The organism is Martelella sp. AMO21009 (genome assembly GCF_053484295.1).
Window position 1 is genome coordinate 55,918 of sequence record NZ_JBAKFR010000009.1, and the last position, 109,437, is coordinate 165,354.

100 protein-coding genes and 1 pseudogene (1 of these 101 only partly in view) are annotated in these 109,437 nt (G+C 62.4%); 50 read left to right on the forward strand and 51 right to left on the reverse strand.

All coding sequences use genetic code 11. The features are described from left to right. Positions 1-2,032 carry the 5' portion of an aminopeptidase N gene (gene pepN / locus V6766_RS12425; RefSeq protein WP_448466855.1) on the reverse strand. Its footprint begins 611 nt before the window's first position, so only the first 2,032 of its 2,643 coding nucleotides appear in the window; it begins with the start codon at positions 2,030-2,032; its stop codon lies beyond the left edge, outside the window. Positions 2,033-2,196: 164 nt separating this feature from the next. Here pepN and V6766_RS12430 point away from each other — a divergent pair, with 164 nt between their 5' ends. Next, positions 2,197-3,141, forward strand: a complete 945-nt coding sequence (locus V6766_RS12430; RefSeq protein ID WP_448466857.1) for a DMT family transporter — start codon at positions 2,197-2,199, stop codon at positions 3,139-3,141. Between the two features lie 10 nt (positions 3,142-3,151). On the opposite strand, the gene V6766_RS12435 is transcribed toward V6766_RS12430, so the two are convergent. Next, positions 3,152-4,432 carry an MFS transporter gene (locus V6766_RS12435; RefSeq protein ID WP_448466860.1) on the reverse strand — a complete coding sequence of 427 codons (1,281 nt, stop codon included), beginning with the start codon at positions 4,430-4,432 and terminating at the stop codon, positions 3,152-3,154. A gap of 278 nt (positions 4,433-4,710) precedes the next feature. On the opposite strand from V6766_RS12435, the gene V6766_RS12440 reads away from it, so the two are divergent. Together V6766_RS12440 and V6766_RS12445 are read left to right on the forward strand one after the other, a co-directional pair. Continuing rightward, positions 4,711-5,544 carry a hypothetical protein gene (locus V6766_RS12440; RefSeq protein WP_448466862.1) on the forward strand — a complete coding sequence of 278 codons (834 nt, stop codon included), beginning with the start codon at positions 4,711-4,713 and terminating at the stop codon, positions 5,542-5,544. A 148-nt stretch (positions 5,545-5,692) separates the two neighbouring features. Next, positions 5,693-6,982, forward strand: coding sequence for a PAS domain-containing protein (locus V6766_RS12445; RefSeq protein ID WP_448466864.1), 1,290 nt, complete (start codon positions 5,693-5,695; stop codon positions 6,980-6,982). Positions 6,983-7,097: 115 nt separating this feature from the next. Here V6766_RS12445 and V6766_RS12450 read toward each other — a convergent pair whose 3' ends face one another. The 3 genes from V6766_RS12450 to V6766_RS12460 all read right to left on the reverse strand — a co-directional run bounded on the left by V6766_RS12450 (position 7,098) and on the right by V6766_RS12460 (position 9,066). Continuing rightward, the gene (locus V6766_RS12450; RefSeq protein WP_448429731.1) at positions 7,098-7,289 is read right to left on the reverse strand and encodes a hypothetical protein; all 192 of its coding nucleotides are present in this window, start codon (positions 7,287-7,289) and stop codon (positions 7,098-7,100) included. 144 nt (positions 7,290-7,433) lie between these two features. Further along, positions 7,434-8,267, reverse strand: a complete 834-nt coding sequence (locus V6766_RS12455; RefSeq protein WP_448466867.1) for a uracil-DNA glycosylase — start codon at positions 8,265-8,267, stop codon at positions 7,434-7,436. Positions 8,268-8,277: 10 nt separating this feature from the next. Further along, on the reverse strand, positions 8,278-9,066 hold the full coding sequence (locus tag V6766_RS12460) for an SDR family oxidoreductase (protein ID WP_448466869.1): 789 nt from the start codon (positions 9,064-9,066) through the stop codon (positions 8,278-8,280). 229 nt (positions 9,067-9,295) lie between these two features. Between V6766_RS12460 and V6766_RS12465 the strand changes: the two genes are divergently transcribed. Both V6766_RS12465 and V6766_RS12470 read left to right on the forward strand, forming a co-directional pair. After that, the gene (locus tag V6766_RS12465; RefSeq protein WP_448466871.1) at positions 9,296-10,954 is read left to right on the forward strand and encodes an electron transfer flavoprotein-ubiquinone oxidoreductase; all 1,659 of its coding nucleotides are present in this window, start codon (positions 9,296-9,298) and stop codon (positions 10,952-10,954) included. An 89-nt stretch (positions 10,955-11,043) separates the two neighbouring features. Then, positions 11,044-11,949, forward strand: coding sequence for a diacylglycerol/lipid kinase family protein (locus V6766_RS12470; protein ID WP_448466873.1), 906 nt, complete (start codon positions 11,044-11,046; stop codon positions 11,947-11,949). Here the strand turns inward: V6766_RS12470 and V6766_RS12475 are convergent, their stop codons facing one another. Beyond that, positions 11,950-13,443 carry an AMP nucleosidase gene (locus V6766_RS12475; protein ID WP_448466875.1) on the reverse strand — a complete coding sequence of 498 codons (1,494 nt, stop codon included), beginning with the start codon at positions 13,441-13,443 and terminating at the stop codon, positions 11,950-11,952. 126 nt (positions 13,444-13,569) lie between these two features. Here V6766_RS12475 and V6766_RS12480 point away from each other — a divergent pair, with 126 nt between their 5' ends. Next, the gene (locus tag V6766_RS12480) at positions 13,570-14,268 is read left to right on the forward strand and encodes a glutathione S-transferase N-terminal domain-containing protein (protein WP_448466877.1); all 699 of its coding nucleotides are present in this window, start codon (positions 13,570-13,572) and stop codon (positions 14,266-14,268) included. A gap of 36 nt (positions 14,269-14,304) precedes the next feature. Here V6766_RS12480 and V6766_RS12485 read toward each other — a convergent pair whose 3' ends face one another. From V6766_RS12485 to V6766_RS12495, 3 genes are all read right to left on the reverse strand, one after another. Next, the gene (locus V6766_RS12485; RefSeq protein WP_448466879.1) at positions 14,305-15,417 is read right to left on the reverse strand and encodes a pyridoxal phosphate-dependent aminotransferase; all 1,113 of its coding nucleotides are present in this window, start codon (positions 15,415-15,417) and stop codon (positions 14,305-14,307) included. 122 nt (positions 15,418-15,539) lie between these two features. Beyond that, the gene (locus V6766_RS12490; RefSeq protein WP_018066572.1) at positions 15,540-15,683 is read right to left on the reverse strand and encodes a DUF1127 domain-containing protein; all 144 of its coding nucleotides are present in this window, start codon (positions 15,681-15,683) and stop codon (positions 15,540-15,542) included. A 570-nt stretch (positions 15,684-16,253) separates the two neighbouring features. Beyond that, positions 16,254-18,824, reverse strand: a complete 2,571-nt coding sequence (locus V6766_RS12495) for a putative bifunctional diguanylate cyclase/phosphodiesterase (protein WP_448466881.1) — start codon at positions 18,822-18,824, stop codon at positions 16,254-16,256. Positions 18,825-19,302: 478 nt separating this feature from the next. Between V6766_RS12495 and mgtE the strand changes: the two genes are divergently transcribed. Next, the gene (mgtE, locus tag V6766_RS12500; RefSeq protein WP_448466883.1) at positions 19,303-20,721 is read left to right on the forward strand and encodes a magnesium transporter; all 1,419 of its coding nucleotides are present in this window, start codon (positions 19,303-19,305) and stop codon (positions 20,719-20,721) included. A gap of 55 nt (positions 20,722-20,776) precedes the next feature. Continuing rightward, the gene (locus tag V6766_RS12505; RefSeq protein WP_448466885.1) at positions 20,777-21,166 is read left to right on the forward strand and encodes a MerR family transcriptional regulator; all 390 of its coding nucleotides are present in this window, start codon (positions 20,777-20,779) and stop codon (positions 21,164-21,166) included. An 11-nt stretch (positions 21,167-21,177) separates the two neighbouring features. Here V6766_RS12505 and V6766_RS12510 read toward each other — a convergent pair whose 3' ends face one another. Beyond that, positions 21,178-22,104 carry a DUF1624 domain-containing protein gene (locus V6766_RS12510; protein ID WP_448466887.1) on the reverse strand — a complete coding sequence of 309 codons (927 nt, stop codon included), beginning with the start codon at positions 22,102-22,104 and terminating at the stop codon, positions 21,178-21,180. Further along, a complete protein-coding gene (locus V6766_RS12515; protein WP_448466889.1) occupies positions 22,101-22,811 on the reverse strand; it encodes a DUF599 domain-containing protein in 711 nt (236 codons plus the stop codon). Before V6766_RS12515 ends, V6766_RS12510 begins: the two co-directional genes overlap by 4 nt. 568 nt (positions 22,812-23,379) lie before the next feature. Here V6766_RS12515 and V6766_RS12520 point away from each other — a divergent pair. Together V6766_RS12520 and V6766_RS12525 are read left to right on the forward strand one after the other, a co-directional pair. Then, positions 23,380-24,792, forward strand: a complete 1,413-nt coding sequence (locus tag V6766_RS12520; RefSeq protein ID WP_448466891.1) for an L-serine ammonia-lyase — start codon at positions 23,380-23,382, stop codon at positions 24,790-24,792. 53 nt (positions 24,793-24,845) lie between these two features. Then, positions 24,846-25,280 (forward strand): DUF1489 family protein, encoded by a 435-nt coding sequence (locus tag V6766_RS12525; RefSeq protein ID WP_448466893.1) that lies wholly within the window; start codon positions 24,846-24,848, stop codon positions 25,278-25,280. Positions 25,281-25,575: 295 nt separating this feature from the next. Here V6766_RS12525 and pyk read toward each other — a convergent pair whose 3' ends face one another. Together pyk and V6766_RS12535 are read right to left on the reverse strand one after the other, a co-directional pair. Beyond that, a complete protein-coding gene (gene pyk, locus V6766_RS12530; RefSeq protein ID WP_018066310.1) occupies positions 25,576-27,015 on the reverse strand; it encodes a pyruvate kinase in 1,440 nt (479 codons plus the stop codon). Beyond that, on the reverse strand, positions 27,015-27,518 hold the full coding sequence (locus tag V6766_RS12535; protein ID WP_448466895.1) for a DUF1036 domain-containing protein: 504 nt from the start codon (positions 27,516-27,518) through the stop codon (positions 27,015-27,017). Before V6766_RS12535 ends, pyk begins: the two co-directional genes overlap by 1 nt. Before the next feature lie 164 nt (positions 27,519-27,682). Here V6766_RS12535 and V6766_RS12540 point away from each other — a divergent pair, with 164 nt between their 5' ends. From V6766_RS12540 to V6766_RS12550, 3 genes are all read left to right on the forward strand, one after another. Continuing rightward, on the forward strand, positions 27,683-28,462 hold the full coding sequence (locus V6766_RS12540; protein ID WP_448467022.1) for an N-formylglutamate amidohydrolase: 780 nt from the start codon (positions 27,683-27,685) through the stop codon (positions 28,460-28,462). A 20-nt stretch (positions 28,463-28,482) separates the two neighbouring features. Then, positions 28,483-28,788 carry a DUF1244 domain-containing protein gene (locus V6766_RS12545; protein ID WP_448466897.1) on the forward strand — a complete coding sequence of 102 codons (306 nt, stop codon included), beginning with the start codon at positions 28,483-28,485 and terminating at the stop codon, positions 28,786-28,788. Positions 28,789-28,887: 99 nt separating this feature from the next. Continuing rightward, a complete protein-coding gene (locus V6766_RS12550; RefSeq protein ID WP_018066314.1) occupies positions 28,888-29,154 on the forward strand; it encodes a DUF2312 domain-containing protein in 267 nt (88 codons plus the stop codon). An 81-nt stretch (positions 29,155-29,235) separates the two neighbouring features. Here the strand turns inward: V6766_RS12550 and V6766_RS12555 are convergent, their stop codons facing one another. Beyond that, positions 29,236-29,994: a sulfite exporter TauE/SafE family protein gene (locus V6766_RS12555; protein WP_448429697.1), complete on the reverse strand. Its 759-nt coding sequence runs from the start codon at positions 29,992-29,994 to the stop codon at positions 29,236-29,238. 99 nt (positions 29,995-30,093) lie between these two features. Between V6766_RS12555 and V6766_RS12560 the strand changes: the two genes are divergently transcribed. The 7 genes from V6766_RS12560 to V6766_RS12590 all read left to right on the forward strand — a co-directional run bounded on the left by V6766_RS12560 (position 30,094) and on the right by V6766_RS12590 (position 37,324). Further along, positions 30,094-30,741, forward strand: a complete 648-nt coding sequence (locus V6766_RS12560) for a thiamine phosphate synthase (RefSeq protein ID WP_448466899.1) — start codon at positions 30,094-30,096, stop codon at positions 30,739-30,741. Between the two features lie 7 nt (positions 30,742-30,748). Then, entirely contained in the window at positions 30,749-31,831 is a 1,083-nt protein-coding gene (locus tag V6766_RS12565; RefSeq protein WP_448466901.1) for a tetratricopeptide repeat protein, read from the forward strand. A 134-nt stretch (positions 31,832-31,965) separates the two neighbouring features. Then, the gene (locus V6766_RS12570) at positions 31,966-33,108 is read left to right on the forward strand and encodes a GGDEF domain-containing protein (RefSeq protein WP_448466903.1); all 1,143 of its coding nucleotides are present in this window, start codon (positions 31,966-31,968) and stop codon (positions 33,106-33,108) included. A gap of 109 nt (positions 33,109-33,217) precedes the next feature. After that, the gene (locus V6766_RS12575; protein WP_026173738.1) at positions 33,218-34,015 is read left to right on the forward strand and encodes an inositol monophosphatase family protein; all 798 of its coding nucleotides are present in this window, start codon (positions 33,218-33,220) and stop codon (positions 34,013-34,015) included. A 155-nt stretch (positions 34,016-34,170) separates the two neighbouring features. Then, positions 34,171-35,205 carry a flagellar motor protein MotA gene (locus V6766_RS12580; RefSeq protein WP_448466906.1) on the forward strand — a complete coding sequence of 345 codons (1,035 nt, stop codon included), beginning with the start codon at positions 34,171-34,173 and terminating at the stop codon, positions 35,203-35,205. A 2-nt stretch (positions 35,206-35,207) separates the two neighbouring features. After that, positions 35,208-36,239 (forward strand): peptidoglycan -binding protein, encoded by a 1,032-nt coding sequence (locus V6766_RS12585; RefSeq protein ID WP_448466908.1) that lies wholly within the window; start codon positions 35,208-35,210, stop codon positions 36,237-36,239. 209 nt (positions 36,240-36,448) lie between these two features. After that, positions 36,449-37,324, forward strand: coding sequence for a DMT family transporter (locus V6766_RS12590; protein ID WP_448466910.1), 876 nt, complete (start codon positions 36,449-36,451; stop codon positions 37,322-37,324). On the opposite strand, the gene V6766_RS12595 is transcribed toward V6766_RS12590, so the two are convergent. Next, complete coding sequence (locus V6766_RS12595; RefSeq protein ID WP_448466912.1) at positions 37,325-39,121, reverse strand: ABC transporter transmembrane domain-containing protein; 1,797 nt, start codon at positions 39,119-39,121, stop codon at positions 37,325-37,327. 194 nt (positions 39,122-39,315) lie between these two features. On the opposite strand from V6766_RS12595, the gene rpmE reads away from it, so the two are divergent. Next, complete coding sequence (gene rpmE / locus V6766_RS12600) at positions 39,316-39,537, forward strand: 50S ribosomal protein L31 (RefSeq protein WP_180897611.1); 222 nt, start codon at positions 39,316-39,318, stop codon at positions 39,535-39,537. Between the two features lie 97 nt (positions 39,538-39,634). Here the strand turns inward: rpmE and rcdA are convergent, their stop codons facing one another. The 3 genes from rcdA to V6766_RS12615 all read right to left on the reverse strand — a co-directional run bounded on the left by rcdA (position 39,635) and on the right by V6766_RS12615 (position 41,895). Further along, positions 39,635-40,147 carry a protease adaptor protein RcdA gene (gene rcdA / locus V6766_RS12605; RefSeq protein WP_448466914.1) on the reverse strand — a complete coding sequence of 171 codons (513 nt, stop codon included), beginning with the start codon at positions 40,145-40,147 and terminating at the stop codon, positions 39,635-39,637. Positions 40,148-40,421: 274 nt separating this feature from the next. Then, a complete protein-coding gene (locus V6766_RS12610; RefSeq protein ID WP_448466916.1) occupies positions 40,422-40,610 on the reverse strand; it encodes a DUF1192 domain-containing protein in 189 nt (62 codons plus the stop codon). After that, on the reverse strand, positions 40,594-41,895 hold the full coding sequence (locus V6766_RS12615) for an MFS transporter (RefSeq protein WP_448466917.1): 1,302 nt from the start codon (positions 41,893-41,895) through the stop codon (positions 40,594-40,596). The genes V6766_RS12610 and V6766_RS12615 overlap by 17 nt, the downstream gene beginning before the upstream one ends. Positions 41,896-42,089: 194 nt before the next feature. On the opposite strand from V6766_RS12615, the gene V6766_RS12620 reads away from it, so the two are divergent. Beyond that, positions 42,090-42,248 carry a hypothetical protein gene (locus V6766_RS12620; RefSeq protein ID WP_448466919.1) on the forward strand — a complete coding sequence of 53 codons (159 nt, stop codon included), beginning with the start codon at positions 42,090-42,092 and terminating at the stop codon, positions 42,246-42,248. Positions 42,249-42,534: 286 nt separating this feature from the next. On the opposite strand, the gene V6766_RS12625 is transcribed toward V6766_RS12620, so the two are convergent. From V6766_RS12625 to V6766_RS12640, 4 genes are all read right to left on the reverse strand, one after another. After that, on the reverse strand, positions 42,535-43,317 hold the full coding sequence (locus tag V6766_RS12625; protein ID WP_448429666.1) for an amino acid ABC transporter ATP-binding protein: 783 nt from the start codon (positions 43,315-43,317) through the stop codon (positions 42,535-42,537). An 18-nt stretch (positions 43,318-43,335) separates the two neighbouring features. Then, entirely contained in the window at positions 43,336-44,490 is a 1,155-nt protein-coding gene (locus tag V6766_RS12630; protein WP_448466922.1) for an amino acid ABC transporter permease, read from the reverse strand. Between the two features lies 1 nt (position 44,491). Then, entirely contained in the window at positions 44,492-45,685 is a 1,194-nt protein-coding gene (locus V6766_RS12635) for an amino acid ABC transporter permease (protein WP_448466924.1), read from the reverse strand. A 116-nt stretch (positions 45,686-45,801) separates the two neighbouring features. Continuing rightward, positions 45,802-46,830 carry an amino acid ABC transporter substrate-binding protein gene (locus V6766_RS12640; RefSeq protein WP_448429660.1) on the reverse strand — a complete coding sequence of 343 codons (1,029 nt, stop codon included), beginning with the start codon at positions 46,828-46,830 and terminating at the stop codon, positions 45,802-45,804. A 374-nt stretch (positions 46,831-47,204) separates the two neighbouring features. On the opposite strand from V6766_RS12640, the gene V6766_RS12645 reads away from it, so the two are divergent. Further along, on the forward strand, positions 47,205-48,392 hold the full coding sequence (locus V6766_RS12645) for a cystathionine beta-lyase (protein ID WP_448466926.1): 1,188 nt from the start codon (positions 47,205-47,207) through the stop codon (positions 48,390-48,392). Positions 48,393-48,460: 68 nt separating this feature from the next. Here the strand turns inward: V6766_RS12645 and V6766_RS12650 are convergent, their stop codons facing one another. The 3 genes from V6766_RS12650 to V6766_RS12660 all read right to left on the reverse strand — a co-directional run bounded on the left by V6766_RS12650 (position 48,461) and on the right by V6766_RS12660 (position 50,719). Beyond that, positions 48,461-49,135, reverse strand: coding sequence for an SH3 domain-containing protein (locus V6766_RS12650; protein ID WP_448429656.1), 675 nt, complete (start codon positions 49,133-49,135; stop codon positions 48,461-48,463). Between the two features lie 125 nt (positions 49,136-49,260). Beyond that, positions 49,261-50,430 (reverse strand): FAD-dependent monooxygenase, encoded by a 1,170-nt coding sequence (locus V6766_RS12655; RefSeq protein ID WP_448466928.1) that lies wholly within the window; start codon positions 50,428-50,430, stop codon positions 49,261-49,263. A 43-nt stretch (positions 50,431-50,473) separates the two neighbouring features. Continuing rightward, positions 50,474-50,719 carry a zinc-finger domain-containing protein gene (locus V6766_RS12660; RefSeq protein ID WP_448466930.1) on the reverse strand — a complete coding sequence of 82 codons (246 nt, stop codon included), beginning with the start codon at positions 50,717-50,719 and terminating at the stop codon, positions 50,474-50,476. Between the two features lie 131 nt (positions 50,720-50,850). On the opposite strand from V6766_RS12660, the gene V6766_RS12665 reads away from it, so the two are divergent. From V6766_RS12665 to V6766_RS12680, 4 genes are all read left to right on the forward strand, one after another. Beyond that, on the forward strand, positions 50,851-51,636 hold the full coding sequence (locus tag V6766_RS12665) for an alpha/beta fold hydrolase (protein ID WP_448466932.1): 786 nt from the start codon (positions 50,851-50,853) through the stop codon (positions 51,634-51,636). A 119-nt stretch (positions 51,637-51,755) separates the two neighbouring features. After that, positions 51,756-52,583, forward strand: coding sequence for a serine O-acetyltransferase (gene cysE / locus V6766_RS12670; protein WP_448466934.1), 828 nt, complete (start codon positions 51,756-51,758; stop codon positions 52,581-52,583). Between the two features lie 99 nt (positions 52,584-52,682). After that, positions 52,683-52,892: a DUF3126 family protein gene (locus V6766_RS12675; RefSeq protein WP_018066339.1), complete on the forward strand. Its 210-nt coding sequence runs from the start codon at positions 52,683-52,685 to the stop codon at positions 52,890-52,892. A 275-nt stretch (positions 52,893-53,167) separates the two neighbouring features. Beyond that, positions 53,168-53,989: a sulfite exporter TauE/SafE family protein gene (locus V6766_RS12680; RefSeq protein ID WP_448466936.1), complete on the forward strand. Its 822-nt coding sequence runs from the start codon at positions 53,168-53,170 to the stop codon at positions 53,987-53,989. 4 nt (positions 53,990-53,993) lie between these two features. Here the strand turns inward: V6766_RS12680 and V6766_RS12685 are convergent, their stop codons facing one another. Continuing rightward, positions 53,994-54,695: a retropepsin-like aspartic protease family protein gene (locus V6766_RS12685; RefSeq protein WP_448466938.1), complete on the reverse strand. Its 702-nt coding sequence runs from the start codon at positions 54,693-54,695 to the stop codon at positions 53,994-53,996. Positions 54,696-54,745: 50 nt separating this feature from the next. Then, entirely contained in the window at positions 54,746-55,525 is a 780-nt protein-coding gene (cobS, locus tag V6766_RS12690) for an adenosylcobinamide-GDP ribazoletransferase (RefSeq protein ID WP_448466940.1), read from the reverse strand. A gap of 97 nt (positions 55,526-55,622) precedes the next feature. Here cobS and cobT point away from each other — a divergent pair, with 97 nt between their 5' ends. Both cobT and V6766_RS12700 read left to right on the forward strand, forming a co-directional pair. Then, on the forward strand, positions 55,623-56,639 hold the full coding sequence (gene cobT / locus V6766_RS12695; protein ID WP_448466942.1) for a nicotinate-nucleotide--dimethylbenzimidazole phosphoribosyltransferase: 1,017 nt from the start codon (positions 55,623-55,625) through the stop codon (positions 56,637-56,639). A gap of 125 nt (positions 56,640-56,764) precedes the next feature. Further along, complete coding sequence (locus V6766_RS12700) at positions 56,765-57,127, forward strand: diacylglycerol kinase (protein ID WP_448466944.1); 363 nt, start codon at positions 56,765-56,767, stop codon at positions 57,125-57,127. Here the strand turns inward: V6766_RS12700 and V6766_RS12705 are convergent. Continuing rightward, on the reverse strand, positions 57,109-57,645 hold the full coding sequence (locus V6766_RS12705; RefSeq protein ID WP_448466946.1) for a GNAT family N-acetyltransferase: 537 nt from the start codon (positions 57,643-57,645) through the stop codon (positions 57,109-57,111). The two genes, V6766_RS12700 and V6766_RS12705, sit on opposite strands and share 19 nt — an antisense overlap. After that, positions 57,635-59,320: a sensor histidine kinase gene (locus V6766_RS12710; RefSeq protein WP_448466948.1), complete on the reverse strand. Its 1,686-nt coding sequence runs from the start codon at positions 59,318-59,320 to the stop codon at positions 57,635-57,637. The genes V6766_RS12705 and V6766_RS12710 overlap by 11 nt, the downstream gene beginning before the upstream one ends. Positions 59,321-59,516: 196 nt before the next feature. On the opposite strand from V6766_RS12710, the gene V6766_RS12715 reads away from it, so the two are divergent. From V6766_RS12715 to thrS, 4 genes are all read left to right on the forward strand, one after another. Beyond that, positions 59,517-60,092, forward strand: a complete 576-nt coding sequence (locus tag V6766_RS12715) for a uracil-DNA glycosylase family protein (protein WP_448466950.1) — start codon at positions 59,517-59,519, stop codon at positions 60,090-60,092. A 59-nt stretch (positions 60,093-60,151) separates the two neighbouring features. Then, positions 60,152-60,637, forward strand: coding sequence for an Lrp/AsnC family transcriptional regulator (locus tag V6766_RS12720; RefSeq protein WP_448466952.1), 486 nt, complete (start codon positions 60,152-60,154; stop codon positions 60,635-60,637). Positions 60,638-60,746: 109 nt separating this feature from the next. Beyond that, a complete protein-coding gene (locus tag V6766_RS12725; protein WP_448466954.1) occupies positions 60,747-61,436 on the forward strand; it encodes an outer membrane protein in 690 nt (229 codons plus the stop codon). Positions 61,437-61,588: 152 nt separating this feature from the next. Further along, complete coding sequence (gene thrS / locus V6766_RS12730) at positions 61,589-63,556, forward strand: threonine--tRNA ligase (RefSeq protein ID WP_448466956.1); 1,968 nt, start codon at positions 61,589-61,591, stop codon at positions 63,554-63,556. 35 nt (positions 63,557-63,591) lie between these two features. Here the strand turns inward: thrS and V6766_RS12735 are convergent, their stop codons facing one another. The 3 genes from V6766_RS12735 to V6766_RS12745 all read right to left on the reverse strand — a co-directional run bounded on the left by V6766_RS12735 (position 63,592) and on the right by V6766_RS12745 (position 66,512). Beyond that, positions 63,592-64,386, reverse strand: coding sequence for a glycosyltransferase family 25 protein (locus tag V6766_RS12735; protein ID WP_448466958.1), 795 nt, complete (start codon positions 64,384-64,386; stop codon positions 63,592-63,594). Positions 64,387-64,484: 98 nt separating this feature from the next. Then, on the reverse strand, positions 64,485-65,345 hold the full coding sequence (locus tag V6766_RS12740; RefSeq protein WP_448466960.1) for a glycosyltransferase family 25 protein: 861 nt from the start codon (positions 65,343-65,345) through the stop codon (positions 64,485-64,487). Between the two features lie 207 nt (positions 65,346-65,552). Then, positions 65,553-66,512 (reverse strand): hypothetical protein, encoded by a 960-nt coding sequence (locus V6766_RS12745; protein WP_448466962.1) that lies wholly within the window; start codon positions 66,510-66,512, stop codon positions 65,553-65,555. A 121-nt stretch (positions 66,513-66,633) separates the two neighbouring features. On the opposite strand from V6766_RS12745, the gene V6766_RS12750 reads away from it, so the two are divergent. Next, positions 66,634-67,218 (forward strand): nitroreductase family protein, encoded by a 585-nt coding sequence (locus tag V6766_RS12750; protein ID WP_448466964.1) that lies wholly within the window; start codon positions 66,634-66,636, stop codon positions 67,216-67,218. A 2-nt stretch (positions 67,219-67,220) separates the two neighbouring features. Next, positions 67,221-67,829 (forward strand): flavin reductase family protein, encoded by a 609-nt coding sequence (locus V6766_RS12755; protein ID WP_448466966.1) that lies wholly within the window; start codon positions 67,221-67,223, stop codon positions 67,827-67,829. A 12-nt stretch (positions 67,830-67,841) separates the two neighbouring features. On the opposite strand, the gene V6766_RS12760 is transcribed toward V6766_RS12755, so the two are convergent. From V6766_RS12760 to V6766_RS12770, 3 genes are all read right to left on the reverse strand, one after another. Further along, entirely contained in the window at positions 67,842-69,104 is a 1,263-nt protein-coding gene (locus V6766_RS12760; protein ID WP_448466968.1) for a cation:proton antiporter domain-containing protein, read from the reverse strand. A gap of 175 nt (positions 69,105-69,279) precedes the next feature. Then, on the reverse strand, positions 69,280-69,954 hold the full coding sequence (locus V6766_RS12765) for a hypothetical protein (protein ID WP_448466970.1): 675 nt from the start codon (positions 69,952-69,954) through the stop codon (positions 69,280-69,282). A gap of 181 nt (positions 69,955-70,135) precedes the next feature. After that, positions 70,136-70,708, reverse strand: a complete 573-nt coding sequence (locus V6766_RS12770) for an NADPH-dependent FMN reductase (RefSeq protein ID WP_448466972.1) — start codon at positions 70,706-70,708, stop codon at positions 70,136-70,138. Between the two features lie 260 nt (positions 70,709-70,968). On the opposite strand from V6766_RS12770, the gene V6766_RS12775 reads away from it, so the two are divergent. Then, positions 70,969-71,277: a winged helix-turn-helix transcriptional regulator gene (locus V6766_RS12775; protein ID WP_448467024.1), complete on the forward strand. Its 309-nt coding sequence runs from the start codon at positions 70,969-70,971 to the stop codon at positions 71,275-71,277. A gap of 271 nt (positions 71,278-71,548) precedes the next feature. On the opposite strand, the gene V6766_RS12780 is transcribed toward V6766_RS12775, so the two are convergent. From V6766_RS12780 to parE, 5 genes are all read right to left on the reverse strand, one after another. Beyond that, a complete protein-coding gene (locus tag V6766_RS12780; RefSeq protein WP_292056091.1) occupies positions 71,549-72,250 on the reverse strand; it encodes a L,D-transpeptidase in 702 nt (233 codons plus the stop codon). A 164-nt stretch (positions 72,251-72,414) separates the two neighbouring features. After that, entirely contained in the window at positions 72,415-74,088 is a 1,674-nt protein-coding gene (locus V6766_RS12785) for an alpha/beta hydrolase (protein ID WP_448466974.1), read from the reverse strand. 16 nt (positions 74,089-74,104) lie between these two features. Beyond that, positions 74,105-75,067, reverse strand: coding sequence for a patatin-like phospholipase family protein (locus V6766_RS12790; RefSeq protein ID WP_448466976.1), 963 nt, complete (start codon positions 75,065-75,067; stop codon positions 74,105-74,107). Positions 75,068-75,324: 257 nt separating this feature from the next. Further along, on the reverse strand, positions 75,325-76,464 hold the full coding sequence (locus V6766_RS12795; RefSeq protein WP_448466978.1) for an esterase-like activity of phytase family protein: 1,140 nt from the start codon (positions 76,462-76,464) through the stop codon (positions 75,325-75,327). Between the two features lie 113 nt (positions 76,465-76,577). Next, positions 76,578-78,629, reverse strand: coding sequence for a DNA topoisomerase IV subunit B (parE, locus tag V6766_RS12800; RefSeq protein WP_448466980.1), 2,052 nt, complete (start codon positions 78,627-78,629; stop codon positions 76,578-76,580). A 280-nt stretch (positions 78,630-78,909) separates the two neighbouring features. Between parE and tpiA the strand changes: the two genes are divergently transcribed. The 3 genes and pseudogenes from tpiA (at position 78,910) to V6766_RS12815 (ending at position 82,061) form a co-directional block, all read left to right on the forward strand. After that, entirely contained in the window at positions 78,910-79,692 is a 783-nt protein-coding gene (gene tpiA, locus V6766_RS12805; RefSeq protein ID WP_448466982.1) for a triose-phosphate isomerase, read from the forward strand. Between the two features lie 127 nt (positions 79,693-79,819). Further along, positions 79,820-80,239 (forward strand): annotated as a pseudogene (gene secG, locus V6766_RS12810) (preprotein translocase subunit SecG); the annotation flags it as partial. A gap of 190 nt (positions 80,240-80,429) precedes the next feature. Beyond that, positions 80,430-82,061 (forward strand): CTP synthase, encoded by a 1,632-nt coding sequence (locus V6766_RS12815; protein WP_448466984.1) that lies wholly within the window; start codon positions 80,430-80,432, stop codon positions 82,059-82,061. A gap of 26 nt (positions 82,062-82,087) precedes the next feature. Here V6766_RS12815 and V6766_RS12820 read toward each other — a convergent pair whose 3' ends face one another. The 6 genes from V6766_RS12820 to V6766_RS12845 form a co-directional block, all read right to left on the reverse strand. After that, positions 82,088-84,700 (reverse strand): EAL domain-containing protein, encoded by a 2,613-nt coding sequence (locus V6766_RS12820; protein ID WP_448466986.1) that lies wholly within the window; start codon positions 84,698-84,700, stop codon positions 82,088-82,090. Between the two features lie 196 nt (positions 84,701-84,896). Next, positions 84,897-85,445 carry an RBBP9/YdeN family alpha/beta hydrolase gene (locus V6766_RS12825; RefSeq protein ID WP_448466988.1) on the reverse strand — a complete coding sequence of 183 codons (549 nt, stop codon included), beginning with the start codon at positions 85,443-85,445 and terminating at the stop codon, positions 84,897-84,899. A gap of 30 nt (positions 85,446-85,475) precedes the next feature. Continuing rightward, positions 85,476-86,783, reverse strand: coding sequence for an adenylosuccinate lyase (gene purB / locus V6766_RS12830; protein WP_448467026.1), 1,308 nt, complete (start codon positions 86,781-86,783; stop codon positions 85,476-85,478). A 100-nt stretch (positions 86,784-86,883) separates the two neighbouring features. Continuing rightward, positions 86,884-87,600, reverse strand: coding sequence for a DUF2259 domain-containing protein (locus tag V6766_RS12835; protein WP_448466990.1), 717 nt, complete (start codon positions 87,598-87,600; stop codon positions 86,884-86,886). Between the two features lie 121 nt (positions 87,601-87,721). After that, on the reverse strand, positions 87,722-88,387 hold the full coding sequence (gene rpe / locus V6766_RS12840) for a ribulose-phosphate 3-epimerase (protein WP_448466992.1): 666 nt from the start codon (positions 88,385-88,387) through the stop codon (positions 87,722-87,724). 20 nt (positions 88,388-88,407) lie between these two features. Continuing rightward, positions 88,408-89,499, reverse strand: coding sequence for a branched-chain amino acid ABC transporter substrate-binding protein (locus tag V6766_RS12845; protein WP_448466994.1), 1,092 nt, complete (start codon positions 89,497-89,499; stop codon positions 88,408-88,410). Positions 89,500-89,646: 147 nt separating this feature from the next. Here V6766_RS12845 and V6766_RS12850 point away from each other — a divergent pair, with 147 nt between their 5' ends. Beyond that, on the forward strand, positions 89,647-90,141 hold the full coding sequence (locus tag V6766_RS12850; protein WP_448466996.1) for a flavin reductase: 495 nt from the start codon (positions 89,647-89,649) through the stop codon (positions 90,139-90,141). Between the two features lie 212 nt (positions 90,142-90,353). Here V6766_RS12850 and V6766_RS12855 read toward each other — a convergent pair whose 3' ends face one another. Together V6766_RS12855 and bcp are read right to left on the reverse strand one after the other, a co-directional pair. Beyond that, positions 90,354-91,760 (reverse strand): DEAD/DEAH box helicase, encoded by a 1,407-nt coding sequence (locus tag V6766_RS12855; RefSeq protein ID WP_448466998.1) that lies wholly within the window; start codon positions 91,758-91,760, stop codon positions 90,354-90,356. A 153-nt stretch (positions 91,761-91,913) separates the two neighbouring features. Beyond that, a complete protein-coding gene (gene bcp, locus V6766_RS12860; RefSeq protein ID WP_448467000.1) occupies positions 91,914-92,381 on the reverse strand; it encodes a thioredoxin-dependent thiol peroxidase in 468 nt (155 codons plus the stop codon). 166 nt (positions 92,382-92,547) lie between these two features. Between bcp and V6766_RS12865 the strand changes: the two genes are divergently transcribed. Next, positions 92,548-95,988, forward strand: a complete 3,441-nt coding sequence (locus tag V6766_RS12865) for a YhdP family protein (protein ID WP_448467002.1) — start codon at positions 92,548-92,550, stop codon at positions 95,986-95,988. A 296-nt stretch (positions 95,989-96,284) separates the two neighbouring features. Here the strand turns inward: V6766_RS12865 and tyrS are convergent, their stop codons facing one another. Together tyrS and V6766_RS12875 are read right to left on the reverse strand one after the other, a co-directional pair. Then, positions 96,285-97,538 carry a tyrosine--tRNA ligase gene (tyrS, locus tag V6766_RS12870; protein ID WP_448467004.1) on the reverse strand — a complete coding sequence of 418 codons (1,254 nt, stop codon included), beginning with the start codon at positions 97,536-97,538 and terminating at the stop codon, positions 96,285-96,287. Positions 97,539-97,572: 34 nt separating this feature from the next. Further along, on the reverse strand, positions 97,573-98,250 hold the full coding sequence (locus V6766_RS12875) for an alpha/beta hydrolase (RefSeq protein WP_230718853.1): 678 nt from the start codon (positions 98,248-98,250) through the stop codon (positions 97,573-97,575). A 220-nt stretch (positions 98,251-98,470) separates the two neighbouring features. Here V6766_RS12875 and V6766_RS12880 point away from each other — a divergent pair, with 220 nt between their 5' ends. The 7 genes from V6766_RS12880 (at position 98,471) to sufA (ending at position 105,734) form a co-directional block, all read left to right on the forward strand. Beyond that, positions 98,471-99,637, forward strand: coding sequence for a cysteine desulfurase family protein (locus V6766_RS12880; protein WP_448467006.1), 1,167 nt, complete (start codon positions 98,471-98,473; stop codon positions 99,635-99,637). 123 nt (positions 99,638-99,760) lie between these two features. After that, positions 99,761-101,248: a Fe-S cluster assembly protein SufB gene (sufB, locus tag V6766_RS12885; protein ID WP_448467008.1), complete on the forward strand. Its 1,488-nt coding sequence runs from the start codon at positions 99,761-99,763 to the stop codon at positions 101,246-101,248. A 282-nt stretch (positions 101,249-101,530) separates the two neighbouring features. Further along, complete coding sequence (gene sufC, locus V6766_RS12890; protein WP_018066385.1) at positions 101,531-102,286, forward strand: Fe-S cluster assembly ATPase SufC; 756 nt, start codon at positions 101,531-101,533, stop codon at positions 102,284-102,286. 15 nt (positions 102,287-102,301) lie between these two features. After that, the gene (gene sufD, locus V6766_RS12895) at positions 102,302-103,567 is read left to right on the forward strand and encodes a Fe-S cluster assembly protein SufD (RefSeq protein WP_448467011.1); all 1,266 of its coding nucleotides are present in this window, start codon (positions 102,302-102,304) and stop codon (positions 103,565-103,567) included. Positions 103,568-103,611: 44 nt separating this feature from the next. After that, entirely contained in the window at positions 103,612-104,850 is a 1,239-nt protein-coding gene (locus V6766_RS12900) for a cysteine desulfurase (protein WP_448467013.1), read from the forward strand. A 44-nt stretch (positions 104,851-104,894) separates the two neighbouring features. Continuing rightward, a complete protein-coding gene (locus tag V6766_RS12905; protein ID WP_018066388.1) occupies positions 104,895-105,269 on the forward strand; it encodes an SUF system Fe-S cluster assembly protein in 375 nt (124 codons plus the stop codon). 72 nt (positions 105,270-105,341) lie between these two features. After that, positions 105,342-105,734, forward strand: coding sequence for a Fe-S cluster assembly scaffold SufA (gene sufA, locus V6766_RS12910; protein ID WP_448429561.1), 393 nt, complete (start codon positions 105,342-105,344; stop codon positions 105,732-105,734). Between the two features lie 15 nt (positions 105,735-105,749). Here sufA and V6766_RS12915 read toward each other — a convergent pair whose 3' ends face one another. Then, positions 105,750-107,114 carry an exo-alpha-sialidase gene (locus V6766_RS12915; RefSeq protein WP_448467015.1) on the reverse strand — a complete coding sequence of 455 codons (1,365 nt, stop codon included), beginning with the start codon at positions 107,112-107,114 and terminating at the stop codon, positions 105,750-105,752. Between the two features lie 490 nt (positions 107,115-107,604). Between V6766_RS12915 and V6766_RS12920 the strand changes: the two genes are divergently transcribed. Both V6766_RS12920 and V6766_RS12925 read left to right on the forward strand, forming a co-directional pair. Further along, a complete protein-coding gene (locus V6766_RS12920; RefSeq protein WP_448467017.1) occupies positions 107,605-108,726 on the forward strand; it encodes a calcium:proton antiporter in 1,122 nt (373 codons plus the stop codon). A gap of 19 nt (positions 108,727-108,745) precedes the next feature. Next, positions 108,746-109,360 carry a VC0807 family protein gene (locus tag V6766_RS12925; RefSeq protein WP_448467019.1) on the forward strand — a complete coding sequence of 205 codons (615 nt, stop codon included), beginning with the start codon at positions 108,746-108,748 and terminating at the stop codon, positions 109,358-109,360. Positions 109,361-109,437: the final 77 nt, after the last annotated feature.

Genomic DNA, 109,437 nt, shown 5'->3' on the forward strand with positions numbered 1-109,437 from the left:
TGAAGCCGTTGTCTTCCCGCAGTTCCTCCACGAGCCTGGCGAATGATGCGCGCCCCGCATTAGCGATTGCGGAAAACACCGCCTTGCGGGCAAGGTGGATCGCATCCGGGTCCACGTCTTCACCGATCTCGCGGCCGATATCGAGTTCGCTCGGCAGCGTCAGCGCCAGCGCGCGGAAAGCCGGCTCAAGGCTGCTATCCTCCGCAGTCTCGATCAGGATCGAGGCGAGGGCGCTGTCGGTATCCACGCTGCGTCCGGCCCTCACTGCCGCCGTGGCGTGGGTGAGAACCTCCAGCGACAGCCCGTTGATTGCATCCCAGCGCGCCACGAGGTCGCTTTCCGCGCCCGCGATTTTCAAGCGATCTTCGCGCGGCTGGTCGAACCGCACCCGCACGGGCGCGGAAAAATCGCGGTTGAGCGAGATCGCCGGCTTCGCCCCCAGGCCCTCGAACACGAAGGTCTGTTCGCTTTCCGTCAGATGCAGCACATCGCCGGTGCGCTCGCCGCCGCTCACCGCGGACGGTTCCATGTCGTCGCCATTCGGGCTGATAAGGCCGACCCGCAGGGGAATGTGAAGCGGTTTCTTGTCGCTCTCGCCGGGCGTGGGCGGGGTGCTCTGCGACAGTGTGAGTTCCAGCCGCCCCTCTGCCGCGTCATAGGAACTGCGCGCTCCGATCACCGGCGTTCCGGCCTGATGATACCAGAGCGCGAAATGGGAGAGGTCCCGGCCGGTCGCATCCTCGAAGCATTTCAGATAGTCCTCGATCGTCACCGCGCCGCCGTCATGGCGCTCGAAGAACAGGTCGAGGCCCTTGCGGAACCCGTCTTCTCCGAGCAACGTCGCGATCATGCGGCTGACTTCGGAGCCCTTTTCGTAGACGGTGGTCGTGTAGAAATTGTCGATTTCCATATACTGCGTCGGTCGCACCGGATGGGCGAGGGGCCCGCCATCCTCGGGAAACTGGTGCGCCCTCAGGAACTTGACCTCATCCACCCTTACCACCGGCCGAGACCGCTGGTCGGCCGAGAACTCGTGCTCGCGGTAGACGGTGAGCCCCTCCTTCAGGCTGAGCTGGAACCAGTCGCGGCATGTGATCCGATTGCCGGTCCAGTTGTGGAAATATTCGTGGGCCACCACCGCCTCGATGCGGGCGTAATCGTCATCGGTCGCCGTCTTCGGATCGGCGAGGATCAGCCGGTCGTTGAAGATGTTGAGGCCCTTGTTCTCCATCGCGCCCATGTTGAAGTCGGAGACCGCGACGATCATGAAGATGTCGAGGTCGTATTCGCGCCCGAACCGTTCCTCATCCCATTTCATGGAGCGCTTCAGCGCGTCCATCGCATAGCCGGCGCGTTCCGCCTTGCCATGTTCGACATAGATGCGCAGCGTCACCGAGCGGCCCGACATGGTGGTGAAACGATCCTCGATCATCGCTAGGTCGCCGGCCACCAGCGCGAACAGATAGGACGGTTTCCTGAAGGGATCGTGCCATTTCGCCAGATGCCGGCCGTCGCCGAGGTCGCGTTCCTCGACAAGGTTGCCGTTGGACAGAAGCAGCGGGTTCTTCGCCTTGTCGGCGATGATGGTCACCGTGTAGACGGTCAGCACGTCGGGCCGGTCGTAGAAATAGGTGATCCGGCGAAAGCCCTCCGCCTCGCATTGCGTCGAATAGACGCCATTGGTGCGGTAAAGGCCCAGAAGCTGGGTGTTGGCGGTCGGATTGATATTGGTCTTGATCGTCAGCGTGAACGCGTCGTCGGCCGGCAGATCGTTGATCGTCAGATGGTCGGAAGTGCATTCGTAGCGCTCGGGCAGCAGCGGCTTGCCGTCAAGCGCTAGACCCGCAAGCTGAAGCCCGTCGCCGACAAATTCGAGCGGGGCGTCGGGCGAGACGCCCGGGCGGCGCTTCATCCTTATCTGCGACCCGACCGTCGTCAGTACCTCTCCCAGCTCGAAAATCAGATCCACGCTTTCGATGATGAAGTCCGTCTGGCGATAGTCTTTCAGATAGACGGTCCGGTCGTTACGCATTGTAGCCTCATTCTCTTTCGGTGCGCCTGAGCGATTTGTGCGCTAAGAAAGCGCCGAATGTTCAAAAAAGCAAATCTTTGGCTGCGCGGCGGGAAAACTGTGCATTCCCGCCCTATCTGGCCTATGGTTAGTACCCACCCACCGAACGGGAAGAATGCCCCAGAATGCCGCAAGCGCCTGACGATCCCCTGCGCGGGATCATCCTGAAACTGTCTTCGATCCTCGCGTTTCTCTGCATGCAGACCTGCATCAAGCTTGCCGGCAGCGGCATCGCGCCGGGGCAGGTGACCTTCTATCGCTCGCTGTTCGGCATCGTGCCGATCATCGTCTACCTCGCCTGGCGTCGTGAACTGAGGGGCGCCTACAGAACTTCGCGCCCCTTCGGGCATTTCGTCCGCAGTCTTATCGGAATCACCTCCATGGGCATGGGGTTCTACGGCCTCATGCACCTGCCGCTTCCGGAGGTGATCGCGCTCGGCTATGCCCTGCCGCTGCTGTCGGTCGTGTTTGCTGCGTTGCTGCTCGGCGAGGTCGTGCGGATCTATCGCTGGTCGGCGGTTGTGGTGGGGCTGTTCGGGGTGCTGATCATCTCCTGGCCCAAGCTGACCCTGTTCCGCCAGGGCGGGATCGGCGAAACGGAGGCACTGGCGGTGGTCATGGTGCTAGCCGGCGCCTGCCTCGGCGCGCTGGCCATGGTGCAGGTGCGCAGGCTGCTGGTGACCGAGACCGGACCGACCATCGCGCTCTATTTCTCCACCTTCGCCGCCCTGATCTCGCTTGCGACCCTCCCGTTCGGCTGGGGCGATCTGGGTGCGCTGCCGCTCGCGCTGCTGATCGCTTCCGGCCTGTTCGGCGGCGCCGGGCAGATCATGATGACCGAATCCTACCGCTTCGCCGACGCCTCCACCATCGCGCCCTTCGATTATAGCTCGATCATCTTCGGGATACTTATCTCGCTCTTCGTCTTCGGGGAGATCCCAACCCTGAACACCATGGCCGGCTCGGTCATCGTCGTTGGCGCCGGCATATTCATCATCTACCGCGAGCACAAGCTCGGGCTTGAGCGCCGGAACCTTCGCCGCGTCTCATCCTCACAGAACCCGAACTGACCGGCAGCGTCTATCCGGTGCGGGAGGTCTCGTCGAAGGTCGAGGGGTCGTATTCCTCCTCGTAATCCACGGCGATGCTGCCGGCGGGGTCCGTGCCGCGCATCGGGACGGCGATCGCGTGGAAGTCCGCGCGGTCATCGGGGTGAACGGTCGGGTTGCCGCGCCATACTCGCCAGCCGGCATAGGCGCCGTAGATCGCAAAGCCGACAGCCAGATAGAGCATCAGCCCGCGCGGGCCGGCAAGCTCCATCGCGCCGCCGCCGATCAGCGGCCCGGCGACGGTGCCGAGGCCGTAAAGCACCATCAGCGAGCTGGAGATCGTGACATATTCGCTGGGGTCCGCGCGGTCATTGGCATGGGCCACGTTCAGCGCGTAGATCGGATATAGCATCGAGCCGACGATGAAGGCGGTAATATAGAGCAGATTGGGCGTCAGCGGCGTCATGAAGAACATCGCGAAGGCCGAAACCACACCCGCCGCTCCGCAGGCTATCATGACGTAGCGCCGGTCGGTCATGTCCGAAATCCTGCCGATCGGGATCTGGCCGAGCGCGCCGCCTGCCAGAACGCAGGCGAGCAGCGTTGCCCCCTGTCCCGTCGAAAGCCCGCTGCCGGTGGTATAGACGCCGCCGAGACTGCTCCAGGTACCGGACAGGATGCCGGCCAGGATCGCGCCGATGAAAGCCACGGGGGAGCGGCTGTAAAGCTTGCCGAGCCCGAGCTGAACCTTGGCGATCGGGGCCGGGGACTGCGCCGTCGAGAGCGCGGTCGGCAGGATCGAAATCGCGAACAGTATTCCGCAAACGATGAACAACGTCGTCGTCCGGGGATCGCCGAGCGGCACCAGATACTGCCCGGCAATCGCCCCGCCGAGCGTCACGATCATGTAGACCGAAAACATCGATCCGCGGGTCTCGTTTGTCACCCGCTCGTTCAGCCAACTCTCGATCACCAGATAGCACCCGGCAACGGCAAAGCCGGCGACGGCGCGCAGCGCCACCCAGACCTGCCATTCCACCATCAGCGAGCTTGCAAGAATTGCCGCCGTCAAAAGCGTTATCAACGCGCCGAACACCCGCACATGGCCGACCCGCAGCACAAGCGTCGGCGTGACAATGCATGAGAGCGTGAAGCCCACCGTGTAGCCGGTCGCGATCAGTGAAATCAGCAGCGGCGACCAGCCTTCGGCAACGGCGCGCACCGGCACCAGATAGTTCATCAAGCCGTAGCCCACCATCATCAGGAAGGTGGACAGCATCAGGCTGGCGATGGAGAACAGGCTGGCAAACATGATCGATCCGCTCCGACCGTTACGGGTTTCGATGGCTCTCTTCGAGACTGGCCCGTGACAACGCCCGGCCTATAGGATTTTCCCGGCCATGCCGCAACCGCCATGGCGGAAAAGGTGACTGCCTTTTTGGCTACGACTGCGGCTTTCGCCTAGCTAGCTTTCAAAATCGCTCCGGTCATATGGGTCCCAATCATTGACTCTTGGTATAAGTTTTCAAAAAAGGAATCGATCGGACCATAGTCTCCGGTCGAGATAATGCGCCCGGGTTCAGCTACGACATGCCACTTTCCGTTGACGTCATTTGTTCGCATCCAAGTTTCCTGCCGTCACTTGCATATTATGGTGAAGCCCTGGCGGACGTTTATCACACCAACCAGCGCCTCGGCGCCAATCTCGCGTCCCAGCGTCGGTGGTTGATTTCCCAGACGGCGCTGGCGCTCTACTGGGGCGATGAAGGCGGCCTGACGGTCAACCGTCTGATCGAGGTGCTGACCCCGTTCAAGGTCGCCAGCCCGAATACGATCCGCGCTTTCATCAATGAATCCGCGCAATACGGCTTCATCGAAGTCGATCCCGACAGCCGCCGCATCCGGCCGCGTTACTGGAAGCCCACCGAGATCGTGAAATCGGCGCTGATGGAGTGGGTGGGGCTCAATCTGGCAATGCTCGATGGAATCGATGGGCATAACCGCGTGTCCGTGTTGATGGAGAGGCCGGATATTGTCTTTTCGATCCAGCCGCGTCTTGCCTGGAATTGTCTGAACGACCCCGCCTGGCGAGAACCGCCGCCGCGCGTCGCTCTTCTGCAGAACACGATTTCGGGCGGCATGGTGATGGATCACATTGTCTCGCAGATCGGCGCTGGCGCGCCTGAGGGCGAACGCTACCTGATACCGCCGATCAATGCGCGGCGCCTTTCCGAGCGGATTTTCATATCCCGCACCCATCTGCAGCGCATTTTGAACAAGGCCGTCGAGATCGGCGTCCTCGGCTGGAGCCGCCGGCCATTCGAGAGCGAGATGTGGATCGACAGGCTGTTCATCGAAGAATATTGCCGCTGGCAGGCCGTAAAATCCCATCACATCGACGAGGCCTTCACCCATTTCGCCTGAGAGGGGCATGGAGCGGAGAGCCGCGTTTTTTCGAAAATCGTTGTTTAAGACACAATTTACCCAGCACTCATAATATAATAGCCTAACTCTTCGGCTCTTGTTTGCGGCGATCCGCTGCGAGGTTGAAAACCCCTGGAGGCTGGCCAATATGAACCGGCATTGGGAAGATAATCGGGTGCGCTTAATGAATTCCGAGGTCCCGCGCAAAGCGGACAACGCACAAGTGGTGCAGACGCTCAACCAGGCGCCTGAAAGCGTACTGCTGGTCAATGCCGCCGGCGTGATCGAACTTGCCAATGAAGCCGCCATCACATTTTTCCAACCGGACGACAAGGCGCGCGACCTGAGCGGGACGCGGCTCGCCTCTCTGTTTGATATTCATGGAGCGGCGCGGATCGATCTTGCGCTTGCGCGCGTCCTGGGCGACGAACCGGGCAACCGTCTGGAAGAGGTGCGCGCCGACCTGGCCGCCGCGCCCCCGCGCGTCGTCAATCTTTCTCTTGCCCGTATGCGCCATCGCGACGGCGTTTGCGTGGTTGCAACGCCCATCGCCGCGACCGCCCCGACGCGACAACCGTCTATGCCGAAGGTGGACGACCCGGACTTCGGGCGGGAGCCGATCGCGCGCGAAGCCGCTCGTCCCGCGCCGTCCACGCAACCGCAAAAGGCCGCGCCGCTCGCCAACCAAATGCCATGGAACAACCACGCCCGGCGCGTCTCTGCCGCGCAGGGGGTCCAGAGCCTGCAGCAGGCGCGGGCGGAAGACGGCCGGTCCATGCCTCCGCGAACTCTACCTTCAGGCGAGCCAGCCAAGCCGGTTCGCGATAGCGAAGCAGAAGGCGTCGAAGAACGGTTGGGAGATAACGTTGATAGCGCTGTCACAAAAACAGCGTCGGATGGTCCGGCGGACGCGGCGAAGCGGGTAAGCTGGGCGCCCGGCCGGCGCGACATCTACGCGGAATTCGAGTCGGTGAAAGACGAGAAGGAACGCAGCCATGAGCTGCCGCTGATCTCTCCGGCAAAATGCCTGTCCGCGGCAATCGATCGCCATCGCGGCGAAGCGATTTCGGAGAGCCTGCTGCTGGTATCCGATATCGACGATGGCGAGAAACATGTCCGGCTCGACGAGGACACGCTCACCGCGATGTTCGAGCATCTGGTGGAGCGCGCCATTGCCGTGTCGCCGCCCTATTGCGAGGCGAGGATCACTCTGGCGCCTGAGGGCAATGCGGGTTTCATCGCCCGTTTCATCGATATCGGACGCGGGCTCAGCGAGCAGGAACTGGACGCCGTCTTCAAGCAGCCGGAACTCGCGCTCGGCATTTCGCATACCGGCCTGGTGGAGGCCCAGAAGAGGGCCGCGGCGCTCGGTCTCGGCTTTTCGATCAGCTCCGGCATATCCAGTGGCACGACCGTGGAAGTCACCTACGACGCCTGAAGCGCTCCGAGGTCGCATAAAAAAGAGCCGGCGCGGCGGCCGGCTCTTGCGTCATGAAATATCTTAACTGCAATATTTCTGGAAAGCCTCGCTTCTCCGTGGAGAAGGGCGCTCCTCAGGCTCCGAGCGCGCGCGGCGCGGGCCGCAGTGCGCGAGCATCATGGTGACCGACGAGCTTGGAAAATCCCTTGGCAATCGCCCGGTCGATGCCGCGCTGGCCATGGTAACCATTGGTCGAACGTCCGAGCTCGAGCGAAAGGCGTGTGTTCTGCATCAAAGTGGCGTCCATATCGTCAGTAGGTTTCATCTGCCTTGGTTCCTGTGATCCTCCCAAGACATGATGCTTTATCTCAGTTTCGCGCAATCGCAGCAATGGGACCTGCCGGAGGGCTGCTATGCGGTGGGCGCATGTCGGCATTAACAGAAAATAAATAGATGAAGAAACGGGCGGTCACCCCAGCCGGGCGCGAAGCGCCTGAAGGTCCAGCCATGCCTCTTTCTTGTTCTTCGGCGCGGCCAGCAGTTCCGAGGGGGAGAAGGTGACGAGCGTCTCGAAGCTCTGGCCGCCGATCTCCTTTTTGTGCCAGCTGCCGCGAAGATCGAACACGGTCTTGTTCGGGTCGATCGTCATCCGGCAGGCGAAATTACCGAGCGTCACCAGCAGTTTCGGTTCCGCAAGCGCGATCTGGCGCTCGAGAAATGGCTGGCAGATCTGCGCCTCGGAGGCGGTCGGGGCGCGGTCGCCGGGCGTGCGCCACGGCAGTGCGGTGGTGACGCCGACATCGGCGCGCGACAGCCCGATCGCGGCCAGCATCCGCTCGAACAGACCGCCGGCCGGGCCAGAAAGAGCGGCGCCGGCCTTGTCGTCCTCGCCTGTCGGGAAACCGCAAACCATCAGGATCCCGCTTTCCGGCATGTCTTCGAGGAGAATGGTGGAGCGGGCATTCTGCTTCAGATTGCAGCCGGTGAAGCCTTGAACGATCTCGGCAAGCTCGGCAAGCGAACGCGCGCTCTCGGCGGCAAACGCCGCATCGGAAACCGCCTTGTCATCGGGGATCGTGGTATGGACGGCGGGCGCTGCTCTTGGCGGTTCGGGCGCGCGCGCCTTGGTCTTCGCCGCCGCTGCCCGTGGTTCGGGTTCGGCGCGCGGCGCCTCGGCATTCTCGGCAGCGAGCCGGGTCAGGTCCGTCGCCTCATCCTCCAGCATCGCATCCACGCCGGCATCGGCGTAGAAGCTGAGGAGGGCTGCGGCTTCCCGGGCTGTGAGCGCGCTGGCGGTGGTCATGATGCTCCTGTCAGATGCTGCGCGTCGCGCCGCCGTCGCAGCGCACGAGGCTGCCGGTCAGGTAGCTTGCCTGCTGCGAGCAGAGGAAAGCCGCGATCGCCGCGAACTCCTCCACCCGCCCGAGACGACCCGCCGGTATCGCGGTCAGCGTTCCCTTGCGCACCTCGGCAAGGCTCTTGCCGCTGCGCTCGGCGTTCGCGTGGTCCAGTTCGTCGATGCGGTCGGTGTGGATGCGTCCCGGCAGCAGAAGATTGGCGGTTATCCCCGAGGCGGCGACCTCGCTTGCAAGCGTCTTGTTCCAGCCGACAAGGGCGGAGCGCAGCGTATTGGAAAGCGCGAGATTGGGGATCGGCTCTTGCACGCCGCTCGACGCCACGGTGACGATTCGCCCCCAGCCCTTTTCCTTCATCCGCGGGATCAGCCGGTTGGTCAGCGCGATGATCGGCGCGACCATGGAATTAAAGAACCGGTCGAGTTTTTCGGGCGTCATGTCGGCAACGGTCCCCGGCGTCGGCCCGCCGGAATTGTTGACGAGGATGTCCGCTCCGCCGAGTTTTTCCGCAATCGCCTCCATAAGCGTTTCGACTACGTTTTCGGCGGCGAGATCGGCGATGACGTAATCGGCCTTGCCCGGCGTCGTGTCGTTGATCACCTTGCAGTTCTGTGCGAGGCGGTCTTCCGTCCGCCCGCACAGCAGCACATGGGCGCCCTCCCTGGCCAGCGCCTCCGCGATGCCGGCGCCAAGGCCCCGCGAGGAGGCGAGTACAACGGCCTTCTTGTCGGCAATACCGAGATCCATGGCGAACTCCTTGTGAACAGCGTATGGGATCGAACGGCCAATCGGGCCGGATGGGTTGCCGCACCATAGCCTTTCGCGCCGTCGTGTTTCAATCACTATCGGACGTTATCACACGCGCCTATCAAATCGGTTTTATTGAGATTTGCAGCATTTGCCGCTGGAAAATGCTGCAATCATTACGATACCTTGTCGGCGCGCCGGACGAGGCCGGCCGGGAAAGAGGATACGCATGAACGAAGACCTACCGGAACGCGAAAGCATGGAATTCGACGTGGTGATCGTGGGAGCGGGCCCCGCTGGTCTTGCCGCCGCGATCCGCCTCAAACAGATCAACGAGGACCTCAGCGTCGTCGTGCTGGAAAAGGGCGCGGAAGTCGGCGCGCACATCCTGTCCGGAGCGGTCGTCGATCCCTCGGGCATCGACCGGCTCCTGCCGGGCTGGCGGGAGGAGGAAGACCATCCGTTCAAGACGCCGGTGACCAAGGACCAGTTCCTGCTGCTCGGCCCTGCCGGTTCGCTCACGCTGCCCAATTTTCTGATGCCGCCGCTGATGAACAATCACGGCAATTTTGTCGTGTCGCTCGGCAATGTCTGTCGTTGGCTCGGCGAAAAGGCCGAGGCGCTCGGCGTCGAGATCTATCCCGGCTTCGCCGCCGCCGAAGTGCTTTACGATGAAAACGGCGCGGTCAAGGGCGTCGCCACCGGCGACATGGGCGTCGAACGCGACGGCACGCCCGGCCCGAATTATACCCGCGGCATGGAACTGCACGGCAAATATGTGCTGATCGGCGAGGGCGTGCGCGGGTCGCTCGCCAAGGAACTGATCGCGAAGTTCAAGCTCGATGCCGATCGCGAGCCGCAGAAATTCGGCATCGGCCTCAAGGAACTCTGGCAGGTGAAGCCGGAAAACCACAAGCCGGGCCTCGTGCAACATTCCTTCGGCTGGCCGCTCGATGGCAAGACCGGGGGCGGCTCCTTCCTCTATCATCTGGAGGATAACCAGGTCGCCGTCGGCTTCGTCGTCCATCTTAACTACAAGAACCCCTATCTCTATCCGTTCGAGGAGTTCCAGCGGTTCAAGACCCACCCCAGGATCGCGCCCACCTTCGAGGGCGCCAAGCGCTTGTCCTACGGTGCGCGGGCGATTACCGAGGGCGGCTATCAGTCGGTGCCGAAGCTCTCCTTCCCCGGCGGCGCGCTGATCGGCTGTTCGGCCGGCCTCGTCAACGTGCCGCGCATCAAGGGCTCGCACAATGCCGTCCTTTCCGGCATCCTGGCGGCCGATCGCATCGCCGACGCGCTTTCGGCCGGCCGCAGCAATGACGAGGTCAGCGAGATCGAGGCTGACTGGCGCGCGAGCGCCATCGGCAAGGACCTGAAGCGGGTTCGCAACGTCAAGCCGCTCTGGTCGAAGTTCGGCACCTATGCCGGCATCGCGCTCGGTGGTTTCGACATGTGGATGAATACGATTTTCGGCGTCTCGCTGTTCGGCACGATCAAGCACGGCAAGACCGATGCCGAGGCACTGGAGCCGGCGGCCAAACATAAGCCGATCGACTATCCCAAGCCCGACGGGGTTCTGACCTTCGACCGGCTGTCGTCGGTGTTCCTGTCAAACACCAATCACGAGGAGGATCAACCGGTCCACCTCAAGGTCAAGGACATGGCGCTCCAGAAACGCTCCGAACTTGAGGTCTATGCCGGCCCGTCCAGCCGCTACTGTCCGGCAGGCGTCTATGAATGGGTGGAGAAGGATGGCGAGGAAACCTTCGTCATCAACGCCCAGAACTGCGTCCACTGCAAAACCTGTGATATCAAGGACCCCAACCAGAATATCATCTGGACGCCGCCGCAAGGGGGCGAGGGGCCGGTTTATCCCAACATGTAGATGACGGCATCCGGCGCCACCCGGCGCCGAACCGGAACCATCGCATCGCGCCCGGCGTTATTGTGCATCAACCTTTCCAGGGAACCCGAATGCGTCTCAAGGGCATTTTCAACCGCGATGGCGGCACTTTCAGAACGACGGACATGGACACGTTCCACAGACTGGCGACCAATATCTTCACCGATGCCGGTCATGACTTCGACTGCGATATCGTCGCAGGTGAAGAGGTGAAGGAAGCGATCGCGAAGATTGCCGAAGGATCCGGCTTCGACGGCATGATCGTCGGTGGCGGAGATGGCACGGTGTCGCTCGCGGCCGGTTGTCTGCATGGCAAGGACAAGCTGCTCGGCGTGGTGCCGGCCGGAACCATGAACCTGTTCGCCCGCAGTCTCGGCATCTCGCTCGATATCGAGCAGGCGCTGGAGGAGCTTGCCTATGGCAGGCCCGTGCGCGTCGACATGCCGACGATCAACGACCGGCCCTTCATCCACCAGTTTTCCGTCGGCCTCCATGCCACCATGATCAGGAACCGGGAGAAGCTGGACTATGATTCGCGTCTGGGAAAGATTTCCGCCAGCACCCGCGCCTGGTTCGATACGCTGAGACAAGTCCCGACGATCCGAGTGAAATATCAGAGCGATCATGGCGACGGAGAGGGCAGCTTCGCCCTGCTCGGCATTTCCAACAACCGCATTCACGACAACCCGGTGCCGTTCTCCGACCGCCCGCAGGGCGGAAAGCTCGGCGTGTACCTCGTGAGGGCGAGCTATTTCGACAATGTGGTCGGGTTTGCGATGGATTATCTCACCGGCCATCTCGAGGACAGCGAGCATATCACCCTGTTCGAGGCCGACCGGATCACGCTGGATTTCGCCGACAGCGATATGGACCAGTCGCTTGATGGCGATCTTATCGATGTGATCGATCACGCCGTGATCGAGCAGCATCCGGGCGCAGTCCATGTGATCGTTCCCGAAAGCAGCGACCTTGTCTGATCACTGGAAGGCGGTTTCGTAAAAGCTTCTGAGTTTGCGCGAATGCAGCCTTTCGGGCGGCATCGCCGCCAGCTTCTGCACCGCCTTGATGCCGATATGAAGGTGCTGGCGCACCTGCGTCGTGTAAAATGCCGTCGCCATGCCGGGCAGTTTCAGTTCGCCATGCAGCGGTCGGTCGGAAACGCACAGAAGCGTCCCGTAAGGAACCCGGAAGCGGAAGCCGTTGGCGGCGATCGTCGCCGATTCCATATCGAGCGCGATCGCCCGCGACTGCGACAGCCGCTTGACCGGTCCGCTCTGGTGGGAAAGCTCCCAGTTGCGGTTGTCGATCGTCGCCACGGTGCCGGTGCGCATCACCCGCTTCAGCTCATAACCCTCCAGCCCCGTCACCTCGGCCACCGCCTCCTCCAGCGCGAGCTGCACTTCCGCCAGCGCCGGGATCGGCACCCAGACCGGCAGGTCGTCGTCCAGCACATGGTCCTCACGCACATAGGCATGGGCCAGCACATAATCGCCGAGCTTCTGGCTGTTGCGCAGCCCCGCGCAATGGCCGAGCATCAGCCAGGCATGGGGGCGCAGCACCGCGATATGATCGGTGATCGTCTTGGCGTTGGAAGGGCCGACGCCGATATTGACCATCGAGATCCCGCAATTATCGCCGCGCTTCAGATGATAGGCCGGCATTTGCGGCAGGCGTCCGCCGCGGCCTTCCTCCGGCTCGACCTCGCCCGGCCGGGTGATGACATTGCCGGGCTCGACGAAGGCGGTATAGCCCTCGCCGCCCTTGGCCATGGTCTCGCGGGCAAAGGCGCAGAACTCGTCGACATAGAACTGATAATTGGTGAACAGCACGAAATTCTGGAAATGCGCCGAACACGTCGCCGTGTAATGGCTGAGCCGGGCCAGCGAATAATCGACTCGCTGTGCCGTGAACGGCGCCAGCGGCTGCGGCTTGCCGGGCTCCGGCTCGTAATCGCCATTGGCGATCAGGTCGTCGGTGGTGTTGAGGTCCGGTGTGTCGAAGATGTCGCGCAGCGGCACATCGGCAAGTGCGGCCAGGTCGGCCTCGACATGGGTATTCTCGCCGAAGGCGAAATGAAGCGGGATCGGCGTTTCCGATTCGCCAACGGTCACTGGCACGCCGTGGTTCTTGATCAGCAGGGAAAGCTGGGCGACGAGATAGTCCTCGAACAGGTCCGGATGGCTGATCGCGGTCGCATATTGCCCGGGCGTTGCGACATGGCCGAAGGAAAGGCGCGAATCTGTAAGGCCGTAGCTCCCGGTCTCGATGCTGATCTGCGGATAAAAAGCACGGTAGCGCCCCTCGATGGGCGCGCCGCCGGCCAGCGCCACGAAAGCATCGATCAGAAACCGGGTGTTGCGCGTGTAAAGCGCCTGCAGCGCCTTCACCGCCTCGCCGGCATCGGTGAAGCTCTGCGGTTCCTGACGGTCCGGGCTGATGATTCTTGCTGCCAGAGGTTCATAGTCGCGCATTGTGTCACCCTTGCATTTCTCCGCCGATCGGCGCTCACTTGCTGCAACCCCGTCGGCCTTCTATCGGCTCGATATCGATCTATATCGTCTGGAACGGCGTTTTACGACACGAAGAGGATGAATTTCATGACCACTCCGATTGAACTTTATTACTGGCCCACGCCCAACGGCTACAAGATCACCATCTATCTTGAGGAGGCCGGCGTTCCCTACAACGTGAACTATGTGAACATCGGCAAGGGCGACCAGTTCAAGCCCGAATTCCTGAAGATATCGCCCAATAACCGCATGCCCGCGATCGTCGATCCGGACGGGCCGGGTGGTGAGCCGCTCTCGGTGTTCGAGTCGGGCGCGATCTTGCAATATCTCGGCCGCAAGTTCAAAAAATTCTATCCCGAGACCGAGCGCGAACGCGTGGCTGTCGAGGAATGGCTGTTCTGGCAGGTCGGCGGCCTCGGGCCGATGGCGGGCCAGGCCCATCATTTCCGCAGATACGCGCCGGAAAAGATCGAATACGGCATCAACCGCTATACCAACGAGGTCAACCGTCTCTACGGCGTCATGAACACGCGGCTTGCGGAGGTCGAGTATCTCGGCGGCGACTATTCGATTGCCGACATGGCGTCGATCGGCTGGGTCCGGTCCCATGAGGGGCAGGGCCAGGACCTCAACGACTTCCCGCATCTCAAGCGCTGGTATGAGGCCGTCATGGCCCGCCCGGCCGTTCAGGCCGGGATTGCGGTCGGTCAGTCGGAGCGGGAAAAGATGAACCTCGCCACCGACAAGGACGCGCAATCCGTGCTGTTCGGCCAGAAGGCCCGATAGGCCTCCGGAGCAAGTCGCGAACCGGGGCGCCCGGCTTCAGCCGAGCGCTTCCAGCACGATCGGCAGTTCCTCGGCCAGAAGCTGCATGTCGCGGTGCGGGCCGGTGGAGATGCGGATGCAGCGGTTGAGCGGGGCGACGCCCGGCATCCGGATGAACACGCCGCGCGCGCCGAGCGCATCGACGATGGCGCGGGCATAGGCGCCGTCCCGGCCGCAATCGACCGCCACGAAGTTGGTGGCCGAAGGCAGGGGCGTAAGACCGTTGTCGCGCGCTATCCCGGCAATCTCCTCGCGCGAGGCGATGATGCGGCCGACCACGGCCTGCAGATAGGCCTGATCGGCAAGCGCCGCCTCGGCCGCCACGAGGCTCAACCGCGGCATGCCGAAATGATTGCGGATCTTGTCGAAGGCGCGGATCGTCTGCGGCGCGCCGATGGCATAGCCCACCCTTGCGCCGGCCAGTCCGTAGGCCTTGGAGAAGGTGCGGAAGCGGAGAATATTCGGGCGGTCGATAAAGCGGGAAATCTCGGGAAAGGCCTCGGCGGGCCCGCATTCGCAATAGGCCTCGTCCAGCACCAGCATGCAGGTTTCCGGCAGCGCGTCGGCAAAGCGGATGACGTCGTCGGCGTGCCAGAAACTACCCATGGGATTATCGGGATTGGCGAAATAGACCATGGTGGCGTCTTCCGCCTTCACCGCCTCGATAAGTCCGTCCAGATCCTCGCGGTCGCCGGCATAGGGCACGTTGATGCGCCGGCCGCCATAGCCGTCGACATGGTAGTTGAAGGTCGGGTAGCCGCCAAGCGAGGTAACGACGGTGGTGCCGGGTTCCACGATCAGCCGCACGGCCATGCCCAGCAGCCCGTCGACCCCTTCGCCGATCACGATGTTTTCGCTGCCGCAGCCGAGATGGGCGGCAAGGGCCTGGCGCAACGACAGATGTTCGGGATCGGAATATTTCCAGATTTCGCCCGCCGCCTCGCGGATCGCCGCCAGCACCGTGGAAGCAGGCCCGAAGCCGCTTTCATTGGCGCCGAGCCGGGCGTTGATCGGATAGTTCCGGGTGCGCTCCAGCGCCTCGGGTCCCACAAAGGGCACGGTCGCGGGCAGGTTCTGGGTAAGGGCGGCAAAGCGCGGGAAGTCGGTCATAGGGGCGTTCCGGTTTGAAATCCGGCCAAACATAATCGCTCGCCCGCCAATGGCAAGCATTCCCGCCACAAATGCAAACGGCGCCCGAAGGCGCCGTTGATCATGGCTTGCGTGCTGTTCGCTTAGCGAAAGGCGCGGGCCGAAACGCGGTCGATATCGGAGGGGAGAAGGCCGATATCCTTGAGTTCTTCAGCCGACAGGTTGCGCAGCTGGGCGCGGGTGCGGCGGTAGGAGAACCATTTCATGGTCAGGTCGAACGGGTTCATGGGTGTTTCCTCGTGATACGCTATGGAGCTTCTTGCTCCGGATTTCTTATGTGAGGTCCATATACCCGAATTCGGAAGGAAAAGTTGTGCAAGTTTTATGCAACTGCCATGCATTTGTGCGTGATGTTGCACATCGCGAGTGCACTCAGGTTGGTGTGGCTATTTTTGAGGCGGATGGGGCGCCGTCCACGACCACTTCCGAACGCCCGAGAAACAACGGGCGGCGAGGAGCCTGAGCGCCAAGCTGCAGGACGGATTTGAAAAAAGACGGGAGAGTTGGACAAAAAAATAACGCTCACCGGGGGAGGAGGATCCGGTGAGCGTCATTTGCGTTGGTTGACGACGGGGAGGAGGAGTGTCGTCAACCCATCGAAGCGCGTATGGGAGGAGGAGGAGCACGCTGCTTCGAATATGTAACCCGTTTCCGGGCCAGGGACCATTTCGACCGTTAGGTCTCTCGATCAAGCTGTTGACCTCTATATAGTGCGCCCTGCTATTTTTTTGGAGTGTCTTATCAACATAGAAGGTATGCACTCAGCGCATGCCTTCCCGGGCAGGCTGCTTTTCCCGCTATCGCGGCTGGCGGGCGAGAAATTGCACGATCTGCGTCTCATCCATCGGGCGTGAGAAGATATAGCCCTGCTGAAAATGACAGCCGATCGCATTGAGCATCGCTCGGTGCTGCGCGGACATTACGCCCTCGCAGATCACCTCGATTTCAAAGGATTCCGCGATTTTGGCGATTGTCTCGACAATGACGAGGCTCTCCGGCGCGCGCACGATCGGCTCGATCAATTGCCCGGCGATTTTAAGCCGGTCGGGGCGGACCTGCGTCAGACCCACCAGTGATGCATTGCTGGAACCGAAGTCATCAAGATCGATGCCGATGCCGGTCTTCCGGATTTCGTTCACGATTTTCAGCAGGGCATTGTCGCCGTCGTCGAAAGGGATCGATTCAAGCAGTTCGAAATGGAATCTTCCCGGCGGCAGTTCGGCGGCCCTGAGTTGTCGCAACAGGGACGGATCCTGCAGGCGCGGGGCGGAAACATTGACGGAAAGCGTCGGCAGATCGACGCCTTCGGCTTCGCAAAGGCGCAGCAGGTCGAGCGACTTCGCAAATACGATCTCATCGATTCGGTGCAGCAGGCTGTGCTTTTCCGCCACATCGATGAACATTTTCGGCTCAAGCAGACCGCGTTGCGGGTGCCGCCAGCGGGCGAGCGCCTCCACGCCGATGACATCCGACGTCCTGCTGTCGAAAATCGGCTGATAGAAAGCGGTAATCTCACCGCGTTCCAGCCCTTCCTGCAGGTCGTCCGCGAGACGCTTCAACTCGAAAGTTTGCGCCATCAGGTCATCGGTGTAGCGTACGGTGCGGCCGCGCCCGCGATTCTTGGCGTCGTAAAGCGCAAGATCCGCCTTTACGAGCAGATCGCTGGCGGTCATGGGTTCGGCGTCGACGGTGGCAATGCCTATGCTGACGCCCACCCTGCAAGCACGCCCGTCGATTTCAACCGGCTTGGCAAAGGCATTCGCGAGGTCGTCCGTGAAAGCGTCGACATCGCTTTGCGGCGGCATCAGCACGACAAACTCGTCGCCGCCGGTGCGGGCCAGAAAATCGTCGGGGCCCAGCTTTTCGGTGAAAACTCTCGCCGCAAGGCGCAGCACGTCGTCGCCGAAGACATGGCCCATCGTATCGTTGAGGGTTTTGAAGCCGTCCAGGTCGATCAGCACCAGTTTGGTGCCCTCGCGCAGCGTTCCGCCGCTCTGCGCGGCTTCGAGCTTCTTTTCGAAGTGCCGCCGGTTCGCGACGCCGGTGAGCGGATCCTCGAGCGCGAATTTTTCCATCTGCAGCCGGGCGTTTTCCAGTTCGGCGTTCTGCGCTTCGGCGCGCGCCTTGGCCTCGGTCAGCGCCTTCTGCTGCGCCTTGTCGGCGGAGACATCCCAGTTCACGCCGACATATTTTCGTCGTCCGGCGGCATCGCGGAAGGCATTGCCCGCCGATCGGAGCGTCTTCTCTGTGCCGTCCGGAGTAACGATGCGATATTCCTGCCGAAAGCCCGTATCGCCGGTTTCTCGCCATTTGAACCGTTTCATCCGCGCGCGGTCGTCGGGATGCAGGAAGCTGCGCCATTCTTCGAACGTGTGTGTGTGGCCCTGACCCTCGATCCCGTAGAGTTTCAGGATCTGATCGTCCCAGATCTGTTCTCCCGAATCGAGATCATGCTCCCACAACCCGATATTCGAGGCGTTGAGCGCGACGTAGAGCTGGCGCGACAGGTTGTCGATCGCCATCATGCTTTCGTCGATATGGCGGCTGTCGCGCAATCGCGCCCTGAGAAGAATGATCAGAGCGATCAGCGGGGTGAGGAACGCCAGCACGACAATGCCGGCGAACATCAGGAATATCCGGCTCCAGTTATTGGGACCCTGGTTCAGGGGATCGGGCAGGACGCGGATCGTCCATTTGGCATTGCCGATCTGGGTGGAGAAATTGACGGTATCTTCCGGGTTGAGGTTTGCGTTTCCAGCAATCGCCTGGGCCTTGCCCGCGCCGTCGACCTCGACCGAGAACTGCGTCGACTGGGCAAGTTCCAGGAGGCCGACCGCTTCCAGAACGGACCTGAAGCCGATCACGAGTTCGATGACGTCGTCACCTGATTCGATTCGGTAGATAAGCCCTTTCTGGCCATCCGGTAGCGTGTAGGGGCCGAAAAACTGCTGGCTTGTATTTTCCTTCGGCGGCAGCGGCATCGAAAGAACCGCCTCCCGCGCAGATTGCGGGAGCACCAGCGGGGTCTGGTCCGGCTGTTGCAGGACGACCGCCTGGGTCCACGGCGCGGTTGCCAGATAGGATTTCGTCGCGCTTTCGAAATGGTCGTTGCCGCTGCCAAGCGCCGCCGAAAGCGTTTTGCCCCCCTCGATCGAAACCTCGAAGATGCTCCGCAGCGCCTTGCCGAACGTGCTCAGCCGTCCCTCTGCCAGAAGGCGGCGTTCTTCCTTTAACGACTCGCGCACAAATACGCCGCCCGCATAGGTGCCGACCGCGAGTGTGGCGAAGAACAGTATCGTGAGTGCCGTCAGCAGCCGGGTTGTCCGGCTGTGATCGTGGACGTTCCTCACATTCTTCAGCCTCTCCATCGGTTCGCCCGCTGAAGAGAGCCCGCACCACATCGCATCGCAAATCCCCTGCTGCGCACCTGCCCGCTTCGGAGGCTGAACCTTCCCTCTCTGCCTCGACAATGTCTCTTTGCCTGGCAGAGCATGCGCTCCGATCGTGCATTCTTTTTGACCTCACTTTGATAGGAGCGCGCCGGCCCTTAGTCAAACGCGTTCACCCTTTGCCGGCCGTGAAGCCTCGCCTCGGTTAATCGGCGATGAAAGGGCAGGGCGAGCGCGACAGCGCGGCGTTACATCGTCGGTTGCGCGAGACGGCCGTTCATCGGCCAGCATCGCTCCGGTTCTTCCCGCAAAGCGACCAACGCTCTCGAATTTCACAACCGTGTCATCAAAAGGTTGTCAGACGGCGATTCCATTTGCCCGCGAAACCCACTAAGAGATGGGCGCCGGGGGAACCGCATTTACGGGGCAGCGTTGCAGACAGAAAGGTCATCGAAAAATGAGCCATCTGGACGAAGTATTGCCGGGTCAGAACGAACCGCCGCGCGACGCGCTCCTGGAAATCTACAATGAGGAAGGCGCCGTCAGCGCCGAGTTCATCGCCCGCGTCGAGCAGGCGATCGAAGAAGGCGATGTCGATTTTCTGCGCGAGCAGATCGCGGGCCGCCACGAATCGGAGACCGGCGACGTCATCGAGGCGCTGTCCTTCGAAAACCGCCCGGAACTGGTGCGGCTTCTGGGCGAGGATTTCGACCTCACCGCGCTGACCGAGGTCGACGAGGCGATCCGTCTCAACATCATCGAATCGCTGCCTCCCGAACAGTTCGCCACCGCGCTGACCTCGCTTGATTCCGACGATGCCGTCTACATTCTGGAGGACCTCGCCGACGAGGAGCGCGAGGAGATTCTCTCCAAGCTGCCGTTTACCGAGCGGATCCGCTTCGCGCGCTCGCTCGATTATCCCGAAAGCTCCGCCGGCCGGCGCATGCAGACCGAGTTCGTGGCCGTGCCGCCGTTCTGGACCGTCGGCCAGACGATTGACTACATGCGCGAGGATGAGGAGCTGCCCGACAGTTTCTCGCAGATTTTCGTGGTCGATCCGACATTCCGCCTTCTGGGCGCCGTCTATCTCGATCAGATCCTGCGCACCAAGCGCCAGGTCAAGATCGAAGCGATCATGCACGACACCAACCACCCGATCGCCGCCGAGCTGGACCAGGAAGAGGCGGCGCAGGTGTTCGAGCAATACGACCTTCTCTCCGCCGCCGTGGTCGACAGCAATGACCGTCTCGTCGGCGTGCTGACCATCGATGACGTCGTCGACGTGATCCACGAGGAGGCCGACGAGGATATCAAGCGCCTCGGCGGCGTCGGCGACGAGGAACTGTCGGATAATATCGTGCGCGCGGTGCGTTCGCGTTTCGGCTGGCTGCTGATCAATATGGGCACGGCGTTTCTCTCCGCCAGCGTGATCGGCCTGTTCGATGAATCGATCGGCAAGATGATCGCGCTTGCGGTGCTGATGCCGGTGGTCGCCTCCATGGGCGGCAATGCCGGCACCCAGACCATGACCGTGACGGTGCGCGCGCTCGCCACCCGCGATCTCGATATCTACAACGCCGCGCGGATTATTCGAAGGGAGGCAGGCGTCGGCCTATTCAACGGGCTCGCCTTCGCGATCCTTATCGCGCTTGCCGCCGGCTACTGGTTCGACAATCCCCAGCTTGGCGGGGTCGTGGCCGCCGCCATGATCATCAACATGTTCGCCGCCGCCATGGCCGGCATCCTCATTCCACTTCTTCTCGACAGGGCCGGCGCCGACCCCGCCATATCATCGTCGGTTTTTGTGACCACCACCACGGATGTGATAGGTTTTTTCTCATTTTTGGGAATTGCGACCTGGTGGTTTAATATCTAGTTATGTCAGCACTTACATTCTAAAGTGCTTAAATAGTATCGTATGGGGCGGGAACGTGCAGAGAAGGCATTATTCGATTTCGGAATTGACGCGCGAGTTTGGTGTCTCGACACGAACGCTTCGCTTCTATGAGGATGAGGGTCTGCTGCAGCCCGAACGCCGGGGTCGAACGAGGCTTTACAGCGAGGGCGAGCGGCTGATGATCAAGGAAATCCTCCGCAGCCGCCGTATCGGTCTGTCGCTTTCCGAGATCAAGGACGTGCTCGCCCTGTTCCACGGCCTTCCCAGCGAAACAAATGAGCTCAAGCGGACGATGGAATCGATCAAGGCCTGGCGCGAGTCGATGCGCCAGAAGCGCCGCGACATCGACGAGATGATGAACGAACTCGACCTCGCCGAGGAGAACTGCCTCGGACGGCTCGCCGAGATCGGCGTTGGCACCTGAAACTCTTTACACTATCGACTGCTGCACATCATCGAAATGCGACCGAGCGCGACGGCGTCCTGCTCCGTGGTCTGGTTGCGCATCAGCGGGCCGAGCAGCCCTTCCTCTTTGAGCGTGTCGAGCGTGCAGGCGCAGTAGGACGCGCAGAAGGCGGCGTCATCGGTGCGCTCGCAACTCGCCTGGCAACTGGAGAGATAGGCGGGCGAGGGGTCCGGCGGCACCACCAGCGTGGCGGCATAGACGAGGCCGAACAGGATCGGCTGGTGCAGCAGGTAGAAGATCAGGCTGTGGCGGCCGAAAAAATTGAGAATGTTTTCGTTCTTCGGCACCTGCTTCTGGCGCTTAAGCCAGTCGAGCGAGAGCTTCGAGACCGCCAGCCCCGCCAGAAACGCGCCGATCCAGGGCAGGAGCGGCACGTAGTCATTGGAGGAAGGCGGGTGCGCCGCCATGCCGATCCAGGCGAGCCAGCGCGGGTCGAGCGCATCGAAACTGACATAGTGCGGCAGGATAAGCGCAACGGCCGCGACCACCAGCGTCACGAGCGCCGGAACGCGCAGGAACAGCAGCCCGATGATCGAGGCGACCGCGATATTGTGCAGGATCCCAAAATAGATCACCGCGTCCGGCGTCGTGAACCACGACACGATGGAGATTGCCAGCGAAGCCAGCACCAGTATCCCGAGGCGCTTCAGGAACGATGCCATCCGGATACCGCCGCCCTGCGCCATCCACAGGCTGTAACCGGCCACGAACAGAAAACTGCCGGCGATCAGATGGGCAAAGATCGCCCAGCCGCCGGTGGTCGCGAGACCGGATCGGACATAGCCGAAAAAATCGAGGTCCCAGGTGAAGTGGTATATCGCCATCGCGACCAGCGCGATCCCGCGCGCGGCGTCGATGGCATGGATCCGCCGTCGTGGAACTGTAGTCTCGCTCAAGGCTTTTCCTCCGCGCCCTCAAGGGCTTCTATAACGGTTGCTCGCGCGTCCGAAAAATACTGCCGTCGCATCAGGATCATGAACACGAAGGCGGTGGTGGCGATGAAGACATAGGGGCCGAGAAACCAGCCGAGATAGCCGATCGACAGGAAGATCGCGCGCAAGCCCGTGTTGAAGTGTCGCGCGGCGATGATGTTGATCTCGGCGATCCGCTCCGCCAGCCGTTCGGCCCTTGCCCTGTCGCGCTCGGTCTCCGCCATCATCGGCAGGCTGCCGAACAGGATGGTGTTGTAGTTGAACAGACGGTAGGACCAGCCGAATTTGAAGAAGGAGTAGCCGAAGATCGCGGCAAGCCCGCCCGCCTTCATCTCGAAGGCCGCGCGCGTGCTCGGCGTCAGCAGCGGCAGGTCCTGAAACAGCGATTGCGCCGTATCGGCTTCTCCCATCAGCGCGAAACAGCCGCCGATCGCGAAGATCGAGGTCGAGGCGAAAAACGCCGTGCCGTTCTGCAGTCCCGCCATGATCTGGGTGTCGATGATCTTCAGGTCGCGCGTCAGCGCGTTCAGCATCCAGCGCTTGCGGTGGATCGACATCACCTCGGTGAGGCTGCGGCGGGAAACGAGCCGGAAACGGCCGATGACGATGCTGTCGAACAGGAACCAGCAGCCCAGAAAAAAAAGAAGCGCCAATAGATCGACTGTCGTCATGAACTTTACGCCTGCGCTTTCCGGATGGCCCCGTGAAAATAAATATCAGAGTGCGTTCGCGTATGAAAGAAAAGCGGGCAGCCTGTTGACGATGCACGGCATTTCCTTCACGACGCTACCGTTTTGTCCGCTGTCCCTTGCCTTTGCAAGCGGACATTTTCGAAATTTTCCGTCGCACCCCCATTGAAGTTTCTGTGACAGTTTAATAAAGCGATAACCATCCGCACGCATTCTCCCAAGCGCGTGCCGGGTCATGTCAATCGGAGTAATCATGGAAGATACCGCACACAAAACCTGTTGGGGTGTGACCCTCAGGGCTGTCATCGGCTTTGGTGCTATTCTCGGAATTGCCTATCTTATCGTCGCTGTTTGAGCGGCCCGGAATTTGAGGAAACAACGGCGCTGCCCCAACGGGCCGCCGTTGTTTTCATTTCCGCTTCTTTCCTGCCATATTCTCCTTATGTCGTGGACGCATGCGCATCATGTCGGTCCAGAGCCTGCGCGATGGTGCCGTTTTCGATGAGGATGGCTTAAAGCGTCGGATGAAGAAGTGCGTGGAGGTGGCGGATTGTTTCTGTCGGTATTCGAAGTCTTCAAGATCGGGATCGGCCCGTCGAGTTCCCATACGATGGGGCCGATGTCGGCGGCCAACCGGTTCCTTGAACTGCTCCTCTCGAACGACTGGCCGCGCCCAGCCGGGACGGTCGTTTCCCGGCTGAGGGTGAGCCTGCACGGTTCGCTCGCCTATACCGGCGTCGGCCATGCCAGCGACCGCGCGGTGATCCTCGGCCTTGCCGGCGAGCGGCCGGACAGCGTCGATCCCGACGAGATGCCGGGCATTCTTGATGCGATCCGCCAGAAGGGCGCGGTCGAACCGCCCGGCCACCCCGCCTACCTCTTCAATTGCGACGAGGACGTGATCTTCGACCGCAAGGAGGCTCTGCCGGGGCATGCCAACGGCATGGCGTTCTACGCGCTCAACGCGGATGGCAATGTGCTTCTGCGCCAGGTCTATTATTCGATCGGCGGCGGCTTCGTGCTCACAGATACCGAGCTTGCGGCCTGGAAGGAGCAGAAGGCCTTTCCCGCGGCCGAAAAGACCGACGAGAACACGCCGTTCCCGTTCCGCTCGGCAAAGGAAATGCTGGAAATGGCGAACCGCTCCGGCCTTTCCATCGCCGCCATGAAACGCGCCAATGAGGAGGCGCGCATGACGCGCGGCGAACTCGATGCCGGGCTCGATTCGCTGTGGCAGGCGATGGACGGCTGCATCGATCGCGGGCTGAAGGGCGAGGGCGAACTGCCCGGCGGGCTCAGGGTCAAGCGGCGCGCCGGCAAGCTTTACGAGAAGCTGTCAGAGGCGCGGCTTTCAAACCAGTTCGACCCGATGATGGCCAATGACTGGCTGTCGATGTTCGCCATGGCCGTCAACGAGGAAAACGCCGCCGGCGGCCGGGTTGTGACGGCGCCGACCAATGGCGCGGCCGGCGTGGTGCCGGCAACGCTGCGCTATTTCCGCGAATTCCAGAAGCCGATGGGCACTGCCGCGATCCGCGACTTCCTGCTGACGGCGGCCGCGATCGGCGGCATCATCAAGACCAATGCCTCGATTTCCGGCGCCGAGGTCGGCTGTCAGGGCGAGGTCGGCTCGGCCTCCGCCATGGCTGCGGCAGGCCTGGCTGCTGCCATGGGAGGTACGCCTGAGCAGGTCGAAAACGCCGCGGAAATTGCGCTCGAACACCATCTCGGCATGACCTGCGATCCGATCGCGGGCCTCGTCCAGGTGCCCTGCATCGAGCGCAATGCGCTGGGCGCGGTCAAGGCGGTCACCGCCGCCTCGCTGGCACTGAAGGGCGACGGCAGCCATTTCGTGCCGCTCGACAATTGCATCGAGACCATGCGCCAGACCGGCGGCGACATGCACGAGAAATACAAGGAAACCTCCACCGGCGGCCTCGCCGTCAATGTGGTGGATTGCTGAGACCGGCCGAGATTCGGCCTTGACTGGAAAGCCCTCCGGCGTTTGATGAGAGCATGAGCCTCAATCTCCTAAAACTTTGCGTCGGCGCCACAGGTATCGACGATTTGCGCGAATGGGTCTCGCGCCGGTCGATGGCGGCGATCGCGCTCGGCCAGGAGCCGCACAGCATCCACACCACCCGAATGACGCCGAAGCGCCGCGATGAACTGCTTGAGGGCGGTTCGCTCTACTGGGTCATCAACGGCCAGATCCGCGCCCGCCAGACGCTGCTCGACATCGCCAATCATACCGACAATGAGGGCATCCAGCGCTGCGACCTCATCCTCGGCCCCCAGGTGATCGACACGGTCCCGGTGCCCCGAAAGCCCTTCCAGGGCTGGCGCTACCTGAAGGCCGAAGACGCCCCCCGCGACCTCGACTTCGGCGACGGCGGCGACGACATGCCGGAGGATCTGCGCGCCGAACTGGCGGAATTGGGGTTGCTGTAGGGGAGGGGGCTGCTTGACTTCAGGCAGCTCGATATCTCGCAGCAGACACCGGTCTCGCCGCAAAGCCCCCAAGTCTTCTCGCCCCGGAGGGGAGAGATGCCCCGACAGGGGCAGTGAGGGGGGAGTCCATCCCAGCGAACGCCCTCACGATTGGAAATGCTGCATCACCCTCACTGCCCCTGTCGGGGTATCTCTCCCGCAAGCGGGAGAGAGTATTGGGAGTAAGCAGCAAGCTCTCCTCGCAAATATGCGCTCATAAGACTGGACGGCGGCCTGACGCCGCCGCCTCAAAACATCACACGCCCGAGCGGCCGTCCATGCCGATATAGGCGATGCGCAGCATGTTGGTGGCGCCGGGGGTGCCGAGCGGTACGCCGGCGGAGATGATGATCCGGTCGCCGGGCTTGCCGATCCCTTCATCGACCACGATCCGGCAGGCGCCATCGACCATGGATTCAAGATCGGTCGGCTCGTCGGCCACCACGCAGTGCAGGCCCCAGACCACGGAGAGCCGCCGCGCGGTCCTGACCACCGGCGACAGCGCCAGGATCGGAACGTTCGGCCGCTCGCGCGCGGCGCGAAGCCCGGTGGTGCCGGATGCGGTATAACAGACCATGGCGGTCAGCTTCAGCGTTTCGGCGATCTCGCGCGCCGCCAGCGATATCGCGTCCGCGCCCGTTGCCTCCGGCTGGGGGCGCTGAGCGTAGAGGATCTGCGGATAAAGCTGCTCGCGCTCGATGGTGCGGGCGATCGACGCCATCGTGCTGACGGCTTCAACCGGGTATTCGCCCGCGGCCGACTCTGCCGACAGCATGATCGCGTCGGCGCCCTCGAACACGGCGGTGGCGACGTCGGAAACCTCGGCGCGGGTGGGAACCGGCGATTCGATCATCGATTCCAGCATCTGGGTCGCGACCACCACCGGCTTGCCGGCGGCGCGGCACAGGCGAATCAGCTTCTTCTGCAGGCCGGGCACGGTTTCGAGCGGCATTTCGACGCCGAGATCGCCGCGCGCCACCATCAGCGCGTCGCTCATCTCGATGATTTCCTCGATCCGCTCGATCGCCTGCGGCTTCTCGATCTTCGACATCAGCCCCACCTGGCCGCGCGCGATCTTGCGCACTTCCGCCAGATCGTCCGGGCGCTGGATGAAGGACAGCGCGACCCAGTCGGCATCGCCCGTTTCCAGCACCGCGTCGAGGTCGGCGCGGTCCTTTTCCGTCAGCGCGCCGACGCCGAGCAGCGTATCGGGCAGGCTGACGCCCTTGCGGTCGGAAATGCCGGTGCCGGCAACCACGGTGCATTCGATGCTCTTGCCGTCGCATTTTTCGGCGCGAAGCTGCAGCTTGCCGTCATCGATCAGCAGGCGGTGGCCGGGCTGGACGGATTGCAGGATTTCCGGATGCGGCAGGAAAACGCGTTTTTCATTGCCCGGCTCGTCGCGGTCGTCGAGCGTGAAGGTCTGGCCGACCTCGAGTTCGACCTTGCCGTCGAGAAACTTGCCGACGCGCAGCTTGGGGCCCTGCAGGTCGCAAAGAATGCCGATCGGGCGGCCGCAGCGCGCCTCGACATTGCGGATGCGCTTGGTCAGCGTGCGCATCAGGTCGTGGCTGGCATGGCTCATATTGATTCGGAACAGGTCGGCGCCGGCCTTGTGCAGCGCCTCGATCTGCTCTTCCTCGGAGGAGGCCGGGCCGAGCGTGGCGAGAATCTTTACTTTTCTGTGACGTCTCATCAATTCTGACTTTCCTGGGTGGAGGGCGTGTCGGAAAGCTGGACGGTCCAGCTCTCCTCCCGCCCCGTGTCATACTCGCTAAAACCCATCTGCTGGTAACCGCGCGCAAAGCAGTCCTGAACGCCGGTGATTTCGAATTCATCCTCGGCGACGCACATATTGGTATAGCCGGTCCAGCGCCCGCTTCCGGAGGCATCCTCGGCGTAGAGATAGTAGTAGCGCGATTGAAGCGGACCCGGCACGACGGTCGCGCAGGTGGTGGCCGGGAGTTGCCACCATCCTTCCGAGATCCAGCCCTCTTCCGCCCGGTAGCCGACCGCCACGCCGACAAGATTGGCCGTGTCGTTGCACACGCGAAATTCCGCGCGGGCTTCGTGCGGCGACCAGAAGGCGGCAGCGAACAGCCCGGCGGCAAGCGTGCCGGCGAGCGTCAGGCCTTTTCCTGCAACGGCAAAGGCTTTGTTGGAGGAGGCGGAGGGAAGACGTTTTGGAGTTGACAGCATGGCAGCCTGATCTCGTGGGACGATCCGTGACGGGAACGCATTCAATCGATTTACAGCGTTATCATAGTGCCCCGCGGCAGGCGAGGCAAATGGCGGAGCACACGCTTGCCGAAAGCCGGCCGCGTGTGCCATCACCCATTATCGCAAATTCCGACCGGATATCCATGGCGAACATGTGCGCTTTTGAAGTTTTAGAAGGGATTTATGACAGCGGTTTGGTGCTGCTCGCCGATCACGCCATGGCCCGTGTGCCGGCGGAATATGGCGATCTCGGCCTTGATCGCTCGGTGTTTGCGCGTCACATCGCCTATGATATCGGGATCGAGGCGTTGACGCGCGCGCTTGCCGCCGAACTTTGCTGTCCCGCCGTCATGGCCACCTTTTCGCGTCTGCTGATCGATCCGAACCGGGGCGAGGACGATCCGACGCTGATCATGAAACTCTCCGATGGTGCGATCGTGCCGGCCAATCATCCGCTTTCTCCTGAGGAACGCGAAAGGCGGCTCGAACGCTATCACCGGCCCTATCACCGCGCCATCGACGCGCTTATCGAAAAGACCGCTTCGGCCACCGGTCGCCCGCCGCTGGTGATCTCGCTGCACTCGTTCACACCGTTCTGGAAAGGCGTGGCGCGGCCGTGGCATACCGGTGTCCTGTGGGACGGCGATCCGCGCGCGGTGCGTCCGCTGATCGATGCGCTTGCCGCCATCGAAGGCGTGATCGTCGGCGACAACGAGCCCTATGACGGCGCACTGAAGGGCGATACGATGAACCGGCACTGCATGGAAAAAGGCATCGCCCACGCGCTTCTTGAAGTGCGTCAGGATCTGATCGCCGATGCCGGCGGCGTTGCGCTGTGGGCGGGGCGGATCGCCCCCATTTTGGCCGCTTTGAATGCCGATGATGACGTGCATGTGCTGCGGCATTTCCCCTCGCGAGTCTGAAAACCAATATGGAGACGATCATGGAAAAGCTTAGCGCAGAACAGAAGCGTGATCTGGAGGCCGCCGCGTTCCGAAGGCTCGTCGCGCATCTTAGCGCGCGCACCGATGTGCAGAATATCGACCTGATGAACCTTGCCGGTTTCTGCCGCAACTGTCTTGCCAACTGGTATCGCGAGGCGGCGGAACAGGATGATATTCCTATGACCAAGGATGAAGCCCGCGAGATCATCTACGGCATGCCCTATGACGAATGGAGGGCCCGCCACCAGAGCGAGGCGTCGGACAGCCAGAAGGCCGCGTTCGAAGCGTCGAGACCGCGCGATTGAGTGGAACAATCGGTCCCCGCCGCATTATCGGCCTTGACCTCTCACGCGGTTTTCGGCAGGCAGGGCCCCACGTATTTTCTGTGACATAAGGAGTTGAGCATGGCCGACGACGCACACGGCATAGCGCGCGATCAGTTACGTTCGATCATCGAGCGGATCGAACGTCTGGAAGAAGAAAAGAAGACGATCGCCGACGACATTAAGGATGTCTATGCCGAGGCCAAGGGCACCGGCTTCGACACCAAGGCGCTGCGCAAGATCATCGCGCTGCGCAAGAAGGACGAGCAGGAGCGCATGGAAGAAGAAGCCGTGCTCGATACCTACATGATCGCGCTCGGCATGATCCGCGCGCCGGAAGAGGAATAGGCGGCTCCGGCGCTTCAGCCGGAACAGGCTTTGCCTCTTTCGTTTCGTGCGTCCGGAAACCCCGCTTCTTTCGGACGCGCTTTAAAACCCGTCCAGCACCAGTTTCAGCCCGGCAAGCCCCGCCATGGCATACATCAGCGGATAGAACACTTCCATCCGCATCCGCTTGATGATCATGCCGCCCGCGATCGTCGCGATCACGGCGAAGGGCAGCAGGCTTGCCGAGGCGGTGAGATTGGGCGCTCCGAGTTCGCCCAGGAAATAATAGGGCGGCAGCTTGATGAAGTTGACGATCGCGAAGAAGCGCACGCTTGCGCCGGTATAGCTTCTCGGATCGAGCTTCAGCGGCAGGGTGTAGATCTGGAAGGGCGGGCCGCCGGAATGCGAGATGAAACTGGTATAGCCGGCAATGCCGCCCCAGAAGGTGCCGGCGACCGGTCGCTGCGGAGCTGCCGGCTTTTCGATCTTCTCGCCCGGCTTCCAGCGGTCGTAGAAATATTTGCCGGCAAAGGCGAGCGTGGCGATCCCGACCAGCATACGCGTCAGCTCGAACGGAACCGTCGAGAAAGTATACCACCCGAGCGCCGTCCCGATCAGCGCGCCGGGCAGCAGCATTACGAGCGTCGGCCAGTGGTTATAGTGACGCCAGGTCCACAGCGCCACGATGTCCATGACGATCAGGATCGGCAGCATCACCGCGGCCGCTGTCGCCGGTTCGACGACGAAGGTGAGAATCGGCACGCCCAGCAGCGAAAGGGCGCCGCCCATGCCGCCCTTGGCAAGGCCCACGAGTATCACGGCGGGAATTGCCGCAGCATAAAAGATCGGATCGGGAAGCATGAAGTCAAAGCACCTGTTGAAACTCCGCTCTAACGGATTTATCCGGGGAAGGCGAGACCCCCGGATTGGGCGAGGCGGGCGCGAAAGGGATTGAGCGAGATGACTGTGGAACAGGATCGTTGCCGGCTGGTGCTGGTGGTGCCGGAAATTGCCGAGGGCGGCGATCAGCAGCGGCTGCTGGCCGATGCGTTGCGCGGCGGCGACGTCGCCTCCGTCATCCTGCCGCAATATGGCGAGGACATCGAGGCTTTCCAGCGCCGCGCCGAACGACTGGTGCCGATCATCCAGGAGCATGGCGCCGCGGCGCTGATTGCCGGCGACAGCCGCGTTGCCGGGCGCGCCAAGGCTGATGGCATTCATGTCTCGGGCCCTGAGCTCGCCGATGCGATGGAGCGGTTCTCGCCGCGCATGATCGTCGGCGTCGGCGGATTGAAGGATCGCCATGCCGCCCTTGAAGCGGGCGAGGCCAATCCCGATTATGTCTTCTTCGGCATGCTCGACGGCGATACCCACGCAGCGCCCCATCCCAAGAACCTCGATCTTGGCGAATGGTGGGCCTCGATGGTGGAAATACCCTGCATCGTGATGGCGGGCAGCGACCCGGCGGGCGTTATTGACGTGGCGCTGACCTTCGCGGAATTTGTCGCCGTCAGAAAGGCCGTCTTCGACGCGCCCGGTGGCCCCGCCGCCATGGTGGCCGAGATCAACGCCGCGCTTGACGAAAAAGCGCCACGCTTTGGCGATTAGGAAGGCTATGAGCGCTCGTTCCATCGTCACTGCTGCTGTTTTGCTGGCGCTTGCGCCTGGCCTTTGCCTTGCTGCGACGCGGGGGCAGTTCGCGACCGAGCCGGATCTGGTCGCGGGCGACCGGGTTTCGCTCTTCGGCGGCGGGCATCTGCTGCCGCCGGGGCTGGAACCCGACAGGCCTGCGCCCTATCGTTTCGCGCTTGCCGAGCCGGTCGACGACGCGCTTCCCGCGCTGCCGCCCGAGCCGGCCTATGACGGGCCAGTCGATCTCGCCTATGGCGCCTATCAGCGCGGCGCCTATGATGAAGCGTATGAGGCGGCGTTGCAGCGGTCCGGTCGCGGCGATCCGCGCGCGGAAACCCTGATCGGCGAACTGGTGGAGCGAAACCTGATTGCCGAGGAAAGAGCCGGTCCCGCGCTTGAATGGTACCGCATGGCGGCCGAAAGCGGCCAAGCTTTCGCGCTGAACCGCTACGGCATGGCGCTTTTGTCCTCCGACGACGAGGCCGACAGGGAAAAGGGCGCCGCGCTGGTGCAACAGGCTGCCGAAGCGGGCGATCCGCTTGCCCAATTCAATTATGGCAGCCTGCTAATCGAGCAGAACCCAGGCAAGGAGGGGCTGAATCTCGCTCTGCCGTGGTTCGAGGCATCGGCCGAGGCCGATATCGCCGACGCGCAATATGCGCTGTCGCAGATCTATCCGGCTCTGGACGACCTTCCGGAGGAGAAGAAGGCGCTCTGGAAATTCTGGCTGCGCCGCGCCGCCGATGGCGATCACGATACCGCCCAGCTCGATCTCGCGCTGGCGCTGATCAACGGAAGGGGAATGCCGCGCGATCTCGAGCAGGGCGTCGACTGGCTGCGCCGCGCCGCGCTCAACGGCAATCCGGCGGCGATGAGCAGGCTCGCCTATCTTTACAGCCAGGGCATCGGCGTGCGTGAAGACAAGGAAACGGCGGCGACCTTCTATCTCAGCGTTCGGCGGCTGGGGCTGATCGAACCGGGGATGGAGGCGCTTATCGACGATCTCGACGCCCAGACCAGGGCTGCTGCCGACCGCCGTTCGCGCGCGCTGGCGCAAAGATACTAGCCAAAAACGCGCCGGGAGCACGCGGTCGATGATCAATTTTCCTGTTCCTCGCGCGTCAGTTTGTGTATTTTCCGTTGTGACAGGTTGTGACTATATTTTGATGAGCGCGACTGGTGGAGGTTGGGGGAAGTTTCTTGGGGCGCCTGGATACTGTCGGTGAATTGATCACGAGCCTGGGACTCGGTGCGCTGATCGTCCTTGGCTACGGCTTTGTCCTTCGCCATGTTCGTCAGCCCCGTCATCGCTCCTATGCTAGCGCTGTCGTTTTTGCCGGCGGCGCGATCGCCGCGATGATGAACGCGATAGAAACGCAGTCCGGCTATGTGTTCGATACCCGCGCGGTCTTCGTGGTTCTTTCCGCCGTCTTCGGAGGGCCGCTTGCCGGCCTGATTGTCAGCGTGATCGCGGCCGCGTTCCGCATCTGGATCGGCGGCGCTGGCGTGGCGGCGGGGGTTGTCGGCATCGCCATGGCCGGCGCGATCGGGATCGGCTTTGCACTTTTCGGTCCCAAGAACCAGCGCTTTCGGTCTCTCCTGCTGCTTGGCTGTCTCAGCAACATCTATGTCCTGTCATTGCTATTGGCGGGGTTCGAGCGGGCGTTCGATCTGTTCGCCGTGATCGGCGCGCCGCTGATCGTGATCAATACCCTCGGCACGGTCCTGCTTGGAACGGCACTGGAATCGACGAGACGCGCGACCTCCTATCTGCACGATGTCGAGTTCAATGCCGACCGCGATCCGTTGACCGGGCTCCACAATCGGCGGGCGCTCTCCCAGCTCGAATTCACGATCGACCGGGAGGCCGCCGCCGGAGAGCAGAAGGATGGTTGCGTCATCCTGTTCGATATCGACCGCTTCAAGGCGGTCAATGACCGCTATGGCCATCCCCGCGGCGACGAGGTGCTGAAGCAGGTGGCCAAAACGATCGTCACCCGTATCCGCCGGTCCGATTTCGCCGTGCGCTATGGCGGCGAGGAAATCGCCATCATCCTGCTGGCGACAACGGTGGACAATGGCTTCCGCGTGGCCGAACAGATCCGGACCACGATCGAGAAACTGGAATTTACCTTCGAGGGGCAGACATTCTCGATCACCATCAGCGCCGGCGTGGCCGGTTTTGCCGCCGGCGAGACGCGGTTGGCGGTGGCGCTCGATTATGCCGACCGGGCGCTCTACCGCGCCAAGAATGCCGGTCGCAACCGAACCGAAGTGCTCGATTTATCGTCGAAGAAGGCCGAACGTTCCGACGACGAAGCGCTTCAGGGCGATTCGATTTAGGCCTGCGGGCCTTGAATTTCACCGCGTTCTGTGATCATGAACCGCCGTGTCGCAAAAGCGCCGCGCGTTGCTCACCGCGCAGGCGCTCACAACCAAGGAAAATTTCCCGATGGCCCGTTCAGCTCTTCTCAACGTCATGGTGCAGGCTGCCCTTAAAGCCGGGCGCTCGCTGACGCGCGATTTCGGGGAGGTCCAGAACCTGCAGGTCTCGGTCAAGGGGCCATCCGATTTCGTCAGCCAGGCAGACCTGAAGGCTGAAAAGATCGTGCATACCGAACTGATGCGGGCCCGGCCGACCTATGGTTTCCTGGGCGAGGAAGGCGGCGAGGAAAAGGGCACGGACGGCCAGCACCGCTGGATTGTCGATCCCCTCGACGGCACCACCAATTTCCTGCACGGCATACCCCAGTTCGCCGTCTCGATCGCGCTTGAGCGTTCCGGCGAAATCGTGGCCGGCGTCATTTTCAACCCCGCGCTCGATGAACTGTATGTGGCTGAAAAGGGCGGCGGCGCGTTCTGCAACGACCGCCGGATCCGCGTTTCGGCGCGCCGAAAACTCTCCGACGCCGTCATCGGTTGCGGCGTTCCCCATCTCGGTTTTGGCCATCATGGCAAGTTCCTGGTCGAACTGCGCCATGTGATGGGCGAGGTCGCCGGCATCCGCCGTCTTGGCGCCGCATCGCTCGATCTCGCCTATGTCGCGGCCGGTCGCATGGACGGCTTCTGGGAGGAAGGGCTCAACGCATGGGACATGGCGGCGGGCCTGATCATGATCCGCGAGGCTGGCGGTTTCGTCTCCGACATGAAGGGCGGCCAGCAATGCCTTGAGACCGGCAGCGTGATTGCCGGCAACGAGATGATCCGCATTGCGCTTTACGACCAGCTTCAGCGCCGCCTCGAAAAATAGGCTTTGCGGTTTTGCGCCGCGCCCTTCAAATCGCCGTCGTTTTCGAATAGAGGTTGCAGAGCCAGCCGCTTCCGGCCCGCAGGCGTGGGCAGGGGCGGCGGACTGTAGCACAAGCCGCTTTCGGCCGAGCCGAAGTCGAGCGCAGAGCGGAGGAATTGGCGAATATGTCGGATTTCGAACTCGAGCATGATGACCGGCGCGCCCCGCCGCGTCCGGGCTATGCGCAAAAGATGTCGAGCCCGATGTCCTTTGTCTGGACGATGGTCATCTTCCTGATCCTGATCGGCTTCTGCGTCGCCATCCTCTACCGTCAGGCCCACACCGCCTTCATGACCAATCCCGGCCTCAACGGGCTGATCCTCGGCGTGCTCCTGATCGGCATCCTGATGGTGTTTTCCCAGGTGCTGGCCTTGCGCCGCGAGGTCGGCTGGCTGAATTCCTTCCGCGCCGCCGGCAGCGCCGATCGCGTCGGGCGCGACCCCAAGCTGCTCGCGCCGATGCGCGCGCTGATCGGCAGCCGCCAGACCATGTCGCTTTCGACAACGTCGCTCCGCTCGATCCTCGATTCGATCGCGACCCGGCTTGACGAGCAGCGCGATACCTCGCGTTATCTCGTCGGCCTTCTCGTCTTTCTCGGCCTGCTCGGCACCTTCTGGGGCCTGCTCAACACGATCGGCTCGATCGGCGACATCATCCAGAATCTCGACCCCAATGCCGGCGATTCCTCCGATGTTCTCGATGCCCTCAAGTCGGGCCTGTCCGGGCCGCTCTCGGGCATGGGCACGGCATTCTCGTCCTCGCTGCTCGGTCTTTCCGGCTCGCTCGTGCTCGGCTTTCTCGACCTTCAGGCCGGCCGCGCGCAGAACCGTTTCTACATGGAACTCGAAAACTGGCTGTCCTCGGTGACCGACGTGACTTCCGACCTTGCACCGGCGCTTGAGGGCTTTGCCAGCGGCTCCAGCGAACAGTTCGAAATTCTGGCCGAGGAGCTGCGCCGGATCGCCGAGAACGGCTCTGGCGCGGGCTCGGTGCCGGCGATGGCCCAGCTTGCCGAGGGCATTCAGGGCGTCGTCAAGAACATGCGCAACGAGCAGCAGATGCTGCGCGACTGGATCGAGGCGCAACATGAAGAATCCCAGGAACTGCGCCGCACCCTGCAACGCCTGACTGACAAGCTCGGGGATCGCTGACCATGGCGCTTGCCCGCAACCGCCGTTCCAATCGCAGCGTCGATTACTGGCCGGGCTTTGTCGATGCGCTCGCCACGCTGCTTCTGGCGATCATGTTCCTGCTCACCGTGTTCGTTATCGGCCAGTTCATCCTGACGCGCGAAATTTCCGGCAAGGACGAGGTGCTGAACCGGCTGAACAGCCAGATCGCCGAACTGACCCAGCTTCTGGCGCTCGAAAAGGGTAACACCCAGGACGCCGAGGACATGATCGCCTCGCTGCAGGCCTCGCTGTCATCTGCGGAGGCCGCGCGCAGCCGCCTGCAGGCGCAGCTCGATGCCGGCGCGGGCGCAAGCGACAGCGCTCAGGCGCAGATCGGCGCGCTGTCCGAGGACCTCGAGGCCGAGCGTCAGCTTTCTGCGCGCGCGCAGAACCAGATCGCGCTTTTGAACCAGCAGATCGCGGCGCTCCGCGCCCAGCTTGCCGCCGTCGAGGAGGCGCTGGAGGTCTCCGAGGCGAAGGACGAGGCCTCGCAGGCGCGGATCGCCGATCTCGGCCGCAGGCTGAACGTCGCGCTGGCCCAGAAGGTGCAGGAGCTGAACCGCTATCGTTCCGACTTCTTCGGTCGGCTGCGGCAGATTCTCTCCGACCGCGAGAATATCCGCATCGTCGGCGACCGCTTCGTGTTCCAGTCGGAAGTGCTGTTCCCGTCCGGATCGGACGAGCTCAATGATGACGGCCGCGTCGAACTCGGCAAGCTCGCCGATGCGCTGCTCGAAATCGTTCCCGAAATTCCCGAGGACATCAACTGGGTCCTGCGCGTCGACGGCCATACCGATGACGTGCCGATCCGCCCCGGCGGCCAGTTCGCCGACAACTGGGAACTGTCATCGGCGCGCGCCAACGCCGTGGTGCGCTACCTGATTTCCGAGGGCGTTCCGGCGAACCGGCTGGTGGCGGCGGGCTTTGCCGAGTATCAGCCGATCGCGGAGGGCAACTCGCCCGAAGCGCGCGCCCAGAACCGCCGTATCGAGTTCAAGCTGACGGAGCGGTAGCGCGCCGTGTATCGGTGCGCGGAACGCTCCGAGCGGCTGTGAGTAAGCCGCGGGCTTGCCTTCCGCGCCGCTCTTTTCTATCCTTCCCGCTCCGCAAGGATGGCGAGGCGCTTGCGCCCTACCATCGCGCTTTTCCTGCGCTGATCTTCCTGTCAAGCGGACGAGGGCTCCTCCAGGAAGCATTCCTTATTGCTTTGGCAGGAGAAGCCATGTCCATGTTCAGCGCCGCCCGGCGGCCCAGTACGCGCCTTGTCGCTACCCTTCTGATGATCGGCGGCGTCGCCTCGTTTACCCTCGTCGACACGTTTTCCAAGACGCTCACCGACCGCCACGCGCCGGTCGTGGTGATGTTCATGCAATACGGCCTGGCGGCGGTGATGATGTTGCCGGTGGCGCTCGGTCGCGGCGCGGCGGGCTTTCGCATCATCGGGCCGCGGCTTCTGGTGCTGCGCGCCGCGATCGGCGTCGTCGTCAGTTTCCTGATCGTGACGTCACTGTCGCTGCTGCCGTTCACGGTCGCGGCGACGCTGTTGCAGCTCGAGACACTGTTCTTCATTCCGCTGGCGATCGTGCTGTTGAAGGAGCGCGCGGACTGGCGGCGGTGGTTCGCGGTCGGTCTCGGGCTTGCCGGCGCACTTCTGATCCTGCGTCCCGGCACGGAGACCTTTCAGGTCGCCGGCCTTGTGGCGGTTGCCGCCGCGATCGCGCTCGCGCTGAAGAATGTCGTGCTGAAGCAGGTCGCGATGAGCGAGGCGACGGTGCCGGCGCTGTTCTGGATGTATGTGCTGATGGCCGGCATCGCCGCGGTCCCGGCATGGTTCTACTGGACCGGCATGAGCGCCGCCGATTTCGGCCTGTTCGTCATCTCGGCCGCGCTGGTCAACGCCAGCAATTACTGCATGCTGCGGGCGTTCTCGATGGCCGATGCCGTGCAGTTGACGCCCGCGCTGCACACCGCCCTGCCGATGGCGGTGCTGATCGGCCTCGTCGTCTTCGGTGAATGGCCGAGCCCGATTGTCTGGGCGGGCATTACGCTGATTTTCCTCGCGACTTTCATGCCCTCGGGCCCGGCAAAAACCGAGTAGCTACCCGGCGCGCCGCTCGGTCTCGACATCGAATTGCAGGCGCGCGAGTCGGGCGTAGAGGCCGTTCTTCTTCACCAGCGTTTCGTGCCGGCCCTCCTCGATGATCCGGCCCTCGTCCATGACCACGATCCGGTCGGCGGAGAGCACGGTGGCGAGCCGGTGCGCGATCACCAGAGTGGTGCGGCCCTGCATCAGCGTGCCGAGCGCCTGCTGCACCAGGATTTCGCTTTCCGCGTCAAGCGCCGAGGTCGCCTCGTCGAGCAGCAGAACCGGCGCATCGCGCAGCACGGCGCGGGCGATCGCGATCCGCTGGCGCTGGCCGCCGGAAAAGGTGATGCCGCGTTCGCCGGCCATGGTGTCGTAGCCATTCTCGAGTTTCGAGATGAAGCCGTCAGCCTGGGCGGCAATGGCGGCGGCGCGAACCGCCTCGCGGCTCGCATCGGGGCGTCCCAACGCGATATTGTCGTGGATGCTCGCCGCGAAGATCGCGACATCCTGCGGGACCAGAGCAAACCGTTCGCGCAGCGCCTCAGGGTCGACATCGCGCAGGTCGAGCCCATCGAGCGTGATGCGGCCCTGATCGGGATCGTAGAACCGCAGGAGCAGCGAGAACAGCGTGCTCTTGCCGGCACCCGAGGGGCCGACGACGGCGACGGTTTCGCCCGGCTGAACATTGAGCGAGACGCCCGAAAGCGCCCCGGCCTTGGCGCCGCCCGTCGGATAGCGGAAGGCGACGTTCTCGATGGCGATTGCGCCGGTGGCGGGCTGGGGCAGGGGAAGGGGATTTTCAGGCGCTGCGATCTGGCGCTGTTCGTGGAGAAGCTCGGTCAGGCGTTCGGCAGCGCCCGCGGCAAGCGAGAGTTCGCCCCAGACTTCCGAAAGCTGGCCGAGCGCGCCGGCGGCGAGCACCGAATAGAGCAGGAACTGGCCGAGCGTGCCGCCCGACATCGTGCCCGCCAGAACCGACTGCGCACCGAACCAGAGGATGGCGGTGATCGAGCAGAACACCAGGCTGATGGCGACCGCCGTCAGCGCGGCCCGCGCCTTCAGCGTCTTGCGGGCGGCCGCAAAGGCGTTCTCGACCGCCGAACCGTAACGCCGGCCGGCCATCGCCTCGGCGGTAAACGCCTGCAGCGTCCGGGTCGCGCCGATCGCCTCGCCGGCAAAGGCGGTGGCATCGGCGAGTTCGTCCTGCGCGGCGCGCGAGCGCGAGCGGACGTTGCGGCCGGCCGCGATCAGCGGCAGCACCACGATCGGGATCGCGGCGATCGCCATCACCGAGAGCTTTGGCGAGGTATAGACCATCATCGCCAACGCGCCGATGCCCATGATCAGATTGCGCAGCGCGATCGAGGCGGTCGCGCCGAAGGCCGACTTGATCTGCACCGTATCGGCGGTCAGCCGCGAGACGATCTCGCCGGACTGGTTAACGTCGAAGAAGGCGGGCGACAGCCGCACGACATTGTCGAACACGTCGCGGCGCAGGTCGGTCACGACCCGTTCGCCGAGAATCATCACGAAGAAATAGCGCAGCGCGCTCGATATCCCGAGCGCCAGCGCCATCAGGCCGAGGACTATGAAGTAGTTGTTGATCAGATTGGCGTCGGAATCGGAAAAGCCATGGTCGATGACCCGGCGCACCGCGATCGGCAGCGCAAGCGTGACGAGGGAGGCGGAAAGAAGGAAGATCAGCGCGCCCGCCACAAGCCCGCGATAGGCGCGGATATAGGGCAGCAGGCCGGCAAGCGGGCTCAGCGCGCGTATCCTTTCGCCCCCGGATGATTCATTTCGGCTCAATGGATTTTCCTCGTTTCCGCCGGTCACCGATATTGCTTTCGGCGGCTCTTGTTATTCGCCTCACGTTCCTGTATAGCGACCGCAACCTTTTCGACAGCCGTGGCCTTTTTGAGGTCTCACGGCTTTGTTTATTCAATAGGCCCGGCCGGCGCAATGGCCGCCAGACCTGAAACGAGCTTGCAGGAACGAGAGTTATGAAGGCTGATATTCATCCCGATTATCACACGATCAAGGTCGTCATGACCGACGGCACGGAATACGAAACCCGCTCGACCTGGGGCAAGGAAGGCGATGTCCTGAACCTCGACATCGACCCGACCTCGCACCCGGCATGGACCGGCGGCTCGCAGCAGCTGCTCGACCGCGGCGGCCGCGTTTCGAAGTTCAACAAGCGCTTCGGCGGTCTCGGCATCTGATTGCTGCCCGAGAGACGATTTTGAAAGACCCGGCCATCGCGCCGGGTTTTTTTATTGTGCTGTTTTGTCGCAGGGAAATGGGCCGGATCCGGCCCGCTCAGCGCCGTGCGAAGGCGGTCTGCAGCAGGTCGATCTGGGCGATCACCTGGTTTTCGGGAATTTCCGGGGCTTCGGCCTCAGCGGTCTTCATCAGGCTGTCGTCGAGCTTGCGGATGCGGGCCTCAAGCCGGTCGGTATGGGCGGCGAGATCGCGGAAACCGGGGGGCAGTTCGTTCCAACCGTGCGGGATGCGGTCGTCGCCGTCACCCAGCCGGAGCTTGCGGCGCTCCTGCACGACCTGATCCAGCGTCATCTCGCCGGTGTTGAGCGAACGCTGCAGCAGCAGCCAGGAGGCAAGCTGCATCAGCCGGGTCGTCAGCCGGATCGATTCCGTGGAATAGAGCGCGGCGCCAAGCGGGCTCAGCATTTTCGCGGCGGCCCGGCCCGGACCATCCAGATAAGCCGCCGTTGTTTCCACGAGTTTCATGCCCTCGGCATAAAGCGCGTAAAACTGCGGAGAGCTTGCGGCCCTGCCGGCGAAATCTATGGGTTTGGGCCCGGAACTGGTCATCAACTTACTCTGGCTACGCTGCCTGCCCTTACGAGCGGGACTTGGACACTACCGAAAACAAATATACCTGTAGCGCAAAACCGCAAGACGTTTCTTAATGAAAGGTTAATACCCACTGCCAATCAGGAAAAGGCAAAAAAAAGAGCCGCGAATAGGCGGCTCTGAAGTCAGAGGGTGATGATCGGAATCAAGACAGAGGTTCCGATACCGCATTGCGGATGTCCCCAATAAAATCCTGGAAAGGTTAATATTGCGTTTACGCGCCGGGTGGGCGTTATTTCTTGAAGAAACTTTCGGCTGTTTGCCTGTCGCTGCCCTTGCGCGCGATCGCCGCCTCGATGCGTTCGATCTCGGCTCTGAGCGCCGCCGCGAAGTCTTTCAGCGCCTCGACGGAGTGCTGCTCGAGATCGGAACCGATCACGTAATCGCTCTTCTTCGGCGCGGGTTCATCCTCGTTCCACATTCTCGGCCTCCTCGTTCGCCGGCGCGCGTTCGGCGCTTTCTTCCTCATACTCCCGGGGCGGCGTTCTGAACGCAACCCCCTCGCGGGTGGAGACCGGCGTGGCCGCGTCCGGCATCGCCATGAAGGCTTCGCGCTCGGCCATCGGCACGGGCGCACGCAGACGCGCGCGCAGCAGCGCATAGGCGAGGATCAGCAGGTGCGCGGTGGCGGTGATGATGAACAGCGCATAGGGGCCGAATGCCGACATGACAGGGCCGCCCACCGTCGGCCCGATGATCGTGCCTATCCCGAACAGGAACAACAGGCCGCTCGAAATCTTCACATAGTCTTCCGGCCGGGCGAAGTCGTTGGCGTGCGAGGCGGTGATCGGGTAGAGCACGTTGGCGGTCGCGCCGTAGATCACCACGAGGCCGATCAGCACCTCCGCGCCGGGCTTGAGCAAAAAGATCAGCACCGCGGCAAGCGCCGCGCAGCCGGCAAGCGCGGCGATCACATAGCGCCTGTCGGTCATGTCCGAGATCTTGCCGAACGGCACCTGCGCCACCGCGCCCGCGAGAATCGCGCCGGTGACGAGAAAGGCGATCTCCGCATCCGGCAGACCGGCGCGGGTCGCAAACACGGCGACCAGCGTGCCGAACGCGCCATTGGCGATGCCGGTCAACAAAACCCCGAGACAGGCGACCGGCGAATTGCGGTAGAGCAGCTTGATGTCGATCCTGACCGCCTCGAGCGGACGCGGCGAGGCCGCGTTCGACATGGTCGTCGGCAGCATGGCCACGCAGTAGAATATGCCGGCCACCATGAACAGGATCGCGGTGTTGGTGTTGCCGAAGCCGACCACAAGCTGGCCGCCGACCACGCCGAAAAGGGTGATGCCGGTATAGAAGGTGAAGACCACGCCGCGGCTGGAATTGTCGACCCGCTCGTTGAGCCAGCTTTCGATAATCATCTGGGTGCCGGCCATGGCAAAGCCGGTCGCGGCCCTGAGCGCGATCCAGGCATATTCGTCGATGTAGATGCCGGTCATCAGCGCCACCATGCAGATGATGGCGATGAAGCCCGAAAACGCGCGCACATGGCCGATGCGCATGATCAGCTTCGGGGCGAATAGACAGCCGAGCACGAAGCCGCTCGCCCAGGACGTACCGATAAAGCCCAACGCGGTGTCGCTGTAGCCCTCCGCCGCGCCGCGCAGAGGCAGAAGCAGGCCGTGCAGACCATTGCCGAGGAAGAGAAACAAGGTGCCGAGCAGCAGCGCGAAAACGGGAAGTAAATTGCGTTTCATCAATGAACCTGGGTAATCTGAAATCAATTTTGGCGGGTATGGTTGCAACGCAACATGACCGCACTTGTTCCGGCGCGATTCTATCACCTGCGCGGCAAATTGCACTGTCGAATTATGGCTGTCGCGGGTGACGCGGCCGGCCTATCGCTGTATGAGGGGCGAAAGCCCGTTGCGCCGGGCGGATGAGGAGAGACATGGCCAAGCTGATATCGCTGCTGCTGATCGCCGCCATGGCGGTTCAAATCATCAAACCGCTCGGGCTGCCGGGGCTGAAGAAGCGCATGGATTTCTGGAAGATCGCGGTGTTCGCGCTGGCGATGACGGCGCTGGTGGTGGCGATTCGGCCGGGCTGAGGCAGAGCGAAAAGGTGGGTCATAGGGTCGCGCCTCAGACTGCCGACAAAGCCGGAAACGCGCAGCTCGTTGTCTCCATCGGCCTCACCACATGGGTCATGCTCGGACTTGATCCGAGCATCCAGGCGGATTAAGGCATTGATCAACCATACCCTTTGGCAAGCATTCGTCGTGTTTCCTGGATCCTCGGGTCGAGCCCGAGGATGACGCGGAGTGTTGGGGCAGGCTTGTCAACCCACTGAGGCGGACCGGCCGGCCAGCCTTTGCATTTTGAGTGCGCTCAAGCCTAATGCAGGATCTGGCTCAGGAACAGTTTGGTGCGTTCGTGCTGCGGGTTGTCGAAGAACTCGGCGGGCGCGTTCTGTTCGACGATCTGGCCCTGGTCCATGAAGATCACGCGGTTGGCGACCTGGCGGGCGAAGCCCATTTCGTGGGTCACGCACAGCATGGTCATGCCTTCCTCGGCAAGGCCCACCATGGTGTCAAGCACTTCCTTGATCATTTCCGGGTCGAGCGCCGATGTCGGCTCGTCGAACAGCATGATCTTCGGGTTCATGCACAAAGAGCGGGCGATCGCCACGCGCTGCTGCTGACCGCCGGAAAGCTGACCCGGATACTTGTCCGCCTGCTCCGGGATCTTCACACGCTCGAGGTAATGCATCGCGATTTCCTCGGCCTGCTTCTTCGGCATCTTGCGCACCCAGATCGGGGCGAGCGTGCAGTTTTCCAGGATGGTGAGATGCGGGAACAGGTTGAAGTGCTGGAACACCATGCCGACCTCGCGGCGGATCTCGTCGATCTTCTTAAGGTCGTCGGTCAGCTCGATATTGTCGACGATGATCGTGCCCTTCTGGTGTTCCTCCAGCCGGTTGATACAGCGGATCATCGTGGATTTGCCCGAGCCGGACGGGCCGGCGATGACGATGCGCTCGCCCTTCATCACCTTCAGGTTGATGTCGCGCAGCACGTGGAAGTCGCCATACCATTTGTTGACGTTGATCATGTCGACCGCGACCTCGGTATCCGAGACGGTCATGTGGGAGGTGTCGATGGTGTCTACATTTGTCATTGCGGTGCTCTCAAAAATCTAGCTTCTGTGTCCGGTGTCGAGATGGCGTTCCATGAAGCTGGAATAGCGCGACATGCCGAAGCAGAAGACCCAGAAAACGAGACCGGCGAAGATCAGGCCGGTGATCGGGGTGACGGGCGAGGCCCAGGAGGAATCGGTGAAGTTGAACTTGATGATGCCGAGCAGGTCGAACATGCCGATGATCGAGACCAGCGAGGTGTCCTTGAAGATCGAGATGAACTGGTTGACTATCGCCGGGATCACCAGCTTGATCGCCTGCGGCAGGATGATCAGCCGCATGGTCTGCCAGTAGCCGAGGCCGAGCGAGGCCGCGCCCTCGAACTGTCCCTTCGGCATCGCCTGAAGCCCGCCGCGGATCACCTCGGCCATATAGGCGGAGATAAACAGCGACACGCCCACGATCGCGCGCAGGAACTTGTTGATCGTCATGCCTTCCGGCAGGAACAGCGGCAGCATCACGCTCGCCATGAACAGGATGGTGATCAGCGGAACGCCGCGCACCACCTCGATGAACATGATGGAAAGCGTGCGCACCACCGGCAGTTTCGAACGCCGGCCAAGCGCCAGAAGAATGCCGAAGGGCAGCGACACCGCGATCGCGAAATAGGACAGGATCAGCGTCACCATCAACCCGCCCCAGGCCGAAGTGTCGACCACCGGCAGGCCGAAGACGCCGCCATAGATGATGAAGAAGCCGAAGATCGGAAGCACGATGAACAGCGCCAGCGCGTTCCAGCCCTTGAACGGGGCCTTCGGCATCAGCATCGGGATCAAAAGCGCGGTGAAGATGACCGCCACCAGCACGGGACGCCAGAGCCACGGATCGGGATAGCGCCCGAACAGGATCTGATCCATCTTGTTGCCGATGAAGGCCCAGCACGCGCCGCTCCAGCCGTCGGGCTTGATGCCGCCCTGGGCAATGGTGGCGCAGGCCGCGCGGTCCGTGCCGGTCCAGGCGGCGTTGATCAGCAGCCAATCGACCATGGGCGGTATCGCCCAGACAAGAAAGACGATGGCGATCAGCGTCAGGATCGTATCCTTGGGGGTGGCGAACAGGTTGGCCCTGAGCCACTGGATCGCGGTCCCTTCTTTCTTCGGCGCAGGCTGCTGTTCCTGCATTTCCTTTCGGACATAAGCCAGATCTTGCGCCATCTTATCTCTCCACCAGAGCCATCTTGGCGTTGAACCAGTTCATGAAGATCGATGTCAGGATCGACAGCGTGAGATAGATGATCATCCAGATCGTAACCACCTCCACGGCCTGCCCCGTCTGGTTGAGGACGGTCTTGCCGACGGCGACGATATCGGCATAGCCGATCGCAACCGCGAGCGAGGAGTTCTTGGTCAGGCTCAGATATTCGGATGTCATCGGCGGGATGATGATCCGCATGGCCTGCGGCACGACGACGAGCCGGGTGACCTTGCGCGGATGCAGGCCAAGCGCGCTGGCGGCTTCCGTCTGGCCCTTGGCGACGCCGAGAATGCCGCCGCGGATGATCTCCGCCATGAAGGCTGCGGTATAGAGCGAGAGCGCCAGATAGAGCGACATGAATTCCGGGCCGAGAACCGCGCCGCCCGAAAGGTTGAAGCGGCCTTTGACCGGAATGTCGAAGGTGACCGGCATGCCGGAGACGAAATAGGCGATCAGCGGCAGCAGGATCAGGATCGCGATGCTGACCCTGATCGTCGGAAATTGCTGGCCGGTCGCCATCTGGCGGCGCTTGGACCACATGGCGAGCGCCACGACGGCGACGATCGCCGCCACCAGCGCCGCGCCCATCAGCCAGGAACCGGGGCCGAAGATCGGCGTGGGGAAGGCGAGGCCGCGATTGTTGAGAAAGATATCGAGCGGCAGCGTGATCGAATCCCGCGCCGAGGGCAGGAGCGCCAGAACGCCGGTGTAGAAGAAGAAGATGACCAGCAGCGGCGGAATGTTGCGGAAGATTTCGACATAGACCTCGCTGAGCTTGGCCACGAGCCAGTTCGACGAAAGCCGTCCGATGCCGACGATGAAGCCGATGATCGTCGCTGTCACGATCCCCGCAAGCGAGACGATGACCGTGTTGATGATGCCGATGACGAGCGCCCGGCCATAGGTCATGTCGTTATTGTAGGCGACCGGCGTCTGCGCGATATCGAAACCGGCGCGGCTATCGAGAAAGCCGAAACCCGAAGCGATGCCGGCGTTTTGAAGGTTGGTGATGGTGTTGTCGGTGACCCACCAGACAAATCCTACGACCAGAATGACCGTCACCAACTGGTAGACGAAACCTCTGACGGCGGGATTGTATAGAAGTGCGGCAGCCCGCGACTCCCCCAAGGGAGCGTTGCTAGTCGTGTCAGCCATGTGTTCCCCGGTTTGCCCGAAAGGTTTATGTTATTTTGCCCGGAAGGGTTCTTATTTTATACGGCGCATGGCGGATGACCGCCATGCGCCTGATTGTATAGGTTTATAACCGCAGCTTAGCGGATCGGCGGGCCGTACTGCAGGCCGCCATCGGTCCACAGCGCGTTCAGGCCGCGGTCGATCTTCAGCGGGCTGCCCGAGCCGACGGTCTTGTCGAAGACTTCGCCGTAATTGCCGACCAGCTTGATGACGTTATAGGCCCACTTCTCGTCGAGGCCGAGATCGGCGCCGAGCTTGCTGTCGGTTTCGGTACCTAGCAGACGCTTGATCCCCGGATTGTCGGAGGATTCGGCAATCTCATCGACGTTTTCGGAGGTTATGCCGAATTCCTCGGCGTTCAGCATCGCGTAGTGAACCCACGATACGACGTCGCCCCACTGGTCGTCGCCCTGGCGCCATGCCGGGCCGAGCGGCTCCTTGGAGATAATTTCCGGCAGGATCACGTAGTTGTCCGGATCGGTGAGCGTCAGACGGATCGCATAAAGGCCCGACTGGTCGGTGGTGTAAACGTCGCAACGGCCCTGGTTGAAGGCATTGTTAACGTCTTCGAGCTGTTCGTAAACGACCGGGTTGTAGTCCATGCCGTTGGCCGAGAAGTAGTCGGCGAGGTTCAGCTCGGTGGTGGTGCCGGACTGCACGCAGACGGCAGCGCCGGAGAGTTCCTTGGCCGAGGAAACGCCGAGGTCCTTCGGCACCATGAAGCCCTGGCCGTCATAGTAGTTGACGGTGCGGAAATCGAGGCCGAGCGAGGTGTCGCGCGACAGCGTCCAGGTGGTGTTGCGGCTCAGAACGTCGATTTCGCCGGACTGCAGCGCCGGGAAACGGTCGGTTGCCGTCAGGGCAACGAAATTCACCTTGTCGGGGTCGCCGAAGATCGCGGCAGCGATGGCGCGGCAATATTCGACGTCCAGACCGGACCAGTTCCCCTCATTGTCGGGCGCGGAAAAGCCCTGAAGGCCCGTGCTGACGCCGCAGGTCAACGTTCCTTTGGACTTCACGTCGTCAAGTGTCGCGGCCGCAGCGCCCTGGGCGCCAAGACCCAAGACTACTGCGCCGATCGCGGCTGACAGAATCGTCTTTCTCATTTTCCCAACCTTTGTTTATCGTTGAAATCTTGAGTTGCCGCCGCGACCAGTTCAGCTTCAGGCCGGTAACGACAACTGCCCGCTACCCCTCGGGGCGAGCGGACTTATCACAGTCGTTATTTTCCGGATGGTCAATACTCGGCTGTCAAAAATGGTCTGTTTTCATGGAAAAGGTACACTTTAGTCTAATAAATGAGCAGGGAGCCAAAAACTGTGCGTGACGTTGCTGGGAAACAGGGCAGGTCGTTGTCTTGTTTGTTTTATTGACTGTCGATCAACTACCGCGAAATCGTTCAGCCTTGACTGGCCTTGACCGGCCTTCCGCAAAACTTCAAAACACCGGTGCGTTTTTCACAACCGTGCGATTGGATGCCATGGCCAGAATACCAGATGCCGCCTCTAAGCGGGGCGACAATACCAAGCTCGCCCATTGCGGGAACGACCCGCACGCCTTTCACGGCTTCGTCAATCCGCCGGTGGTGCATGCCTCCACCGTGCTGTTTCCCGATGCCAAAACCACCGTGGAAGGGAGCCAGAAATACACCTATGGCACCCATGGCACGCCGACCACGGATGCGGCCAACGCGGCCTTCACCATGCTGGAAAACGCCGCCGGCACGCTGCTCTACCCGTCGGGTCTTGCCTCGATCACCATGCCCTGGCTTGCCTTCCTCAGGCCCGGGGATCACATCCTGATCGTCGACTCGGTCTATGATCCGGCCCGACGTTTCGCCGACAACGTGTTGACGGGGCTCGGGGTCGAAATCGAATATTACGACCCGGCGCTCGGCGCGGATATCGAGGGCAGGTTCAGGCCGAACACGAAGCTCCTGCATACCGAGTCCCCCGGCTCGAACACGTTTGAAATCCAGGACATTCGGCTCCTGTCCGACATCGCCCACGCCCATGACGCGATCGTGTCGATGGACAATACCTGGGCGACGCCGCTCTATTTCAAGCCGCTCGATTTCGGCGTCGATCTGTCGCTCAATGCCGCGACGAAATACCCGTCCGGCCATTCCGATATCCTCATGGGCACGGCCTCGGCCAATGAGCGTTGCTTCCCGCAGCTTCTCGAGCATTACACCTGGACCGGCATGTGCGCGGCCCCGGACGATGCCTACCAGATCCTGCGCGGCCTGAGGACCATGGGCGTGCGGCTTGCCCATCACCAGAAGAGCGCGCTCGAGATCGCAGCCTGGCTGGAAGGCCAGTCGGGGGTATCGCGGGTGCTGCATCCCGGCCTGCCGTCATTTCCCGGCCATGATCAATGGAAGCGCGATTTCAAGGGCGCGACCGGGCTGTTCTCGATCGTGCTCGCCGCGGAGGAGGGCGCCTTCCGCCGCCGCCAGCACGCCTTCCTCGACGCGCTGGACCTGTTCGGCATCGGCTATTCCTGGGGCGGCTATGAATCGCTCGCGGTTCCGGTGAACCTTGCGAACCGCACGATCAGCAAGGCGCCCGCGGATGGCCCGCTTATCCGCCTGCAGATCGGCCTTGAAGATGTTCAGGATCTGATGGCCGATCTCGAAAAGGGACTGGCGGCTGCGCGGGCGGCATAGCGGCCGCCACCTGTTCTTGGGTCTATACGGAAAAGCCGGCGATCGGATGCGATCGCCGGCTTGTTTTTTTACCACCGTCCCCCGCGATGACCGCCGTGGAACTCCATCGGAGGGCGGTGATATCCGGGCGGCGGGCCGCCGTGATAATAGGGCGGCGGCGGGCGATAGCCGGGCCGGCCGACCGGCGGATAATGCGGCGGCGGAGGCTGGCGGTAGACCGGACGCGGTCCGCCCCATGGCGGGCGATATCCGGGCGGCGCGCGCCAGCCGGGCGGCGGACCACCCCAGCCGGGCGGGGCGCGCCAGCCAGGCGGCGGATAATAGGGGCGCGGCGGATAATAGGGCGGATAGCGGCCCCACGTATTGTACCAGGGATAGCCGCGATAATAATTGTTCCAGTAGGACTGGGAAAACGCGGTGATCGCAACGCCGGCGCCAAAGGCGATCGCCGGCGACAGCGTCTGGCGCTGGTTCTGGTAGACGATCTGGATGTAGCGCGCCGCCAGCCAGCCGCGATAATTGGCGTAGGACACGTCGCACCAGCTGTAATCGGCAAGGCAGCCATTATTGACGAGGCTGGCGCCCGCCGGAACAACGGTGACCTTGGGATAGGACGTCGAGGGACCGGCGCGAAGATTGACGTTGGAGGTGGCGTAGGCGGCGGTCGCCGCATGCGCCTGAACCGACATCAGCGCTGCCGCCAGCGCGATGCCGGCAGATTTAATAACGGCGCTTGCTCTCATGGTTTCTCCCCGAAAAAAGTGTTGAAGCCGATGCTAACACAAAACGAACTATGAGGCGCGGAAGCTGAAGGCCAGATGAACGAAGGCCGGGGCAACCGGCCATCCCGGAACTTGCGCAACCGGCGTCAGGCCTGATGAAGACCATAGGCCTCATAGCCATAAAGCCAATTCAGCTCCCGGACAAGGGAATCGGGCGATCGCATGGCCAGCACGGCGTCGCGGCCGAGCCGGAAGGGGCCGCGCGCATGGTAGGCGAACCTGTTCAGGCCGGTGCGCTTCTTCAGCCGCTCCAGCCGCGGGCGACGATGGGCCTCGAAGGCCGCAAAGGCCGTTGGCGCAGGCATTTCGGCCAGAAATGCGGCAAGCTCGAAGCCGTCCTCGATCGCCATGGCCGCACCCTGCGCCGAAAACGGCATCATCGCATGCAGCGCGTCGCCGATCATGATCGTGTCGGCGCCATTGTGCCAGCGGCCGTCGCCCACCTCGTAAAGCGGCCAGGCTGCGGGTGAGACCTTTGAGAAAAGCCGTTTGAGCGCTCCGTTCCAGCCGCCGAAATGCTTTTCGCGGGCCACCTGCCAGCTATGATCGGCATTGCCGTCCCAGGTCTCGCCCGGGTTGGCGCCTGCGGCGATCGCCACAAGGTTGAAGCCGCTGACATCGCGCAGCGGATAGGCCACAAGGTGGGCGCTCGGCCCCATGAAGGCGGTGATGTGCTCGCGGTTCAGGAAGGCCGGCGTATCTTCCGACGAGACCACGAAACGCCAGGCGATATTGCCGGAAAAACGCGCCGTCGCGCTGCCCTCTATCCGGCCGCGGCTGGCGGACCAGACGCCGTCGGCGCAGATGATGGCATCGGGCTTGCGGTCGCCGTTTGCGGTGCGCGCGGCGATATCGCGAGAGGTCGCCCGCGCGCCAAGCTTCAGGTTGACGCGCGGTTCTTCGGCGACCGCCTGTGCCAGCGCCGTTTGCAAGGTGGCGCGGTGCAGCACGCCATAGGGCGCGTTCCAGCGCGCGCGGGCCTCGCTCATCGGCAGACCGGTGATCCGGCGAAGGCTGACGCCGGAGGCAAGGGTGATCTCGCGCGGCTCGCGCCACTGGCTTTCCAGCCGGGAGAGCACGCCGACCCGTTCAAGGCAGCGCGCGGCGTTGGGCGAAATCTGCAGGCCTGCGCCGACCTCGTTCAGTTCTTCCGCCTGTTCGAAGATATCACTGGAAATGCCGCGCCTGGCGAGCGCCAGCGCCACGTTCAGCCCGGCAACGCCCGCTCCGATGATGGCGACATGTTGAACTGTCATGGCATTCCTTGACCGCCGAAAGCGTCGTCCGGCGGGCGCGCGGTCAGGCCGCGTCGACCTGATAGGCGCAGCCGGGCGGGTTGGTCTCATCTGCGTGAAGGGCGGGGTTGTAGCGGTAATGCGTCGAGCAATAGGAACAGACAGCCTCGTCGTCATCGCCCATATCGATGAAGATATGCGGATGGTCGAAGGGCGCGGACGCGCCGACGCACATGAATTCCTTCACCCCGACCTCGATGGAGCGATGTCCCTCGTCGTTCTTGAAATGCGCGATCGCGTGACCAGCCATAATTGTCTCCGGTTCCTTGAGCTTTCGGCACGGACACTATAACTCTTTGCCGCAAATGTGTAGTACCCGATTTGTCGCTGAGGCGGCTTTTCGCGGGCTTGTTTTTGACGACCATCAGCCGCGGTGCAGCCATGAATTTCAATCTCCCGGATTTCGACAGTTTCAGCCATGACGGCCTCGATCTTTCCTATTTCGATGTCGGCAACGGCGAGCCTGTCCTGCTGATCCACGGCTTCGCCTCGACCGCTTCAGTCAACTGGGTGCATCCGGGCTGGCTGAAGACGCTGGGCGAGGCGGGCTACCGCGTGATCGCGCTTGACAATCGCGGCCATGGCAAGAGCGACAAGCCGCACGATCCCGAATTCTATTATCCGAGGCTGATGGCCGGAGATGCCGCGGCCCTGCTCGATCACCTCGGCATCGAAAGCGCCCATGTGATGGGCTATTCCATGGGCGCACGCATCGCCGCCAATCTGGCGCTCGCCCATCCTGAAAAGGTCCGCAGTCTGGTCTTCGGCGGCCTCGGTATCGCGCTTTGCGACGGGGCAGGCGACTGGGACCCGATCGCCGAAGCGCTGCGCGCGCCTTCGCTGGAAGATGTCACCCATGAGCGCGGCCGCATGTTCCGCGCCTTCGCCGACCAGACCAAAAGCGACCGGATCGCGCTCGCCGCCTGTATCGAGACCTCGCGCGAGCTCGTGAGCCGCGAGGATGTCGGCCGCATCACCGCGCCGACGCTGATTGGGGTCGGCACCCGCGACGATCTCGCGGGCTCCGCCCAGACGCTTGCCGGGCTGATGCAGAATGCGCGGGCGCTCGACATTCCGAACCGCGACCACATGCTTGCCGTCGGCGACAAGGTGTTCAAGCAGGCGGTTCTGGATTTCCTTCAGGACGTGGCCGACACGAAAAACTGAAGACCGCCGCATTGGTAATTGCGGCCGGCTGATCTATATTCCCGCAAATTGCGTCCTTTACCGTGCTGACGGTGCCGGCAGATGCGACGCCCGGAGAACCGGAAGAAAAGGAGGCCGTCATGGCCGCGCAGCCCGAAAAGAACAGCCAGGAAACCAATCTGAAGGCCGTCGATCCGATCTGGGCGAGCCTCAGGTCGGAGGCCGAATATGCGCTGGAGAAGGACCCGATCCTTGCGGCGTTTCTCTATTCGACCATTCTGAACCATGATTCGCTGGAGGATTGCGTCGTCTATCGCATCTGCGAGCGGCTCGACCATCCGGATGTCCAGGCGATCCTTCTGCGCCAGACCTTCGAGGAGATGCGCCGCGACTGGCCGGAATGGGGCGATATCCTGCGCGTCGATATTCAGGCGGTGTACGACCGCGACCCGGCCTGCACGCGGTTCATGGAGCCGGTGCTCTATTTCAAGGGCTTCCACGCGATCCAGACCCACCGGCTGGCGCACTGGCTGTGGAACCGCGGCCGGCAGGATCTGGCGCTCTACCTGCAGAGCCGGTCCTCCAGTGTGTTCCAGACCGACATCAACCCGGCCGCGAAAATGGGCAAGGGCATTTTCCTCGATCACGCGACCGGCCTCGTGGTCGGCATGACGGCGACGATCGGCGATGATGTCTCGATCCTGCAGGGCGTCACGCTTGGCGGCACCGGCAAGGAGACAGGCGATCGCCATCCGAAGATCGGCGACAGCGTGCTGATCGGCGCGGGGGCCAAGGTGCTTGGCAATATCGCGGTCGGCAAGTGCTCGCGCATTGCCGCCGGCTCCGTGGTGCTGAAGCCGGTGCCGGCCAATTCCACGGTCGCGGGCGTTCCCGCCAAGGTCATCGGCACGGCCGGCTGCTCCGATCCCGCGCGCACGATGGACCAGTTGATCATTTCCGACGAATAGGCGCGGGCAGAGAACAATCCGTGCGGCAGTGCGTTTGCGTTTCGCCGGCGCGCATGGCAAAAGCTGCGGACATTGCAAAGGCCAGACGGAGAAAATCCCTTGAAACAAGACGAAATCAAAAAACTCGACGCCTATTTCAAACGTCTCTTCGGCCCGAGCTTTGCGGTCCGGGCGCGGCCGCGCAAGGATGATTCCTGCGAGGTCTACAATGGCGAGGAATTCATCGGCGTCATCTATCTCGACGACGAGGACGGCGATCGCTCCTACAATTTCTCGATGGCTATCCTCGACGTCGACCTCGAAGGCTGAACACCTTTCCCTTCGCAAAAGAAAAGGCCGGCCCGTGTGAGGGCCGGCAAAAGGCGGAAACATTTCGGTGATGTGAAGTCAGAGGGCAGTAAGTCACTCTTCAAAATCCGGGGCGGCAATACGCAGGTTACGGCAATCGTACCGACGGCGGGTGACGCCGCCTTGCCCCGTGGTTTGGATAGTGTAAGAACATCTCGTTTTGATGACATCGAGACGCATTTGAGCCCTCATTCCGAAAAAATCGGAAAGATGCCGGCGTCTCAGAGGGGAATGAGATGCCGCCGCTTTCCGAACTTCTCGAACTTTGCGTATTGCTGGCGCTAGCCGGCGGAATTGCCGGCTTTCTGGCCGGGCTTTTCGGCATTGGCGGGGGCGCCGTGCTGGTGCCCGTCTTCTATCAGGCGTTCGCCCTGTTCGGCGTGGATGACGGGCTGCGCATCAAGCTGAGCGTCGGCACCTCGCTTGCGATCATCATTCCCACATCGCTGCGCTCCTTCCAGTCGCACTACAAGCGCGGTGCGGTCGACATGTCGGTGCTCAGGCGCTGGGTGATCGCGGTACCGTTCGGGGCCGTGGTTTCGACGCTGGTGATTGCCTATGCGCCCGGCAGCCTGCTGCGCGGGGCCTTCGCGGTGATCACGCTGTTGATCGGCCTGAAGATGCTCTATCCGAAATCGGCCGAATGGCGGCTGGGCGATGACCTGCCGAAAAACCCGGCGCTGTTCGTCTATGGCTGGCTTATCGGGCTTCTGTCCGGCCTGATCGGCATTGGCGGCGGCACGCTCAACAACACCTTCATGACGCTCTTCAACCGGCCGATCCATCAGGCGGTGGCAACCTCGGCAGGCGTCGGCGTGCTGATTTCGATTCCGAGCTTCATCGGCAATATCGTCGGCGGCTGGGGCAAGGCGGGGCTTCCGCCGCTTTCCACCGGCTATGTAAACTGGGTCGCCGTCGCGCTGATCATCCCGATCACGATGCTTATCGCGCCGCTTGGCGCCACCGTCGCGCACCAGCTCAGCAAGCGGAAACTGGAGGCCGGTTTCGGCATCTTCCTGCTGATCATCTCGGCGCGGTTTTTCTATTCGTTCTTCTGATCTGCTATTCGGTCAGCCGTAACTCGTCCGAGCGCATGTCGACCGAGGTGAGCGTTGACAGGAAGCTCATGCCGAGCAGGCTTTCGGCAAGCCGGCCCTCCGTCGCCACCATGGCCCTGACATTGCGCCGCGTGATCGGGCCGATCGAAACCTCGTCGAGCGTTATGGGCGCGGCCATCGCCGTGCCGTTGGCCGTGGTCACCATCGCGGTATAGCTGAGATCGGCCCCTTCAAACCCGATCCGGGCGGCGTCGTGCGCCGTCAGCGTGATGCGGCTTGCGCCCGAATCGACCAGCATGGTGATCGTCTCGCCATCGATCACGACATCGGCGGCGAAATGGCCGTCCAAGTGCTTGTGGAGGATCACCTGCTGGCGGCCGTCGGACGTGGTGGTTTCCATCGCCATGCCGGGGATCAGCCCGCTGAAGAGCCGCGCGCCGACAGTGCGGAAATCGTCGCGGAAGATGTAGGCCGCCGCCACCACCAGCAGCACCGCCGCCCAGATCAGCAGCGACTGGAACACGAAGCCGAGATTGCGCCGGCTTTGCAACACGCCGGCCGAGACCAGCAGCAGGATGGGCGCGAGCCAGAGGGTGCGGGCAAAGTCATCGCTGTTGACGCCAAGTGTGGTGCCGCTGGTGCCCGTGACCATAAGGAGGATCATGCCGACCGAAACGATGGCGATCAAAATCCAGAAAAGGCGCAAGGCATAAACTCCCGGTCCGAGACGATGTTGTACTGTCCGGATATCGGGTTTCAGGCGGCGATAGCAAGGGTTGTGAGGAAAACGATCTCGCCGATCTGCGCGGCGGCGCCCAGCGTGTCGCCGGTATGGCCGGCGATCTTCTTTCTGATGAAGGCGGAAAACAGCAGCGATGCGATGCCGGCGGATGCCAGGGCAATCACAACCCCGCCGAGCGCGTTCGTTGCGATGCCGATCCCGACGCATAGAAGGAGCGTGATCGCCTCGGCCGAGGCCGTCGTCCGAACGCCGGGCCGTCCGAGCGTCGCGGCCGCGCCGTCCGCGCGGGCGGCCGGCAGCATTGTCCACTGCAGCACAAGGCTTCCACGGCCGGCAATGGCAGCGGCAATGAACAGCAGCGCCGCAGCCGTCGGGCCGTGTTGCGCAACGAGCGCGGCAAGTGCCGCCGCCCGCAACAGCAGCGACAGAACGATCGCGGTGACGCCGAAAACGCCGGAATGGCTGTCCTTCATGATCGCCAGCGCCGTCTCGCGGTCGCGCCCGCCGAAAAGCCCGTCGGCCGCGTCAGCGAGGCCATCTTCGTGGAGCCCGCCGCAGACCATGATCGAGATCAGTACGGCGAGGAGCGCGGCAACCAGCGGCGAAGCGCCGAGCCAGACGAAACCCTCCAGCGCGATGGCGGGCAGGATGGTTGCAATCGCGCCGGCAAGCGGGTACGCCCAGGCGGCGCGGGCGCCCGCCGGCATCTCGGCCATCAGCAGGTCAGGCACTCTGAGACGTGTCAGGAAGCTGAGGGCGCTCGTCAAGTCGGTAATGAAGAATGGCATCTTCATTGGTTTGTGCTCGTTTCCAGGTCTTCGGCCTTGCTAGCCGGCCGTTTGAAAAATATGAGCTTTGGCAACGCTGTCAGCATAGCACGGGACAAAACAAATGAGCGATGGACACCCATTCGAGGATTTTCGCACTTTGCTGGACGCCTTCCCCAAGGCCGATGCACAGATACTCTCACAGGCGAGAAAACGCAACTCTGTACTTACCAAACCGCCCGGTTCGCTTGGCAGGCTGGAAGAGATCGCCATGTGGCTTGCGGCCTGGAGCGGTCGGACGCCGGCGGTCAACCGGCCCATGGTCGCCGTGTTTGCCGGCAATCACGGCATCGCAGCGAAGGGCGTTTCAGCCTATCCTCAGGCCGTCACCAAGCAGATGGTCGATAATTTCGCCAAGGGCGGCGCGGCGATCAACCAGATCTGCGCCAGCGTCGATCTCAGCCTGAAAATCTTCGATCTCGCGCTTGATCACCCCACCGGCGACATCTCCGTTGAACCGGCGCTTTCGGAGCGCGATTGCGCTGCGACCATGGCCTACGGCATGGAGGCGGTGGCCGGCGGCGTCGACCTTCTCTGCCTCGGCGAGATGGGTATCGGCAACACCACCGTCGCCGCCGCGCTTAGCTATGGGCTCTTTGGCGGCAGCGCAGCCGACTGGGTCGGTCCGGGCACCGGTGTGGAAGGGGAGGCTTACGAACGCAAGGTCGCGCTGGTCGAGCAGGCCGTGGCGCTGCACAAGGATCACCTGTCCGATCCGCTGGAAGCATTGCGCCGCCTCGGCGGGCGGGAACTGGCAGCGATCGCGGGCGCCATCATCGCCGCGCGAATGCAGAAAGTGCCGGTGCTGATCGACGGCTATGTCGCGACGGCCGCCGCCGCCGTGCTGAAAGCCGCCAACCCCTCGGCGCTCGATCACTGCATGATCGCCCATGTTTCCGCCGAGCCCGGTCATCTGAAGCTGGTCCAGAAACTCGGCAAGACGCCGCTTCTGGCGCTCGGCATGCGGCTCGGCGAGGGCACTGGCGCGGCCCTTGCCGCCAGCCTGGTGAAGGCCGCTGCCGCCTGTCATACAGGCATGGCTACATTCGAGGAAGCCGGTGTGTCCGACCGGGAAGGGTGAGTCACAAACGTGTCGCAGGACTGTCACGGGCCTGTGGCAGTTTGCGCGCTACACCGGGCGACAACGCAGGCCTTTCAGGCTAAGTAAGTGCTTTGGCTGGTTTCGAAAACGGCGAAGGATAATGCATGGCCCCGATCGAGAAGAAGAAGGGTTTCCGCCATCTGCTCGCGGCGGGCGGCTATTCGTTCCAGGGTTTCATGCGGTTGCTGAAGGAAGAGGCCTTCCGCCACGAACTGATCGGTTTCGTGATCGGTCTCGTCGTGTTCTTCCTTGCCGGCGCCAGCGCGGTTCAGTTCATGATCTTCGTGATCCTGATGCTCTGCCTGTTCGGGGTGGAAGCGCTGAACACCGCCGTCGAGGAGATCATCGACCGGGTGTCGCCGGAACTCTCCGTGGAAGGCCGGCATGCCAAGGACCTCGGCTCGTTCGCGACCTTCTGCCTGATCAGCAGCAATTTTATCTACGCCATCTACGTGGTGTTCTTCTGAGGCGCCTGGCGCTCATGCCGGTAGACCAGGTCTGCCGGGTGCGGAGCGGGGGCGTCGGGATCGAGCCGCCCGCCAAGCCGCTCGGCGAGCCGGATCGAGCGGGCGTTGTCGGGATCGATATAGCTGACGCATTCGGTGACGCCGAGCGTTGCAAAACCCCAGTCGCGCATCGCTGACGCCGCCTCAAGCGCATATCCCTTGGCCTCGGCGCCCTCATAGACGAACCAGCCGAGTTCCAGTTCGGGAAAGAGCGGCCCCTTGCAGAGCGCCACCTGTCCCATCGTTTCACCGGTGCTGCGGTCTTCGAACATCAGTGCGCCATGGCCGAAGAGCGACCACTGGGCGACATCGTTGCAGAAGAACGACCACGCCGTTTCCTGGTTATGCGGTCCGCCCATGTAGCGGGCGCGATCGGAAGCGAGAAAGGCGAAATAGGCGGGCCAGTCGGCAAAGACGAGCGGGCGCAGAAGCAGCCGGTCGGTTTCGATCACCGGGATCGCTGCGATGTCATGCGGCATTGGCGGCCTCGTGCCGGCGTCCGCCGTCGTCGGCCTGCAGCGCCTCGATAATCTCGGCTTCCAGCGCATCCTCGAAGGTGAGGTCTTCTTCCGGCATCGGCGGCGCGTCATTGGCAACCTTGCGGCCCCGGCGTTTCAGCGCTGCGGCAAGGCGGTCGCGGCCGCTACGGGTTCCCGAAACGCTGGCCGGGGTTTCGATCGTGATGCTCTCGGGCGCGAACGGCATCGCCCGTTCGGGGGAGAGGGCCACGGTGAGGCCGGTGTTTTCATGATGAATCGCGGCGGCCGGCAGGTTGATCACGCGGCCTGCGGGGAACAGGATCGTGGCAAGCGTACCCTCGCCGGGGGCGGATTGCAGGATCAGCTCGCCCTGATGGGCCTCGGCAAGTTGCTTCACGATCGCAAGACCCAGCCCGAAGCCCTCGACGTCGCGGGCCTCCGCGCCGCGCGAGAAGGCGGTGGTGGCAAGCGCCAGCGCATTATCGTCCATGCCGCAGCCGAAGTCGCGAACGCTGAGATACTGGCCGCCCTCCGCGGTCGTGCCGGCCAGGATCAGCACGTCGGAATGTTCATCGGAAAACTTGACCGCATTGGAGATCAGGTTGAGCAGCATCTGCTTCACCGCCCGGCCATCCGCCGTGATCGGGGCGAGCGCGCCAGCGACATCGCATTTGAGCGCGATCGCCTTGCTGGCGGCCTCGCCGCCGATCATTGCCATCGAGGCATCGATGATGTCGACGAGATAGACCGGCTGCTCGTTCAACCGATAGCCGCCGGCCTCCAGCCGCGACAGGTCGAGCACGCTGTCGATCATGTCGAGCAGGTGACGGCCGGACTGGTGAATGTCGGCTGCGTATTCGCGGTAGTGGGCGTTCGGCAGCGGGCCCATCATCTCGGTCTTCATGATTTCCGAGAAACCGATGATCGCATTGAGCGGCGTGCGCAGGTCGTGCGACATCGCGGCGAGGAAGGTCGACTTGGCCTGATTGGCCGCCTCGGCGGCCTCGGCCGCGGCTTCGGCACGGGCGAGGCTTTCGGTCAGTTGCCCGGCAAGCAGGTCCTTTTCGCTTTCCCTGGTTTTCAGCGCCTTGTCGCTCGCGGCGATATGATGGTTGAAATAGGCGATGAACAGCATGACGATCGCGAGCACGGCCGCCAGGCCGATATCGAAGGGCGCGCGGCTCTGATAGGCGACAAGGCCGAAGGCGATGACTGCCGGCAGGAAGACATGCCAGGCCGAGCGCGGCAGCGCGACCGCGCCAAGCGCCATCATCGACAGCGCGACAATCACCATCGACGCCTTGAAGAAGGGCAGGGCAGCGCCGCCGCAGGCGCCGCCGCATTCCAGAACGGAGAGAAGCGCCCAGGCGCTGCCGGCAAGCCAGTAGGCGCCGATGACGCGGGCGTTCCATTTGCGCACTGATGCGGTATCTTCGCCCGCGCGCGCGGCCTGCCGGATGGTCAGGAATGCGACCCCGTGCAGGATCAGCGCCGCCAGCGCCCAGACCGCGAAGATCAGATCGCGCCCGAGATAGAGAAAGCCGAAACCGGCGAGCGCCAGCATGATCGCGATCGCTGGCGCGCTCTTTTCGAGACTTTGAAGCGCGGCGTGGAATTCGCCGACGCCATCGGCTTCGTTGCGGGGGCTGGCAATCAGTTCGGCACGGTTCGTCATCGCATCCATCCTCGATTGCGGACGAGGATACGAACGAATTGTTAAGAAAACCGTAAAGGATTTGTTAGGGCTGTTTTTTAAGACGGCGGTAACACATCTATGCCGGGAGCCGGCAACAAGGGAGCTTTCGCTGACAGATCAGATCGAACTTGCAGAACGGATCGCGGCCTGCCGCATCTGCCGCGATTGTCCGCAGATGGCCGAGCCGCTGCCGCATGAGCCGCGCCCCGTCGCGATCCTGTCGCCCACCGCGCGAGTGCTGATCGCCGGTCAGGCGCCGGGGCTCAGGGTGCACGAGACCGGCATTCCGTTCAACGACCGCTCCGGCGACCGGCTGCGCGACTGGATGGGCGTCGACCGCGCGGCGTTTTACGACTCGGCGCGTTTCGCGATCATGCCGATGGGTTTCTGCTTTCCGGGCTACGACGCGCGCGGCAGCGACCTTCCGCCGCGCCGGGAATGCGCGCCGCAATGGCGCGAGCAGGCGATGGCGGTGATGCCGCAGATCGAACTCGTGCTCGCAATCGGCATGTATGCCCAGAAATGGCATATGGGTGAGGCGAGCCGGAAGACGCTTACGGAAACGGTGCGCAACTGGCGCGCCAGCTATTTCGCCAACACCAGCCCCCGCATTCTGCCGCTGCCCCATCCAAGCTGGCGCAATACCGCATGGCTGAAACGCAACCCGTGGTTCGAGGCCGAGGTGCTGCCGGAGCTGAAGGCTGCGGTGCGGCTTTTCGCGGGCGATGGCATCCGCTCTCAGGCTGATTGACCCCTTTCAAATCAAAAAATTGATGCTATAAGAGCAAAAATATTTTACGGAGAGCGGAAATGGATCGCCTGGATAGGAAAATTTTGCGCCTCATACAGGAGGACTCGACGCTGGCGGTTGCCGATATCGGCAAGAAGGTCGGCCTTTCGACCACGCCCTGCTGGCGGCGCATCCAGAAGATGGAGGAGGAAGGCGTGATCCAGCGGCGGGTGGCGCTGCTGGATCCTGAAAAGGTCAACGCCAATGTCACCGTCTTCGTCGCGATCCGCACCAACACCCATTCGGTGGAGTGGCTGAAGCGGTTTTCCGAGGTGATTGCGGAGTTCCCGGAAGTGCTGGAATTTTACCGCATGAGCGGCGAGGTTGATTATCTGCTGCGCGTGGTCGTGGCGGATATCGCGGCCTATGACGCCTTCTACAAGCGGCTGATCGCGAAGATCGAGATCCGCGACGTCTCGTCCTCCTTCGCCATGGAGCAGATCAAGTTCTCGACCCAATTGCCCCTCGACTACATGAAGCTCGAGCTCGCCCGCAACGGCGAATGAGAAATCGTCTCGAGGTTGTGCGAATTAAGGGTATGTAAACCATAAGCTGACGCTTTCTTAACGCTTCATGCGCTATGGCTTCGATAAGTCATCACCTACGGAGCCTTCCATGAGAAAACTGTCAGCGTCACTTCTCGCCATTTACGGCGCGTCATGCTTTCCGGCATTTGCCGCCGATCTGGCGCTGCGCCCGCCAATTCAGCCCGTGGCCTATCAGGAAGTCTATGTTGAGGAAGAGCCGCTATGGGACGGGCCCTATGCGGGCCTTGGCGGCGGCTATGGCTGGACAGGGGCGCGCGGCACGATCAGCGGGGGAGGCGCCGACCGCCTGGATTATAACGGCGCGATTGCCAACCTGTTCGCCGGGTACAACAAGCAGCTCGGCAACAATATCGTCGTGGGCATTGAGGGCGATGCCGATTACAGCTGGGGCAAGCAGAAATTTGCGACCGGGCTTGGATTTGACGTTGAGGGCGGCTCTAACTGGAGCGGCACCCTGCGCGGCCGCTTGGGGTATTCCTTCGGCAATGCGCTGGTCTATGTCACCGGCGGCGCGGCGGTTGCCAATGCCTATATTCGCGCGTTGAACGTCAGTCTCAGCGACACGATCTACGGCTATACGGTCGGCGCCGGCCTCGACTACGCCGTCACCGACAGCATCTTCACGCGGCTGGAATACCGCTATACCGGCTATCCGGATCAGAAGGTCGTCGACGAACTGGCCTCCGCCGCCGGCGCAACGGCGAAGTTCAAGATGCATACCCATGCGGTGATGGCCGGTCTCGGCGTGAAATTCTGATCCCGTCTTCTTTTGGCGTTTGACAGCAACCGGCCTTGCGGCTTTACGCAGGGCCGTTTTTTCTTTATTGACCTGCCTCGTTTAAGACGCCGTGCGATACGGCAGATTGTCCACCCGCATTCGTTGGCGGGACTGGTTTCAAGGAGCATGACATGTCTGACCAGATTTCCCTCATCTTTCCCGATGGCTCGAAGCGCGAATACGCCGCCGGCACGACCGGCCGTGATGTCGCTGAATCCATCTCCAAGTCGTTGGCCAAGAAGGCCGTCGCGATCGCCCTTGACGGCGAGCTGCGCGACCTCGCCGACCCGGTGACCGATGGCCGCATCGAGATCGTCACCCGCACCGATGACCGCGCGCTGGAGCTGATCCGCCACGACGCCGCCCATGTGATGGCCGAGGCCGTGCAGGAGCTGTGGCCCGGCACGCAGGTCACCATCGGCCCGGTGATCGAAAACGGCTTTTATTACGACTTCGCCCGCGAGGTTCCGTTCACCCCGGAAGACCTGCCGAAGATCGAAAAGAAGATGAAGGAGATCATCGCCCGCAACGCGCCCTTCACCAAGGAAATCTGGTCGCGCGAGAAGGCGAAGAAGGTGTTTGCCGAAAAGGGCGAGGCCTACAAGGTCGAACTCGTCGACGCGATCCCGGAAGGGCAGGACCTCAAGATCTATAGCCAGGGCGACTGGTTCGATCTCTGCCGCGGCCCGCACATGACCTCGACCGGCCAGATCGGCAGCGCCTTCAAGCTGATGAAGGTGGCCGGCGCCTATTGGCGCGGCGACAGCAACAACCCGATGCTGACCCGCATCTATGGCACGGCCTGGGCCGACCAGAAGGACCTCGACGCCTATCTGACCTTCCTTGAGGAAGCCGAAAAGCGTGACCATCGCCGCCTCGGCCGCGAGATGGACCTGTTCCATTTCCAGGAAGAAGGCCCGGGCGTCGTGTTCTGGCATTCCAAGGGCTGGCGCATGTTCCAGTCGCTGACCTCCTATATGCGCCGCCGGCTCGCCGGTGAGTACGAGGAGGTCAATGCGCCGCAGGTGCTCGACACCTCGCTGTGGAAGACCTCCGGCCATTGGGAATGGTATCGCGAAAACATGTTCGCCGTTGCCTGCGCCGACGAGGAGGCCGAGGACAAGCGCGTCTTCGCGCTGAAGCCGATGAATTGCCCCGGCCATGTCCAGCTCTTCAAGCACGGTCTGAAGTCCTACCGCGAACTGCCGATCCGCTATGCCGAATTCGGCGTCGTGCACCGCTACGAACCGTCGGGCGCGATGCACGGGTTGATGCGCGTGCGCGGCTTCACCCAGGACGATGCCCATGTGTTCTGCACCGAGGAGCAGCTTGCGGAAGAATGCCTGAAGATCAACGATCTGATCCTGTCGGTTTACGAGGATTTCGGGTTCGACGAGATCGTGGTGAAGCTCTCGACCCGACCGGAGAAGCGCGTCGGTTCCGACGAAAGCTGGGATCATGCGGAAGAGATCATGACCTCGGTGCTGAAGACCATCGAGGCGCAATCCGGCGGCCGCATCAAGACCGGCATTCTGCCGGGCGAGGGCGCGTTCTACGGGCCGAAGTTCGAATATACGCTGAAGGATGCGATCGGGCGCGAATGGCAGTGCGGCACCACGCAGGTGGATTTCAACCTGCCGGAACGCTTCGGCGCCTTCTATATCGACTCGACCTCGGAAAAGAAGCAGCCGGTCATGGTCCACCGCGCGATCTGCGGTTCGCTGGAGCGCTTCCTCGGCATCCTGATCGAGAACCATTCCGGCCACATGCCGCTGTGGTTCGCGCCGTTGCAGGTGGTGGTCGCCACGATCACGACCGAGGCGGATGGCTACGGCGAAAAGGTGGCTCAGAAGCTGCGCGATGCGGGGCTGTCCGTCGAGACCGATTTCCGCAACGAGAAGATCAACTACAAGGTCCGCGAACACTCGGTGGCCAAGGTGCCGGTCATTCTTGTCTGCGGCATGCGCGAGGCGGAAGAGGAGACGGTCAACATCCGCCGTCTCGGTTCGCGCGACCAGCAGTCGATGTCGCTTGATGATGCGCTGGCCCTGCTGATCGACGAGGCAACCCCGCCAGACCTGAAGCGCAAGCGGGCGTAATCAAGAAGGGGCGGGGCTTTTGGTTCCGCCCTTTTTTACGGCTTGAAATCAATCACCTGCGCGCGCGCGCCGCTGGCGAAATTTCGCAGCTTCCGGCAGGCATAGGCCAGTCTGTCCCTGATTCTGTTCGCCAGTCTTTCGCCCGGCGTCGCCCCATAGGACTTGTGGCTGGCCCTTTCTGCAATATTGCTCCGGCTCGCAGGCTCCGCGCCGGTCTGCAGGCGCGTCTGAATGCAGAGCGCGGGGGAAAGCTGATAAAGCGACAGCGTTTCAGCAACGCCGCCGCGCGGGTCGAACAGCGTGGTGTCCACCGCCATGCGCAGCTTGCTGCTTTCCGCCAGCATGCGGGCGGCGCCCTTGCGGGTGATCACATAACCTGCCGTGCCGATGTGGCAGCCGGCAAGGCGCCGGATCTCGCGCTTGCAAATGATGGTTTCCGGCGCCCGCCCGAGCTCTATCGACTTCAGGCTGGTTTCCAGTTTGACGATGTCGGCGTCGTCCGGCCTCCAGTCTGCGATCGCGGAAAGAACCGCCGCTGCGTCATGGCTGAGGTCGATATCATCCTCGAAAATGGCGGCGCACTCCTGGTCGCTGTCGAGCAGCAAACGCCAGGCTTTGATATGGCTGAGATAGCAGGCGATCTCACCGGGTTGCAGCCTTATGCTGACCGGCGTCGGATAGGCGCAGACCGCCGCGATCTCGTCTGGTGAAAGCGATCGGCCGTCAACCGCGGGGACCCGGGTGAAGGCAACGTCCCGTTCTGAAAGCAGCGCTTCGATACGCTCCAGTCTTTCGGTATCCCGGTCGAGATTGATGACGAATGTGAGCACGACGCCCTTTCGCGCTGGCGGAGGAATATCGCTTTGCGGCAATTCCGGGCAAGGCGGCTCACCCTTTTCAATTGCCTGAAACACTGGAACGGAGCGATTCACGGAATGCTCCGAGATTGCATTGCAGTGTTATAGCGCGGGCTCGGCCGCTTGCAAGACGAAGCAGGGCGCTGGCGAAAATCTATAACGCGCTTGCGGTAACCGCCGATCCTGTATCTGAGCCACAGGCGCAGGCGGCGCAGGCCGTCACACGCCACATAGCGAGCGTATTCGACCGCACTGGTTCCGCAGGACTTCCGGCTTCTTGGAACCGGGTTGTCCGAGCAAAAACCCAGGCGGGGCAGGCCGCAGCGATAGGCGATATCGTCCTGAATGCAGATCGCGGGATCGATCTGGTAGTTGATCATCTCGTGCTTCAGCCGAGGGCGCGGATTGAACATGACCGCGTCGACGCCCATCGCGAATTTATCGCTGTTTTCCAGCAGCTTGCGGGCGCCTTTTCGGCTGAGGATATAGGCGGCCGACCCCAGGTGCCGCGATCGCAAGCGGAAGAGTTCGCGCCCGAAAACCGTGTCCACGGGCCGGCTTTCGAGGCGCACGGGCTGAAGGCAGGTTTCCAGCTTGACGACATCCGCATCCACGGGAAACCAGCTTTCCGCCTGTTCCAGAAAGACGCCGATATCGTCTGCCAAATGGACATCGTCCTCGAAGATCGCAACGAGCGGGGCACCGCTTTCGAGAAATGCCTGCCAGCATTTGACATGGCTGAGATAGCAGCCGTATTGCGTGGGCGTGAGGGCGTGGCTTCCGGCTCTTGGATAGCTGCCGCGCTTGACGATCTCGTCAATTGCGACTGTGCGACCGTCAACGGCCTCGATCCATTCGACACTCAGGCCGGCCGCATCGAGCGCGCCTGCGAGATGCTCACGCCTGTTGGCATGCTGTCGAAGACTGATCACATATATCAGCAAATCTCGGCCCCCCGCGACTTGCCGTCACAATATCCCAAGCGCTGCCCCGGCGACAGAGGGAACCTCGGGAAATCCCGGATAAACAGGAATCGGTCAATCTGCCGCGGGCTGTTCCGTCTTTGCCGGCGTTCCATCTTTCTGCTCTGCCACACCTTCGCGGACATAAGTCGATTCCGTCTGGTTGCGCGATAGGCTTCAGTCGAACCCATCGCCATCGGTGTTCGCCTTGTTTTCGGACAGCAGCAGCTCGACATCCTCCGTGCCCGCGGAGGAGACCGTGAAGGTCTTCTCAAAGAGGCTGTCCTGGTTGCGGGCAACGGCGGTGTAGCTGCCTTCGGCGAGGATCATCGTCGGCATCGCGCTGCTGCTTTCGGTCAGCACGTCGCCGGACGCGCCGAGGACCGTCCAGGCCGTGTCGGCGAGCGCTTCGCCACCGGCCTCGCCGGCAAGCTTCAGGGTCACCTCGGCGGCCTTGATCTTCAGCTTGGCGTCGGTGATCTCGCCGGCCTTGACCTTCAGCCTGGCATGGGTTTCTGCATTCAGCGAGCCATAGGACGATACCACGTCATAGGTTCCGGCGCGCAGGCGAAGAATGCTGCCGGGCGCGATATCCTCGGCCACCAGTTCGCGACGGTCGTCGCGGTCCTCATAGACCGAAAAGCGAAGCTCGCTGGCGCTGGCGGGCTTGCCGTCGCCGAGACGGGCGTTGAGCATCAGTCCGCCGGCATTGAGCACGAACGAAATCTGCTCCGCCTCGCCGGCCTCGTGGGCGATGCGCACCTTGCGCGTTGCCGACGCCCGGCCGAAGGCGCAGTTGATGAAATAGTCGCCGGGAGAAAGCTCGATGGTCTTGCTGCCGCCTTCGGCCGATGCGACCAGCCGCAATCGGCCGCTGGTATCGGGAATGGTGGTGAACACCCGCCAGAACAGGCCATCGCGCATGACATTGCCATCTTCGGCCAGCCGCGCCTCGAGCTTCACCGGGCGCTTTTCGCCGGGCTGCTGCGTTCCCCGCATCAGGGAGAAGGGATCGTCGGAGTGAACCGATGGCGTGCTCTGGGCCAGCGCTGCCGCCGGCGCGGCCAGCAAAAGCCCGGCAATGGCGGCGGCGAGGGGCCGAAGGGTCTTATGTCTGGGCGTTCTGTGCGGAAACATGCTGCTCGCCGGTTGACTTGCCTGACGCAAGTGTTCACTTCAATGTCCGATTGCGTAGTGACCCGAATATCATGGCGTTTTCAAGAGCGTCGCATGATTTTTTGACTGAACGAGGCCCGCCGTGAATGCCAAGAATGACACCCTCATCGATTTCCTGAAAACCCGCCGCTCGACGCCGGTGCTGCAGCTTGCGGCTCCAGGGCCGGAGCGCGGTGAGATCGAGGAAATGCTGACCATCGCCTCGCGTGTTCCCGATCACGGCAAGCTCGCGCCATGGCGTTTCATCGTCTTTGCCGGCGCGGCGCGCGAGGAGGCGGGCGAGAAGCTCGCCGATATCGTCAAGGCGGACGATCCGGAAGCCTCGGCGGAGCGGCTGAAGCTGGAGCGCGAGCGGCTTTCGCGCGCGCCGCTGGTGATCGCCGTCGTCAGCCGGGCGGCGGTTCATCCCAAGATCCCGGAATGGGAACAGGTGATGTCGGCGGGCGCGGCCTGCTACAATCTCGTGGTCGCGGCCAATGCCTTTGGCTACGGCGCGACCTGGCTCACCGAATGGTACGCCTTCGATGAACGCGCCAAGCCGGCGCTGGGCGTGGAAGCGGACGAGAAGATCGCCGGCTTCATCCATATCGGCACCCGCACCGAAGCGCCGTTCGAGCGCGTTCGGCCGGCGTTGGAAGATATCGTCACCTGGCGCGGAGAGGCCTGATCATGTTCTACGCCACCGATACCAATGCGCACGGCCTGCCGCACGATCCGTTCAAGGCGATCGTCGCGCCGCGGCCGATTGGCTGGATCGGCTCGCGTAGCCGGGACGGCAAGGACAATCTGGCGCCCTATTCGTTTTTCAACGCGGTCTCGTCCGCGCCGCCGGTGGTGATGTTTTCCTCCGACACGGTCAAGGACAGCTTTACCAATATCGAGGAGACCGGCGTGTTCACCGCCAGTCTCGTGAGCCGCGACCTTGCCGAACAGATGAACACCACCTCGGCACCTTTCGCTCGGGGCGAGAGCGAGTTCGAGGCGGCCGGCCTGACCGCCGTCAACGGGCAACTGGTGGACGCCGCCTTCGTCGGCGAAGCCTATGCTGCGCTTGAGTGCCGCGTGACCCGGCTGATGGCGGCTCCGACGCTTGAGGGGTTTTCCACAGAGAGCAGGCTGGTGTTCGGTCAGGTGGTGGGCATCCACATCCGCGAAGACGCGATCGGCGAGAATGGTCTTCTCGATATGGCCAGGATCCGCCCTGTCGGTCGCATGGGCTATCTGGACTATGCCGAGTGCGGCACGCCGTTCCAGATGAAGCGTCCACGGCGCGGCTGAGGCAAGGCTTTCTCAGCTTTCCGCATCGTCGGCCTCGGCTTTCCCTCGCGAGGCAAAAAGACGCATGCCGGGCGTGGCGGTGACGCCGTGGACCAGGATCGATCCCGCGACGACCGCGCTGACGGCGTACCAGACGAAGTGGTCGCCCGTCCGCTCCACGCTTTCCATAGCGTAGAAAATCGCCGCGATTCCGATCGGTCCGAACCAGCCCGCGAAGGCGATATCGCGGCCGCTGAACCGGTTCGATAGCACCGGTGCCAGCGCGAGCATCAGCGGCGGCCGGCGCAACAGCAGGATCGCCAGCGGAAACAGCACCGCCCACACGCCGAGGGTTGCCCAGCCGTGCCATGGAATGACGAGGCCGAAGATCACAAAGGCCGGCAGGTCCATCAATTTGCTGATGGTCTCGTGCACATTCTCCTCTTCCATGGCGTCGTGCCGACCCACCGTCAGGCAGAATGCGCCGCCGGCGGCAAAGGCTGTGAGTATGCCATCCGCGCCCAGCATCCGTCCGAGCCCGAGCGCGCCAAAGGCGAGCGCGATCGATATTGCATGGTAGGAGTGGAACTCCGCCAGCTTGTAGCGGTCCGAGAGCCTTTGCAGACGGGCGACCAGCCAGCCGAGAACCATGCCGACGCCGGCCGCCAGCAGCACATCGAGGATCAGGATATCGATGAGCCAGTGCCGAACCAGTTCGCCGCCGGCCTCGCCGCGCGCGATTGCCAGCATTGGCAGCATGACGAAAAGATAGCCGAGTCCGTCATTCGCGCCTGATTCCAGTGAAAGCAGGCCGCGCAGATTGGCGGGCAGCATGTTTTCCGCGATAGGACCGGACACGATCGCGCTGGCCGCGACAGGGTCCGTCGGCGTCAGGCAGGCGGCGATCAGTAAGGCCGTCGCAAAACTGATTGAGAACGCCGGGCCGAGTGTGACCCACGAAACCAGCGTGGACATTGCCCACATCCCGGCCATGCCGAGCGTCAGCATGACCGTGACGGGACGGACGAGACGTTTCCAGGTTTCCGGCGGCGTGCGAATCGCGATACCCACCACGCTGATCGCGATCGTGAAGCGAGCGACCTCGCGGACGATGATCTCCTTGCTTTGCCATTCTGAAGGGTCGAGCCAGCCGGTTACGGCGGGGCCGGCGACTATGCCTGTCGCGACCGCGAGCAGAGGCAGCGACGCGAGCGTGCCCTGCACATAGGCGGAGAGCGCGCCGAGCACGATGACGACGAGGGAACAGAGGGCGACAACGTGGAAGATTTCGGACATGACGGGCAACGACCGTTGTTTCGAACCTGGGCACTTCCAGGAAAACCGGCGCGGGAACGGCAATCGTCCGTTCGCCTCCGCTACCCCGGTCTTCGCTGAAAGTGATCTATACTGGTTCAATCGCCAGAAGCCGGAGATGTTCCGGGTTGGTGGCGTTTTTCCCTGTCGGTCGAGATCAGGCGGCGCCGAAGGCGTGCTTGATGATGCCGATATGGTCGGGATTGCCGGTCAGCTTGCCGGTAAAGCCGGTGCGCGCTGACTGGTGGCAGGCGGTCTTGAAGGCGGCGGTGGCGCTTCCAGCGCCGGAAAAATCGATCGCCGGTATCCCGAGATTGCGGGCCGCCAGCATGGTTGCCACCGCCCCCTGGCGGGCGATGTCGCCGCTGCCGGATTCGTCCTGCAGGGGCTCGGCATCGTAGCCGAGCGCGATCAGCCGGCCCAGCTTGTGGATGAAGTGGCGGGCATTCAGCAGGCCGCCGCCATTGTCTCCGATCATCGCGATCAGGGCGATGGCGTTCTCGGGAAGTCCTTCGCGCGCTTCGACGACCCTGAGCAGGGTCTCGGCCATCTGTATCCGGGCGGCGCTTTCGACCCCGCGAAGGATGACGCCGTCCGGCGCGCATTTCGCGGCTTCGGAGAAGTCCGCGATATTGTAGGCCTTGGAAATTGGTTCGCAGATCAGGAAGATCGGCAGCGATGGCAGCAGGTTGCGAAGCGATGCAACGCGGCCGGCAAGGTCCGTCTCGCCGGCAACGGGAAGACAGAGGCAGTCGGGCTGGGTCTCTCGGGGATCGAACGGCAGGGGCTCATCGGAGCCAAGCAACCAGACTTTCATGCGGCGAATGTCCATGCGTCATTCCTCCAACCGGGTCTCCGTCGGGCTGCAGAATGCCAAAACGCCCGCCGGTTTCAAGCGGCGGGCGCGGCTATCCACTTCATTTATGACTAATATGCTGCGGCTTCGTGAAATTTTTGCGATTTTCGCATTCACGGTCGGTGTGGATACGGACCGCAATCATGCCGAAGCCGAATCAGCCGGCGCTGCGGATCGTCGCCAGCGGCCCGGCCCATTTGAACAGCTCATCGAGCATGCCCTTGGCGCCCGCGTTCATTTCGTCGTTGGGCGTGAACACGCCGTCTTCGCTGATGAATTTGGGAAACAGCGGGACCGGCACGACCTGCGGGATAGCATGGGCATTGAGATTGCCAAGCAGGGTGCGAAGCTCCTGCGCGGAGCGAAGGCCGCCCGAAATGCCGCCATAGCTGACGACGCCGGCCGGCTTGTAGCCCCATTCCAGCGAAAGCGCCTGGATGGCGTTGACCAATGCTGCCGGCGGAAAATAATCGTATTCCGGCGTAACGAAGACGAAGGCATCGGCCGCCTGAACGCTGGCGCTCCATTTCTTGCTGTGTTCGTGCTCGTATTTCTGCATGCGGGGATGCGCCGCTTCATCCAGCAGGGGGAGGTTGAAATCGACGAGATCGACCAACTCGACCTCGAATTTGCCATGTTCGCGGGCTGCACCTTCCACCCATTTTGCGATCTTGGGGCTGACGCGGCCGGGACGGGTGCTGCCGATGATGATGTTCAGTTTCACAATCATTCTCCTTGCCGCCGCAGGCGCGGCGGTCTTCAAATTCAAAACCCTCGATGGGCGTCATTTTCGGGGAGGAACGCGACCAGTATGGTCACAAAAAATGACTTGCTAAAATTAAATGACCGAATACCCTGATGCAAGAACGCAATTTTTTGCAACCAGGTCACATCGAGATGACTAATACGGGGTCAAAGTCCGAAACAAGGCCAGATGCAAGGCCCGAGACTAGGCATGTTCTGGAACGGTGTCGAAATGTCGCGCCCATCCTGCAGCGCGTCGGCGACAAATGGTCGATGCTGATCATCATCGTGCTGATCGACGGGCCGTGCCGGTTCAGCGTCCTGAAGCGCAAGATCGACGGGATTTCCCAGCAGATGCTGACCCGGGTGCTGAAGGCGCTGGAGCGGGACGGGCTGATCAGCCGGACCACCTACCCAACCAGCCCGCCGCAGGTGGAATACGCCCTGACCGAACTCGGTCTTTCGCTGAGCGAGCCGGTGCTTCGGCTCGGCGACTGGGCGCGGGACAATATCGGCAGGATCGAGGCGTCACGGGAAACCTACGACGCCCGGTAATAGGGTCTGACGAGCGCCCCCGGAAAACCGGGGACTATCGCATATAACTTCGTCGCATAGCCCCCCAATCTTCTCGCCCCGGAGGGGAGAGATGTCGCGACAGCGACAGTGAGGGGGGAGACTTTCACCGCGAGCGCTCTCACGATCTGAAGCACTGCACCACCCTCACTGCCCCTTTCGGGGCATCTCTCCCGCCAGCGGGAGAGAGTAATGGGAACAAGCTGCTAAGCCATATGCGATAGCCCTGCCGGAAATCCGGGGCCGATGCAACTTACTGATAGACGACGATCGGCGTCGGCAGGTTATCGACGCGGTTATAAAGGTCGATCACATCCTGGTTCAGCATGCGGATGCAGCCCGAGGAGACCGCCTTGCCGATGGACGTCCAGTCCGGATTGCCGTGGACGCGGTAGAGCGTGTCCTTGCCGTTTTCGAAGATATAGAGGGCGCGCGCGCCGAGCGGGTTCATGAGGCCGGCCGGCATGCCGCCATTGGCTTCCGAATATTCCTTGAGTTTGGGGTCGCGTTCGATCATTTCGGCCGGCGGGAACCATTTCGGCCATTCCTGCTTCCACTTGATCACGCCATTGCCGCCCCAGGAGAAGCCGGCGCGGCCGATGCCGACGCCATAGCGCATGGCGGTGCCGTTTTCTTCCACCAGATAGAGGAAGCGGTTGGGCGTGTCGACGACCACGGTGCCGGGCGCTTCGCCGGTCGGATCCTTCACGCGCTGACGATAGTACATCGGGTCGATCTGCTGGTAGGGCACGGCCGGGATAAGATAGCCATTGTCCTCAACCGGACCATACATGGCATCGAGCTCGGCGACCGTGTAGGGGGTGTCCTGGACGCGCGGGGAGGGCGGAGCGACCGGGGTGATATCGCGCTGGCTGACGCAGCCTGCAAGCACAGCGGTGGTCGAAACGGCGCCGAGAAGAAATGTCCGGCGCGACATCGTTTTATCAACGAGCATTCAAGCCTCTTGTATTGGTGATATTTATATCGATTACGGCTTTTATCCGACCGGATTGCCGCTTCATAGCGGCGCGCGATCACAATCCCGGGATCGCTTCACTTGGAGCGATGAGTGTGGCGGAAAACACGCATTTCGGTGAAAAACGGCTGCCGGCGCGCGGCTTATTGCACCGCGCAGCCGGTATCCTTGCCCAGATTGCAGATTTCTTTCAGCGCTGTCGTGCGCGCCGGCGACCAGTCCTGCGGACGGGAAACGGCGACCCAGGCGTCGATATAGTCGCGGGCGAGGTAGTTGTGGCCGAAGCCGGCCAGCAGCGCCTTCGAAAGCGCCATGTCGAGCGCCAGCTGGAACTGGGTGACGACCGGCACGAAGCGCAGATAGGGCGAAACATCGGGCGCTGGCGGCTCGCGCATCCATTCCGGCTCGATGAAGCTCGCATTGGGTTCGAAAAACACAATCGGATCAGAGGCATATTGCAGGAAGTTGATCCGCACTCTACCCCAGTTATCACCTTCCGCCTGCGGCTTTCTGAACTGTGAGGAAAAGCGGACGACGGCGCTGTTGTCGATTACGGGCAGCACGTAAGGCGTGCCGGCGTTGCGGGCGGCCACCGTGTGACGCCAGAGATAAGACGGGAAGGGCGGGCCTGCCCAGACCGCGCCGGCGACCGGCTCATCCAGCATCTGGAACACGTTGAAGGAATACATCGACGACCACGCGCCGAGACTGATTCCATGCATGTAGAGTTCCGGCCGGCTGTCTTCCGGCAGGGTGCGCCAGTAGCGGTAGACTTCTTCCATCGTGGCGGTGGCCTGCTTCAGGCCGGTATCGGTCTCGAAGATCAGCGCCAGGGGCGATTGCAGGAAGGAGTACTGCACCGCCACAGTCGCGACATCGCCATTGTGCATATATTCGAAGGTGTCGTGCGCGCCGGGATCAAGCCAGCCGGTGCCGGTGGGGCTTGCGATCATCAGATAGGCGCGATCGAAGGCGCCCAGGCGCTGCATCTCCTCAAGGGCGATCCTGGCGCGTTCCTGCGGCTCGTCGGCCTGGGACCGGCCGACATAGACGCGGATCGGGCGTTCGGCCGGGCGGCCGGTGAAGGTTTCGATATCCTCGGCGGATGGCGCGCTGGTGACGAAGTTGCGGCCGGGCTGGCCCATCGCCTCCCAGCTTGCCAGCGAGCCGGGGCCGCCCGCGATGAAGGAATCAGTGGGTGGCGGCGGGGCGGTTTCGAACAGGTCCTGCGCGGTCTCGTAGCTTTCGTCGAGGAAATCGAAGATCGCCGGCACCACCCAGTCGCGGCTTGCCACGACCACGACCAGCAGCACGATGACGACGCCGGCCAGATTGGCCGCGCGCGGCGACATCACCCGGTAAAGCCGCAGCCGGACGATATCGAACGCCTTCTGAAACAGGGCGCCGATCAGGAACAGCACGATGAACACGGCAAGCCCGACGGCGAGGATGCCGAGCACCGTGCCGCCTTCCAGCAGTTCCATGTTGACCCTTGAGCGCACCGAGTTCTGCCATTCGGTCATCATCGACAGGCAATAGACGAGAAGGATCAGCGCCGCGGCGTTCACCACGGCCAGGCTGATCGCGCGCCAGCGACCGCGCGGCTCGGGGATCTGCAATCCGCGCCACAGCGCCACGACGAACCGCCCGATCATGTAACCGAGCGCCATCACAAGGCCGGCCAGCACGGCCTGCAGCGGCCACGCCCGCGGGATCAGCGACGGCGTGAGCGAGGCGGCGAAGAATGCCAATCCGAGCGCGAGCGAAAAAAGGCTGATTGAGAACCAGCGCGCGGTTGTCGGCGTTTCCGTCTGCATGGCGGCTGACCCGTCCTTATCTGTTCTGCTCTGCGAGCTCTTCCATCTGCCGCTTGAAGGCATCCTGGTCCTTGTCAACGGTCGCGAGGATGGTCTCTATGTTGAAGAAATCCAGAGGCTGATAACGCCCGACATTCGGCGCCACGAAAAGGTCCGGCGCCGCGTTTTTGAGTTTTTCCACCACGATCGAGTGTTCTGTGATGGAGAACGAGCCGGCCCAGGTCTCGAACGACCCGGGAATGTTACCGTCATTCTCGATCGTCGACCCGGTCACGTCGATGCCGATGGTGATGTAGCGGTCGGCGTCGAGAAGGTCGAAGGGCGTTGGGTTCACGAAGCCGCCATCGATCAGCACCCGGCCGTCGCGGCTGACCGGCGTCAGCAGAACGGGCAGGGCGGAGGACGCGGCGATCGCCGACAGCAGCGGCCCCTCGCGCATCACATATTCGTTCTGTTCGTAGAAATCGGTCGCGACGATCGCGAGCGGTATCTCCAGCCCGGCGAAATCGGCGGGCAGGTCCGCAGGCAGCAGCGCCGCGAACAGGATCTCCGGCTCGATCACCGCCGGACGGAACAGGTTGAACAGCGAGCCCCAGGTATCGCCGGTATCGATCAGCAGGCGCTTCAGCAGCGACTGGCGCTGGGTCAGCAGGTCCACGCCATATTCGCGGATTTCGGTGCCGGTCATGCCGCTGGCGTAGAGCGCGCCGATGATCGAGCCCATCGACGTGCCGGTCATCTGTTTGGGTCTGATGCCGAGTTCATCAAGGCTCTGGAGGTAGGGGATATGGGCAAAGGCCTTGGCCGCGCCGCCGCCGAGCGCCAGCGCGAAACCATCGCGGCCGACGGGCTCAGCCTCCAGCGCGACGCCGGGCAGATTGCGGGTGATCGTTCCCGGTCGGCTCTCGGCCCTGGCAAGACCGGTTGCGCCGGCCAGACCGGCAGCAGAGGCGATGATGAAGTTTCGGCGCGAAGTCATTGTTTCACAGAGCTTTTCTTTTTTGTCAGGCACAGACTATAGAGAGCGTATCCATGCCCGACAAGCGCGGAAACCGGCTCAATTTTGGCGTTTGCGGAGAAACCGGTTTAAGTCGTTGGTACCACGGTTTGAGTTTCCTTCGTAACGCCATGTTTATTAAAGATATAATTAACCTTAACGCCAGCCTTTCACCATCACGTGCGGGCCCGCGTTTCACGAGGATGCGGGCCCGCCTTATCGATCCGACCAGCACCGTCTCAGCGGCTGACGCCGGGCAGGCTTTCGATCCTGAAGGCCAGAAACTGGGTCTTCTGGTCGGCATTGAAATTGTTGTCGGAGGCCAGCAGCAGGAGCGGCGTTCCGTCTTCCGCCCGGCCGATCGTCATCGCCTCGATATTGTCGGGCTCGATGCCGATGGCGCCGAGATCGAGGATCTGGGTCTTGGCAACCGGCACGATGGTCTCGTCGGTGTCGGCAAGCGAGGCGATCGCCGAAACATCGGTCGCGCCGTCGAGGTCGATCATGAAGATCCGGATGGTGAAGCCGCGGTTTTCGGCGAAGCTGCGCTCGGAAATCAGAAGGCGGGTGTCGTCGAGCGGCATCATGTCGGAGAGGCCGTTGTCGTTCCACGCGCCGCCGTCGACCGGCGCATGGGGAATAGGGTCGATCATGTAGACATACTGCGCCGTCGGTTCGCCGCTTTCGGCATCGTAACGCACGATCCGGGCGGGGCTTGCGGTGGTGAGCGTCGAGGCGGGGCCGTCCTGATAGAGGGCTGCCTCATTGGCCACCAGCACGTCGCCGGCGGGCAGCAGCGCGATGCTCTCGAAAGCGTTATTGTTGCGGATGCCGGTGGCATGGTCCTCGCTCGGCGCAAAGCCGTCGGGCAGGGCGAATTCGCGCACGAAATTGCCATCGGTCGACGTGACGCGCACGAACGGCGCGATCATCGCCTTGCCGTCGCCCTCGCTCGACCAGATCAGATTTTCGCCGAACAGGCGGATCTGTTCCGGATCGACGGTCTTTTCCGCAAAGGGCGATCCGTTCTCGTCCTTCAGCGTCACGGTCTTCACGACCGAGACATCGTCGATGCCGTTGGCGCCTGATTCGATATCGAGTTCGTAGAACCGGGCCGGAGCCTTCTGGGAACGGTCGTCGGAGATCGCGATGTAGCGGCCGGTTGCGGCATCGTAGTCGATCCCGGAAATGCCGCCGAATTCGACGCCGTCGATCAAGGTCCCGGTGTCGATCGCGAATTCACCGGCGAATGTCAGGCTGATGGGGCTGTCGCAGTCGTTGATCGGGCAGTCGACGGCAATTGTCTTGCCGATCTCGGCGGCATGGGCGCCGGCGGCGAGTATGGCGATAAGGGTAGTGGCGGAAAGCAGGGATTTCATGGCAGCACCTCGTGTGAGACGGCGGGAGTGACCGTCATTGAGGTAGTGCCCTCGCTCGTTATCAGGCGTATGACACCGGCCCCGTGAGAACGTCTCCGGGCCGGCGCTCGCCGTCAGATATCCAGGTTCTCCGCGAACGCCGCGTTTTCCTGGATGAAGCGGAAGCGGGCTTCCGCCTTGGTGCCCATCAGGTCTTCCACCGCAGCCTTGGTGCCTTCGAAATCGACGTCGTCGATATCGACACGCAGAAGCGTGCGCTTCTTCGGGTCCATGGTGGTTTCCTTGAGCTGGGCCGGCAGCATTTCGCCAAGCCCCTTGAAGCGGCTGATTTCGACCTTGCCACGGCCGGTGAACACCGACTTCATCAGCTCTTCGCGGTGGGCGTCGTCGCGCGCATAGGCCGTCTTGCCGCCCTGGGAAAGCTTGTAGAGCGGGGGGACGGCCAGATAGAGGTGGCCCTGGCGGATCAGCTCCGGCATCTCGGTATAGAAGAAGGTGATCAGCAGCGAGGCGATGTGCGCGCCGTCGACGTCCGCATCGGTCATGATCACGATGCGCTCATAGCGCAGGTCTTCCTCGCGGTATTTCGTCCGCGTGCCGCAGCCGAGCGCCTGGATCAGGTCGGCAAGCAACTGGTTGGAGGTGAACTTGTCGCGCCCGGCGCTCGCCACGTTCAGGATCTTGCCCCGAAGCGGCAGGATCGCCTGATTGGCGCGGTTGCGCGCCTGCTTGGCCGAGCCGCCGGCCGAATCGCCCTCGACCAGAAACAGTTCCGCGCCTGCGGCGGTATTCTGCGAACAGTCGGCGAGCTTACCGGGCAGGCGCAGTTTTTTCACCGCGGTCTTGCGGTTGACCTCGCGCTCCTTGCGGCGGCGCAGCCGCTCCTCGGAGCGTTCGATGACCCAGTCGAGCAGTTTTTCCGCCTCTGCCGGGTTGGCAGAAAGGTAAAGGTCGAAGGGGTCGCGCAACGCGTTCTCGACGATCCTCTGGGCCTCGACGGTGGCCAGCCTGTCCTTGGTCTGGCCGACGAATTCTGGCTCGCGGATGAACACCGAGAGCATGCCGACGGCCGAAATCATCACATCGTCGGTGGTGATCTGCGCGCCGCGCTTGTTGCCGATCATCTCGGCGTAGTTCTTCAGCCCCCGCATCAGCGCCTGGCGCAGGCCCGCCTCATGCGTGCCGCCTTCGGGCGTGGGGATGGTGTTACAGTAGGAATGGACGTTCGGGTCGCCGCCATACCAGGCCACCGCCCATTCCACCGCGCCGTGGCCGCCGGTCTTCTCGGTCTTGCCGGCGAAGATTTCGCGGGTGACGGTGAAATCCTTGCCGATGGTTGCGGCGAGATAATCCTTGAGCCCGCCGGGGAAGTGGAATTCCGCCTTTTCCGGCAGGTCCTCCTTGCCTTCGACCAGCGAGGGATCGCAGGACCAGCGGATTTTCACGCCGCCGAACAGATAGGCCTTGGAACGCGCCATCCGGAACAGACGGGCCGGATCGAATTTCGCACGCGGCCCGAAGATTTCGGCATCGGGATGAAAGCGGATTTTGGTGCCGCGCCGGTTCTGCGTTGGGCCGCAATCCTCAAGCTCGCCCTGCGGCACGCCGCGCGAGAAGGAAAGCCGGTAGAGACGCCGGTCGCGGGCGATCTCGACCTCAAGCACATCGGACAGCGCGTTGACGACCGAGACGCCGACGCCGTGCAGGCCGCCGGAGGTCTCATAGGCCTTGCCGTCGAACTTGCCGCCGGCATGGAGCTTGGTCATGATCACTTCCAGCGTCGACTTGCCGGGCACCTGCGGATGGTTTTCCACCGGGATGCCGCGGCCGTTGTCCGTGACCGTCAGGAAGCCCTCGGCATCGAGATGGACGTCGATGAAATCGGCGTGGCCGGCGACCGCCTCGTCCATGGAGTTGTCGATGACTTCCGCAAACAGATGATGCAGCGCCTTTTCATCGGTGCCGCCGATATACATGCCCGGTCGCATGCGCACCGGCTCCAGCCCCTCGAGCACGCGGATCGAGGATGCGCCGTAGTCCGCGTTTTCCACGGAGGCGGGAGCGGAGGCTCTCGGCTTGGCCGCGCTCTTGCGCTCGGGCTGCGTGGTATCGGTTTCGGCCTTGCTGCCGCCAAGATCGGCGAAGAGGTCTTTGCTGTTGTCCATAGGGTCGGGCAGCCTGTAAAGATCGGTTTGCGCTGGTGCCGGCGCTTTGCGGCGAATCACCCTGCTATTCTGGCAAAGTTTTGGTCGCGAGGCGATGCTGCGCCAGATTCTCGCAATAAGGGTGTGGATAGTCTGATGCGCCGTATAAAGCCGTGATTGCGCCTGCTGTCAAACCATGAGCGGCAAAACGCCCTTTGACGGCGCGCGCAAAACGGACGACAAGGGAAAACCTTTGCCGGTCGCGCCGGCCACAAAAGCAATGAACGGGAGAATGACGAAGATGACTGCCGCAATACGCCCCATGGTCGCCGGTAACTGGAAGATGAACGGCACCCGCGACTCGCTGGCTCAGATCCGGGCCATCGCCGACGGGGTGAGCGGCGGGCTCGCCGACAAGGTCGACGCGCTGATCTGCCCGCCGGCCACACTGCTCTACGTCGCGACCACGCTGACGGAAGACACAAAGCTGCTGATCGGCGGCCAGGACTGCCACGAAAAGGCGCGGTCGGGGGCCCATACAGGCGATATCTCGGCGGAGATGATCAAGGACTGCCTCGCCACCCATGTCATCGTCGGCCATTCGGAACGGCGCGCCGAGCACCATGAAACCAACCGCACGGTCTGCACCAAGGCGCGCGCGGCCTACGACCAGGGCCTGACCGCGATCGTGTGCATCGGCGAAACCCGCGAGGAACACGCCGCCGGGCTGACGATGGAGGTGCTGAAGACCCAGCTCTTCCAGTCTATGCCCGACGACGCCACCCCTGAAAATACCATCATCGCCTATGAGCCGATCTGGGCGATCGGGACCGGTCAGACGCCGGGTCCGGAACAGGTGGCCGAGGTCCACGCCGCGATGCGCGCGGATCTGGTCGAGCGTTTCGGCGAGGCCGGTGAAAAGATACGGCTGCTCTATGGCGGCTCGGTGAAGCCGGCAAACGCCCGCGAACTCTTGAGCGTGCCCAATGTCAACGGCGCGCTGATCGGCGGCGCCAGCTTGAAAGCCGCCGATTTCCTCGCCATCTATCAGGCCTATGAGGATATCCTGTCCTCCACAAAGTAAGAATGGGCAGCGTCTACGGCTTAAAACGGCCAGAAAAAGGGGTTGGATTGCGCGCCGGCCTCATGTAGAGAGACGCCAGTTATTCTAGCGGGCCCGGACCTTCAAGGCGGGGCCGGATTGGACATTCATGCAGACGGTATTGATCGTAATTCACCTGATAATCGTCGTTGCGCTGGCCGGTGTGATCCTCATCCAGAGGTCTGAAGGCGGCGGGCTCGGCATCGGCGGTGGTTCCGGTTTCATGACCGCGCGCGGCACGGCCAATGCGCTGACGCGGACCACGGCCATTCTCGCAACGCTGTTTTTCGTGACCTCGCTCGGTCTCGGCATTCTCGCCCGCTACCAGGGCAATCCGTCGGATATTCTCGACCGGATCGAACAGAACGCCGAAACCGACGGGCAGGGCATCCTGAACCAGCTCGGCGGTTCCGTGACCACGACGACGCCGGCAACGACTGACGAAAGCGGCGTTCCGAGCGGCAGCGAAGGCTCTTCGGCGCCAGCCGTCAGCACCCCGGCGCAGGATTCGAACGCCACCGGCGTTCCCACCGGCGACTGATCGCCGATATAGGTAAAGACATCAGCCGGCGGGCCTCCCGCCGGCATTTCTTTGGGCCGCTCGTCCCGCGCAAGCGTCGGCGATGCGGCATTATTGTGACAATTGACCGGGAATGGACGGGCTTTTTTAAGCGAAGGCTCTGGCAGAATCGGTTTGAAAACGGTATCGGAATAAGCCCATGGCGCGATATATTTTCATCACAGGCGGCGTGGTTTCCTCCCTCGGAAAAGGCATTGCCGCAGCAGCACTCGGTGCATTGCTGCAGTCACGGGGCTATCGGGTCCGGCTCAGGAAGCTCGATCCCTATCTCAACGTCGATCCGGGCACGATGAGCCCGACCCAGCACGGCGAGGTGTTCGTCACCGACGACGGCGCTGAGACCGATCTCGATCTTGGCCATTACGAGCGCTTTACCGGCCGCTCGGCGACCAAGACGGACAACATCACCACCGGCCGGATCTACAAGAATATTCTCGACAAGGAGCGGCGCGGCGACTATCTCGGCGCGACGGTGCAGGTCATTCCGCACGTCACCAACGAGATCAAGGACTTCGTGCTCGAGGGCAATGAGGATTTCGATTTCGTGCTGTGCGAGATCGGCGGCACGGTCGGCGATATCGAGGCGATGCCGTTCATGGAGGCGATCCGCCAGCTTGGCAACGACCTGCCGCGCGGCAACGCCGTCTATGTTCACCTGACGCTGATGCCCTATATCCCGGCGGCGGGCGAACTGAAGACCAAGCCGACGCAGCATTCCGTCAAGGAGTTGCAGGCGCTCGGCATTCATCCCGATATCCTGCTGGTGCGCGCCGATCGGGAAATTCCCGAGGCCGAGCGCCGCAAGCTTTCGCTGTTCTGCAATGTCCGCGAATCCGCCGTCATCCAGGCGCTCGATGTTGCCAATATCTACGACGTGCCGCTCGCCTATCACCACGAAGGGCTGGATGACGAAGTGCTGCACGCCTTCGGCATCGATCCGGCGCCCGTGCCGCGCATGGATGCGTGGAAAAAGGTCAGCGAACGCATCCGCACCCCAGAAGGCGAGGTTACGATCGCCATCGTCGGCAAATATACCGGGCTGAAGGATGCCTATAAATCGCTGATCGAGGCGCTGCATCACGGCGGCGTCGCCAACCGGGTCAAGGTCAATCTCGAATGGATCGAGTCGGAGATTTTTGAGAAGGAGGACCCGTCCCCCTATCTCGAAAAGGTCCACGGCATTCTGGTGCCGGGCGGCTTCGGCGAACGCGGTTCGGAAGGCAAGATCCAGGCGGCCCGCTTTGCCCGCACCCACAAGGTGCCGTATTTCGGGATTTGCTTCGGCATGCAGATGGCCGTGATCGAGGCGGCGCGCAATCTGGCGGGCATCAAGGACGCCTCGTCGACGGAGTTCGACCGCAATGCCGCCGAGCCGGTCGTCGGCCTGATGACCGAATGGGTGAAGGGCAATACGCTGGAGAAGCGGTCCGATACCGATGATCTCGGCGGCACGATGCGGCTTGGCGCCTACAAGGCCCATCTTGGCGCGGATACCAAGATTGCCGAGATCTACGGTACGACCGAAATCTCGGAACGTCATCGTCACCGCTACGAGGTGAATTTCGGCTATCGCGACAAGCTGGAGGCCTGCGGGCTGGTGTTCTCCGGTACCTCGCCGGACGGCGTTCTCCCGGAGACGATCGAATATGCCGACCATCCCTGGTTCATCGGCGTGCAATACCACCCCGAACTGAAGAGCCGGCCGCTGGAACCGCATCCGCTGTTTGCAAGCTTCATCGAAGCCGCGCTTGAGCAGAGCCGGCTGGTATAGGATTACATCCAAAGCGGACGCTGCATCTACACCAGTTCGGTCTGCTCGCGCAGCACCTTCTCGAACTCGGCGGCCGGCATCGGTCGGCCCAGCCAGTAGCCCTGAAGAACGTCGCAGCCGAGCTTGGTCACGATCTCGGCGTGGCGTTTGGTTTCCACGCCCTCGGCGATTACCTTTATCTTCAGCGTCTTGGCGATATCGATGATCGATTTGACGATCGCGCGCTGATCGGGCGAGTGCGGCAGCGGCAGGACCAGTTCGCGGGCGATCTTGAGGCCGTTGGGCGCGACCTTCAAGAGGCCGCTGATTGATGTATATCCCGTGCCGAAATCGTCAACGTCGATGCAGATGCCCAGCCTTCGAAGCTGCTTCAGATTGTAGGCGCTGATATCGTCCGGCTCGTCCAGAAAGATCGATTCCAGAAGTTCGAAAGTCAGCTTGCCCGCCGGAAGTTCGAATTCCTCCAGCGCGGAAACCAGCGCCGGATCGCTCAGGCGGCGCGGCGAAAGGTTCAACGAAATGCCTGGCGGATCGAGCCCGAGATCGCTCCAGCGCCGGAAATCGCTGGTCGCCTGGGCGAGGATGCTGGTGTCGATCATGTTCATCAGGTTCAGCGTTTCCGCGAGCGGCATGAATTCCGAAGGCTGGCCGAAACTGCCATCGGCGTGGCGCCAGCGCGCCAGCGTCTCGATGCCAGTCAGCCTCAGCGTCTTCGCGTCGAATTGTGGCTGGTAGAAGGGGACGAAGTCGCATTGCTCCACCGCCTGCATCAGCCGGTCGGTAGGCGTCCGGTTGGCGGCAACCGCGCTTTTGAGATCAGGCGAGTAGAAGGCGACGCGGTTCTTGCCCTGCTGTTTCGCCAGCTTGAGGGCAAGGTCGCTGTTCTTCATGAGGCTGCCGGCGGACAGGTCCTCGCAGGCATCCGCGGTGACGATGCCGACGCAGGCGCCGATGCGGATGCGGTGCTCGCCCACTTCGAGTGGCTTGGACAGTTCCAGAAGCATGCGCTTTGCGACCTGTTCCAGACCGGCCGCGCCATTTCCATAGCTGCAGATGAAGGCGAATTCGTCGCCGCCCACGCGCGCGACGAAATCATTGTGGCGGCTGACGCTCAGCAGGACCTGGGCGGCATGGCGCAGCACCGCATCGCCGGCGCCATGTCCATAGCTGTCGTTGACGGCCTTGAAGTCATCGATATCGATCTGCATCAGCGCAAGCTTGCCGGCCGTTGTCGGCGCCATCTCGACGCGGCGCGACAATTCATCGTCAAGAAAGCGCCGGTTGGGCAGGCTGGTCAGATAGTCGTGCAGGGCCGCCTGTTCGATATCGGATTTGGCGCGGTCGAGCTCGAAATTGCGGGCTTCGGCGAGTTGCTTGGCGGTGATCAGGTCCTGGCGCAGCCGCACCTCTTCGGTGACGTCCCAGTTGATCCCCAGAATGTTCTGCTGCCCTTCATCGTCGATCCGCATGGTCATCAGAGCGCGAACATGACGCACGGCGCCGTCGTCCTCCCGGTTGATCCGGAACTCATCGGATATTGGAGGGTCGCCTGGCTTCAGCGATTGCAATGCCGCCCTGATGCGATTCAGGTCTTCCGGGGCGGTGATCGCGCCAAGACGGCTGGCGTGGTAGGTTTCAGCCTCCTCCCCAAATCCGTAAATCTCACAGATGCGCTTGTCGGCAATCACCATGCCTGTTTCCGGATTGTACTCGAACACGCCGATGCGGGAGGTGCTCAGGGCCAGTTCAAGCCGCTGGCGGGTCCGCGAAAGAAGCATTTCGGCATTCTTGCGGTCGGTGATGTCGCGATCGGTGCCGACGATACGGGCGGGTTTGTGGTCGAAGAAACTCGATACCGCATCGCCGCGACACTCGATCCAGATCCAGTGCCCGTCCGCGTGGCGCTCGCGGTATTCGAAGTTCATGTACTGGGGATCGCCGGTTTTCTGGCGTTCGATCGCGTTGGCAACGAAATCGCGATCGTCGGGATGTACCAGTTGCAGCCATTCCTCGGTCGATGAGAAGGGCTGTGGACCGCCGCCGGGATAGCCGCGCATCGTCAGCCAGGTTTGCGAATAGAAGAACTGGCCACGCCGGTAGTCATGGTCCCAGACGCCGAGCCCCGAACTGACGAGCGCGTAGTCCCAGCGATGGGCGCGTTCATTGGCTTCCAGTTCGCGCAGCTTCTGTGCGTTGATATCCGTGCAGCTCAGCAGGGAAAGCGTTTTGCGGCCGTCGTGTTCGGGCGACAGAGGCTTGTTGGAGCACAGCATCCACCGCCATGGACCATCGGGGCGCGGGCCGAAACGTATTTCCCGGGTAAGCGGCTTGCCCTTCTTATCCGCCGTGGACAGCAGGGATTGCAGCACGGGCCGGTCGTCACTGTGAACCCAATCGAGAATATTTGCGCCGACAAGATCGCTTCCCTGAGCGATCGCCTTGAAGCTGTCATTGACGGCCCGGATCTTCAAACTGAAGACGTCAAGCGCCGCCATCGCGACTGCCGAGCCTTCGATTGCGGCGGCCGCTATTCCGGATTTCCTCCAAAACTCACTCCTGTCCTCCGTCAAAGTTCGCCCTCTTGCTGGAGGCGGTTTTGGCAAATGCTGAACTTGCTCTGCTCGGCTGCAAGGCCGCATCAGCCCGGTTCGCGCTCCCCTCAATTTTCTATATTTGGCCGATCCGGATGCAAAAAGTCATCGTGGACCCACACTACAAGTGTGGTCCATGAATGGAGAAAGTCAATTCTGATTTGAAAGCCGCAATGATTTCAGTTCGCTGAAGCGGCGTTCGAGATATCGCGCATTCCCGGTGCCCTCCAGCTTTATCCTGCCCTCACAGACGCGACAGAAAACGCCCGAACATCAATATGCCTTCCGGCCAGGGACCGAAGCCGTCTTCCTCGTTGATATGCCCGGCCTCTCCGACATCGAAGAAGGCCGACCCCCATGCATTGGCGATGTCGCCGGCATGGTCGAAGGACCCGAAGGAATCATTGCGGCTAGCGATCACGATGCTCGGAAATGGCAGCGGGTCGCGCGGATAGGGGCCAAACGTCTGGAGATGCTTCGGGCGGATCTTCGGATTGTCGACTTCCGGCGGCGCGACGAAGAAGCCGCCGGCCACCGGTTTCTCGAATCGGGGCAGCGCGAGGATGGCGGTGGGAATGCCGAGCGAATGGGCGACCAGCACGGCCGGGCGCGTCGAAGCGTTGACCGCTTCCACAAGCTTGTCGACCCAGTCTTCGACAACCGGCTTGTTCCATTCAGCCTGTTCCACCCGCCGCGCCGTCGAGAGTTTCTGCTCCCAGCGGCTCTGCCAGTGTCCCGGCCCGGCATTCTTGTAGCCGGGGATGAGAATGATATCTGCTTCGGAGGCTTTCATGCGGATCGTCGTCTTTGATGGGAGCGGGCGTCAGGCTTCGCCGAAAACCCGCTTGAAAATGGTATCGGCATGCTTGGTGTGGTAGCCGAGGTCGAACTTCTCGCGGATCGTCTCTTCGGAAAGGGCGGCGCGCACTTCCTCGTCGGCGAGCAGTTCCTCGAGAAAGTCCTTGCCTTCCTCCCACACGCGCATGGCGTTGCGCTGGACCAGGCGATAGGCGTCCTCGCGCGACACGCCGGCCTGCGTCAGCGCCAGCAGGACGCGCTGGGAATGAACCAGCCCGCGGAACTTGTTGAGATTGTTCATCATCGTCTCGGGGTAGACGAGCAGCTTGTCGACAACGCCGGTGAGCCGCGCGAGCGCGAAGTCGAGCGTCACGGTCGCATCGGGGCCGATCATCCGTTCGACCGAGGAGTGCGAAATGTCGCGCTCGTGCCAGAGCGCCACATTTTCCATCGCCGGCATTGCGAAGCTGCGCACCATGCGGGCAAGCCCGGTGAGGTTTTCGGTCAGCACCGGATTGCGCTTGTGCGGCATTGCCGACGAACCCTTCTGGCCCGGCGAGAAATATTCCTCCGCTTCCAGCACCTCGGTGCGCTGCAGGTGGCGGATTTCCGTGGCGAGGCGTTCGACCGACGAGGCGATGACGCCGAGCGTGGCGAAGAACATCGCATGTCGGTCGCGCGGGATCACCTGGGTCGAGACCGGTTCCGGCTTCAGGCCCATGGCTTCCGCGACATGTTCCTCCACCCGCGGGTCGATATTGGCGAAGGTGCCGACAGCGCCGGAGATCGCGCAGGTGGCGATTTCCGCGCGCGCGGCGACAAGCCGGTCGCGGCAGCGGTCGAATTCGGCATAGGCCTGTGCCAGCTTGATGCCGAACGTGGTTGGCTCGGCATGGATGCCATGCGAACGGCCGATCGTGACCGTGTCCTTGTGCTCGAAGGCGCGGCGCTTCAGGGCGGCGAGCAGCTTGTCGAGATCGGCGAGCAGCAGGTCGCTGGCGCGTGTGAGCTGGACGTTGAAACAGGTGTCGAGTACGTCGGACGAGGTCATGCCCTGATGGACGAACCGGGCATCGGGTCCGACGATTTCGGCAAGGTGGGTGAGGAAGGCAATGACGTCATGCTTGGTGACGGCCTCGATCTCGTCGATGCGGGCGACGTCGAAGGTCGCGGCGCTGCCTTTTTCCCAGATGGTCTTGGCCGCACTTTCGGGAATCACGCCGATTTCGGCGAGCGCGTTGCAGGCATGGGCCTCGATTTCGAACCAGATCCGGAATTTCGTTTCCGGCGACCAGACTTCCGTCATCTCGGGGCGGGAATAACGCGGTATCATCGAGGCTTCGTCCTTCACATTTCCATCTGGCAAAGCGCATAGACCATTTCCGGCGCAAATGAAATCTTTGCGCCGGCAAAATGCTCCGTGTCCCTGCGTTTTAAGGCCGGAAAGGCACGGCGATCCAGCGGCCGTTCGGTCCTTCGAAGCCTTGCGACAGCACTATCACCAGCGCGACGTGGACCGCATCCGGCCCGCCGCCGCCATAGGTCATCATGCCGCCGAGGCGGTAATCCAGCGGGCAGTTGCGGCTTTCCGGCAGGCGCGTGTCGGCGTGGATTTCCCGCTCCTCGCCTTCCGGGCTGCGATAGGTCAGGCGAAAGCCGCGGGCATCGGGCGTGATGTCGGTGCAGGCGGGGTTCGGCGCGAGCGGAAAGGTTTCGAGGGTCATTTCGCTGACCGGCGACAGGTTCGGGTGAGCGCGATACCTGATTGTTCCGCTGTCGCCATTGTTCTCTGTCACCGGGTTGAAGGCGGCGAGCCAGCCGGGATGGTCGAGCAGCTGGTAATCCTGGATCATCTGCAGGGCCTCGCGCACGGCGAGCGCGCGCGCCGCGCTGATCGAGGCATTGTCGGTCTCGGTGCGAAGGCGGAACGGCGTGCCGTCCAGAAAAGCGTCGTTCAGCGTATCGATGAAGAAGATATTGGAATAGGCGAAACCGGATCCATCTTCCTGGCCGTATTCCTCGAAAGCAAAGACCTTGCCGTCCTCCGAAAAACCGAGTGGGGTGAAGGCGGCGAAATCGCCGGCGCTCGCGGTCGCGGCGGCGAGGCCGGAAAGCACTGTTGCGCCCAGAAGGCGTGTAAGACCTGGCATTGCAGCTCCTTGTTATTGGCCGGCGCGGGGCCGGCATATCGGCGTTTCTTATCGAGCCGGGCGCGTGACATCGCTCCCGGCCGTTGACCCATCTTCCAGAATACGCCTGAAACGCTGTACGCTAAACTGCGGCCGACCGCATCGCATCCATGGCCGGCCGGTAGCTGCCGCCCTCGGCCTTGCCGAAGATGGCCGAGCCCGCGACCAGCACATTGGCGCCGGCTCTTGTGACCGCTTCCACCGTGTCCGGCGCGATCCCGCCATCGACCTGAAGCTCGATCGGGCGGTCGCCGATCAGCGCGTCGACCTGCTTGATCTTCTCAAGCATGGCGGGGATGAAGGCCTGACCGCCGAAACCGGGATTGACGGTCATCACCAGAATGAGGTCGAGATCGTCGATCACGTTTTCGATCGTCGAGACCGGGGTTGCCGGGTTCAACGCCACGCCCGCCTTCTTGCCCAGGTTGCGGATGGTCTGCAACGAGCGGTGCAAGTGCGGTCCGGCCTCCTGGTGCACCGTGATCCTGTCCGATCCCGCCTTGGCAAAGGCCTCAAGATAGGGATCGGCGGGCGCGATCATCAAATGGCAGTCGAAGACGGCATCCGTGTGGCCGCGCAGCTTGGAGATGATCGGCGGGCCAAACGTGATGTTCGGCACGAAGTGGCCGTCCATGACATCGAGATGCACCCAGTCGGCGCCGTCATCAACGACGGCGCGCACATCCTCTCCCAGTCTGGAAAAGTCGGCGGAAAGTATCGAGGGGGCGATGCGCAGGGGACGTTTCACTGCATGTATCCTTCTTGGTATTACTGGCGGGCCGAATCGAAAACCGGCACGAATTGATTACCCTGCCAGCGCAAAAGAAAATACGGATTGTCCGCCAGTTCGTGGCGATCGGTGAAGGAAACCGGGCCGAGCGCGGTGTCGAATTCACCGGTGGCAAGCATAGCGGCGAGCCGGGCGCGATCGCCATCGGCTGCCGCCATTGCCTGGGTGGCAACATCGACCGCGCTTGCGGCAGGCACGACATAGCCTTCCGGGATGACGCCTTCACTGGCGGCAAGCTCCGCGAGCTCGGCGGCAGGGGGGAGTTCGCCATATTCGGGCAGTCCGATCGCCAGAACACCGGGCTCGAGCGGCACCTCGGTTTCCCGGGCGCGGAGGGCCTCGGTTCCGAGGATGGTGAGATCGGCGCCCTGTTCGAGCGCGTCGCGCGCGACAATGGCGACATCATCGCGCGTGCCGCCGATGAAAACATGGGTTGCGCCGGCCTGGGAGAGGCGGCGCACCAGCGACAATTGCTGCTCCTGCGCCGGGCGGAACGTATCGACGAGCACCGGCTGCAGCCCGCGTTCCTCCAGCGCGTTGCGCACGGCATTGACCATCTCGCGGAAATAGATCGTTCCGTCATCGAGCAGGGCGACCGGCTGGTCGATCCATTCGTCCATGATGAAATCGACGATCGCGTCGGTCCCGTCCTGATCGTTGGGCGCCATGCGGAACAGCGGCCAGCCTTCCTTCAGCGCGGTGGCCATCAGCGGCATCGACCGGGCGGAAAGGGTGATCGCCGGAATGCCCGAATCCCGCAGCACAGGCATCGCCCCGCGCACGGTCTCGGAGCAGAAAAAGCCGATGGCGATATCGACGCCGGCATCGGCAAGCGTGCGACCGATATCCGCGCCGCTGCCATCCTCGCAGCTTTCATCGACCGGGGTCAGTTCTATATCGTGGTTTCTGGCGGCAAGGTTCGCGCCATCAAGCGCCTGTTCTCCGAGAATGGCGTAGTCTCCGCTCACCGGCGCGACAACGCCGATCTTCAGGCTCTCGGCCGCAAGGGAAGGAGCGGCGGCGAGCCCGGTGATGGCGAGGCCCAGGAGGCAGGCGTGAATGGATCTCATGATCGCGCGTCCTCTTCTCAAAACTTGCCGCAATGAACCCTGTCATAACCCTTGCCAGATGCAGGGGCAACGCCGTAAGTACCGCAACTGAGTATTAGAGGGATGGTTCCTTGACAGTTTTTTCCACGCTTGAGCGCGGCATTCCCCATGCATGATGATCCGCAGTTTTCCAAACATTACCGCGATGCAATGGCCCATTATGCCGGCCATGTTCAGATCGTAACCACCGCCCATGGCGGCGTGATGCGCGGCGTGACGGCGACCGCCGCCTGCTCGGTATCGGACGCGCCGCCGACGGTGCTGGCGTGCGTCAATCGCCTGAACGAGCACAATGCGATATTCGAGGAAAGCGGCAATTTTGCGCTCAATACGCTTGCCGCCCATCACCGCCCGCTCGCCGATGCCTTCGCCGGCTTCACCGGGCTTTCGGCCGAGGAACGGTTCGCCATGGCTGAATGGGAGGTCGAGGCAAGCGGCGCGCCGGTTCTGGCCGATGCGCTGGCCAGCTTCGATTGCAGGCTGGTGGAAGCAAAGGCAATGACGACGCACTGGATTCTGATCGGCGAGGTCGTCGGCGTGAAGATGAGCGCGCCCGGCGAAGCCTTGCTATACTACAGGCGCGGTTACCACTACTTGTCGTGAAGTGCGGACTTCTCGAAAATATAATTGACGATAATGCGCATTTGTATTATATAATGCGCATACCAAATGAATATTGAGAGATTTTTATCTGTATGTATTGCTGTAAAGGCAAGCTTACTGACGGTTTTTTGACGGCATATCAGGCATATGATGAGAGCCGCACCTCCTGAAGGAGATGCGGCTCTCATCATGTTCAAGGAATTGTCCCGACGTCAGGCCTTGGCGGCGACCAGCATGAAGGCTGGAATCTCGTCGCCGAAGCCGACAGGGGTCTGGTCGTCGTCGCGGTCGCGGCGGCGCGAGCGCCGGCGATCGTCATTGGCGGGTTTCTTCGACGGGGCCGGCTTTTCGGCCGGCGCAGGTTTCGCCGCTTCGGCGGGACGCGGAGCCTCCGCCTTTTCTTCCGCAGGCTTGTTGTCCTGCTTGCGCGACTTGCCCTTGCGGGTGCGGGCTGCGGGCTTTTCACCCTCGTCTTCAGCCTGCACAGTGCCGAGATCGCCGTCGAGATACTCGATCTTGCGATCGATCAGCTTTTCGATGGCATCGACGAACTTGGCATCCTTGGGAGCAACCAGCGTGAAGGCTGCGCCCTTGCGCCCGGCGCGACCGGTGCGGCCGATGCGGTGGACATAGTCCTCGGCATGGATCGGCACGTCGTAATTGAAGACGTGGCTGACATCGGGAATGTCGAGGCCGCGCGCGGCGACATCGGAGGCCACCAGCAGCGGCAATTTGCCGTCACGGAAATTCTGCAGGATCGTGGTGCGCGAATGCTGGTCCATGTCGCCATGGAGCGCCCCGCAGGGATATTCATGGCGCTGCAGCGAGCGCAAGAGATCGGCGACCGACTTCTTGCGGTTGCAGAAGATGATCGCGTTCTTCAGGTCGTCCTGCTTGTCGATTATGGCGCGCAGGGACGCGCGCTTTTCATAGTCCTTGCCGCCGGTGGCGACGAGCTTCTGCTCGACGGTGGCCGCGGTGGAGGAGGGCGGCGCTACTTCGACGCGGGCCGGGTTCTGCAGGAACCGGTCGGCGAGCTTCTGGATCTCCGGCGGCATCGTCGCCGAGAAGAACAGCGTCTGGCGCGTGAACGGAATGAGCTTGGCTATCCGCTCGATATCGGGAATGAAGCCCATGTCGAGCATGCGGTCGGCCTCGTCGATGACGAGGATTTCGACGCCGGTCATCAGCAGCTTGCCGCGCTCGGTGTGGTCGAGCAGGCGGCCGGGCGTGCAGATCAGCACATCGGCGCCGCGTTCGAGCTTGCGGTTCTGCTCCTCGAAGGAAACGCCGCCAATCAGCAGCGCGACATTGAGCTTGTGGTTCTTGCCGTATTTATCGAAATTCTCGGCGACCTGGGCCGCGAGTTCGCGGGTCGGCTCGAGAATCAGCGTGCGCGGCATGCGCGCCCGGGCCCGGCCGCGCTCCAGAAGCGTCAGCATCGGCAGCACGAAGGAAGCGGTCTTCCCGGTGCCGGTCTGGGCGATACCGCAAACATCGCGGCGCTCCAGAGCATGCGGAATGGCGCCCGCCTGGATGGGCGTGGGTTCGCTGTAGCCGGCCTCGGTTACAGCGGAGAGTACTTTGGGACTGAGCCCAAGATCGGAAAATGAGGTCAAAGGAAAACGGGTTCCGTGTTTTCGTGACAAATTCGACGGCGCTTTCACCATCGTCATGCGTACGAGGGGCGGGATAGTCGCAAACGGCCCGAGAGTCAAGAAAACCGGGCGATCAAGGGCATTTCAGCGCCGTGAAATGCCCTTTTTCGTCGGTTACCCGCCGTTGACGGCCTCAAGCACCGCTTCGGCATGGCCGTCCGCCTTCACCTTGCGCCAGATGCGCTTGAGCGTGCCGTCCGGCGCAATCAGGAAAGTCGAGCGCTCGATGCCCATATAGGTCTTGCCATACATGCTCTTTTCCTTCCAGACGCCATAGGCCTCGGCTACCGCATGATCCTCGTCAGCGCCAAGCAGAACGGAAAGGTCATGTTTCTTGGCGAATTTCGCGTGGCTCTTGAGCCCGTCGGGCGAAACGCCCAGAACAATTGTGTTTGCCTTTTCAAAGGCTTCCGAAAGGGCGGTGAACGCAATTGCTTCAACGGTGCAGCCCTTGGTGTCGTCCTTGGGGTAGAAGTAAAGCACCAGGTTCTTGCCCTTGGTGTCCGCCAGCGCGAACGTCTCTTCCTCGGAAACGGGAAGGGAAAAATCGGGGGCCTTGTCGCCTTCTTTCAGTTCGGTCAAATTCTCACTCCTTTGTTCATTTAGCGTTCAAGCACAGGTCGGCATAAATGGCGACCGGATAAAGGGTTGCGCGCTTGCCAGCGATGCGCTTCGTCGTGAATATGCCTTCAGAGATTCGCGCCGGGCAGACCTGTTTCAGCGCAGTTTATACGCTTACGGAGCGGCTTTGGACGACAGCAAGCAAAAAGATTCCCTGATCAGAGGCGAACGCACCCGTTTCGGCCGCGGCGAAAACGTTTCGCTCCACAAGCTGCCCTCGGCCCAGGCGCATGAGCCGATGATCGTGCGCGCGTCGACGCATCGCAGCTTCACCCGTCACTGCTTTCGTTTCCTGGCGTTTTTCGGACTGTTCGCCGGCGGTCTGCTGCTCCTCGTCTACTACGTTATCGAAAGCGGATCGCTGGACCGGTTTCTTGCCGCCAAGGCCAATGAACAGATCGCCGCGGCGATGCCGGACGGCTATCACGCCCGCATCGAGACCGCGCGGCTGAGGCTCGGCGGCGATCTTGACCTGAAGCTCAGCGTGCGCGGCGTGACGCTGTTCGGCCCGGGCGAAAAGCAGATCGCGTCGATCGGAACCATGGATTTCGCCGTGGACCCGATCAAGCTCGCCGGCGGTCAGGTGACCGTCAACTCCGTGTCCGTCGATGATATCGCGGTTGATTCCTCGGCGCTGCCCTCCACCGGGACCTTCCGCCTCACCGAGCACCGGGTCGACAGCCTGCCGGTTCTGGTGGAGCAGATGTTCACCCATACCGATTTCGCCCGCGGCATTCTCACCGCCGCCGATACCCGCTCGATCTATCTGAGCGACATCGTGTTTCCGGTTGGCAGCGCCTCGCCCGGAAAATCCGTCAATGTCGATATCCGCGAGATCAATCTCAACCTTCTGGCCGACGGCATACTCCGGGTCGATGGCGAGGTGCTGCTGGACGGAACGGCGGCCGCGTTTTCTGCCGAATCGGTGGAGCAGGACGGCCGCACGCAAAGTCTGCAGGCCGAGGTTTCCAACCTGGTGCTGACGCCGTTTCTGCTGAGGACGAAGGAAGACGGCGAACCAATGCTCGGCCTTGAGGGGACCGCGGATCTCGTGCTCTCCCTGGAGCGCGCGCGTGTCGACGGCGAGCCCGCGGTCGCCGCGCAGATCGATGTCGGCGCTGGCCGTTTTATCGCGGATTCGATCGCGCGGCCCTTCAACGACGCCAATCTGAACCTGACCTACGATACCGCCAAGAAATCGATCGAAATCAGCGATTCCTCGTTCGAATTCGACGGCAGCCAGTTTCCCTTCACCGCCGGGATTATCGATCTCGACCGCTACCAACCCGATGCCACGGATGGCTATGCGCTGGATGTGCTGGTGCGCGGTGGGCGGTTCAAATCGCGCGAGCCCGGCCTTCCGCCGCTGATATTCGACGCGAAGTTCACCGGGGAGTACCGGGCGTCGATCCCGCGCCTTCTGCTCGATGATATCACGATCAGCTCGCCCCAGGGCATGATGGCGGCCTCGTTCAAGGCGGTGTTCGGCGACGCCAGCCCGGAGCTCAGCTTCGGCGCCCGGATCGAACGGATGGATACCGAAGCGGTCAAGCAGCTCTGGCCGTTCTGGATCGCCAGGAAGCCACGCGAATGGGTCAGCCGTAATCTCCACGGCGGCGTGGTCACCAATGGCGATATCGCAATCTTCCTGAAAGCGGGCCGGATCGAGGGACCCGGTATTCCGCTCGAACTGGACGAGACCGAGATGAAGGTCGCCTTCGATATCGATGACACCCGGATCACGCTCAGCGACCAGATGCCCGATGTCGAGCGCAGCGACGCCCGCGTGGCGATCAATGGCGGCAGGGTCGATGTCGAGATCAGGGACGGCGCGCTCAGCGTTGCCAAATCCCGCACGGTGAAGCTGAAGGAGGGCACCTTCGCGATCGCCGACACCTATTCCAAGCCGCTGACCGGGGCCGTCGACATCATGCTCGCCGGCGAAGTCCGCGATCTGGTGAAGCTCGCCGAGGCGCCGCCGATCAACGCGCTGAAATCGACGGATTTCACCTCCGACCAGTTTTCCGGCAACGCCGAGGTCAATCTCAGGGCAAGTTTTCCGCTCAATCGCGACGTCGCCTTCGATCCGGTCTGGCACGTCGTGGCTGATATCAAGGATGGCGCGATCGCCACGCCCATCAACGGCAACCAGGTCAGCGGCCTAAATGGTCTTATCGAGATCGTGCCTAGCCGGATCTCCTTCGAGGGCGGCGGCAGCGTGGATGGCATACCGCTTGACGTGCAATGGAGCATGCCGCTCGGCAAGCCGGAACAGGCAGCGGATGGCGAGGACGCTCAGTCAGTGCTGTGGCTCGCTGGCAATCTGAGCGATGCCCAGCGCAACCAGCTTGCGCCCGGCCTTGAGGATTATGTCAGCGGTCCGGTTTCCCTCACGGTCGAAGGCGGCGATGAAGGCAATATGATCGCCGTTGACCTGCAGCAGACGACCCTGTCTCTGCCTTTCATCGGCTGGCAGAAGCCGCCGGGCGTGCCCGCCACGCTGTCCTTCACGCTCACGCCCGGCGAAAACGGCGTGACGACGCTTGATGATCTGCGCCTGTCGGGCAGCGGGCTTGGCGCCAGGGGGCGGGTTACCCTCGACAAGGGCGGCCTTCTGGCCGCGACGCTGACCGATGTGGCGATCTCGCCCGGCGACAGCGTCAATATCGGCATGCAGCGCGGCGCGAGCGGGCTCGACGTGACGCTGACCGGCCGGTCCTTCTCGGCCAAGCCGTTGCTCGACCAGCTCGTCAAAAGCGGCAATGGCGGTTCGATCGGCGGCGGGGGAAGCGGCGGCGGCAATGTTGACGTCCATTTCGACATCGCGCGGGTTTCCGGGGAAAACGACCGGCAGCTTTCCGGCGTCAATGGCGACATCAAGGTTCGGGCAGGCAAGATGGCGGATGCCACGCTGAAGGCGACCACCGCCTCGTCGCAGCCGATGGCGCTGACCGTGGCGCCCGACGGCGACCGGCAGTCTGTGTCGCTCAAGACCAGCGGCGCCGGCGCGCTGCTGCGTTTTCTCGGCATCTACCAGAAGATGACGGGCGGTTCGCTCAATCTCGACATGATCGAGACCGATGCCGGCTGGCAGGGAATGGCAACGCTGACGGACTTCCGGCTGATCAAGGACGAGCAGCTCAAGAAAATCCTGTCGGACCCCGTCGCCGCCAATGGCAAGAGCCTGAACGCCGCCTACAAGAATCAGATCAACGAGACCGACCAGCGCTTCCAGCGCGCCCAGGCGGTGATCGATATTTCTAATGGCGTGCTGCGGGTCTCCGATGCGTTCGTGCGCGGCGATCAGGTGGGCGCGACCATCAAGGGCGTTGTGCGCGATGCCGCCGGCAATATCGACATGACCGGCACTTTCATGCCGGCCTATGGGCTGAACCGGATTTTCGCGGAAATCCCGATCTTCGGTCCGCTGCTCGGCAACGGCAACGACAAGGGCCTGTTCGGCATCACCTTCCGTCTCACCGGCAAGACCGAAAAGCCCGAGCTGATCGTCAACCCGCTTTCAGCCATCGCGCCCGGCGTGTTCCGCAAGATCTTCGAGTTTCAGTGATGTGAGGCTTTGCGGTTTGTCCTGATGATCTCATTCAGGGGACTTATCCGCAGAGCCCCCCAATCTTCTCGCCCCGGAGGGGAGAGATGTCGCGAAAGCGACAGTGAGGGGGGAGTCCATCCACTCGAACGCTCTCACGAGACGAGATGCCGCGCCACCCTCACTGCCCCTTTCGGGGCATCTCTCCCGCCAGCGGGAGAGAGTATTGGGAGCAAGCTGCAGTGCTGTGAGCGATATCCGGCCTTAGAGGAAGAGGCGAGTAGGCGACCGCAGGACGCCGACATCGCAGCTCGTTGTCACACCGGCCGCACCAGAATGTGCTTCTTCTTGCCGACCGAAAGCTTGACCACGCCTTCCTGCGTCAGGGCATCGGCGCCGACCGCCATGCGTTCGTCGGAAACGCCCTTGTCGTTCACCTTCACCGCGCCGCCCTTGATATGACGGCGGGCCTCGCCGTTGGAGCCGGCAAGACCGGCCTGGACCATCAGCGTGAGAATGCCGATGCCGCCGTCGAGTTCGGCCTTCGCCACCTCGATCGTCGGCAGGTTTTCGGCGAGCGCGCCTTCCTCGAAGGTCTTGCGGGCGGTTTCGGCGGCTTCCTCGGCAGCGGCGCGGCCATGCAGCATGGCGGTCACCTCGGTCGCAAGGATCTTCTTGACCTCGTTGATCTCCGACCCGCAGAGCGCTGCAAGCCGCGCGATCTCGTCCATCGGCAGCGTGGTGTAGAGCTTCAGGAAGCGGCCGACATCGGCGTCCTCGGTGTTGCGCCAGTACTGCCAGAAATCATAGGCCGACAGCATGTCCGGGTTGAGCCAGATCGCGCCATTGGCCGATTTGCCCATCTTGGCGCCCGATGCCGTCGTCAGAAGCGGTGAGGTCAGCGCGTAAAGCTGCGGGCAGTCCATGCGGTGGCCGAGATCGATGCCGTTGACGATATTGCCCCACTGGTCCGAGCCCCCCATCTGCAGGCGGCAGTCATAGCGCTTGCAAAGCTCGACGAAATCATAGGCCTGGAGGATCATGTAGTTGAATTCCAGGAAGGACAGCGACTGCTCGCGGTCGATGCGCATCTTGACGCTCTCGAAGGACAGCATCCGGTTGACCGAGAAATGGCGGCCGACATCGCGGAGAAATTCGAGATAATTGAGCCCGCGCAGCCATTCGCCATTGTTGATCATCAGCGCGGACTTTTCGCCGGCGTCGTAATCCATGTAATTGGCGAAAACGCGCTGGATCGAGTTGATATTGTCCTCGATCATGTCGAGGGTCATCAGCTTGCGGGCCTCGTCCTTGAACGAGGGGTCGCCGACCATGCCGGTGCCGCCGCCCATCAGCGAGATCGGCCGGTGACCGGTCTTCTGCAGCCAGTGCAGCATCATGATCTGGATCAGCGATCCGGCATGCAGCGAAGGCGCCGTCGGATCAAAGCCGATATAGGCCGTCACCCGCTCCTTCGAAAGAAGTTCGTCAAGCCCGGTCTCATCGGAAATCTGATGAATGAAACCGCGCTCAAAAAGCGTGTGCAGGAATTCGGACTTGAACTTCGACATGGCTATCTGCTTGTATTTTCGCTGTAAGTGGTAACTATCTGATCCGCTTCGGCGCCGGTTCCGGCACCAGTTCGCCGTCGAGGCGGCGGTCAAGGTAGTCCTCGCATTCGGCGAGCAACTCGTCATTCTTGCCGGAGAAGAAGTGATTGGCGCCGGCCACCGTCTTCTGGGTGATCAGGATGCCCTTCTGGGTCTTCAGCTTTTCCACCAGCCCGTTGACGTCGCGCTGCGGGGCCACCTTGTCGGCATCGCCGTGGATGATCAGGCCGGAGGAGGGGCAGGGGGCGAGGAACGAGAAATCGTAGATGTTCGGCTGCGGGGCAATCGACATGAAACCCTCGATCTCCGGCCGGCGCATCAGAAGCTGCATGCCGATCCAGGAGCCGAAGGAATAGCCGGCGACCCAGCAGGTCTTCGAATCGGGATGCAGGCCCTGCACCCAGTCGAGTGCGGCCGCCGCGTCCGACAATTCGCCCGAGCCGTGGTCGAACTCGCCCTGGCTGCGGCCGATGCCGCGGAAATTGAACCTGAGCGTCGTGAAGCCGCGCTTCTGGAACATGTAGAACAGTTCGTAGACGATCGGATTGTTCATCGTGCCGCCGAAGCGGGGGTGGGGATGCAGCACGATCGCGATCGGTGCATTCTTTTCCTTGGACGGCTGGTAACGGCCTTCAAGGCGACCGGCCGGACCGTTGAAAATCACTTCGGGCATTTGCTCTCCGGAAATTTCGGCTCAAACACTCCAACCGGCTTGCAGCGACCCGTTTGACTTGACTAATAGGGTCATCTTTTCTAAAACCAGTTTAGAATTGTTCGAAAGAAAGAGGTCTTCTGTTCTGCGGTCCAAATAGGGCAAGCGGGCAGTGAATTTCAAGGAAAATGCGTTGCCGGGCTGTTTTGCCCGTGTAAACAGGGCCGCCAAAAGAAAGAACATGAGCACCAACCGGATCTATCTCGACTGGAATGCCACCGCGCCGCTTCTGCCTGAAGCGCGCGAAGCGGTGCTGGACGGTCTTGATCTTTGCGGCAATGCCTCCTCCGTTCACCGCGAGGGGCGGGCCGTCAGGGCGCGCGTCGAGGCGGCGCGGCGGCAGGTGGCCGAGTTGGTGGGCGCGGACCCCGCCCATGTCACGTTTCTTGCCGGCGCCACGGAAGCGGCAAACCTGGTGCTGACGCCCGATTTCCGCATGGGGCGCAGGGCTGTGACGCTTGGCGGGCTCTATGTTTCCGGCACCGAACATCCAGCTGTGTTTGAAGGCGGACGCTTTTCCGCCGAGCAGCGTCATGAAATTCCGGTTCTGCCGACCGGCGTGGTCGATCTCGATGCGCTCGATGCCATGCTTTCCGCCCATGACAAGAGCCTCGGCCTGCCGATGGCGGCGGTAATGCTGGTCAACAACGAGACCGGGATTATCCAGCCGGTTGCAGAAGCAGCGGAGATCGTGCATCGGCATGGCGGGCTTCTGGTGGTGGATGCGGTACAGGCTGCCGGCCGTATTCCGGTTTCGATCGAGGCCCTGGACGCCGATTTCCTGATCCTGTCATCGCACAAGCTTGGCGGGCCGAAGGGCGTTGGCGCGTTGATCTCGCGCGGCGAGACGCTGATGCCGGCGCCGCTGGTGCGCGGCGGTGGGCAGGAAAAGGGGCATCATTCCGGCACGGAAAACGTGCCGGGCATTCTCGGTTTCGCCGCAGCCGCTGCCTTCGCCGCGGATGATATTGAGGCTCGGAATACGCGAATCGCGGCGCTGCGCGACCGGCTGGAGGATGGCATGCGTGCTGCGGCCGCCGATGTCGAAATCTACGGCGCGGACCTGCCGCGCGTTGCCAATACCGCGTTCTTCACCCTGCCGGGTCTGAAAGCGGAAACCGGCCAGATCGCCTTCGATCTTGAGGGTATCGCTCTGTCCGCCGGCTCGGCCTGCTCCTCCGGCAAGGTCGGCGAGAGCCAGGTGCTGAAGGCGATGGGGCGCGACTCGCGCCTTGGCGGCTTGCGCGTCTCGCTCGGTTGGTCGACCACGGATCAGGATATCGACGCGGCGATTTCGGCTTTCGGCAAAATCGCCGCGCGCCGCAGGGCGGCCGGACAGGCCGCCTGAAAAATTGACGAATCGCAGGCCGCGCGGGGTGTAATTGCCGCGCAGTCTGATTAAATAGAGCGGTGAACCCGCTTGGGATACGAACCGCCGGACCTTGAACCCGGTTATGAGTGGAGTGACAATATGGTTGCCGTAAAAGAGACCGTCGATCAGGTCGCCGAGATCGACGTCGATCAGTATAAATACGGTTTTGAGACGATGATCGAAGTGGACAAGGCGCCCAAGGGCCTGTCCGAGGACATCATCCGTTTCATCTCGCACAAGAAGAACGAGCCCGACTGGATGCTGGAATGGCGTCTGGAGGCCTATCGCCGCTGGCTTACAATGGAAGAGCCAAGCTGGGCGCGGGTGAGCTACCCGAAGATCGATTTCAACGACATCTACTACTATGCCGCGCCGAAATCCTTCACCGGTCCGAAGACGCTGGACGAGGTCGATCCGGAACTGCTCAAGACCTATGAGAAGCTCGGTATTCCGCTGCAGGAGCAGGAAATCCTCGCGGGCGTCGAGGAAAAACAGCACCAGCCGAAAAACCGCGTCGCCGTCGATGCCGTGTTCGATTCGGTCTCGGTCGTTACCACCTTCAAGAAGGAGCTTGCGAAGGCCGGCGTGATCTTCATGTCGATCTCGGAAGCGATCCGCGAATATCCGGAACTGGTTCAGAAATATCTGTTCTCGGTCGTGCCGCGCGGGGACAATTATTATGCCGCGCTGAACGCCGCCGTCTTTACCGATGGCTCGTTCGTCTACGTGCCGAAGGGCGTCCGCTGCCCGATGGAACTGTCGACCTATTTCCGCATCAACGAGAAGAACACCGGCCAGTTCGAGCGCACGCTGATCATCGCCGAGGAAGGCTCGTATGTTTCCTACCTCGAAGGCTGCACCGCGCCGCAGCGCGACGAGAACCAGCTTCACGCGGCGGTCGTCGAGCTGATCGCGCTGGACGATGCCGAGATCAAGTATTCCACCGTCCAGAACTGGTTTCCGGGCGACAAGGAAGGCAAGGGCGGCATCTACAACTTCGTCACCAAGCGCGGCGATTGCCGGGGCGACAATTCCAAGATTTCGTGGACCCAGGTCGAAACCGGTTCGGCCATCACCTGGAAATACCCCTCCTGCCTGTTGCGCGGCGACAATTCGCGCGGCGAGTTCTATTCGATCGCAGTCTCCAACGGCCATCAGCAGATCGATTCGGGCACCAAGATGATCCATCTCGGCAAGAACACGTCGAGCCGCATCATCTCCAAGGGCATTTCGGCAGGCGTTTCCAACAACACCTATCGCGGCCAGGTCTCGGCCCACCGCAAGGCGGAAAACGCGCGCAACTTCACCCAGTGCGACAGTCTGCTGATCGGCGACAAATGCGGCGCCCACACCGTGCCTTACATCGAGGCCGGGAATGCATCCGCCCGCTTCGAGCACGAGGCCACCACCTCGAAGATTTCCGAGGACCAGCTGTTCTACTGCATGCAGCGCGGCATTCCCGAAGAAGAGGCCATCGCGCTGATCGTCAACGGCTTCGTGCGCGAAGTCATCCAGGAACTGCCGATGGAATTCGCGGTGGAAGCGCAGAAGCTGATCGGGATTTCGCTTGAGGGGAGCGTTGGTTAACCGAGCGGATCGGTGGTTTGCCACGCTCCTTGCCGTTGACCTTTGAGCTCGCCCCACCCGCAGCGTCATCCTCGGGCTTGACCCGAGGATCCATAGGGCGACAGCGGCAGGCCGTAGAGTGGGTGTCGAGATAGGATTGGATCCTCGGGTCAAGCCCGAGGATGACTCAGAATCAGATGGAGCAGCGGCAGTGACGCCGCGCCCTTGAAAAGATTGACAGCGACCGCCTCCGGTCTTGCCGGAATGCACGACAGAGCAGTCGCCTTGTGAAGGAAACGAAAAATGCTTGAGATCAAGAACCTGCACGCACGCATTGCCGAGGATGGCACCGAGATCATTCGCGGGCTGAACCTGACCATTCAGGATGGCGAGGTCGCGGCGATCATGGGACCGAACGGGTCGGGCAAGTCGACGCTCTCCTATATTCTCGCGGGCCGCGAAGACTATGAGGTCACCGAGGGCGAGGTGCTCTATAATGGCGAGAACATTCTGGAGCTCGACGCCGCCGAGCGCGCCGCCAAGGGGCTGTTTCTGGCGTTCCAGTATCCGGTCGAGATCCCGGGCGTCGCCACCATGCAGTTCCTGAAGGTCGCGATCAACGAGCAGCGCAAGGCGCGCGGCGAGGAAGAGCTTTCGACGCCGGACTTCATCCGCAAGGTGCGCGAGGCCTCCGCCGAGCTGAAGATCGATTACGACATGCTGAAGCGTCCGCTGAATGTCGGCTTTTCCGGCGGCGAGAAGAAGCGCGCGGAAATCCTGCAGATGGCGCTGCTGGAGCCGAAGCTCTGCGTCATGGACGAGACCGATTCGGGCCTCGATATCGACGCGCTGAAGATCGTCGCCGACGGCGTCAACGCGCTGCGCGCGCCGGATCGCTCGGTGATGGTCATTACCCACTATCAGCGCCTGCTCGACTACATCGTGCCGGATACGGTCCACGTGCTCTACAAGGGCCAGATCATCCGCACCGGCGGCAAGGAACTGGCCCACGAACTCGAAGCCAATGGCTATGCCGATATCATCGGCGAAGCGGCCTGAGGCGGGAGCGTTGTGATGAATGTGCAAAGCAAGATAACACTGACGGCTGCCGAAGAGGCGCTGGTCGCCGCCTTCGGTCGGCTCTCCGGCTCGCTGCCCGGCAATGCCGATGTCACGATGGAACGCGACCGGTTGGCCGGCGAACTGCGCAAGACCGGTCTGCCGACCCGGCGGATCGAGGCTTGGCACTATACCGACCTGCGGAACCTGCTGCGCGCCGTGCCTGAGGATGCCGGCGAGGCGGTAAACCCGTTGCCGGCCCTGTTGCAAGGCAGCGACGTTCTGCCGCTGGTGCAGGGCCGCGCCGGTGATGGACCCGCTATCGATGGCGTCGCGCGAAGCAAGGTTTCCGATGCGCTTTCAGGCGGCGATAAGACGGTGCGTTTCGCGCTGTCCCATGCCGATGACGCGATCGGCCGCATCAACGGCGCGCTGGTGAGCGACGGCTACGTGCTCGAGATCGCCGAATCCTTTGATGCGCCACTAGAGCTGCAGGCCGTGCATGGTGGCGGGCAGGTGCATACCCGCAACCGCCTGAACTTTGCAGATGGCGTGACCGGGATGGTGATCGAACGCCATGTCGCGCCGGCAGGCGCGGCGGCGCTCATCAGCAATCTTTCGGCGCTGACGCTCGGCAAGGACGCCGAGATCACCTATGTGGTGATGCAGAGCCAGGGCGCGGACGACACCCATCTCGGCAAGCTGAAGATCGAGCTCGGCGAAAACGCCAAGCTGAAGCTGCTGATCGTCAACGCCGGAGGCAAGCTGGTGCGCCACGAGATCGATTGCGCGGTTGTCGGCGAGGGCGCCGACCTGATGCTGCGCGGCGTCAACCTGCTCGGCGGCGACACCCACACCGACATCACCTTCGACCTCGGCCATAACGTTCCCAACACCACCTCGACCGAGATCATCCGCAATGTGGTGTTCGACAAGGCTAAGGGCGTGTTCCAGGGTCTGATCCGGGTTGCGCCCGATGCCCAGAAGACCGACGCCAAGATGTCGTGCAACACGCTGCTGATGAGCGATTTCGGCTCGTTCAACGCCAAGCCGGAGCTTGAAATCTTCGCCGATGACGTGCAGTGCGGCCACGGCGCGACGGTGACGGATATCGACCCGAACCACCTCTATTACCTGATGGCGCGCGGGATACCGCGCAAGGTCGCCGAAGGGCTTCTTATCCACGCCTTCGTCGCCGAAGTGGTGGAGGAACTGGAGCACGAGGCGCTTTCGGAAGCCGTGGAGGCGATCATCGCGGACTGGCTCGATCGCCATGAGTGACCGGCTCCGCGCTCCGGACGGTTCATTGATGGAGTTCATCAATTATGGACACTAAGGTTTCCAGCTACGACGTCGAAAAGATCCGGCAGGATTTTCCAATCCTGTCGCGCACCGTGCATGGCGACAAGCCGCTGGTCTATCTCGACAACGGCGCGTCCGCCCAGAAGCCGCAGGTGGTGATCGACACGATCGCGAATGCCTACGGCCACGAATACGCCAATGTGCATCGCGGGCTGCATTTCCTCTCCAACGCCGCGACCGACGCCTATGAGGCCGCGCGCGAGAAGGTGCGCGCCTTCTTGAATGCCGGTTCGGTGAACGAGATCGTGTTCACCCGCAACACCACCGAGGCGATCAACACGGTTGCCTATGGTTGGGCGATGGAGCACCTGAAGGAGGGCGACGAGATCGTGCTCTCGATCATGGAGCACCATTCCAACATCGTGCCCTGGCATTTCCTGCGCGAGCGCATGGGCGTCAAGCTGGTCTGGGTTCCGGTGGATGATGACGGCGAATTCCACATCGAGGATTTCGAGAAGTGCCTGACCGAGCGCACCAAGCTCGTCGCCATCACGCAGATGTCGAACGCGCTCGGCACCATCGTCGATGTGAAAGAGGTTTGCCGCATCGCCCATGAGCGCGATATTCCGGTGCTGGTCGATGGGTCACAGGGCGCCGTGCACATGCCTGTCGATGTTCGCGATATCGATTGCGACTGGTATGCAATGACCGGCCACAAGCTTTATGGCCCGTCCGGCATCGGCGTGCTCTACGGCAAGTATGACCGGCTCTCAGAAATGCGGCCGTTCCAGGGCGGCGGCGAGATGATCGCCGATGTGTTCGAGGACCGCGTCACCTATGCCGAGCCGCCGCATCGTTTCGAGGCCGGCACGCCGCCGATCGTCCAGGCTATTGGACTGGGCGCCGCGCTTGACTATATGCAAGGAGTAGGGCGCGCGGCGATTGCCGCCCATGAGGCCGATTTGACGGCCTACGCCCGCGAGCAGCTTGGCCATGTCAATGCGCTGCGCGTCATCGGCGATGCAGCTAAAAAGGGCAGCATCTTCTCCTTCGCGATCGAAGGCGTGCATGCCCATGACATCTCGACGATCATCGACCGGCGCGGCGTCGCCGTTCGCGCCGGCACCCACTGCGCACAGCCGCTTCTGGCGCGTTTCGGGGTGACGTCCACCTGCAGGGCCTCGTTCGGCCTGTACAATACCCGCGCGGAAGTGGACGCGCTGGTGGAAGCGCTGGATTACGCGCGCACATTCTTTGCCTGATAGGGGCCTGACAGGTGCCGGAAAGGCCCGATAAGAGGATTGCCATGAGTGTCGAGGAAAAGACTGAAGACCAGACGGCCGGCGCGACTGCCTCTTCCATTCCCCCGGAAGAGCTGGCGCGGCTGAGCGACGACATCATCTCCGCGCTGAAGACGGTCTATGACCCGGAAATCCCGGCCGATATCTTCGAACTCGGCCTGATATACAAGATCGATGTCGATGACGACCGGGTGGTGAAGATCGACATGACGCTGACCGCGCCCGGCTGCCCGGTTGCCGGCGAAATGCCCGGCTGGGTCGAAAATGCCGTGGGCACGGTCGAAGGCGTCTCCGGCGTCGAGGTCGAGATGACTTTCGACCCGCCATGGACGCCGGACCGGATGTCGGAAGAGGCCAAGGTTGCCGTCGGCTGGTATTGACGCCGCCCGGCCGCGCTGATGCAATGCACTTCGAACGCCGGGCCTTGAACCCGGATGTTGATGGAGAATGAAATGGGCTTTCAGGTCATTACCCTTACCGATGCGGCAGCGACCCGCATCAACGAAATCACCGGCAATGCCGGGCCGGATGCACTCGGTATCCGCATATCGATCAAGAAGGGCGGCTGCGCCGGCTTCGAATATGCGGTGGACCTCGTCACGCGCGACAATACCAAGGCCGGCGACGACACCGTCGAGCATGCCGGAGCGAAGGTCTGGGTCGATCCCGCTGCCTCGCTCTATTTGCTGGGCACCGAGATGGATTTCGAGGTCACCAAGCTCAGAACCGGTTTCGTGTTCCGCAATCCCAACGAGACCTCGGCCTGCGGCTGCGGCGAATCGGTGGAACTCAAGGCCGCCGACCTTGCCGAACTGGCACGGGCGCGTGAGACCGCGGCGCACTGATCGGTGGGGCGGGCCTCAGCCTCTGAGGCCGTCATATTGTATCACGCAGATTTTTTCGCTGACGCCGTCCCCGTTCGAAACGCGGTAACTGCAGGAAATATAGAGCGTTCCGTCGTCTCCTTCCGTCACGGAAGGGTCGGTGATCCGGCTGCCGTCTTCCGCCGTCTCCAGGCAGATCGGGTCGAGCCAGGCAAGCGGCCGGTTGCCGCGATCGGATGACGTGCCGAAGAAGCCAACACAAAGATGAAGGTTCCGACACGCCTCGTCGGGAGCGTAGACCACGACGAACGGGCCGAGAGACGGGTCGAATCGCGAATGCTTCAGCGACAGGGCCGAGATGCCCGAATCACGGCTTTTGATGTGCGCATTGAGGATCGGCACGGCCGGGGACCACGTGATCCCGTAATCGCAGGACTCACTTACAGCAATGCGGTCGAGATACAATTCCGGTGCTTTGGCGCGCGGAAAGGCCGTGAGTTTGCCGGACGGGCGCTGGACGATGCTCGGCTCGACGGTGCCGCGGCCGAGAATCGGCGTTTCGGCATAGTGCCAGTTCGCCCCGTCATCGTCCGAGTAAAGCACGACCGAGAGGTTGACGATGTCGGAATGGACCGGAAGCAGCAGACGATCGGCGCCGTTTTCCAGCCTGATCTTTTGCGGCTGGGAGCGCGTCTGCCAGCCCCGTTCATAGCGGTCAGGGCTGAACATGTTGAACACCGTGAGCCGCATGACGACCAAATTGTAGGTGTCGTAGACCATGTACAGGAACACAATGAGCGTGTTTCTCCTCATATGCGCCTGCAGCGCATCGAAGAACCGCAGGATGTCGGAAAACCTGCGCAATCTGTCCAGTATCGGCCGGAGCGCCAGCCTGTTCTCCAGTAATTGCTGCTTCACGTCCTTGAGATAGGTATTGTCGAATTCCCTTATCCTGGCGATCAATGCTTCGATCATCGCGTCGATTGCGGCGGCATCCACCTCCGGCGCTGCCAGATTGTGTCCCTTCTCGGAGCTGAACGACGGCGCTTTCTCGAAGCTCTTTTTCGGCTCGAACGCGCCGTTCAGAAGCGGCCAGGCGTTGGGATAGAGCGCCGCAGCGGCATTGAGGAAATCATCGCCGCTCACCGAAGTCGTCAGAGGATCGCCATCGACCGGCGTGGTCCATCCCACCGAATGGATGCTGTCGAAGGCATCGGACATGTTTCCGGTGCGCGTGCGAAGCTGGGCGCTTGCCTCGGTTCCGTCACTGGTCATCTGCCAGAACAGGCGCATCTTCCCGGCATCGCAATGAAACACCGGGTTGGTGGCCGGATATTTGGAAACAGCGCCGCCTTCGCCATTGTCCGCGATTTTCGCCAGTGGTCGCCAGGCATAGTCCACGGGGTCCGCCGATGAGGCATAGATGGCGGAGGATTGGCCGTCACGTGCATGCTTGTGGGACCAGGATACAAGTAATTTTTCACCGAGAAACGATATGCTGCTGCCGTGATTTCCGGACGCCCAGAAATCACGATTATCATCATCAATAAATACTAATTTCGTATTTTCCCTCATGATCGTTTACCTGTAGTATATTTCCCCTAAATATTCGTATATATTAAATATTAAACCCGGTAAAGTTGATTGTATTTCGGTTTATACATGTATTTTTACATGATTTATTTAGAGGAAATGCAAAAGACCGGGTTGCGGCGCTCGGCTCGGCCGTCTTGCCTGAGGGGCACTCCGACCCGTCGAGGGGCCGGGCAGAGGGCGCTTTGAGGACATTTTACGGGTGGTTGCCTCATCGTCCGCCCTTGCGCGCACAGGCTTAAAATGGTGAATTGATTGCGCCGCGTTTCCGGCGCAATCCATCATCTGCGAGGCTTCCGTGACATCAGACAAGAATGCACTCTGGCGCGAATGGCCGATTGTGCTGATCTGGTGCGCGTTTTTGCTGTTTACCTTCGCGGGCGCTTCGTTGAAGCCGGACTATCTCGGAACGGCGGCCTCGTTCGCGGTGCTTGCCGTGATCTTCGCGGTCATGCTGATGGCGGTGTTTCGCGTGGTGCATCACGCCGAATGCCTGGCGGCGATCTTCGGGGAGCCGCTTGGCACGCTGATCCTGACGCTTTCCGTCATCGGCATCGAGGTGGCGCTGATCACCGCGGTGATGCTGACCGGCGACAACGCGCCGACGCTTGCGCGCGACACCATGTTTTCGGTGCTGATGATCGTGCTGAACGGGCTTGTGGGGCTGAGCCTCCTGATCGGCGGGCTGCGCCACGGCTTGCAGGTGTTCAATCTATCGGGCGCCAATGCCTATCTGATCGTGCTTCTGCCGGTGGCGATCACCAGCCTGATCCTGCCGAGCTTCACGTCTTCTGCGCCGGGCGGCGGGTTGTCGACGCTGCAGACCGTGTTCCAGATCGTGATTTCGCTGGTGCTCTATGGCATCTTCCTGCTGTTTCAGACGGTGCAGAACCCCGTCAGTTTCCAGCAGCCGCGCCATGGCGACGAGGAGCCTGTTGCGCATCACCATCATCTTCAGCCGAAGAGTGCCGGCTTTCATGCCGCGGGCCTGCTTCTGGCCCTGCTGCCGCTGGTGCTGATGTCGAAGAAGCTCGCCGTCTATGTCGATTTCGGCATTGCCCAGGTCGGCGCGCCGGTGGCGCTCGGCGGCTTCATCGTGGCGATCATGATCCTGACGCCGGAGGCGCTGGCAGCGCTGGAAGCCGCCCGAAAGAACCAGCTCCAGCGTGCCGTGAACATTTGCCTCGGCTCCGCTCTTGCCACAATCGGGCTGACGGTGCCGGCGGTGCTGATCGCCGCGCATTTCGTCGGCCTGCCGATCGAGCTTGGCCTGTCGCCGGCCGGCGTCGTGGTGCTGACGCTGTCGCTCGCCATCAGCATCGTCACATTCGTCGGCACCCGCACCAATTCGCTGCAGGGCGTGGTGCATCTGGCGGTGTTCTTTGCTTACGTTATCCTGATCTTCGACGGCGATTTCTAAGCTCTGCGCGGAGGCAGGCATGCGAAACGACATCATCTTCGGCGCGGTCCTGCCCTATGTGGCATTTCTGATCGCCCGTCACTTCGGCCTGTCGACCGTCCACGCGCTGGCGATCGGCTCGATCTTCCCGATCGCGGTGATCCTGATCACCTATGTCAGAAACCGCAGGCTCGCCCCGATCAGCGTGATCACGCTTGCGGCGACGCTCGCATCGCTTGTCGGCAGCCTCTATTTCAACAGCGCCTATCTGGCGCTTCTGAAGAACTCGCTGATCACCGGCTTCGTCGGTCTGGTATTCGCTGCCTCGCTGATGATGCCGCGCCCGCTGGTGTTCTACTTTGCCACCGAAAAGGGCGGGGAGGAGCGTGCGAGCGGCAACCGTCTGTGGGAAGTCTCGCCGCCCTACCGGGCGCTGATGCGCCGGATGACGATCGCCTGGGCCGTCGTGCTGATCTGCGAGGCGACGGTGCGCGCGCTGCTCATCCCGCTGCTGCCGGTCGACATATTCCTGGTGGTCTCGGAGGCGATGTGGATCGTGGTCTTCGCGCTGATGATCTCGTGGAGCCTGCGCTATGGCAGCCGCAAGGGCGAGGAGATTGCCTCCGCCGCCAGGGAGGGCGAGGAGGCTACGTAGCGACCGCTCTACAGCCCTCTCATGCGTCATCAACTCTGTTGGATGATTTTCTCTCTGAACCTTGCATTGAGGGTCAC

Bases quoted from the DNA above. Each gene is read 5' to 3' on its own strand.
- V6766_RS12460 (WP_448466869.1), bottom strand. From the start codon at position 9,066: ATGGATCTCGGTATTGCCGACAAGAAGGCCGTTGTACTCGCCTCCTCG.
- V6766_RS12490 (WP_018066572.1), bottom strand. From the start codon at position 15,683: ATGAACCCGTTCGACCTGACCATGAAATGGTTCTCCTACCGCCGCACC.
- rpmE (WP_180897611.1), top strand. From the start codon at position 39,316: ATGAAGGCTGATATTCATCCCGATTATCACACGATCAAGGTCGTCATG.
- rcdA (WP_448466914.1), bottom strand. From the start codon at position 40,147: ATGACCAGTTCCGGGCCCAAACCCATAGATTTCGCCGGCAGGGCCGCA.
- V6766_RS12615 (WP_448466917.1), bottom strand. From the start codon at position 41,895: ATGAAACGCAATTTACTTCCCGTTTTCGCGCTGCTGCTCGGCACCTTG.
- tyrS (WP_448467004.1), bottom strand. From the start codon at position 97,538: ATGTCGAAGTTCAAGTCCGAATTCCTGCACACGCTTTTTGAGCGCGGT.
- V6766_RS12715 (WP_448466950.1), top strand. From the start codon at position 59,517: ATGGCCGAGCCGCTGCCGCATGAGCCGCGCCCCGTCGCGATCCTGTCG.
- V6766_RS12475 (WP_448466875.1), bottom strand. From the start codon at position 13,443: ATGCGCGACTATGAACCTCTGGCAGCAAGAATCATCAGCCCGGACCGT.
- purB (WP_448467026.1), bottom strand. From the start codon at position 86,783: ATGATACCGCGTTATTCCCGCCCCGAGATGACGGAAGTCTGGTCGCCG.
- V6766_RS12565 (WP_448466901.1), top strand. From the start codon at position 30,749: ATGAGCGCTCGTTCCATCGTCACTGCTGCTGTTTTGCTGGCGCTTGCG.
- parE (WP_448466980.1), bottom strand. From the start codon at position 78,629: ATGGACAACAGCAAAGACCTCTTCGCCGATCTTGGCGGCAGCAAGGCC.
- cobT (WP_448466942.1), top strand. From the start codon at position 55,623: ATGAGCGATGGACACCCATTCGAGGATTTTCGCACTTTGCTGGACGCC.
- V6766_RS12545 (WP_448466897.1), top strand. From the start codon at position 28,483: ATGGAAAAGCTTAGCGCAGAACAGAAGCGTGATCTGGAGGCCGCCGCG.
- tpiA (WP_448466982.1), top strand. From the start codon at position 78,910: ATGACTGCCGCAATACGCCCCATGGTCGCCGGTAACTGGAAGATGAAC.
- V6766_RS12845 (WP_448466994.1), bottom strand. From the start codon at position 89,499: ATGAGATCCATTCACGCCTGCCTCCTGGGCCTCGCCATCACCGGGCTC.
- V6766_RS12445 (WP_448466864.1), top strand. From the start codon at position 5,693: ATGAACCGGCATTGGGAAGATAATCGGGTGCGCTTAATGAATTCCGAG.
- V6766_RS12785 (WP_448466974.1), bottom strand. From the start codon at position 74,088: ATGCAGACGGAAACGCCGACAACCGCGCGCTGGTTCTCAATCAGCCTT.
- V6766_RS12515 (WP_448466889.1), bottom strand. From the start codon at position 22,811: ATGACGACAGTCGATCTATTGGCGCTTCTTTTTTTTCTGGGCTGCTGG.
- V6766_RS12660 (WP_448466930.1), bottom strand. From the start codon at position 50,719: ATGGCTGGTCACGCGATCGCGCATTTCAAGAACGACGAGGGACATCGC.
- V6766_RS12450 (WP_448429731.1), bottom strand. From the start codon at position 7,289: ATGAAACCTACTGACGATATGGACGCCACTTTGATGCAGAACACACGC.
- V6766_RS12485 (WP_448466879.1), bottom strand. From the start codon at position 15,417: ATGACCGACTTCCCGCGCTTTGCCGCCCTTACCCAGAACCTGCCCGCG.
- cobS (WP_448466940.1), bottom strand. From the start codon at position 55,525: ATGAAGATGCCATTCTTCATTACCGACTTGACGAGCGCCCTCAGCTTC.
- V6766_RS12665 (WP_448466932.1), top strand. From the start codon at position 50,851: ATGAATTTCAATCTCCCGGATTTCGACAGTTTCAGCCATGACGGCCTC.
- V6766_RS12765 (WP_448466970.1), bottom strand. From the start codon at position 69,954: ATGGACATTCGCCGCATGAAAGTCTGGTTGCTTGGCTCCGATGAGCCC.
- V6766_RS12770 (WP_448466972.1), bottom strand. From the start codon at position 70,708: ATGATTGTGAAACTGAACATCATCATCGGCAGCACCCGTCCCGGCCGC.
- V6766_RS12540 (WP_448467022.1), top strand. From the start codon at position 27,683: ATGGCGAACATGTGCGCTTTTGAAGTTTTAGAAGGGATTTATGACAGC.
- V6766_RS12645 (WP_448466926.1), top strand. From the start codon at position 47,205: ATGGCCAGAATACCAGATGCCGCCTCTAAGCGGGGCGACAATACCAAG.
- V6766_RS12900 (WP_448467013.1), top strand. From the start codon at position 103,612: ATGGACACTAAGGTTTCCAGCTACGACGTCGAAAAGATCCGGCAGGAT.
- V6766_RS12710 (WP_448466948.1), bottom strand. From the start codon at position 59,320: ATGACGAACCGTGCCGAACTGATTGCCAGCCCCCGCAACGAAGCCGAT.
- V6766_RS12620 (WP_448466919.1), top strand. From the start codon at position 42,090: ATGGCCAAGCTGATATCGCTGCTGCTGATCGCCGCCATGGCGGTTCAA.
- V6766_RS12435 (WP_448466860.1), bottom strand. From the start codon at position 4,432: ATGTTTGCCAGCCTGTTCTCCATCGCCAGCCTGATGCTGTCCACCTTC.
- V6766_RS12755 (WP_448466966.1), top strand. From the start codon at position 67,221: ATGTTCTACGCCACCGATACCAATGCGCACGGCCTGCCGCACGATCCG.
- V6766_RS12625 (WP_448429666.1), bottom strand. From the start codon at position 43,317: ATGACAAATGTAGACACCATCGACACCTCCCACATGACCGTCTCGGAT.
- V6766_RS12880 (WP_448467006.1), top strand. From the start codon at position 98,471: ATGAGCACCAACCGGATCTATCTCGACTGGAATGCCACCGCGCCGCTT.
- V6766_RS12850 (WP_448466996.1), top strand. From the start codon at position 89,647: ATGCATGATGATCCGCAGTTTTCCAAACATTACCGCGATGCAATGGCC.
- V6766_RS12650 (WP_448429656.1), bottom strand. From the start codon at position 49,135: ATGAGAGCAAGCGCCGTTATTAAATCTGCCGGCATCGCGCTGGCGGCA.
- V6766_RS12525 (WP_448466893.1), top strand. From the start codon at position 24,846: ATGAGCCTCAATCTCCTAAAACTTTGCGTCGGCGCCACAGGTATCGAC.
- V6766_RS12725 (WP_448466954.1), top strand. From the start codon at position 60,747: ATGAGAAAACTGTCAGCGTCACTTCTCGCCATTTACGGCGCGTCATGC.
- V6766_RS12705 (WP_448466946.1), bottom strand. From the start codon at position 57,645: ATGCCGCATGACATCGCAGCGATCCCGGTGATCGAAACCGACCGGCTG.
- V6766_RS12760 (WP_448466968.1), bottom strand. From the start codon at position 69,104: ATGTCCGAAATCTTCCACGTTGTCGCCCTCTGTTCCCTCGTCGTCATC.
- V6766_RS12590 (WP_448466910.1), top strand. From the start codon at position 36,449: ATGTCCATGTTCAGCGCCGCCCGGCGGCCCAGTACGCGCCTTGTCGCT.
- V6766_RS12480 (WP_448466877.1), top strand. From the start codon at position 13,570: ATGACCACTCCGATTGAACTTTATTACTGGCCCACGCCCAACGGCTAC.
- V6766_RS12925 (WP_448467019.1), top strand. From the start codon at position 108,746: ATGCGAAACGACATCATCTTCGGCGCGGTCCTGCCCTATGTGGCATTT.
- V6766_RS12610 (WP_448466916.1), bottom strand. From the start codon at position 40,610: ATGTGGAACGAGGATGAACCCGCGCCGAAGAAGAGCGATTACGTGATC.
- V6766_RS12875 (WP_230718853.1), bottom strand. From the start codon at position 98,250: ATGCCCGAAGTGATTTTCAACGGTCCGGCCGGTCGCCTTGAAGGCCGT.
- V6766_RS12745 (WP_448466962.1), bottom strand. From the start codon at position 66,512: ATGTTTCCGCACAGAACGCCCAGACATAAGACCCTTCGGCCCCTCGCC.
- V6766_RS12820 (WP_448466986.1), bottom strand. From the start codon at position 84,700: ATGCGGCCTTGCAGCCGAGCAGAGCAAGTTCAGCATTTGCCAAAACCG.
- pyk (WP_018066310.1), bottom strand. From the start codon at position 27,015: ATGAGACGTCACAGAAAAGTAAAGATTCTCGCCACGCTCGGCCCGGCC.
- V6766_RS12795 (WP_448466978.1), bottom strand. From the start codon at position 76,464: ATGAAATCCCTGCTTTCCGCCACTACCCTTATCGCCATACTCGCCGCC.
- V6766_RS12790 (WP_448466976.1), bottom strand. From the start codon at position 75,067: ATGACTTCGCGCCGAAACTTCATCATCGCCTCTGCTGCCGGTCTGGCC.
- V6766_RS12585 (WP_448466908.1), top strand. From the start codon at position 35,208: ATGGCGCTTGCCCGCAACCGCCGTTCCAATCGCAGCGTCGATTACTGG.
- sufD (WP_448467011.1), top strand. From the start codon at position 102,302: ATGAATGTGCAAAGCAAGATAACACTGACGGCTGCCGAAGAGGCGCTG.
- V6766_RS12835 (WP_448466990.1), bottom strand. From the start codon at position 87,600: ATGCCAGGTCTTACACGCCTTCTGGGCGCAACAGTGCTTTCCGGCCTC.
- V6766_RS12535 (WP_448466895.1), bottom strand. From the start codon at position 27,518: ATGCTGTCAACTCCAAAACGTCTTCCCTCCGCCTCCTCCAACAAAGCC.
- V6766_RS12550 (WP_018066314.1), top strand. From the start codon at position 28,888: ATGGCCGACGACGCACACGGCATAGCGCGCGATCAGTTACGTTCGATC.
- V6766_RS12470 (WP_448466873.1), top strand. From the start codon at position 11,044: ATGCGTCTCAAGGGCATTTTCAACCGCGATGGCGGCACTTTCAGAACG.
- sufA (WP_448429561.1), top strand. From the start codon at position 105,342: ATGGGCTTTCAGGTCATTACCCTTACCGATGCGGCAGCGACCCGCATC.
- V6766_RS12560 (WP_448466899.1), top strand. From the start codon at position 30,094: ATGACTGTGGAACAGGATCGTTGCCGGCTGGTGCTGGTGGTGCCGGAA.
- V6766_RS12700 (WP_448466944.1), top strand. From the start codon at position 56,765: ATGGCCCCGATCGAGAAGAAGAAGGGTTTCCGCCATCTGCTCGCGGCG.
- V6766_RS12720 (WP_448466952.1), top strand. From the start codon at position 60,152: ATGGATCGCCTGGATAGGAAAATTTTGCGCCTCATACAGGAGGACTCG.
- V6766_RS12825 (WP_448466988.1), bottom strand. From the start codon at position 85,445: ATGAAAGCCTCCGAAGCAGATATCATTCTCATCCCCGGCTACAAGAAT.
- mgtE (WP_448466883.1), top strand. From the start codon at position 19,303: ATGAGCCATCTGGACGAAGTATTGCCGGGTCAGAACGAACCGCCGCGC.
- sufC (WP_018066385.1), top strand. From the start codon at position 101,531: ATGCTTGAGATCAAGAACCTGCACGCACGCATTGCCGAGGATGGCACC.
- sufB (WP_448467008.1), top strand. From the start codon at position 99,761: ATGGTTGCCGTAAAAGAGACCGTCGATCAGGTCGCCGAGATCGACGTC.
- V6766_RS12655 (WP_448466928.1), bottom strand. From the start codon at position 50,430: ATGACAGTTCAACATGTCGCCATCATCGGAGCGGGCGTTGCCGGGCTG.
- V6766_RS12630 (WP_448466922.1), bottom strand. From the start codon at position 44,490: ATGGCGCAAGATCTGGCTTATGTCCGAAAGGAAATGCAGGAACAGCAG.
- V6766_RS12430 (WP_448466857.1), top strand. From the start codon at position 2,197: ATGCCGCAAGCGCCTGACGATCCCCTGCGCGGGATCATCCTGAAACTG.
- V6766_RS12555 (WP_448429697.1), bottom strand. From the start codon at position 29,994: ATGCTTCCCGATCCGATCTTTTATGCTGCGGCAATTCCCGCCGTGATA.
- thrS (WP_448466956.1), top strand. From the start codon at position 61,589: ATGTCTGACCAGATTTCCCTCATCTTTCCCGATGGCTCGAAGCGCGAA.
- V6766_RS12680 (WP_448466936.1), top strand. From the start codon at position 53,168: ATGCCGCCGCTTTCCGAACTTCTCGAACTTTGCGTATTGCTGGCGCTA.
- V6766_RS12780 (WP_292056091.1), bottom strand. From the start codon at position 72,250: ATGCTCGTTGATAAAACGATGTCGCGCCGGACATTTCTTCTCGGCGCC.
- V6766_RS12640 (WP_448429660.1), bottom strand. From the start codon at position 46,830: ATGAGAAAGACGATTCTGTCAGCCGCGATCGGCGCAGTAGTCTTGGGT.
- V6766_RS12495 (WP_448466881.1), bottom strand. From the start codon at position 18,824: ATGGAGAGGCTGAAGAATGTGAGGAACGTCCACGATCACAGCCGGACA.
- V6766_RS12905 (WP_018066388.1), top strand. From the start codon at position 104,895: ATGAGTGTCGAGGAAAAGACTGAAGACCAGACGGCCGGCGCGACTGCC.
- V6766_RS12455 (WP_448466867.1), bottom strand. From the start codon at position 8,267: ATGACCACCGCCAGCGCGCTCACAGCCCGGGAAGCCGCAGCCCTCCTC.
- V6766_RS12815 (WP_448466984.1), top strand. From the start codon at position 80,430: ATGGCGCGATATATTTTCATCACAGGCGGCGTGGTTTCCTCCCTCGGA.
- V6766_RS12635 (WP_448466924.1), bottom strand. From the start codon at position 45,685: ATGGCTGACACGACTAGCAACGCTCCCTTGGGGGAGTCGCGGGCTGCC.
- cysE (WP_448466934.1), top strand. From the start codon at position 51,756: ATGGCCGCGCAGCCCGAAAAGAACAGCCAGGAAACCAATCTGAAGGCC.
- V6766_RS12440 (WP_448466862.1), top strand. From the start codon at position 4,711: ATGCCACTTTCCGTTGACGTCATTTGTTCGCATCCAAGTTTCCTGCCG.
- V6766_RS12465 (WP_448466871.1), top strand. From the start codon at position 9,296: ATGAACGAAGACCTACCGGAACGCGAAAGCATGGAATTCGACGTGGTG.
- V6766_RS12575 (WP_026173738.1), top strand. From the start codon at position 33,218: ATGGCCCGTTCAGCTCTTCTCAACGTCATGGTGCAGGCTGCCCTTAAA.